Here is a 113,903-nt window from a genome sequence, read left to right as displayed (position 1 = left end):
CGCCATCCCCGTCCAGTTGAAGACCGCGATCAGCGTCGGCATCGGCCTGTTCATCGCCTTGATCGGCTTCGTGGACGCGGGCTTCGTGCGCCGCGTCGCCGCGGGGCCGCCGCTGGAGATGGGCATCTCGGGCGCGCTGACCTCGTGGCCGCTGCTCGTCTTCATCCTCGGTCTGCTGGTCACCGCCGTGCTGGTGGCCCGCAAGGTCAAGGGCGCGATCCTCATCGGCATCGTCGGCACCACCGTCCTCGCGATGATCGTCGAGGCGCTGACGAAGACAGGTGCGGCCACGGCGAAGAACCCCGCAGGCTGGCAGCTGGTCACGCCGTCCTGGCCCGAGCGCATCTTCGGCTTCCACAACCCGCTGACGCTGTTCACCGAGTTCGACCCGTTCGGCGCCTTCAGCCAGGTGTCGGTGATCCTCGCGGTGCTGCTGATCTTCACCCTGCTCGTCACCGACTTCTTCGACACGATGGGCACGATCGTGGGCGTCGGACGCCAGGCCGACCTGCTCGACGAGGAGGGTCAGCTCCCCCGCACCAAGGAGATCCTGCTCGTCGACTCCATCGGCGCCGCGGCGGGCGGCGCGGGCTCCGTCTCGTCCAACACCACCTACATCGAGTCGGCCGCGGGTGTGGCCGAGGGCGCCCGCACCGGTCTGGCCAGCGTGGTCACCGGCCTGATGTTCCTGCTGGCGATCTTCGTGGCGCCGCTGGTCGCCGTCGTGCCGTACGAGGCGGCGGCGCCCGCCCTCGTCGTGGTCGGCTTCATGATGATGACGACGGTCCGCGAGATCGACTGGAACGACTTCGACATCGCCATCCCCGCGTTCCTGACGATCGTGATCATGCCGTTCACCTACTCCATCTCCAACGGCATCGGCGCGGGCTTCGTCAGCTACGTGCTGATCCAGATGGTCAAGGGCAGGAGCAGGGACGTCCATCCGTTGATGTGGGTGGTCGCCGGGCTGTTCGTCGTCTACTTCGCGCTCGGGCCGATCAAGGCCCTTCTGTAGCGAGGTCGCCCTCGGGGCCGTCCTCCTCCCGGGGGGCGGTCCTTCGGGTGAACACGATCAGCGCGGCGGCCAGGTAGGCGCCGGTGTACCAGAACGGCGACAGGCGGCGCTCCTCCTCGATCATCTCCAGAGGAGGCAGCGACGGCGTCCCCCCGAGCCCGTCGTCCTCCAGAAGGACACCGAACTGGCGGGGTTCGCCGGTCAGCAGCTCGTCGATGGCCTCGCTGCTCATGGGAGAGGGAGACGGCTCAGCCGGCTCCAGGGCCACGCGCAGAGCCTCGTCGCGGGCCGTGTAGCCGTACGAGAGGGGGACCAGGGCGGCGGCGACGCCCACGAGCGCGGCCAGCGCCAGCGTGTAGACCGTGACCACGCGCAACCACAGCCGCCGCGTGACGACGGCGATCAGCACCAGCACCGCGAGCACGCCCGACCCGAGCAGCACCTCGATCGCGAGCCAGCCGGGCAGCGAGAACCATGCCAGGTCGCCCGTCCACAGGTCCGCGACGGCGACCAGGAAGGGTAGCGCCACCGCGAGCGTTGGCAGAAAGTACGGCAGCGCCGGCCTACGCTGGACGACCAGGTCGGCGGCGGCGATGAGCACGACGCAGACCACCGTGGCGACGGGACCGGCCACGTGGTCGAACAGGAGCGAGCCGACGACCCCGCCGTACTCGTGAGCCAGAACGGAGATCGCGGGGAGCGACAGCATGCCCGCGATGCCGACGAGCGCCAGCCGGCGATGTGCGGGCCCCTCGGCGACGCGGGCGAGAATGGCCAGGCCGAGGAGGAAGACGGTGGGAAGCAGGCTCGCCGCGGTGAAGGCCAGGGGCAAGCCAACAGTGGCGGCTTCCCAGGCCGCAACGATCACCGCGGCGGCCCAGAATAAGAAGGACATGGTGGACTCTATCCAAACCGTTGGAGGGAATAGCGTGGCATGGCATATAGTTAGCAAAGGTAATGAGACGTGCTAACGAATCCCCCTCCCAAGATGGATCTGCGCAGCGACGCAGGCCTGGCATCAGCCCTGCGCGTGTCGCTGGCGCGGCTGACCAGACGACTACGACGACAGGCGGCGGCGCACACCCTGACGCCCACCCAGTTCGCGACGCTCGCCGCCGTGGAACGGCATTCAGGGATAACCCCCGGCGAATTGGCCGAGCTCGAGAAGGTACAACCGCCCTCGATGACGCGGGTGATCGCCGCGCTCGAGGAGCGCGGATTGGTCGCGCGTTCACCGCACCAGACCGACCGGCGACAGGTGACCGTGGTGGTGACCGACTCCGCCAAGGCGCTGCTGAAGGAGGAGCGCCGGCTGAAGGAAGCCTGGTTGACGCATCGGCTGAAGGAGCTGACACCCGAGGAGCGGGCAGTGCTCCGGCAGGCGGCGCCGATTCTGGAGAAGCTCAGCAAGATATAGAGCCTGACGAACCCAGGACCGGGATGTTCCGGTCTCTCAGGGTTCACAACTACCGGCTGTTCGCGGCCGGAGGCATCGTCTCCAACCTCGGCACGTGGATGCAGCGCACCGCCCAGGACTGGCTGGTGCTCGACCTCACACACGGCAGCGCGGCGGCTCTCGGCACCACGACCGCGCTGCAGTTCCTCCCGCAGCTCATGTTCGGCCTGTTCGGCGGCGTGCTCGCCGACCGCTACCCCAAGCGCCCCGTCCTGATCATCGCGCAGTCGCTCATGGCGATGCTGGCCGTGACCATGGGCGTCCTGACAGTGACCGGCTCGGCCGAGGTGTGGCACGTCTACGCCATGGCCTTCGCGCTCGGCGTCATCTCCTGCGTGGAGGTGCCGACCAGGCAGGCGTTCGTGGTCGAGATGGTCGGCCGTGAGGACCTGCCCAACGCCATCGCGCTGAACGCCTCGATCTTCAACCTGGCCCGCGTGGTGGGCCCGGCCCTCGCCGGTGTGCTCATGTACGCCATCGGCACCGGACCGATCTTCCTGCTCAACGCGCTGACCTTCGGCGGCGTCATCTCCAGCCTGCTCCTCATGCGCAGGTCGGAGCTGACCCCAGCCGAGCTCGTCCCCAAGGCGAAGGGCCAGCTGCGCGAGGGCCTGCGCTACGTCATCGAGCGCTCGGAGCTCCTGCTCCCGATACTGGTGATCGCGTTCATGGCGATGTTCACGCAGTCGTTCTCGATGTCGATCGCGCTCATGGCCCGCGAGGTCTTCGGCCAGGGCGCCTCGTCGTTCGGCGTGGCCTCCAGCGCCTTCGCCGTCGGCGCGCTCGGCGGCGCCCTGCTGGCCGCCCGCCGCGCCAGGCCGACACGCAGGCTGCTCATCGCGGGCGCCATCGGTTTCGGGCTGTTCCAGGTCGTGGTGGGCCTCGCCCCCTTCTACCCGGTCTACCTGCTGCTGCTCGCCCCCACCGGCATCGCGTTGATCACGGTCAACACGGCCGCCAACTCGCTGGTCCAGATGTCCACCTCGCCAGAGATGCGCGGCAGGGTCATGGGCATCTACGTGCTGGTCTTCACCGGTGGCGCCCCGATCGGCGCGCCGCTGATCGGCTGGATCTCCGACCTGGGCGGCCCCCGCGTGGGCGTCATGATCGGCGGACTGCTCACGCTCGTGGGCACCGGTCTGGCCATCCTGCTCACCCGCGTGATCGGCGCCCGCCGCACCCGCGTGGCGCTCGCCACCGCCTGACGACTCTCCGGCCCGCGCCTCCACACCCCGCGGGCCGGAGCCACACCCCCTGCGCGGGGCACAATCGACCCGTGAGACTGTTCGCGGCGATCCTGCCGCCACCCGAGATCCTCGACGAGGTGGCCGCCGCGCTGGCCGGCCGTACCCACGTGGTGGAGGGCCTGCGCTGGGTCGACCGCGCCACCTGGCACCTCACGCTCGCCTTCTACGGCGAGGTGCCCGAGCGAGCCCTCCCCGACCTCGAGGTACGGCTGGCCCGCGCCGCCTCGCGCCACCCCGCCAAGCGCCTGGCCTTCGAGGGGGCGGGCGCGTTCTCCAAGCGTGTCTTCTGGCTCGGCGTCACCGGCGACCCCCTCGTACGGCTGGCAGGCTCGGCCGCCGCCGCCGGGCGTCGCGCGGGAGCCGTACAGACCGACGAGAAGCGCTTCCACGCCCACCTCACGCTCGCCCGCGCCAGGCAGCCCACCGACCTGCGCCCCCTGGTGGAGGCGCTGTCGTCCTTCGCGGGGTCGTCGTGGTCGGCCGACTCGATCCACCTCATGCGCAGCCACCCCGGCCCCACGGTGAGGTATGAGTCACTCGGCCATTGGGCTCTCGCACCCGCCGAGCGGGGCTAGGCTGCACGGCGTGGACCGTCCTCGCTTCTGGCTTCTCCCCACCGTGCTCGGCTTGCTCCTGCTGATCGTCGTGGTCGGCTCCCTGCTGACCTGACCCGCTAGGACAGGTCGGCCTCGGCCAGCAGCAGGGGGACATCGCCCGGGTTGCGAAGGAGCGCCGCGACCGCGAGGCGGTCGTTCCACTGCCCCGTCGCCCAGGCCAGACCGCGCGCCAGCCCGTCGGCCCCGTCGCAGTGGACCATGCCGTCGAAGTAGCGCCACGCGCACGGCACGCCGTCCACCAGCAGCTTCTCGTGCTCCACGTAACGAGCGGGAGCCGTGGGCAGCAGCTCCCTGACCTCCTTCGGCACGGGGCGCTCGGTGCCCGTGGAGGTCACCGTGCCCGAGACCAGCTCACCCGCCAGCGGCAGGTCGAGCAGCTCCGACAGCGCCTCGGCCAGGTCGAACGGGGCCAGGACCAGCGGCCTGTCGGTCACCAGCTGCAACAGGTCGGGCGCCTCGACCACGACGGCGTCGTCGGCGGAGGCGACCACGATGTCGCCACCGAGCACCGCCCGCACCGAGGAGGGCGGCTCCACCCGCGAAGGATCGACGGCGGCCAGCGCCATCCACAGCGCCCGCAGCTGCGCGCGATCGACGGTGACCGACGGGTCGGCCAGTAGCTCCAGCAGCTCCTCAGGGCCACCGTGCGAGGCCAGCAGGTCGGTCAGCGTGGTGCGGACGCCCAGCATGGCCAGCGCGCCGTGGTCGAGCCCCTCGGGCGCCTCGTCGTACAGGCCGGTCAGCAGCGGGTCGGCGCCTGGCAGGCGCAGCTCCAGCGGGCGCCGCCCACCGAGAACCGGGTGGGTGGACAGCCACCACGCGGTGTAGGAGGGCACCTCGAGGCCGTCGATGCGCAGCGGCAGCAGCGCGCCCCTCAACGGCGGCCTGGTGATCAGGGCGAGGGCGGCGGGCCAGTCGGCGACCAGCTCGAGGTCGCGGATCGCGGTGAACTCCGGCACGACGGGAGGCAGGTCGAAGGAGGGCAGCGACTCGAGCCACATGTCCTCCTCGTCGAGGTCGTGGTCGCAGGAGTCGAGGTCGAGCAGCACGTCGGCGTCGTTGACCACGGCGAACCCGTCGAGCACGCCGACCGCCGTCAGCACGCGCGAGTCGTAGGAGGAGTCGGCCGTGCCGAAACCCGCGTCGTCGGCGAGCAGCCCTGCCAGCGCGCCCTCGGGCAGCAGCAGCTCGCCCGCGGGGTAGAGCGAGCCGTCGGAGCCGCGCAGCGCCAGCTCGGACAGCCACGGCTCCTCGCCCGCTGTCAGCCCCGCGGCGTCGACAAGGGAGAGCACGGCCCTGGCCACCGCGTCGGGGTCGTCGCTGTCCATCGACTGCGCCACCGCGTTCTTGGTGTGCGGGTCGTCGAGGACGGCGCGCGGCGTGGCCTCGAAGGCGCCCAGGCGCAGGAGCAGCGGGTGCGCCGCGTCGGGATGGACGATGCGCAGCCCGAGCGGGGCCAGGTCGAGCGGCGTGGTCAGGATCAGCGTGCCGCGCGGCCCCCGCACCAGGCGGCCGTCGGCCAGCGGCACGGGCAGCGCCCCCAGCGCCTCGGGGTCGTCGGCGGGCAGCACGTCGTAGAGCGATCGCCACCACGCGGGGTCGCGCCCCTCGATGGCCTCGCCCGACAGCTGGTCGACCACCTCCGCCAGCTCCACCCTGCGCACCCCGAGCGAGGCCATCGCCGGGTGCCTGGCAGGCCACCCTGCGGGCAGCAGGCCAGGGACGATCGAGGCCAGCACCGCCAGCAGCTCTCCCGAGCCGTTGACGACCGAGGCCTCCCTGCCCGAGACCACCCAGCCGTCGTCGGAGGGCTCGCGCACGGGGTGCTCGACCTGCCACGCGGCGTCGGGGTCGTAGAGCGCCGCGTCCTCGAACGAGGGCGACTGCACCACGGGCGGCGGCGCCGACAGCGCGGGCAGCAGGGGGACGTCGGGCAGCAGGCGCAGGATCGCGCGGCGGATGCGGGCGTCGAGCTCGCCCTTGCCCATCAGCGCGGGCACCAGGTCGAGCAGCCTCGGCGTGCGCGGCAACTCCTCCAGCAGGAGCACGTAGGCCTCGGCGACGCGCGAGATCAGGAAGTCGGTCAGCGGCCCCTTGGCGACGTGGCGCCTGTCGGTGGCCATCGGGAACGAGGCGATGAGCAGCGCGGGCAGGTCGAGCGGCTCGTCGGAGGGCGTGGGCGCGTGCACGACCTGCGGGACGGGCAGCGGCCCCTCCTGCTCGGGCACCGCCCATCGCACGGACCAGTAGGGCCTGGCCCGCTCCTCCGTCGGCCTGTCGGCGAAGTAGGCGGCGACCTCGTCGGGTGAGAACTCCCCCGAGACGGAGACCACGTGCCACCCCGAGGGCTCGACCGTGCGGGTGACGCCGTCGACCACGATCTCGATGGCGGTCAGCGCGGGCATGCCGAGCAGCAGCGCGGGCGAGGCCTCCTGCAGCATGTGGCGCACGGCCTCGACGGCGGAGGGGCGCAGCGGCAGCCTTACGAGCGTCTCGAACCCCTCGGGGACCTCGACGGAGTCGGGAAAGGGCAGCCGCAGCAGCGGCACGTGCCCCTCACGGTTGGCCAGCTCGCCCGCGAGCACCGGCTCGGCGGCCACCACCGCCGTCGTCTCCTCGCGCGACCAGCGCACCGCACCGGTGGAGCGTGAGCCGATGGAGGGGGCGTCGCAGACCGAGACCACGGCGGCGAAGCCCACGCCGAAGCGTCCGGCGGCGCCCACATGGTCGCGTTTGGCGGACACCCGCAACGTGGACAGGCCCTCGACCCCCGCCGCGTCGAGCGGCGCGCCGTTGTTGGCCGCCGTCAGCACGCCGTCGCGCAGCTCCAGGCGCAGCACACCGGGCACGCCCGCGCGAAGGGCGGCGTCGGCCGCGTTCTGCGCCAGCTCGACGATCAGACGGTCACGGTAGCCGCCGAGGGCGAAGTCCTCCTCGGCGTTGGCGTCTTCACGGAAGCGCGCTGGCGAGGCCTTCCAAGCCGTGAGTACGGCGGCGCGCATCCGGTCAGTGCCAAAGGTGTCCACGGGGCAAACTCCTAATCGAGAGACGGGCCCCCGAAGGCTAGCGCTCCTCGCCGACAATCCGGATCAGGAGCCGATCAGGAGTGGCCGAGCTCCTCCGAGGCCGACTCGTCGACCGAGCCCGCCTCGTCCTCCATCAGGTCGTAACCCAGGTCGTCGAGGATCGGCGTGGCCTGCTCGACGGGCGGCGGCATGACGGCGGCCTCGGAATGGGCGCCGCAGCCGTGGTCGGCGGCCACCACCTTGCCGTCGTCGGGCGCGTACTCATTGGCGCACACGCCGAACTCGCCCCGCAGGCCACCCGCGAGCGGCCAGAAGAAGCCACAGGTGGAGCACTGCGCGGGAGCGGCGTGCGCGATCGGTGTGTGCGGCCCGGACGTGCCCGAGTGCCAGCGCTTGGCGGCGCGGTCCCTGCCGATGGCCGACAGCACCCTGGCCCTGCCCAGGCCGTACTCGAAAATCATCTGGTGGTCGATCTCGTCGTCGGCGCTCGTGAAGCCGGGGACGAGCCTGTCGTCGTCTTCCGCGGTCGGCAGCAGGTCACCGACGCCCAGGTCGCCGGGGAGCAGCCGCTCGCTCCACGGCAGCCACTCGGGGGCCAGCAGGGCCCCCGCGCCAGGCAGCAGCACGGCCTCGCTGACCGTGACGTTCTTCGCGCGGGAGGCGCGGGTCACGGTGACGGCCCAGCGCCAGCCGCGGTAGGCGCGGTCGAGGCAGGCGAAGTAGTGGGTGACGATCCGGTCGCCCTGGCCCTCGAACCCGAGGTGCTCCCCGGGCTCCCCTGGCTTGGCGAGCTCTCTCGCGGTCTCTCTCGCGAGGTCGACGGCGGCGACACAGGCCTGGTCGGGCGCGGCGACGCGGGTCCTGGTCCTGGTCATCGGCGCGCCCTCGCCGAAAGGTGCTGTTCGCTCACACTCCATTCTCACCCATGACGGGACGTGCGAGCACCCATGTCAGGTAAGACTGGTTAGCGTGGATCGTGTGTGGACGCTAGCGAGACGGGTGGGGCACGTGCTGGCCGAAGCGGGCCGGGCGTCCATGCGCGCCGGCCGCAGGACGGCGAGCGGCACCAGACGCATGGGGCTCGCCACCGCGAGCGGGGCCCAGCGGGTCGGCCACGCCACGCGCAGGCTCACGCACGCGCACGGCGCCGACCGCACCGGTCTGGGCAGACTGATCGAGCTGACGGCAGCCAACAGCGCGGGCGACTCCCTCGTCACGCTCGCCCTGGCGGGCACGATCTTCTTCGGCCTGCCGGTCAACGAGGCGCGCGGCCAGGTGGCGCTCTACCTGGTGATCACGATGATCCCTTTCGCGGTGGTCGCGCCCTTCGTCGGCCCCGTGCTCGACAAGTTCAGGTCGGGCCGCCGCTACGTGATGGCGGGCACGCTGTTCGCCAGAGGGCTGCTGTGCTTCGCCATGGCCGCGGCCGTTGGCCCCGGCGACGTGCTCACCCTCTTCGCTGGCGCCCTCGGCGTGCTCGTGCTGTCGAAGGCCTACAACGTCTCACGCGCGGCGATCATGCCGAGCGTGCTGCCCGCCGACATCACGCTGGTCAGCGCCAACGCGAGAGTGGCGCTGTTCTCCCTGGTGGCCGCGGGCGTCGCGGTGCCCACGGCGGCGGGCCTCACGGCGTGGCTCGGCGCGGCGTGGGTGCTGCGCATCGCGATGGTGGTCTTCCTCGTGCTCGGCGTCTTCGCGGTGCGGCTGCCGCGCCACGTCGACTCCCCCGACCTCGACGAGGAGGAGGGCGGCGAGAGAGCGCGCTGGCGGACGCTGCTCAACGTCGGCCCCGCCGTCACCGAGGCCATGAGGGCCAACGCCGCCATCCGCCTCTTCTCCGGCTTCCTGCTGTTCTACCTGCTCTTCCTCGTGCAGGACGAGCACCTCAAGGACCTGCCCGCGACCACCACCATCGCCCTGCTCGCCGGCGCCGCGGGGCTCGGCGGCCTGGCGGGCGCGGCCGTGGCCAACTGGGCGCGCAACCACTCGCCCCAGGTCATCGTGCTGCTCACGCTGGCCGTGACCACGGTGACGGCGGGCGTGACGGCCTTCCTGTTCGGCCTGTGGGCCGCCGTCGCGGTGGCGCTGGTGGCCGCCTTCGCCCAGGAGCTCGGCAAGCTGGCGCTCGACGCGATCGTGCAGCGCGAGATCGGCGAGGAGGTGCGCTCGTCGACGTTCGGCGTGGTCGAGGCGCTCCTTCAGCTGGCCTGGGTGTTCGGCGGGCTGATCGGCCTGCTGGTGTCGGACTGGTCGACGGGCCCTGGCGGGCTCACCGGGCTCGCCGTCGTGCTGGCCCTGGCCCTCGGCTGGCTCGTGGTGCGCAGGAGAGTGCGGGTCAGGGCGCGTGAAGCCAAGGTGAGCGCGTCGACACCGCCCGCGGCCAGGCAGGCGCCCGCCACCAAGGATCCGACGGCGACCACCAAGCCGTTGACCAACCCGCACAGCGGTTGATCAGTCGAGGTCGTCCGCCACGGCTCGCAGCACCTGGGCGATCTTCTTGGAGTGCACGGGGTCGGGCTGCTTGCCCCGCTGGTAGGACTCGGAGATGACGTCGAGCAGCTTGATGAGGTCCTCGACGATCACGACCATCTCGTCGGGCTTCTTCCGCTTGCCCTTCGGCTTGACCGTCTTGGCCAGGGTCGGCGGCTGCTCGAGAATCCGCACCGACAGCGCCTGCTGTCCCCTGCGGCCCTCGGCCACACCGAACTCGACCTTTTGTCCGGGCTTCAACGGTTCCGCGCCAGTGGGAAGCGCGGAGGAATGGACGAAGACCTCACCGCCGTCGTCGCGGGTGAGGAAGCCGAAACCCTTGTCGGCGTCGTACCACTTGACCTTGCCACTCGGCACAGGGGGGACCTCGTTCGTACTGTCGGGAAAGATGAATGGAAGTAGGTTATGCCCACCGAGCCCGGAGAGCGACCGGGTAAATGCGCGCTAATTCCAGTCGCCGAACCAGGCGGCGAACTCGGTCAGATCCGACAGCGCCACATCGGCCCCGTGATCACGCAGCTCTCCCACGGTGTAGGGGCCCGTCGCGACCCCCACGCTGACGGCGCCTCCCGCTCGCGCCGCCTCGATGTCCGCGACATGGTCTCCGACATAGGCGTCCGCGCCGAACCGCGCGAGCGCCCCGCCCTTGCCCGCGCCGAACACCGATCCGACCACCTCGTCCACGTCGAACCCGAGCAGGTCGACGGTCCTTCTCGCGTCGTGGACGTTCTTGCCCGTCACGACGATCACCCCGCCTCCGGCCTCCCGCACCGTCTTGATCGCCTCGTGGGCGCCGCTCATGGCGGTGTGCGCGGGAAGGGCGACGTCGGGATAGAGCTCCCTGAAGAGCGCCGCCGCGCCGGGGACGTCCTCCTCGGGCAGCCAGTTGGCCAGCTCCAGTTCGAGCGGAGGGCCGAGCCTGGAGATCACCATCGCGCTGTCGATGACCACGCCCAGCCGTACGGCGAGCTCGTCAAAGACGGCAGCGATACCTGATCTGGTGTCGGCCAGCGTCATATCAAGGTCAAACCCCACTGATTTCCCCACCCGTGAAGAGTAACGGTCGCTGGTATGGAAGCGTTGAAGTGGGAAGAAAGGAATTACTTATCGGAGGGAGCGGCCATGGCTGAAACCCGACCGCATCGGCCCGCCGTCAGGCCGGCGCCGACCGCCCGTCAGCGCGCGGCCGACATCGCGGTGTGGGCCGTCAAGGTCGTCTCGAGGGCCGCCGCGCTCGTCCTGGCCCTCTACATCGCTTTCAGGATCTTCCCCACCAACCCGGCCAACTCTCTCGTCCAGTTCGTCGAGGCCGTGGCGACCACGCTGTCCCTCGGCATGTCCGACCTGTTCAGGCTGGCCGACGCGCGCTGGCAGGTCCTGGTGAACTACGGCCTGGCCGCCGTGGTGTGGCTCGTCCTCGGCTCGGCGGTGGCGAGCCTGATCCGGCGCGTGTCACCGTAACGACTATGGTCCTTACTAATGAGAAACGCGCCAATCGGACCACCGCCGGGTCCCTGACTGGCACGTAGGGGTCGCGGCGGTCTGATGAGCACGTCCTCATTAGATGGAGGTACTAGGAACGACATGACCAGATCCACGCGCGAGCGGATCGTCGACGAGGCTCTGAGGCTGTTCGCGGAGCGGGGCTACTCCGCCACCTCGGTGGCCGAGATCGAGGCCGCCGCCGGGCTCTCCCCAGGAGCGGGGGGCCTCTACCGGCACTTCAAGTCGAAGTACGAGGTGCTCGCCGCCGCGATGCACGAGCACGCCGCACGCACCCGCATCCAGGTGGCAGACAGCCTGGCCGAGCTCAGCAGCATGGAGGGCTCCGCCGACCTCGAGGAGCGCCTGTCCCTGGTGTGCAGGGCGGGACTGGCGAAGGTCCGCGAGGAGAGCGAGCTGACCAGGGTGTTCTTCCGCGATCTCAGCCAGTTCCCCGAGCTGGTCGCGGTCGTGCGCGAGGGCCTGCTGCAGCCGATGTTCGACGCGATCACCGGCTGGTTCCGCGCCCAGCCCGAGTACGCGGAGGCCGACCTCGACTGGACGGGCATCGGCGCGGTGCTCGGCGGCGCGGTCGTGCACTACCGGCTGTTCCAGGAGACGGTCGGCGAGACACCGGGTCACGCCGAGAAGGACCAGTTCGTCGCCGCGTGGGTACGGCTGGCCGTCGGCCTGCTGCCCGCTCCGGCGCACGCACCGGTCAGCTGAGATCCCACAGGCGATAGGCGAGCCAGACCACGCCCAGACCCGTGAAGATCATGAACATGATCCCGCTGACCGCGTAGAACTGGGCGAGGAAGGCGGAGAAGCCGCTCTCACCCCCCACCCGCAGCGCGCCGATCACCACCCCGCCCACGCCGTAGCCGAACATGGGAGCGCCGATCCCGATCATCCTGTCCCTGAAGGACCAGCTGTCGCTCGTCAGGACGGTCGCCGCGCCCGCCGCCCAGACGATCACCGGCACCTGGAAGATCGCCACGGACGGGAGGCTCATCGGCACCAGCAGCGCGGCCAGCAGGAGCAGCCCGATCGCCAGCACCTCGCGCGGATGCCCCTTGACCACGGTCCTGGCGTCCCTGCCGCCCGTGGCCATGGGGTTGGCCCCCGCCATCACCGCCCTGCGCAGGCCCGCGAACGGCAGGCCGCGCTCGGTCCTGCCGGCCAGTCTCGCCCGCGCCTCTCGCATGCCGCGCGCCACGCCGGGCGGGACGTCGTCGACCACGCGGGGGAAGACGGCGGTGTCGCTCTCGGCGGGCCGCACCTCGGGCTCGGCCTGGATCCTCGGCACCTCGCCGTCGGAGGAGAGCCTGCGGGCCTCGCGCTCGACGAGCGCCGCAGGATCGCCGAATGTGGCCAGCACCCTGGCCACCACCTTGGGGTCCTCGCTGCCGCTCCGCTCCGACTCGATGCGGGCCCGCAGCCGCTGGACGAAGTCGAGCCTGTGGTCCTGGCGCAGCACACCGTGAGCGGCGTCGGCCGCCTTGCTGACGTAGTCCAGGACGAGCTGGTCGGCCCGTTCGATCACGCATGCCATGCTGCCCGAATCCGCAGGAACATACCATTGCAATGATGGAGTTCACTCAGTGGATCAGGGAGCGCACCGACGATCAGCTCGGCGCGCTCGTGTCCGCGCGCCCCGAGCTGATCACGCCGGTCCCCGCCCACCTCGAAGGGCTGGCCGCGCGGGCGGGCAGCCCCTCGGCGATCGGCCGCGCCCTCGACCGGCTCGACAGGTTCGCGCTGGCCGTGGTCGAGACGCTCGCCGTCCACCCCGATGAGCTCCCCAGAGACTCCCTCCACGACCTGCTCGCCAGGGCGACAGGAGAGGACAGCCTCCCCCTCGACGACACACTGGAGCGCCTGCGCGCCCTCGCCCTGATCTACGGCCCCGACGACGCCCTGGCCCTCGCACCGGGCGTGCGCAAGGTGCTCGACGACCCCGCGGGGCTCGGCCCTCCCGTCACCGAGGTGTTCAGGCACCACCCGCCCGAGCAGCTGGAGGAGATCGCCGACGACATCGCCCCCGGCACCGAGGGCGGCGGCAAGGAGCGGCTGCGCGCCGCGCTCGCCGAGCCCGCCAAGCTGGTCGAGGAGGTCTCGCCTCCGGCGAGGAAGGCGCTGGAGGAGCTGGCGTGGGGGCCGCCGAGCGGCCGCGTGCCCAACGCCCGCAGGGCCGTCCGCCTGGCCACCGCCCGCTCGCCGATCGAGGAGCTGCTCGCCAGGGGGCTGCTCGCGGCCACCGGAGAAGACAGCGTGGCGCTGCCCCGCGAGGTCGGCCTCTACCTGCGCGAAGGCCGCGTGCACCGCGACCTGTCCCCCGTGCCGCCGCCCCTCGAGGGCGCGGAGCGTCCCGGCTCCCTCGCCGACAGGACGGCGGCGGGCCAGGCGTTCACGTTCACGCGGGCGGTCGAGGAGCTGTGCGAGAGGTGGAGCTTCGACGCTCCGGGCGTGCTGCGCACGGGCGGCCTCGGCGTGCGCGACCTCAAGCGCACCGCCACCCAGCTCGACCTGCCCGAATGGGCCGCCGCCCTGGTCATCGAGGTGGCACACGCGGCGGGCCTGATCGCCTCGGGCGGCAACGTCGACGGCGAGTGGCTGCCCACCGCGGGCTACGACAGCTGGCGGGTCAGGGCCACGGAGGAGCGCTGGGTCACGCTGGCCGTCACCTGGCTGCACACCGACAGGGTGCCCGGCGTCGTGGGCGAACGCGACGAGCGCGACCGCCTGCTCAACGCCCTCCACCCCGACCTGCGCCGCTCCTCCGCCCCCGAGGTACGGCAGGCGACGCTGCGCGTGCTCGCCACCGCCCCTGGCCTCGCGCCGTCCCGCGAGTCCGTGCTGCGGCGGCTGGCGTGGGAGCAGCCCAGGCGGCGTGGCGCGCTGCGCGAGCAGCTGACCGACTTCGCCCTGCGCGAGGCCGAGCAGCTGGGCTTCACCGGGCTCGGCGTGCTGTCGGCGCACGGCCGCGCCCTGCTGTCGGGCTCGAAGGAGGCCGCCGCCGTCCTCGCTCCGCTGCTTCCCGAGCCCGTCGACCACGTGCTGCTTCAGGCCGACCTCACCGCCGTCGCGCCAGGACCGCTCACCAGCGACCTGGCCCGCTGGCTGACGCTCGCCGCCGACGTGGAGTCCACGGGAGGGGCGACCGTCTACCGGTTCGGCGAGGGCTCCATCAGGCGGGCGCTCGACGCCGGTCAGGGGGCCGACGAGCTGCTGTCCATGCTCGCCCGCCACTCGGCCACCCCTGTGCCGCAGCCGCTGTCATACCTGGTGGCGGACGTGGCACGCAGACACGGCAGGATGCGCGTCGGTACGGCCAGCGCCTACATCCGCAGCGACGACCCCTCCATGCTCGACCAGCTCATGGCCGACCGCCGCGTAGTCCCGCTGAGGCTCAGGCGCCTGGCTCCCACGGTCATCGCCTCGCGCACCTCCAGGGCCTCGCTCGTCGACTCGCTGAGGGCGATGGGGTTCGCGCCCGTCGCCGAATCACTCGACGGGGACGTCATCATCACCCAGCTCGACACCAGGCGGACCGAGGGCGTGCCCGTGGCCAGGACGGTGTCGTCGTTCAACGGGCTCGATCCCGACGTGGTGGCGGCGGCCGTACGGGCCATGCGGGCGGGCGAGGCGCGGCGCGGACCTGTGGACGCGCCCGACGGCGCGGTGCCCCGCGGTCCCGCCACGACCACCATCTCCACCCTGCAGGAGGCGATCAGGCAGGGGGTGCGGGTGTGGATCGGCTACCTCGACTCCCAGGGCAACGCCACCAGCCGCATCCTGGAGCCGGCCCGGATGGAGGGCGGCTACCTCACGGCCTACGACGAGACCCGCGCCGCCGTCCACCGCTTCGCCCTCCACCGCATCACCGGCGTCTCCAACCTCTCCTGATCCCTCTGTCGCGTCCAGACGATCCAGGGCTCTCGGAGACCTCGAGGGATGACGTCCGGAGTCTCTCGGAAGCGGCGATCCCCCGAGCGACGGACGGATGATCACTCTGGGCGGTTGACTCGGAGGCCCGTGCGGATCACCGTGAGAGGCGTGAAGGAACAAACGCTCGGACGTCTGGCCGAGGAGTCGTGGAACCGGTTCGACGACCACGAGTCGGTCTTCTACGAAGGGGAGTGGCACCGCAGCCACACCCTCGCCCAACGCGCCAGACGCGTCACAGGCGGCCTGATCGAGGCGGGTGTCGGCCCCGGCGACAGGGTCGTCGTGATGATGGCCACGAGCCCCGACGTCGGCATCGTCTACCAGGCCGTCTGGGCCGCGGGCGCCGTGGTGGTCCCCGTGGTCTTCCTGGTCGGCGCCGACGAGCTGCGCCACATCCTGTCCGACAGCGGCGCCACCGCGGTCGTCACCTCGCCGGAGCTCCTGGAGACCGTCCAGGCCGCGGGCGGGGGGATCAGGGTCTTCGTGGACACCGACGAGCTGGAGCAGGCCGAGCACGGCCCGCTGCCCCGGGACCCCTCCGACCTGGCCGCGGTGATGTACACCGGCGGAACCACCGGCAGGGCGAAGGGCGTCATGCTCAGCCACGGCGGTCTCTGGCAGGTCGCCAAGGACGCCTTCGACCTGGCCTACCTGCCAGGGGTCACCAGGGCGATCGTCCCCGTCCCGCTCTCCCACGCCTATGGCCTGATCGTCACCATCGCGGGCATGCACGCCCCCGAGCCGCAGCAGGCCGTCCTGATGCGCTGGTTCGACCCGAAGGCCTTCCTGTCGCTGGCCGCCGAGCAGCGCGTGCAGTACGGCACCGTGGTCCCCTCCATGCTCCAGATGCTGCTCGCCGAGCCACTCGAGGACACCGCGCTGCCCGACCTGCGCCACCTCACCTGCGGCGCGGCTCCGCTGGGCCGCGACGTGCTCAGGGAGTTCGAACGGCGGATGCCGGGCGTGCAGATCCTCGAGGGGTACGGCCTGACCGAGACCAGCGCCGTCACCACCTTCAACCCTCCCGGCAGGCGCAGGCCCGGCAGCGTCGGCCTGCCCCTTCCCGGCTACACGATCACGATCAGGGACGACGAGGGCGAGGAGGTGGAGGCAGGCGACATCGGCGAGATCTGCGTGGCGGGCCGATCGCTGATGCTCGGTTACTGGGGCGGGCTCGACTCCCCCGTCGTGGACGGCGAGCTGCGCACGGGCGACATCGGCTGCATGGACGACGACGGCTACCTCTACGTCGTGGACAGGAAGAAGGACCTGGTCATCAGGGGCGGCTTCAACGTCTTCCCCCGCGATGTGGAGGACGCGCTGAACACCCACCCCGACGTCGTGATGTCGGGGGTGGTCGGCCGTCCCGACCCTCTGCACGGCGAGGAGGTCGTCGCCTTCGTCCAGCTGCGCCCCGGCGGCGAGGCCACCGAGGAGGCACTGGTCGCCTGGGCGCGTGAGCGGGTCGGCAGAGTGAAATATCCGAGGGAGATCCACTTCACCGACCACATCCCCGTGACCAGCGTGCTCAAGCTGGACAGGAAGGCGCTGCGCGCCCGACTTCTCTAGGGACTCGCCGAACTGTCACCTGATTTCGTGATATCTGTTGACGGGCCAGAAAACGAAAAGGTGACTCAGTGAGCAGCGGTTACACCCCAGAGAACTCCGGCGACCAGAGCCCCTACGGCCAGCAGATGCCGTACGGCTCGCCGTACAACCAGGGCCCTCACGGTTCGGGCGAGCAGCAGCCCTACGGCCCGCCGTACGGCCAGCAGCCCCCGCCCGGCTACGGCTACGGCTACCCGCCGCCCCAGCAGGGCCCGCGCACGCATGCCATCGTCGCGCTGGTCATCAGCATCGTGCTCGCGCTGAGCTGCTACATCACCCCCGGCGGCATCGCCGGAGCGATCATGTCGGGCATCGCGCTCGGCCAGGTCGACACGCACCCGGACAAGGCACGCAACCTGCTGAAGTGGACCTGGATCAGCATCGGCATCAACGTCGCGCTGGTCGTTCTGGGCTTCGGCGTCATCATCGCGCTGGGAGTCACGGGAAACCTGGACTAACTGTCGGTCGCCGGGTGTTGGATATGCGGTAGCAGTACCAACCCCGGGGGAAGCCTGTGAATGACGGCCCGCTGATCGTCCAATCCGACAAGACCTTGCTGCTCGAGGTCGACCACGAGCGGGCCGACGAGTGTCGCAAGGCGATCGCGCCCTTCGCCGAGTTGGAGCGCGCGCCCGAGCACGTCCACACCTATCGCGTCACGCCGCTGGCGCTGTGGAACGCGCGCGCCGCGGGCCATGACGCCGAGCAGGTCATCGACGCGCTCATCGGGTTCAGCCGCTATCCGGTGCCGCACGCGCTGCTGGTCGACGTGGCCGAGACCATGGCGCGCTACGGCAGGTTGCGTCTGGAGAAGGACCCCGCGCACGGCCTGGTCCTGGCCTCGACCGACCGCGCCGTCCTCGAAGAGGTCCTGCGCTCGAGGAAGATCCAGCCGATGCTGGGCGAGCGCATCGGCGCCGACGCCGTCGCGGTCCACCCGAGCGAGCGGGGCAACATCAAGCAGGCGCTGCTCAAGCTGGGCTGGCCCGCCGAAGACCTCGCGGGCTACGTCGACGGCGAGGCCCACGCCATCAAGCTCAAGCAGGACGGCTGGGCGCTGCGTCCCTACCAGCAGGAGGCCGCCGACGCCTTCTGGCACGGCGGCTCCGGCGTGGTCGTGCTGCCCTGCGGCGCGGGCAAGACCATCGTCGGCGCGGCCGCGATGGCCAGGGCCGAGGCCACCACGCTGATCCTGGTCACCAACACGGTGAGCGCCCACCAGTGGAAGCAGGAGCTGCTCAAGCGCACCTCGCTGACCGAGGACGAGATCGGCGAATACTCCGGCACCAAGAAGGAGATCCGTCCCGTCACCATCGCCACCTACCAGGTGATGACGACCAAGCGGAAGGGCGTCTACGCCCACCTGGAGCTGTTCGACGCGCGCGACTGGGGCCTGATCGTCTACGACGAGGTGCACCTGCTGCCCGCACCCATCTTCAGGATGACCGCCGACCTGCAGGCCCGTCGCAGGGTGGGGCTGACCGCGACGCTCGTGCGCGAGGACGGCAGGGAGGGCGACGTGTTCTCCCTCATCGGCCCGAAGCGCTACGACGCGCCGTGGAAGGAGATGGAGAACCAGGGCTGGATCGCCCCGGCCGACTGCGTCGAGGTGCGCGTCACGCTCTCCGACGAGGAGCGCCTGGCCTACGCGATGGCCGAGTCCGAGGAGCGCTACAGGTTCGCCGCGACCACGCCGTCCAAGACGCGCGTGACCGAGGCGCTGGTCAGGCGGCACCTCGGCGAGCAGGTGCTGGTCATCGGCCAGTACATCGACCAGCTCGACGAGCTGGCCGAGCACCTCAACGCGCCCGTGATCAAGGGCGAGACCCGCATCAAGGAGCGGGAGCGGCTCTTCCAGGCCTTCCGCGACAAGGAGCTGCAGGTCCTGGTGGTCTCCAAGGTCGCCAACTTCTCCATCGACCTGCCCGAGGCGGCCGTCGCCATCCAGGTGTCGGGCACGTTCGGCTCCCGCCAGGAGGAGGCCCAGCGGCTGGGGCGCGTGCTACGGCCCAAGGCCGACGGCGGAGGCGCGCGCTTCTACACGGTGGTCAGCCGCGACACGGTCGACCAGGAGTTCGCCGCGCATCGCCAGCGCTTCCTCGCCGAGCAGGGCTACGCCTACCAGATCATCGACGCCGACGACGTCCACCAGTGAGGCGCCGACGACGTCCACCAGTGAGGCGCTGACGACGTCCAGCGGTGAGGTGCCGACGACGTCCACCGGTGAAAGGGCTCGCGCGAAGGGTCTCGCGCGAGCCGTACCACTAAGTCCACGAAACTCCGCGGGCCTTCGACAATTGGACCACCCCCTACCGGCGACACCTGTCGCGATGCCACATACCCCCATGATCCGCCGAATCAACGAGACATGCCCCGATTTTTCGCTTTTTGGCCTGCGATTACTGGGGCGATGCGCCGCCGATCATCGTACCGACCACCCGGCAGATCACTGGGCGAGCATCCCGCCGAAGAACAGGACACCCGCCGCGGCCAGCCATGACAGCACCGCGCCCCCCATCAGCGCCCAGAATCTGAGCGGAAACAGCCACGCCCCCACGGTGAGGCAGGCCGCCAGGACCGCGAACAGCCCCGAGACGGTGGAGACGACGTCGAGGCGCGTCGCGCACGCGGCCGAGCTCTCCCCGTCGGTGCAGAACGCCTCGAGCCCCCAGCCGGCGAAGACCGACAGACCCCACAGGGCGGCCAGCAGGAGGCTGGCGACGGTCGGGATGACCGGGGAGATCCTCACACTGCCTCCTGCATTAATGAATGGGAAGCCTCCGACCTCGCCGGTAAGCTAGTCGATTCGCTGCCTTGTTTACCACCTCCGTCGACGAATAGGGAGGCGCTTTCGCATGCCCGGACACCAGTTGGCCCCCGACATACCCACCGATGTGCTCGCCGCCGAGCGAGCCCATCTCTCCGAGTCCCGCGCGGCGCTCAGAGCGATGCGCAAACACGCCCAGTCGCTGTCGTCGGACGCCGCGGGCGACTGGGTCTCGCAGCAGATCCTCCAGTCGCTGCTCGACCAGCGCGTGGCCGCGCTCGCCGACCACCCCGACACGCCGCTGTTCTTCGGCCGGCTCGACCGCGCCACCGAGGAAGACCTCGAGGACAACCTCGAGGGAAGGCTCGAGGCCGGCGACGAGCTGCCCGCCACGATCTACGTCGGCCGCCGCCACGTCCACGACGGCGGCAGCCGCGCGCTGGTCATCGACTGGCGCGCCCCCGTCTCCCGCGCCTTCTACCAGGCCAGCCCCTCCGACCCCATGGGCGTCGTACGGCGGCGCCGCTTCGGCTACCAGGGCGGCGACCTCACCGCCTTCGAGGACGAGCCCCTGGCCGAAGGTGGCGAGCTCGGCCCCTCGAAGATCCTCACCGAGGAGATCGAGCGCCCCCGCACCGGTCCGATGCGCGACATCGTCGCCACCATCCAGCCCGACCAGGACGAGATCGTCCGCTCGGCGCTGACGCAGACCGTCTGCGTCCAGGGCGCCCCCGGCACCGGCAAGACCGCCGTGGGCCTGCACCGCGCCGCCTACCTGCTGTTCACCCACCGCGAGAAGCTCGCCCGCGCCGGCGTCATGATCGTCGGGCCGAACAAGGCGTTCCTGTCCTACATCTCCTCCGTCCTGCCCGCCCTCGGCGAGGTCAAGGTCGACCAGACCACCGTCGCCGAGCTGCTCGGCTCCTACGACGCGCCCGAGCGGCCCGAGGTGGCGGCCGCCAAGGGCGACGCCCGTATGGCCAAGGTGCTGGAGCGGGCGCTCTGGCTGCACATCGTGAAGCCCACCGAGGGCCTCGTCTACACCAAGGGCGTCCACCGCTTCAGGGTGGCCGACTACGAGGTGCGCGAGATGGTCGCCTCGCTGCGCGGCACCACCAGGTACGGCCCCGGCCGCGCCGCCCTCGCCCAGCGCCTGGCCCACCAGGTGCTGGTGCGGATGGAACAGCGCGGCGACTCCCCCGACGACAGGGTGCAGGACGCGGTGGCCAGGTCGAAGCCGGTCAAGCAGCTGGTCGAGTCGGTGTGGCCCAAGCTGACCCCCGCCCAGGTGCTCCACCGCCTGCTGTCGGACCCCGACTTCCTGGCCGCGGCGGCCAGGTCGGACCTGTCCCAGGAGGAGCAGGACCTGCTGGTCTGGAGCAAGCCCCACCGCTCGTGGAAGTCCGCCAAGTGGTCCGCGGCCGACGCCGCCCTGCTCGACGAGCTGGCCGACCTGATCGAGCGCACCCCCTCCCTCGGCCACCTGGTCGTGGACGAGGCGCAGGACCTGTCGGAGATGCAGCTGCGGGCGCTGGGGCGGCGCTGCCGCAACGGCTCGGCGACCGTCCTGGGTGACCTCGCCCAGGGCACCACCCCCTGGTCCACCCGCTCGTGGAAGAGCGTGCTCCAGCACCTCGGCCAGGAGGCGGGCGAGGTCACCGAGCTCACGCTGGGCTTCCGCGTCCCCCGCGAGGTGCTCGACTACGCCGCCCAGTTGCTCCCCTCGATCGCCCCCGACCTCGCCGCCCCTCGTTCCCTTCGTCCCGGCCTCGGCTCCCTGTCAGTACGGCAGGACGGCCAGGTCCTCGAAGCCGTCCGTGAGGCGCTCGCCAGGGAGGGCTCGATCGGCGTCATCGTCCCCGACTCCCTCGTCGAGACGGTGTCCCAGGAGCTCGCCGTCCTTCCGCACGCCGTCCTCGGCCCCGACTCCACCGAGGAGCACCGCCTGCTGGTCATCCCCGCCACCCTGGCCAAGGGTCTGGAGTACGACCACGTCATCGTGGTCGAGCCCTCCGACATCGTCGCGGCCGAGCCGCGCGGCCTGGCCCGCCTGTACGTGGTGCTGACCCGCGCGGTCTCCTCCCTGACCGTCCTGCACGCCAAGCCGCTCCCCGCCCAGCTGGCATAGGACGCCCGCGCCCCGGGGACCCACCCCGGGGCCCTCACCGCCCTGCTCTGGTAGCTTCGCGGGGCATGAGCAGGTCTGAGGTGAAAGTACGGTTCGGCGGAGCGGACGACATCCCCGCCGTCCTGGCGTTCTGGCTGGTGGCCGCCGAGGGCACCGACCGCCACGACTCGGCGGACAAGGTCGTGGCGCTGGTGGAGCGCGACCCCGAGGCCCTGCTGCTCGCCGAGGACGACGGCCACCTGGTCGGCACGCTGATCGCGGGCTGGGACGGCTGGCGGGCGCATCTGTACCGCCTGGCCGTCCATCCAGGGCACCGGCGCAGGGGCATCGCGACCACCCTGCTCGCCGCCGCCGAGGAGCGCTTCGCGGCCTTCGGGGCCTTCAGGGCCGACGCGATGGTGCTCGACGACAACGTGCCGGCCCATCACGCGTGGAGCGCCGCGGGCTACTCCAGGCAGCCGGAGTGGGGCCGCTGGGTCAAGCCCCTCCCCAGCAGCCGATGAGTCGAACTCTGCCGTCGCACAGCCGTGCCATGTCATCCAGGTCGGATGTGAGCATGGCGACAGGCCCTGGCTGACGCAGAGCCACCTCGGCGACGGACGCGTCGATGGCGTACTTGTGGCCGTGCAGTCCGGCCGCTTTGAGAAGCTTCGCCGCCGCCTTCGCAGAGGCCTCAGTGACGGGCTCCACCTTGACCAGCGAAAGCGCCCACTGCAGTCGCTGCAGGTTCACTCGCGCATGGCTGACCTCGACGATGGTGTTCGCACTGATGACGAATTCGCTGCCGATCTCCTGGAATACCCGCATCATGGCGATGACCTTCCGATCCTGTGCCATCCATGCGGACAAACCCTCGGCGTCGAGAACGATCGTTTCGATGTGGCCGATCAAGACGCATCCGCCGAACCACGGGAGGCCGTGGCGCCGAAGATACGCGCGGTGGCCTCCGCCATCTCCTCGTCGGTGAACTCGCCGTGCTGCTCCTGGTACCGCTGCAACTCGGCGCCGCGCAACTGATGCCTGAGCTGACGAGCAACCGCCTCAGCCACGTAGCCGGAGACGTTGTCGGTGAGCTTCTTCAGCTCTGCCACCTGTTCGGCAGGGAGGGTGACCGTGATGCGGGTCGTGTCAGCCATGAACGAAGCATACTGCGGTATGCGCGAAAAAGGGCGACCCCGAAGGGTCGCCCTCTTTTGTTGCGGACTTAGAAGTCCATGTCTCCGCCGCCGGGCATGCCCGCGGGAGCAGCCGGGTTCTTCTCCGGCTTCTCGGCGATGACAGCCTCGGTGGTGAGGAACAGCGCCGCGATGGAGGCGGCGTTCTGCAGCGCGGAGCGCGTCACCTTGGCCGGGTCGAGAATGCCCGACTCGAACATGTTGACGTACTCGCCGGTCGCGGCGTTGAGGCCCTCACCCGGAGTCAGGTTGCGGACCTTCTCCACCACGACGCCGCCCTCGAGGCCGGCGTTGATCGCGATCTGCTTCAGCGGCTCCTCGAGAGCCTTGCGCACGATCGCCGCACCGGTGGCCTCGTCGCCCGACAGCTCGAGCTTGTCGAACGCCTTGGTGCCGGCCTGCAGCAGCGCCACGCCACCGCCGGGGACGATGCCCTCCTCGACGGCCGCCTTCGCGTTGCGAACGGCGTCCTCGATGCGGTGCTTGCGCTCCTTGAGCTCGACCTCGGTCGCGGCACCCGCCTTGATGACGGCGACGCCACCGGCGAGCTTGGCCAGGCGCTCCTGGAGCTTCTCGCGGTCGTAGTCGGAGTCGGTGCGCTCGATCTCGGCACGGATCTCGTTGACCCGTCCCGCGATCTGCTCGGCGTCACCGGCACCGTCGACGATGGTGGTCTCGTCCTTGGTGACGACGACCTTGCGCGCGCGGCCCAGCAGGTCGAGGGTGGCGGACTCGAGCTTGAGACCGACCTCCTCGGCGATGACCTGACCACCGGTCAGGGTCGCGATGTCACCCAGCATGGCCTTGCGACGGTCACCGAAGCCCGGAGCCTTGACGGCCACGGAGCGGAACAGGCCGCGGATCTTGTTGACGACCAGGGTGGCCAGAGCCTCGCCCTCGACGTCCTCAGCGATGATCAGCAGCGGCTTGCCGGCCTGCACGACCTTGTCGAGCAGGGGCAGCAGGTCCTTGTTCGCCGAGACCTTGGAGTTGACGATGAGGATGTAGGGGTCCTCAAGGACAGCTTCCATACGCTCGGGGTCGGTCACGAAGTAACCGGAGTTGTAACCCTTGTCGAAGCGCATGCCCTCGGTGAGCTCGAGCTCGAGGCCGAAAGCGTTGCTCTCCTCGACGGTGATGACGCCTTCCTTGCCAACCTTGTCCATCGCCTCGGCGATGAGGTTGCCGATCTCGACGTCACCGGCGGAGATGGAGGCCGTCGAAGCGATCTGCTCCTTGGTCTCCACGTCCTTGGCCAGCTTGGAGAGCTCCTCGCTGACGCGCTCGACGGCCGCCTCGATGCCCTTCTTCAGGGACATCGGGTTGGCGCCGGCGGCGACGTTGCGAAGGCCCTCACGGACCAGCGCCTGGGCGAGCACGGTGGCGGTGGTGGTGCCGTCACCCGCGACGTCGTCCGTCTTCTTGGCGACTTCCTTGACCAGCTCAGCGCCGATCTTCTCCCACGGGTCCTCGAGCTCGATCTCCTTGGCGATGGATACACCATCGTTGGTGATCGTGGGAGCGCCCCACTTCTTCTCCAGCACGACGTTACGGCCCTTGGGGCCGAGGGTCACCTTGACGGCGTCGGCGAGCTGGTTCATACCGCGCTCGAGACCGCGCCGGGCGTCCTCGTCAAACGCGATCATCTTGGCTGCCATAAGGCTAGACCTCCCAGATGCAGGGTGGCTTTCAGCGGACCGAGCCGACGCCCGCGACGGCATGGGTCCGACTCCATTCGGCGGACCCCATCGTCTCGATCCCAGTTGCTGGCACTCTCACAACGAGAGTGCCAACGAACTGTTTAGCACTCTACCCTGTCGAGTGCAAGCCAGCGACACACATGCCCAGGTCATGACCCAGACTACGGCCACAGGCCCGATCGGCTGACGCGGATCGGGCCTGCTGAGTCGACGAACAGGACGTGGCAGATCCGCACGGACTGCGTTGCCGTGTGAGCTGCCCGCGCATACCGGCGACGTGGGGCGTCAGACCGCCCTGACGGCCTCCGCCTGGGGACCCTTCTGGCCCTGGGTGATCTCGAACTCGACGCGCTGGCCCTGTTCGAGCGACCGGTAGCCATCCATCATGATCGCTGAGTAATGGACGAACACATCTTTACCACCGTCTACCGCGATGAAGCCGTAGCCCTTGTCCGCGTTGAACCACTTGACGGTGCCCTGCGCCACTTCCGACTCCTCTTACTGGGCTCCGGACCTCGCCCATTCCACTCGCGAGATCCGCGACCGGCATGACTTATGGGGAAATCAGCCGGACGATCGCCCTCGACCATACCTGTGCAAACCCGTAGGACAACAGAGTCAATCGAGCGGGCATTCTTCCCGTCACGAAAAAGGTAGTCAAACATTCCACTTTTGCGACGGCCTGAACACCAAAAACGCCCGCGAGGGGGATAACCCCCCACGGGCGTCGTCGGCAAGGAAGGCGTCAGCCGCCGGCCACGGCGGGGATGATGGAGATCTGCGCTCCCGCCGGAGTGGCGCTGTCGAGTCCGCCTACAAAACGGACGTCCTCTTCTCCCACATAAACGTTGACAAAACGGCGAATCTTGCCCGATTCATCCAAAATTCGCGCACCGATACCGGGATAGTCGGCATCGAGCTTCTGCAGCACCTCACGAAGAGTGTCGCCCTCGCCACTCACCTCCGCGTTGCCGCCGGTGTACGTGCGCAGAATGGTGGGAATCCGCACCGAAACGCTCATGACTTGTACCTTTCCTTTCAGACAGCCGCGCGGAACGCGTCGAGAGACGGCCGGATCACAGCCGTGGGAGCGGCGTCGTCCGCGATGGCGTCGAGCGTCTTGAGCCCGTCGCCGGTGTTGAGGACCACGGTCGTGAGCGACGGGTCGAGCCGCCCGGTCTCGACGAGCTTCTTCAGCACGCCGACCGTCACCCCGCCCGCGGTCTCCGCGAAGATGCCCTCGGTCGAGGCGAGCAGCTTGATCGCCGACACCACCTCGGTGTCGGTGACGTCCTCCACCGCCCCGCCCGTACGGCGGGCGATGTCGAGCACGTAGGGCCCGTCGGCGGGGTTGCCGATGGCCAGCGACTTGGCGATGGTGTTCGGCTTGACCGGCTGGACCACGTCGTGCCCCGCCTTGAAGGCCGTGGAGACCGGCGAGCACCCCGCCGCCTGCGCCGCGAAGATCTTGTAGGGCTTGTCCTCGACGAGCCCGAGCGAGATCAGCTCCTTGAAGCCCTTGTCGATCTTCGTGAGCTGTGAGCCCGAGGCCACCGGAATGATGATCTGGTCGGGCAGCTCCCAGCCGAGCTGCTCGGCGATCTCGTAGGCCAGCGTCTTCGACCCCTCGGCGTAGTAAGGCCGCAGGTTGACGTTGACGAACCCCCACTTGTCGCCGAGCGGGTCGCCGATGAGCTCGGAGCAGAAGCGGTTGACCTCGTCGTAGGTGCCGTCGATGCCGATCAGCTTGCCGCCGAAGACCCTGGCCATGGCGATCTTCGCCTGCTCGAGGTCGGCGGGGATGAACACGCACGCGTCAAGCCCGGCGCGGGCCGCCGCGGCGGTCACCGCTCCGGCCAGGTTGCCGGTGGAGGAGCACGAAAGGGTGTGGAAGCCGAAGTTGCGCGCCGCCTCGACGGCGATGGCCACCACCCTGTCCTTGAAGGAGTGGGTGGGGTTGCCCGAGTCGTCCTTGACGTGCAGGTCGCGGAGGCCGAGGACCTTGCCCAGGTTGTCGGCCTTGACGAGCTTCGTCCAGCCGGGGTTCATGTTCTGCTTGGAGGTCACGTCCGTGGGGACGGGCAGCAGCGAGCGGTAACGCCAGATGTTCGCGGGACCCGCCGCGATGTCCTCGCGGGTGACGGATCCGAAGGAATAGGCCACTTCGAGTGGCCCGAAACACTCCAGGCAGGCGAAGCTCGGGCCCAGGTCGTAGCGGGTGCCGCACTCGCGGCAGGACAGAGCGACGGCAGGACCGAAATCAAGCGACATGAAGCGAGGCCTTCCCTCATCTTCGTCTGCGACCACCTTGGTCACAGACCGGAATTGGCACCTGTCCCGGCCGGCCTCGTCACTTCACGAGTTCAGTCCGGGAGGGTTGCCGGGGCTTCGCAGGGCCGGTCCCTCCACCCCTCTGGATGAGCAATATTCAGTTATGGCAATCACCATACCCGGCCACGCTCGTGACACGGGCTACCGTCTCGCTAGCTGAGACGATAAGTATCACCGAGCGCGGCCTGGACGTACTTGCGCGCCTGGTGGATGCGCGACTTGGCGGTGCCCAGCGGGATGCCGAGCTGCTCGGCGACCTCGTTGTAGTCGAGCTGGACGATGTCGCGCAGCACAAGCGCCTGGGCCAGGTCGGGCTTGTCGGCCTCCAGCGCCTCCATGGCGTCGAGCAGGTCGAGCCGCGAACCGGCGATGACGCTGACCCGCCGTACGTCGGGCTTCTGGACGGGCAGCTCCTCCGAGGTCTGCTCGGCGGCCCTGCGCTTCAGCGACCGGTAGGTGGTGCGCGCGCAGTTGGCGGTGACGATGTGCAGCCAGGTGCTGAACCTGGCTCTGCCCTCGAAGCGGCCGATGTTGCGGGCCACCGCGAGCAGGGTGTCCTGGCACGCCTCCTCGGCGTCCTGGTGGTAGGGGAGGATGCGCGCGCAGTGGCGCAGCACGTCGGGCTCGATGCGCTTCAGGAGCTCGCCAAGCGCGCGATGGTCGCCGCCCGCCGCGGAGCGGGCCAGTTCCTCGGTTAGCTCATCTAGGGCCATAGCGAGATCCTATGGTCGGGCGTCATGGTTGTTCACATGAACAGCGTCCTGGTGGCCTCCAACAGGGGTCCGGTCTCCTTCACTGTCTCCGACGGCGGCGAGCTGACCATGAAACGCGGCGGGGGAGGCCTGGTCTCAGGGCTCTCAGGGGTGGCCAGAGAGGAAGGCGTGCTCTGGGTCTGCGCCGCGCTGTCCGACGGCGACCGCAGTGCCGTACGGCTGGCTCCCGGCGGCCGCCTCGACCACGCCGGCTACGACACCGGCAAGTTGCGCATGCTGGACATCCCGCCCGCCACCTTCCACCGCGCCTACAACGCGGTGGCCAACTCCACGCTCTGGTTCGTCAACCACCTCCTCTACGACATCCCGAACGCGCCCCACTTCGGCTCCAGGTTCGAGAAGGAATGGGAGTCCTACCGCGACTACAACGGCGCCTTCGCGCTGGCGCTGGCGGAGGAGGCCGGCCACGGCGCCAGGGTGATGGTGCAGGACTACCACCTGACGCTCACCCCCGCGATGCTCCGTGCCGAACGTCCCGACCTGCGCATCGCGCACTTCAGCCACACCCCGTGGGCGCCTCCCGAGTACTTCTCCCTGCTGCCCGACGAGGTCGCGAGGGAGGTGCTCGAGGGCATCCTGGGCGCCGACCACGCCGGGTTCCTGACCGAGCGATGGGCCCGCGCGTTCATGGACTGCTGCGAGAGCCTGCTGAACGCCAAGGTCTCCGGCAGGACGGTCTCTCACGAGGGCCGCATCACGCGCATCGGCGTCCACGGGCTCGGGGTCGACGGCGAGAAGCTGTGGAAGAGGGCCTGCGAACCCGACGTCGAGTCGCACATGGCCGCGCTCAGGGAGCAGGTGGGCGACCGCAAGTTGATCGTCCGCATCGACCGCACGGAGCTGTCGAAGAACATCGTCCGCGGCCTGCTGGCCTACAGGGAGTTCCTCGCCGCGCACCCCGAGTGGCACGGGCGCGTGGTGCACCTCGCCTTCGCCTACCCCTCGCGGCACGACCTGCCCGAGTACCGGGAGTACACCGCGGCCGTGCAGCGCTGCGCCAAGGAGATCGAGGACGAGTACGCCACCGAGGACTGGGACCCGCTGATCCTCAACGTCAACGACGACTATCCGCGCTCGCTCGCCGCCTACCGCCTGGCCGACGTGCTGCTGGTCAACCCCATCCGCGACGGCATGAACCTGGTCGCCAAGGAGGGCCCGATCCTGTCGCCGCGCTGCGCGCTGGTCCTCTCTCGCGAGGCGGGCGCGGCCGCCGAACTCGGCGCCGACGCGCTCGTCGTCAACCCCTACGACGTCTGCGAGACGGCACGCGCCCTGCACACGGGCCTGGAGATGCCGGAAGAGGAGCGGATGAGGCGCGGCGCGAGGCTCAAGGCCGCCGCCACCGCGCTGCCCCCGCAGCGATGGCTCGGCGAGCAGCTTGCCAGCATCTAGGACGTTATCCAGAGACACCGTCACCTGGTTCATCTACCTCCAGATGAGCGTGTTCGCGACCTTCGTCTACGGTCTCAGCGCCGCGCTCCCCCTGCTCCGCGTCGACCTGGGGGTCTCGGCCGCCGTCGGCGCCCTGCACGGCACCGCCATGGCCGCCGCCACCATCGTCGCGGGTCTCGCCCTCCCCTTCCTCACCCGCGCGTACGGCAGGCGCCCGGTCATCTGGATCGGCCTGGCGGGGATGAACGCCGGCGTCACGCTCGTCATGCTGTCCACCTCGCTCCCCTTCACGCTCCTGGGCTTCGCGCTGGCGGGAGGGTTCGGCTCGGTCATGCTCTACACCGCGATGGCCGCGCTCAGCGACCACCACGGAGCCGCGGGCCCCGCCGCGATCAGCGAGGCCAACGCGATCGCCGTCGTCGTGGGCGTGGCCTCCACCTTCCTGCTCAGCCTCGCCGCCCAGTCGGCGCTCGGCTGGCGGGCCGCCCTGCTGTTCACCCCCGCCCTCACCGCCCTGCTGATCGTCACGGTGGGCAGGACCAGGCTGGGCGAAGGGCCCGCGGTCCCTGCCAGGGTCACGGGCAGGCCGGACTGGCGCTTCCACGTGGCCTGCGTGGTGCTGTCGTGCTGCGTGGCGATCGAGTTCTGCTTCAACCTGTTCGGCGCCGAACTGCTGGCGGGCCGTACCGGACTCAGCGCCGCGACCGCGGCCACCGGGCTGACCGCCTTCATCGGCGGGCTCGCGATCGGCAGGTTCGCGGGCGCGCGGCTGGCGCTGCGCGTGTCGCCCGCCAGACTGCTGGCGGGCGCTCTGGGGGTGACGGGGGCGGGCTGGCTGCTGTTCTGGCTGAGCACGCAGCCGCTCGTGGCCTACGCGGGGCTGGTGATCTGCGGGCTCGGCGCCTCCATGCACTTCCCCCTGGCGATGGCCGGGGTGATCGCCGCGTCGGGCGACCGCCCCGACCTCGCCGCGGCCGCCTCTCCCGTCTGGGCGGGCCTGGCGATGGGCGCGGGGCCGTTCGCGCTCGGCGCGCTGGCCGACGGCTTCGGCACGCACACCGCCTTCCTCATCGTCCCCGCGCTGGTCGCGGTGGCGGTCGGCGGCGTGCTCAGCGCCAGGACGCGCGCTTGAGCATCGCCCCGAGGCCCGGCGTGTCCCACTCGTCGACGACGAGGATCTTCGACGACGGCAGGTACCAGATCCGCTGCGGATAGGAGATCTTCGTCGGCCTGCCCCGCTCGGTGTGACAGGTGACCTTCCACTGCCGGTAGTAGGCCTTGTGCCCGCTGCCGACCTGCCGCAGCCCCGAGACGCTCGGCTTGGCCGGCATGGGAGAGGAGTAGTGGCGCTTGTCGTGCGTGCACGGCATCACACCGCTGCTCGGGTGGTACGGCTGGTCGACCCTGAACGGGTTGTTCTCCGAGGCGTGCTTGATGCCCGAGGGGCCGAGCAGCCAGAACCCCCTGCACTCCATGGCGCGGCGGCCGCAGCCACCGGTGAGCACGTGGAGGGCTCCCCAGTCGGTCTTCTTGACCTTCCACGAGGAGGGGATCTGGATCGTGGCCCCGCGGAAGGAGACCGGCTCGGCGGCGGAGGTGGTGCCTGACAGCACGAGCGAGGCCGTGACGGCCAGCGTCATCAACATGCGCGCGAGGCTAACGCGCCCCGCTTGCAGACGAATCGCTGATGGCCGCGGCCAGCTCGGCCAGCAGCGCGACGACCCCGTCGGGCCCGTCGACGACCAGGTCGGCGCGCGCGGCCAGCTCGGTCACCTCCGCCGAGCCGCTGCACACGGCCACGCCGGGCAGCCCCGAGGCCCGCACCGCCGCGAAGGCCGGCAGGTCGCCCAGGTCGTCACCCACGAACATCACCGAGCGAGCCGCGCGCTCGGCCAGGAACAGGTCGAGCGCGTAGCCCTTGTCCATGCCGGGCGGCCTCAGCTCGAGGACCATCCTGCCCGGCTCCACGACCAGGGAGTGCGCGGCCGCCAGCTTCGCCAGCGGCTCGCGCAGCCGTTCAAGGGTTCCCTGGGGGTCGGGGGCGCGCCTGGTGTGCACCGCCACCGCCCGCTGCTTGTCCTCGATCGTCACGCCCTCCACGCCGAGCCGCTGCAGCAGGAGCGGCAGCGCTGCCTCCGCGTGCAGGACGCCGGGGGGCGGCGGGGGCGCGCTCGCTCTCCCGCCCTCCCACCGCTCGAAGCCGTAGTGCCCGAGCACCACCAGGCCAGGCACCTTCTCCAGGCCTGGGCCGTACCTGATCGCGGTGGCCGCGGGTCTGCCCGTCACGATGACCACGGCCTTCACCAGGCTCCCCAGCTCGGCGAGCACACCGGGGGCGGCGGGATGGATTCTGGCGTCGTCGGGATCGGGCACGATCGGCGCGAGCGTGCCGTCGAAGTCGAGCCCGATCACCGCGCCGCCAGGATCGCGCACCATGGCGTGAATTGCTGGAATGTTCATCACGCGCCTGCCGTACCCAGGCAGTCAGGGGCGCATGCCCAGTCTGCGGGCCGCGCGTTCCTTCTGCCTGCTCGCCCGCAGCCTGCGCAGGCGTTTGACCAGCATCGGGTCGTGCTCCATCGCCTCCGGCCTGTCGATGAGATCACCCAGCAACTGGTAGTAGCGGGTGGCGGAGAACCCGAAGGTCTCGCGGATGGCGTGCTCCTTGGCGCCCGCGTGACGCCACCACTGGCGCTCGAAGGCGAGGAGCTGGAGGTCGCGCTCGGACAGGGGCTTGCGCGGCGGTTCCTGGGCAGCACTGTCACCGCTTACCGGTGCAGTGTCCATGGTCTCCTCCTCGGTCAGCGCGGCCCGTGGCCCATCGTAATCTCCCAAGTGCGGGTGTTCACGACGGTTGCGGAGACGTACAGTCGCCAAGTGTGAGCCCTGTCATCTCCCTTCTCACCGATTACGGCCTTGAAGACGGATACGTGGCGGCCTGTCACGGAGTGATCGCCAGGATCGCGCCTCAGGCCCGGGTGATCGACGTGTGCCATCTGGTGCCGTCGGGCGATGTGCGCAGGGGTGCGGCGATTCTCGCGCAGACCATTCCCTACCTGCCCGCGGGCGTCCATGTCGGGATCGTGGACCCGGGCACGGGAGGCGCCCGCCGCGCGGTGGCGGTCGAGGCCGGCGACCGGATCTTCATCGGGCCCGACAACGGCCTGCTCTCCTGGGCGATCGGGGCCAGCGGAGGCGCCTTGGCCGCCTACGAGATGACCAACACCGAGCTGTTCCTCAGCCCCGTCTCGCCGACCTTCCACGGCCGCGACGTGTTCTCACCCGTGGCCGCGCACCTGTGCATGGGGCGCAAGCTGGCGGAGGTCGGGCCCGAGATGCCACTGGAGCGCCTGGTCTCCCTGCCTTCGCCCACCTCGCACCTGCGCGAGGGGGCGGTGGAGGGCGAGGTCGTCTCGGTGGACCGCTACGGCAACACCCAGCTGTCCATCCCCGCCGGCGACCTCGCCGCGCTCGGGGTCCGCGTGGGCGACACGGTGGGAGTGCGGCTCGGGCGCAGGCAGCTCGCCCTGCCCTTCCGCGAGTCGTTCTCCGCGGTGCCTCCCGGTGACCTGGTGGCCTTCACCGACTCGGCCGGGCTCATCGCGCTGGCCGTGAACTCGGGCGACGCCGCCCAGCGGCTCGGCCTGCCGCCCGGCGCCCACGTCCGCCTCTCCGCCCTCCCCTGACGCCCGGGGCCGCCTCTCCGCTCTCCCCTGGCGCGGGCGTGGGGTAAAACCTGCCGCCCGGCCGCCCACGTCCGCCTCCCTGCCCTCCCCTGACCCCATGGCGCGGGTGTGGGACAAACGGGGTGGATGTGGTTGAAGGGGTGAAAGTGGTGACTACTCCGCGTATCGGACTGTTTACCGAACCGTCGGATTGAATCATCGATCGCGTGCCAGAATGCACCGCGAATGCGTCCCTCTCCCCCTCCCTTCGAGGTCGACGTGATCCGACTGTCCATCGCTCTGATCCCCATCATGACCATGCTCTGGCCACCGGCCGAACCGCCCGTCGCCGACCGCTGGCGCCTGTGGCCCGCCGCCGAGATCTTCCCCGCACAGCTGCCCGGCACCACCCCCTCAGGCGCCCGCACCACCTACGTCCTGGTCGGCATCGCCCCCGAGTCCCCGTGCGCCGCCGCCTTCCAGGACGGCGCCCGCCTGCCCGGCTGCCTGACCGCCCTGCGCGCCACCTACACCGAGAGCACCCAGACCTTCGTCGCCACGGCGGGCATCGCCGTCCTCACCGGCCCGCCACCCGCAGGGCCGAGCACGCCGCCCGCCGGGCGGAGCACAGACCCGAGGCCCGCCACCGTGCGGCCCTACCCCGTCCAGGGCGGCCCCGCCGAGCTGTTCGGGCAGCGCCAGTACATCACCGGCGCGAGGGAGAGCGGGCCGGAGCGCTACGTCGTGCTCACCGCCGCCGGCTACAGCGACGGCAGGCCGTACACCAGGGGCCTGGCCGCCACGCCACGCCTGCGCGGCGTGGCCGAGCAGCTCGCCAGGGCGCTCCATCGGCGGCTCACCGGATGAGGGCGGCGTTCACGGGGCTGCTGACGGTCCTGCTCCTCGTCACGAGCGCGCCCACCGCGGCCGACGACGTGGCCGCCACCGCCCGCGAACGGCAGTGGCAGCTCGCGCCGCTCGACATGGCCAAGGCGTGGCGGGTCAGCAAGGGCAGGGGCGTGACGGTGGCGGTGCTCGACACCGGCGTCGACGCGCGCCACCCCGACCTCGTCGGCGCCGTCGTCAAGGGCCCCGACCTCACAGGACAGACGGGCAGGGACCGCTGGGGACACCACGGCACGGCGATGGCCAGCCTGATCGCCGGTCGCGGGCACGGCGAGGACAGGGCGGAGGGGGTCATCGGCATCGCCCCCGAGGCCACCGTGCTGTCGGTGCGCGTCACACTGGAGAACGACGACCCGCGTCGCGAGCAGCAGCGCACGAGGGCCCGCGGGCGCGACTCCCTGGCCAGGGGGATCCGCTACGCCGTCGACCACGGCGCCAAGGTGATCAGCATGTCGCTCGGCGGCGGGAGCGGCACGTGGGAGGGCTCGGCGGACGAGGAGGAGGCGGTGCAGTACGCCCTGGCGGCCGGCGCGGTCCTGGTCGCCTCGGCGGGCAACGACGGCGACGGACCCAACAAGAAGAACTTCCCCGCCGCCTATCCCGGCGTGATCGCGGTCGGCGCGGTGGACAGGAGGCTGAAGGTGGCCGGCTTCTCCAACCGCAGGGAGTACCTGTCGGTGGTCGCGCCGGGCAGCCAGATCGTCAGCGCCGACGGCTCCGACTCCTACGTGATCGGCGACGGCACCAGCTCGGCCGCCGCGATGGTGGCGGGCATCGCCGCGCTCATCAGGTCCGCCCAGCCCGGCCTGACCCCCCTACAGGTACGGCGGGCGATCGAGGCCAGCGCGGGCAGGAAGGGACACAGCAGGTCGTACGGGCACGGGATGGTGAACGCGGCCCTGGCTCTCGACGCCGCCGAACGCCTGGCCAGCCGCTCGCCCGCCGGAGACCGGCACCTCGCCCCCTATTTCGGCGGCGGCCCGGAGGCGGCCGCCCCCGACTCCAGGGCCGTCGTGATCACGGCCCTGCTCGCGCTCGCGACGGCGATGGCCGCCAGGGTCGTGGTCCTCGGCGAGCGCGGACGACGCTAGGAACCTAGCAAGCGCTTGTGTGATACTGCCTTCTATGATCCCCGGCTGGTTCGACGGCACCCACCTGCTCGGCACCCGCTGCACCTCATGCCAGGCCGTCTTCTTCCCTCCGCACCACGGCTTCTGCCGCGATCCGCGCTGCGAGGGCGAGGAGCTCGTGGAGGAGCGGCTGTCCAGACGCGGCACCGTGTGGTCCTACACCAACGCCTGCTATCCGCCGCCCGCGCCGTTCGTGTCCGCCGAGCCGTACGTGCCGGTGACGCTGGCGGCCGTGGAGCTCGAGCGCGAGCGCATCGTCGTGCTCGGCCAGGTCAAGGGCCTGGCCGTCGAGGACCTGCGGGTCGGCATGGAGCTGGAACTGACAGAGGGCACGCTCGCCGACGGGCCGAGCGTGTGGATGTGGGGGCCGCCGCGATGAGCGTGGTCGTGATCGGCGCGGGCATGCACCCGTGGGGCAAGCAGGGCAGGCCCTTCCAGGAGTACGGCGTGGCCGCCGCCAGGGCCGCGCTCGCCGACGCCGGCGTCGCCTGGTCCGACGTGCAGTTCGTGGTGGGCGCCGACACCATCAGGAACGGCTACCCCGGCTTCGTATCGGGCGCGACCTACGCCCGCGCGCTCGGCTGGTCGGGCGCCCGCGTCGCCTCCTGCTACGCGGCGTGCGCCTCCGGCGCCCAGGCCGTGGACCTGGCCCGCGCCAGGATCCTCGCAGGCCTGTGCGACGTCGCCCTGGTGGTCGGCGCCGACTCCACCCCCAAGGGCTTCTTCACCCCCGTCGGAGGAGACAGACCGGACGATCCCGACTGGCTGCGCTTCCGCCTCCTCGGCGCCACGAACCCGGCCTACTTCGCGCTCTACGCGCGCAGGCGCATGGCCCTGTACGGCTCGACACCCGCCGACTTCGCCGCCGTCAAGGTCAAGAACGCGCTCGCCGGAGCGCTGAACCCCAACGCCCGCTACCGCACGCCCGTCACCGCCGAGCAGGTGCTCGCCTCGCCGATGGTCGCCGATCCGCTGAGGCTCATGGACATCTGCGCCACCTCCGACGGCGGCGCGGCGGTGGTCCTCGCCTCCGCCGCCTACGCGCGCAGGCTGGGCGTCCGCTCCCCTGTCACACTCGCCGCGATCTCCACGGTCACCCCGACCTATCCCAAGACCGTTCTCGACCTGCCCGACTTCGCCACCGACCCGCCCGTGCGGGAGAGCGTGCCCTTCCGCACGGCCCTGGCGCTGGCCGCGTACGAGGAGGCGGGCCTGGGGCCCGAGGAGCTGTCCTTCGCCGAGGTGTACGACCTGTCCACGGCGCTGGAGCTGGACTGGATGGAGGATCTCGGCCTGTGCGCCACGGGCGAGGCCGACAAGCTGCTCAGGGCCGGCGACACCGCGCTCGGTGGCAGGATCCCGGTGAATCCCTCCGGCGGCCTGGCCTCCTTCGGCGAGGCGATCCCTGCCCAGGCCATCGCCCAGGTCTGCGAGCTGACCTGGCAGCTGCGCGGAGAGGCCGGCGCCCGGCAGGTCGAGGGCGCCCTGACCGCCATCGCGGTCAACCAGGGCCTGTTCGGCCACGGCTCGGCGATCGTCGCCGTGCGCTGAAAGGGTGAGCCCCCGCCGCCGAGGGCTCACCCTTCTTACTCAGTTGACGTGCACCACGTCGTGCGTCTCGGCGAAGTGGCACGCGCTCGCGTGAGCCGTACCCGGCCTGATCTGCAGCAGCGGCTCCTGCTCGGCGCAGATCTCCTGCGCCTTCCAGCACCTGGTGCGGAAGCGGCAGCCCGACGGCGGGTTGGCGGGCGAGGGCGGGTCACCCTGCAGGATGATCCGCTCACGCTGCTCGCGTCCCTCGGGGTCGGGCACGGGCACAGCCGACAGCAGCGCCTGGGTGTAGGGATGGGCCGGCCTGTCGTAGATCTCGGCGTCCTTGCCGAGCTCGACGAACTTGCCCAGGTACATCACGCCCACCCGGTCGGAGATGTGGCGCACCACCGACAGGTCGTGGGCGATGAAGATGTAGGCCAGGCTGAACTCGCGCTGCAGCCGCTCCAGCAGGTTGATGACCTGCGCCTGGATCGACACGTCCAGCGCCGAGACGGGCTCGTCGCAGACGATGACCTCGGGCTGGAGCGCCAGGCCCCTGGCGATGCCGATGCGCTGACGCTGACCGCCGGAGAACTGGTGCGGGTAGCGGTTGATGTGGTCGGGGTTGAGGCCGACCACCTCCAGCAGCTCCTGCACCTTCTTGCGACGGTCACCCTTCGGCGCGACCTCCGTGTGGATGTCGTACGGCTCGCCGACGATGTCGCCGACGGTCATCCTGGGGTTCAGCGAGGTGTAGGGATCCTGCATCACCATCTGGATGTTGCGGCGCATCCGCTTGAGCTCGCCGCCCCTGGCGTTGGCGATCTCGCGCCCGTTGACCTTGACCGAGCCCGAGGTCGGCCGCTCCAGCGCCATCAGCAGCTTGGCCAGCGTCGACTTGCCGCACCCGGACTCGCCGACGATGCCCAGGGTCTCGCCCCTGTTCAGGTCGAACGAGACGCCGTCGACGGCCTTGATCGCGCCGATCTGCCGCTTGAGTACGACGCCACTCGTCAGGGGGAAGTGCTTGACCAGGTCGCGGACCTCGAGGATGCGGTCAGCCGCGGCTGCCATCGAGGACCTCCCTCCAGTAGTGGCAGGCGCTGCTGCGCACGCCGCTGATCTCGTAGAGCGGGGGGACGTCGGTCACGCAGTTGTCCTGCCGGTAGGGACACCGGGGGTGGAAGGCGCAGCCGGTCGGCATGTCGAGCAGGTTGGGCGGCAGGCCCTTGATCGCGTAGAGCTCCTGGCCCTTGTGGTCGACCCTGGGGATCGAGTCCAGCAGGCCCTTGGAGTACGGGTGCGCGGGGGCCTTGTAGATGTCGTGCACCGGGGCGTTCTCGACGATCCGCCCCGCGTACATGACCGAGATCTTGTCGGCGACGTCGGCGACCACACCGAGGTCGTGAGTGATCAGGATCAGGCCCATGTTGCTCTCGCGCTGGAGCTCCGCCAGGAGCTCCATGATCTGGGCCTGCACGGTCACGTCGAGCGCGGTGGTCGGCTCGTCGGCGATCAGCACCTCGGGGTCCAGCGCGATCGACATCGCGATCATGATGCGCTGGCGCATGCCGCCGGAGAACTGGTGCGGGTAGTCGTTGACGCGCTGCCGCGCCGCGGGGATGCGGACCTTGTCCATCAGCTCGACGGCCTTCTTCATGCCGTCGCGCTTGCTCATCCCCCTGTGCACCCTGAACATCTCGCTGATCTGCCAGCCCACGGTGAAGACCGGGTTGAGCGCGGAGAGCGCGTCCTGGAAGATCATCGCGATCCGCTCGCCGCGGACCTGGGTCCTGCCCTCCTCCGAGAGCGTGAGCAGGTCGGTGCCGTGGAAGCGGATCTCCCCCTTGGGGATCACCGCGGGCGGCATGTCGAGGATGCCCATGATCGCCTGAGCGGTCACGGACTTGCCCGAGCCCGACTCACCGAGGACGGCGAGCGTCTCGCCGGCGCTCAGCGAGTAGCTGACGCCGTTGACCGCCCTGACTGTGCCCGCCCTGGTGTGGAACTCCACGTGCAGGTTGTCGACAGTGAGCAGCGGCTCGTTGCCCAGCCCTCCCTCGGCGGGCAGCACGTCCGTTGCTGACCTCTTCTTCATCGCGATTCCCCCCTCTCTATCGCAGCTTCGGGTCGAGTGCGTCTCGTACGGCGTCGCCGATCATGACGAAGCTCAGCACCGTGATGCTCAGGAAGATCGCCGGGAAGATCAGCGGCTCCGGCGCCATGAGGAACCGGTTGCGCGCGTCGGCGATCATCAGACCCCACGAGATGTTGGGCGACTGGATGCCGACACCGAGGAACGACAGCGCCGCCTCGCCCGCGATGAACACGCCCAGGTTCATCGTGCAGACCACGATGACGGGGGCGACGGCGTTCGGCAGGATGTGCCGCACCGAGATCCTGAACGGGCTCGCGCCGAGCGCGCGCGCCGCGGTCACGTAGTCCTGGCTCTTGGCGGTGATGACGGCCGCGCGCATGATGCGCAGGACCATCGGCCAGGCCAGGATCGCCAGCGCGAGCACGACCGTCCACACGCCCGCGGCGTCCCTGCCGACGGCCGACAGCAGGAGCAGCGCGCCGAGGATCGAGGGGATGGCGAAGAAGATCTCGGCCAGCCTGGAGAGGACCACGTCGACCCAGCGCCCGTAGAAGCCGGCGATCAGCCCGAGGATGCCACCGACCAGACCGGTCACCACCGAGGTCAGCAGTCCGACGAGGATCGAGATCCTGGCCCCGTGGATGACCCGTGAGTAGGTGTCGCAGCCCTGGTTGTCGATGCCGAACCAGTGTTCCGAGCTGATGCCCTGCCTGGCGTCGACCAGGTTGCACGCCAAGGGGTTCTGCGGCGCGAACACGCCCGGCATGATCGCCATGAGGATCAGGAGGACGGCGATGGCCGTGCCGACCAGGAACACCTTGTTCCTGCGCAGGTCGTACCACGCGTCCGACCACAGGCTGTTCGGCTTCTTCTCCTTCTGCTTCCTGCGCGGGTGAGCCTTCGGCTCCTGCACCGCAGTGTTCAGCTCACTCATAACGGATCCTGGGGTCTAGGACGGCGTACAGCAGGTCGACGATGAGGTTCGCGAGCAGGTAGACGAGGACGAGAACCGTGACCACGCCGACGACGACGGCGTTCTCTCGCCGTGCCACCGACTGGAAGAGCTGCTGGCCGATACCGTTCAGGTTGAAGATCGCCTCGGTGATCACCGCGCCGCCCATCAGCGTGCCGAGGTCGGCGCCCAGATAGGTGACCAGCGGGATCAGCGAGTTGCGCAACGCGTGCCTGCCGAGGACCCTGCTGCGCGGCATGCCCTTGGCGACGGCCGTACGGATGTAGTCGGCCCTGAGCGTCTCCATCAGGCTGGTCCTGGTGAGCCTGACCAGATAGGCGATCGACGTTCCCGCCAGCACGAAGCCGGGCACGAGGAAGCTGCGCCACCCCGCCTCGGTTCCCGAGATCGGGAAGAAGTCGATGCCGAGCTCGGTCTTGAGCTTGACGCCCAGGACGAGCTGCAGGACGAAGCCGCTCACGAGGGTGGGCACCGAGACCAGCAGCAGCGTGAACGCGAGAACGGCGTGGTCCTGCCAGCGGCCGCGACGCAGCGCGGCGTACAGGCCGAGACCCAGGCCGACGAGCGCCTCGATGATCAGGGCGGTCACCGCGAGCTGGATGGTGACCTGGAACTTGCCCGCGAACAGGTCGGCGACCTGCACGCCCTGGAAGGTCTCGCCGAAGTCGCCGACGAAGACGCCCGAGATGTAGTTCCAGTACTGCACGATCAGCGGATCGTTGAGACCGTACTGCTCCCGCAGCTGCGCCGCGAGCACGGGGTCGATTCTGCGTTCACCGCCCAGGATCATCACGGGATCGCCGGGTAGAGCGTAGACGGTGCAGAAGATGAGGAAGGTGGAACCCAAGAGAACAGGAATCGCCTGGAGCAGGCGCCTGATCACATAGCGGCCCATGAAGTCTCCCGATCATTGCGAAGGGCAGCCCGGCAACCTCCGGGCTGCCCCTCTGTTGTTCAGGGCCTCTCGGGCCGGCGCCTGGTGGGAGCCGGCCCGAGAGCGCGGGTCATGGTCAGGAAACCCGCTCGACCTTGGCGAGGTCGATCCGCTCGAACGGGTCGATGGTCACGTTCTTCACCCTCTGGGAGTAACCAGCGTTGGTCTGGTAGAAGTACACCGGGATGTACGGCATGTCCTTCACCAGCATGTCGCCGGCCTGCTGGTAGAGCTTGACGCCCTCTTCGTCGCTCTTCGCCGAGTCGCCCTGGACGAGCAGCTCGTCGAAGTCCTTGTTGGAGTAGCGACCGTGGTTGGAGCTGCCGCCGGTGCCGAAGATCGGGCGCAGGTAGTTCTCGATGGACGGGTAGTCCATGATCCACGCCATGCGGAAACCGCCGGTGACCTTGCCCTTGTCCAGCTCGTCCAGGATGGCCGCGAAGGACTCGAAGGCGTCGACCTTCACCTCGACGCCGAGGTTCTGGCGCAGGTTGTTGGCCGCGGCCTCGATCCACTCCTTGTGGCCGCCGTCACCGTTGTAGGAGAGGCTGACGGGGCCCTTGCCGCCACCGTTCTTCTCCCACAGCGCCTTGGCCTTGGCGGGGTCGTAGACGCACTCGACGCAGGCGCCCTTGCGGTAGCCGGCGACGATGGGGCTGACGAAGTCGTCGGCGGGGACCCGGGTGCCGGAGAAGACCTGCTCGGTGATGGTCTTCCTGTCGATCGCCATCGAGACGGCCTTGCGGAGCTCGGGGTTCTTCGCCCACTCCTCGCCGTTCTTGGTGTTGAAGCCGAAGTAGCCCACACCCGAGGACGGCTGCTCGATGTAGCGGTCACCCAGCTCCTGCTTGGCCGTGGCGATGGCCTCGGGCGGCAGCTGGTCCATGATGTCCAGGTTGCCGGCGCGCAGCTCGTTCCACGAGGTGCCCTTGTCGCTGGAGATCTTGAAGTCGACAGCGTCGATCTTCGCCTTGCCCTCGATGAACTCGTCGTAACGGACCATCGAAATGGTCGTGTCCGTCGCGAGCTTGAACGGCTTGGCCATCTTGAAGGGACCGTTGCCGATCGGGTTCTCGCCGAACTCCTTCTTGATGCCGCCGTTGCCGTCGAAGGCGGAGGTCGGCATCGGCATGAAGGTGGTGTAGCCGAGCATCGTCTTGAAGCCGGAGTAGGGGTGCGCCAGCTCGACCGTGAAGGACTTCTCGTCGACGACCTTGAGACCGGCGAGCGTCTTGGCCTTGGGCTCGGGAGCCTTCTGCGGGCCCTCCTCGCCGTCGGGGTCGACGGGAGCGACGTCCTCGTAGCCCTTGACGGCGGAGAAGAAGTGGCCGCCTTCCTGGGCGTTCGGGCCGTAAGCCGCGGCGTTCCACGCGTCCACGTAGCTCTTGGCCGTGACGGCCTCACCGTTGTGGAACTTGTAGCCGTCCTTCAGCTTGATCGTCCACATTTTGGACTCTGCGTCAGGTTCGATGGACTCAGCGCCACGAAGGATGACATTCTTATCCTTGTCGTAGTCGACGAGACCGACGAACAGCGCGTTGAGGACCTCAGCACCGCTGGTGTCGTTGGTGTTGGTGGGGCTCAGCTCGTGCTGGGGCTTGGCGATGTCGACCCGGACCGGCTGGGCAGAGCTGCCGCCCCCATCGTTGGTGGCCGTGCCACCGCCGCCTCCACCACACGCGGCGACTGCGACGGCCAGCAGCGCGGTACCGGCGACGATCCGTGCGCCCTTAGTAACACGCATCAGTAGATTTTCCTCCCTCTACAGGTGGGCGTAAGCGCTGAGCTGCGAAGTCCTAGGCAGCCTGACGGAGGGTTCTTGTCTAACCCCCGGGTTTGGCTGACATGGTCAAACCAGCTGACGCCCTGCCAGTCGATCGCGACTATCCCTCACTACTTGCCACCAGCGAGTCTCTGGCACATTGCAGTTCGGTCACACGTGTGTATGCCTGGCGTCACACCCGTACTCAGCGTTGCCCCAGCGCCCGCAGATAAGGGTCATACCGGTCAAATCGACACAAGTACGGCGCCAAACAGTCGAGTCAAAATACACCGCACCAGACAGTGCTCACGCCGTCCCCACATAGCCACCGCTCCTGGGCTACCGTTGACCAAGTCTTGGCAGACGCCTGGAACCCGTCCGCCCAAGGCGACGTCCAAGTGTCTGCGGCAAACCGTCGCGCGAGGCATCTCACCTATCTGGATCCAATAGAGTCCATGCCATGAGCCAGCCGGAATCCGCTGTCGCGGACGCCCAGGCGGGCGGCCGCAGCGGGCAGGAGCCGCTGAGCAAGCTCGCCAAGCGATATGGGCTTCGTCGTGCCATCGCGCGACCGAGGTTTCCCGCCTACCTGCGCCAGTTGTGGGAGCGGCGGCACTTCATCATGACGTACGCGACCTCGCGTAACGTCTCGAAGTACAGCAGCTCGGCCCTCGGCCAGCTGTGGCAGGTCCTGACCCCGCTCCTGAACGCCGCCATCTACTACGTGATGTTCGGCCTCATCCTCGGCGGACAGGGGAACATCGAGCACTACCCCGCCTTCCTGCTGACGGGGATGTTCGTCTTCACCTACACGCAGCGATCGGTGACGGCGGGCGCCAAGTCGATCTCGGGCAACCTCTCGCTGATCAGGGCGCTCCACTTCCCACGAGCCGCGCTCCCGCTCGCGTACGCGATCCAGGAGCTCCAGCAGCTGGCCATCTCCATGGGCATCCTCATGGTGCTCGTCGTCGTATCCACAGGCGCGCTCCCCACGTGGTTCTGGCTGATGATCCCCGTCGTGCTCCTGCTGCAGACGATGTTCAACGTCGGGGCCAGCCTCGCCATGGCCCGCGTGGGCTCCTCGATGCGCGACATGAACCAGTTGCTGCCCTTCATCATGCGCACCTGGCTCTACGCCTCGGGCGTCTTCTTCTCCATCCAGGAGAAGGTGGTCGAGTCGCTGCACATGCCGCAGTGGGTGGCGAACATCATGTACGCGAACCCCGCGGCCTCCTACATCGAGTTCATGCGGGACATCCTGATCCCTGAGCACCCTGTTCCCACGTGGGCTTGGGTGAGCTGCGTATTCTGGGCGGTGTTCGCACTCGCCTTCGGCTTCTGGTACTTCTGGCGTGCCGAGGAGAGATACGGCCGTGGCTGAGTTGACCGAGGAGCTGTCCCAAGTGAAGGCTGAGGAGCCCAACGTCCCGAACAAGGACGTCAGGGTCCACCCCAACCCGGAGCCCCCGGCTCCCACGACGGGAACACCGACCGTCATCGTCGACGACCTCCACATCGTCTACCGCGTCTACGGCGCCACCAGCGACCACGAGAAGGGCAACGCCGTACACGCCCTCACACGGCTGCTGAAGCGCCAGGGGCGCCCGCAGATGAAAGAGGTCCACGCGGTCAAGGGCGTGACCTTCGTGGCCTACCACGGCGACGCCATCGGCATCGTGGGCCGCAACGGCTCGGGCAAGTCCACGCTCCTGCGGGCCATCGCGGGGCTGCTGCCGCCGCACTCGGGCTCGGTCTACACCGACGGCCAGCCGTCGCTGCTGGGCGTCAACGCGGCCCTCATGCGCGAACTCACGGGTGAGCGCAACATCGTCCTCGGCTGCTACGCCATGGGCATGACGCCCGCCCAGGTCAAGGAGAAGTACGAAGAGATCGTCGACTTCTCCGGCATCGGCGAGTTCGTCCAACTGCCCATGTCCACCTACTCCTCCGGCATGGGCGCTCGCCTGCGCTTCGCCATCTCCTCGGCCAAGACGCACGACGTGCTGCTCATCGACGAGGCGCTGGCCACGGGCGACAGGGAGTTCCGCAAGAAGAGCGAGCAGCGGATCAAGCAGATCCGCGAGTCCGCCGGCACCGTCTTCCTCGTCGCGCACGACCTCAGGGTGATCGAGGAGACCTGCAACAGGGTCATCTGGCTGCACAAGGGCAAGATCAAGATGGACGGCGACCCCAAAGAGGTCATCGCCGCCTACAACAAGGGCTGACACGCGCCTGCGGCGATCACCGCCGCGGCGCTCCCGGGTGGAAGATGGGAAGCGGACAACCCGCGAATCCACCGGAGGTGCATCTTGCCCGCAAGGCCACCTATCCCCTACGACTTCCTGCCCGAAGTCCCCGCCCTGACCGTCGAGAGCGACGACATCCGCGACGGAGAGCGTCTCTCCGAGGCCCACGTCTTCGACGACTGGGGCATGCGGGGCCAGAACCTCTCCCCGCACCTGCGCTGGTCCGGCGCCCCTGAGGGCACCAGGAGCTACGCGGTCACCTGCTACGACCCCGACGCCCCCACGGGCAGCGGCTTCTGGCACTGGCTGCTGTTCGACATCCCCGCCGACGTCACCGAGCTGCCCACGGGCGCGGGCACGGCCGACGCCAAGATCGGGACACAGTCGCGCAACGACTACTCCATCAAGGCGTACGGCGGCGCCGCCCCTCCGCCCGGATTCCCGCACCGCTATCTGTTCGCGGTGCACGCGCTCGGCGTCGACTCCCTGGGGCTCGACCCCGACACCCCGCCGGCGGTGGTCGGCTTCAACATCACCGCGAACACGCTCGCCAGGGGCTATCTCGCACCTGTGTACGAGGTCTGAGCGGCTGGAGGGGCGAACAACTCACGCCGCGCTCACTGTTCCGCTATGATTCGAACGTAAATTCGATCTGGAACGTGATGGAGTGGGGGCGCGCGATGCGAGAGCTGTCGACCGCGATTGACCACTTGGCCATCGAGGACCCTTCCGAGATTCCCAGGGCCGAGCTGGCCGAGCAACTCATCGAGCTTCACTGGCAGATGGCCAGGCTGCAGGCCCAGATCGCCCGTCGCACGGGCGTCCGCATCACCTGACCGCTCCGGACATCGGCGTCTCGCCGCCAACGACCCTGACACGGCGAAACCGGCGGCCCTCCAGGCCGCCGGTTTCGCCGAGCCGGTCCACGGTTGTGCGCAAAACCGCTTCAGACTCGATGTCCCGATATCAAAGGATTCCAGCTAGTCCAGCGAGCGAGGCAACAGGTGGTCCGTCCGTGAGCTCCAGTCTCACCCACCAGGGCTTCGCCGCCCGGCTACCGCTCTCCTCTGATTCCTTCGCCCGTGTTCCCGCTCCGCTCGGCTGGACGTCCAACCGCCGAGCGACTCACGGGGACATGGGCCCCTGACAGGCCCCTGCAGGAGCCTGCCGTCCATGCATCGCAGACCCCGGCACCGGGGACACTGCGCGAAAACCAGCCGTGCGGATCAACAGCGCGGGCGCGAGGTCGGTGCGCCGCGGCACAGACCGACATGTAGGCGCCCGACGGCCGTCAGTTCTGGGCAGCCTCGTCCGTGAGCTGCGCGACGGACTCGGAGACGGAGTGGAGCGTCTCGCTGGTCGAGTGAGTGGCCTTCTCAGCGTTGTTGTCGACGGCGCTGGCGGCGACATCGACGAGCGGGGCGATCTCGTCGATCGAGGCGGTGTCCGCGACGCCGGGCAGCGTGCCGACGACCGGCGCGGCCTCGGCCGGCGTCACGGAGTCCACCAGCGGCGACAGGCGGGGACCACCGGTCTCGGGGACCGCCTGGTCGGCCTTCACCAGAACCCGGTCCACGAGGTTCCTGCGCTGGGTGTAGTTGGACAGGCTGTCCATCGACTTCTTCGCGGTGCTCGCGGTGGCGCCTGTGGCGTCGTAGACGCCCTCGGCGAGGGTGTCGCCGGCCCGACGCAGGGGCCTCGGGACCGCGTGCTCCTCGATCGCGGCGGCCTCCATTTCTCCCTCGGTGACCTCCCTGACCAGATTGAGAACCATCTCGTACGGGCCGTCGACGTCGATCGAATCCGCGACGTACTCGATGAGGTTGACGTCGCTGCGGTCGTTGGTCGAGCTCTGTGCCTGGGCGGGCGCGGCCACAGCCGCACCGAGCCCGCAGATCGCGACGGCCACAGCCGCCTTGATAACACGGTTCATGATTGCCTTCCGCTCGTAGTCGATTCGCTTTTTCCATTGCTGGAATGCGAATCAAAGACCCCCGAAAGCCGGCCTGTGCGCTTTGGCATCACACGGGATGCGCGCCGTCCGGCTGAGCTACTGACGCAGTTGTATCACCACTGCGAGTAGCCCGGAGGATCGGAAAACTCGGCGGTAGCGAGGGTTGGGGCCCCAGCATCGGATCAAGAAGGCGGGTGACAAGTCCGGACATAGAGAGGGTGGATTTCCGAAATTCCGCCGACGTCTCCCAGACGATCGGCCGATCCCCACCGGCCCGTTACAACGGCTCGGAAAACAAATGCCACGGGCCGGGGGTTCAGATTTTCCGGTTGCGGGATATGCGCTTGACCGCTCAGGCCGACAGAAGAGCGTCCTGTACGACGGTCTCGAACGGGAATCGGTCGGCGAAGGCGGGTCGCAGGTCGGTCAGCCACACGGCCCGAGGGTCGTAATGAGCGAAGAACGGCTTTCCGACCAGTGAGGGATCCCGCGCCTGGATGAGATGGAGCACGAAGACCTTCTGCCCGGCGATCTCGGTGACGCCGTCCACGCAGACCTTGCCCGGCGTCGCGGACATGGAGGGCCCCCGCACCGTACGGCAGAGCCCCGAAACCGACGCGTACGCGTCCCTGAAGACCTCGTACGCCTGGGCGAGCGGCACCGCGAAGTAGTCCTGCGGCCCCGTGTCCCGCTCGACGAACATGTAGTAGGGGATCATCCCCATCCCGAGCTGGCGCCGCCACATCGACGACCACACCTCGGGATCGTCGTTGATGGACCTGATCAGCGGCGCCTGGGTGCGGATGGTCGCCCCCGAGGAGATGATGCGCGAGACCGCCTGCGACACCAGCGGTGAGTCGAGCTCGCGCGGATGGGAGAAGTGGGCCATGAACGCCAGGTTCTTGCCCGCCGCCTTCACCTGCTCGAACAGCCGCAGGGTGTCGTCGGCGTCGGGGTCGGTGGTGAAGCGCTGCGGCCAGTAGGCCAGCGACTTGGTGCCGATGCGGATGGACTCCAGCTGCCCGACCTCCAGCAGCGGCTCGACGTAGCGCCTGAGCACGGACTCACCCATGATCATGGGGTCGCCTCCGGTCAGCAGCACGCTGGTGACCTCGGGATGCGCGCGCAGGTAGGACACGAGCTGGCCGACGTCGTCGGAGGCGAACTTCAGGTCGGCGTCGCCCACGAACTGCGCCCACCTGAAGCAGTAGGTGCAGTAGGCGTGGCACGTCTGCCCCTGCTTGGGGAAGAACAGCACGGTCTCGGGATACTTGTGCTGCATGCCGGGCACGGGCTCCATGTCGATGCGCGGCACGTTGAGTGAGAGTTGCCCCGCCGGATGCGGGTTGAGTTTCATCCTGACCTTGTTGGCCTCGGCCTGGATCTCCGCGTTGGGCGCCTCGGCCTTCAGCAGGTCGGCCAGCCTGTCCACATCAGGGGCGGGAAGCATGTCCGCCTGCGGGAAGACCAGGCGGTATATGGGATCGTCGGGTGCGGCCGACCAGTCGATGAGTTCATCCACGACGTAGGCGTTGGTCCGAAAGGGCAGCACGGTAGCCACCGCCCTCACCTTCAACCGCTGCGCCTCGTCCAGCTCCGTACGCTGCAGCAACTCTTCGAGGTGCTTGGAGGTGTACGCCTTGAAGCGCCGTGTTCCCGCTTGGTTCAAGATCACTAGGCCTTTCCCATCTTTTTTGTTCGATCGGATGTAAACCTCTGGACCCTGTGGCGCGTCTAGGGGTCCTTATACCCGGACGCGGCACAGGCCACTTCTGGTTCCGCCGTGGCCCAAGTTTCTGTCGAGATTCCAACACTCGCGACATATCGCGATTGGACATAGACTGGCGGACTGTGACCGACGACGCAGTTCTGCGAGCCGCCGACTCCGACCGCGACCGCGTGGCGGCCGTGCTCGGAGAGGCCCTCGCCACGGGCAGACTGACCAGCGTCGAGCACGCCGACCGGCTGGATGCCGCCTACTCGGCCAAGACCGTCGGCGAGCTCGCCCCCATCATCCACGACCTTCCGGACATCTCGACCACTTCTCGGCCGGCCCTGGTCGATCAGCAGACCGTCAGAGCGGTCTTCAGCAAGGTCATCAGGAAAGGACGGTGGGTCGCCTCCCGCCACACCACCCTGAGCGCGACCTACGGCGCGCTCATCGTCGACCTGTCCGATGCCGTGCTGCCCGGCAGGGAGATCACCCTGACGGTCAACGCCTACGCCGCCAAGCTCATCATCCGCGTCCCCGACGACGCCGAGGTCATCGACGAGGTGGCCGCGCTGTTCGCCAAGCGTCAGGTCTCCGGCGGAGCGGGCAGCGGCGGGCCGGTGATCAGGGTCGTCGGAAGGGTCACCTTTGGAAAGGTCGTCGTGGCCCGCGGGGTCACTGACTGGAATCTCGCATAACAACCATACGATTCGAACTGTGCCAGAGTCCGAACCGCCGATAGCGCTCGACGCCATGGGCGGTGACCATGCGCCGCACGAGATCGTGGCGGGCGCCGTCCATGCGGTCAGGGAACGCGGCCTGCCGATCGTCCTCGTCGGCTCGCCCCGCGTGCTCTACGAGTCACTGGCCGACCACGACGCCACCTCCGAGATCCCGATCATCAGGGCCGAGGAGGCGCTGGCCATGGACGAAGGCGCCCTGGCCAGCCTGCGCCGCCCCCGCTCCAGCATCGCCGTGGCCTGCCATTTGCTCAGACGCGGCGACGCCTCCGCCGTGGTCTCGGCCGGCTCCACCGGCGGTGTCGTCGCCACGGGCAAGCTCAGGCTCAAGACCCAGCAGTCGGTGATCAGGCCCGCTCTCGCCGTCGCCCTGCCCACCAGGCCCACGCCCACCATCCTGCTCGACGCGGGCGCGAACGCCGAGGTCAAGCCGGAAATGCTGGTGCAGTTCGCGCATCTGGGCTCCGCCTACGCCGAGACCGCCTACGGCCTGGAGACGCCCCGCGTCGGTCTGCTCACGATCGGCTCCGAGCCCGAGAAGGGCAACAAACTCGTGAGGCGCGCCCACGAGCTGCTGAGGGGCACCCCTGGCGTCCACTTCGTCGGCAACGTCGAAGGCCACGACCTGCTCTCGGGCACGGCCGACGTCATCGTGACCGACGGATTCACCGGCAACATCGCGCTCAAGACGATGGAGGGCGCGGTCCGCTACGCCTTCACCGAGCTCAGCGACACCATCAGCGCCAGCCCGATGGCCAGGATGGGCGCCCTCATGCAGCGCGGCAGGCTCAAGGACCTGTCCAGAAGGCTCGACTCCGAGGCGTACGGCGGCGCGGCCCTGCTCGGCCTCAACGGCACGGTCGTCGTCGCGCACGGGGCGTCGAAGGCCGCCTCCGTCAGCGCGGCGTGCGAGCTGGCCGCCACCCTCTCGCGCAAGGGCATCGTCGCCAGGATCGGCGAACGGCTCTCCACGGCGCCTCGGCCCCACCGGCTATGGTGATCGTCACCACGGCATTCGGGGGGATCGTGTGGAGGGCCTCACGGCCGCACAGGTAGCGGCCGCCAAGACGAACGACGTTCCGCGCCGGACGAGCAGATCACTCTCGGCGATCATCAGGGCCAACGTCCTCACGCTGTTCAACCTCGTCATCGGCGTCCTGTGGGCGCTCATCCTGATCTTCGGCGAGTGGCAGGACAGCCTGTTCGGCCTGGTCATCGTGGCCAACGCGATGATCGGCATCGTCCAGGAGCTGAGAGCCAAGCGCACGCTCGACCAGCTCGCCGTGGTGAACGAGGCGCCGGTCACCGTCCGCAGGGACGGCAGGGACCAGCAGATCCACTCCAGGCACATCGTGCTCGGCGATCTGATCCTGCTCGGCCCGGGCGACAGGCTGCTCGTCGACGGCGAGGTCGTCGCCGCCCAGGGGCTCGAGATCGACGAGTCGCTGCTCACAGGGGAGGCCGACCCCGTCCGCAAACAGCCGGGCGACCAGGTGCTGTCGGGCAGCTTCGCGGTCGCGGGGTCGGGCGCCTTCACCGCCACGAGGGTCGGCGAGGACGCCTACGCCGCCCAGCTGACCGAGCAGGCCAGCGCCTTCTCCCTCGCCCACTCCGAGCTGCGCGACGGTGTCACGAAGTTCATCAAGTACATCACCTGGCTGGTCATCCCGATCGGCGCGCTGTTGCTCTACAGCCAGGTGCGCAACGACGAGGACTTCGGCTCGGCCATCACAGGGGCGGTCGCCGGCATCGTCACCATGATCCCCGAGGGCCTGGTGCTGATGACGAGCATCGCCTTCGCCGTCGGCGTCGTACGGCTCGGCCAGCGCAACGCCCTCGTCCAGGAGCTGCCCGCGATCGAGGGCCTGGCCAGAGTGGACGTGCTCTGCCTCGACAAGACGGGCACCCTGACCGCGGGCGGCATGGAGCTCGGCGAGGTGATCAGACTGCGCGACGACGCCCCCATCGACGACGCGCTCGGCGCCCTCGCCCACGTCGACTCCCACCCCAACGCCACCGCCCAGGCCATCCAGGCCGGCTATGCGTCACCGCCTGGCTGGACCGCCACCGACCTGGTGCCCTTCTCCTCGGCGAGGAAGTGGAGCGGCGCCACCTTCGACGGCCACGGCTCCTGGTCGCTCGGCGCACCCGACGTGCTTCTCTCCCCCGACCACCAGGCGTACGGCACCGCCGCCACCCTGGCCGCGACCGGCGCCCGCGTGATCGCGCTCTGCCGTACGGAGGAGAACGAGCCCGTCGCGCTGATCACGCTCAAGCAGCGGATCAGGCCCGACGCCCACGAGACCCTCCAGTACTTCGCCGCCCAGGGCGTCACCGTCAAGGTCATCTCGGGGGACAGCCCCCACGCGGTCGCCGCGATCGCCACAGCGCTCGAGATCCCCGGCGGCGAGCGGGCCGTGGACGCCAGAACCCTTCCCCCCGACGACCAGGAGAAGCTCGCCGAGATCCTCGAGGACAACACCGTCTTCGGCAGGGTCACCCCTCAGCAGAAGCGGCAGTTCGTGGCGGCCCTGCGGTCGCGCGGTCACACGGTGGCGATGACCGGCGACGGCGTCAACGACGTTCTCGCGCTCAAGGACGCCGACCTCGGCATCGCGATGGGCGCGGGCAGCCCCGCCACCAAGGCGGTGGCCCAGGTGGTGCTGCTCGACGACAGGTTCGACAGCCTGCCCGAGGTCGTGGCCGAGGGACGCAGGGTGCTCGCCAACATCGAGCGGGTCTCCAACCTGTTCCTCACCAAGACTTTCTACGCGATCGCGCTGTCACTCGTGGTGGGCGTGCTCGGCGTCATGTTCCCCTTCGCGCCCCGGCACTCGACCCTGGTCAACGCGCTGACCATCGGTGCTCCCGCCCTCTTCCTCGCCCTCGCGCCGACGATCGAGCGGGCCAGGCCAGGATTCGTGCCGCGCGTGCTGCGCTTCGCCGTACCGGCCGGGTTGATCACCGCCGCCGCGGTCATGCTGTCGTTCTGGGCCGGCGGCGGCGACCGCACCTCGGCCGTCGTCACGCTCTTCATCGTCACCTGGTGGATCCTGGCGCTCGTGGCCAGGCCGCTCATGCCATGGAAGGTCCTGCTGATCGGCGTCATGGCCGTGCTGTTCGCGCTGGCCCTCGCCATCCCGTTCACCAGGCAGTTCTTCGCCCTCGGAGCAGGCGGCTGGGCGGCCGTCGTCATCGGCGCGGTCGCCGCCGTTGCGATCAGCGCCGCAGTCAAGCTCACCGGTACCCTTAGAACATGACCGACCCGCAGATAGTGCTCACCGAGCGCGTCCAGCAGGCGCTGGCCAACGCGTTCGGTTCCGAGTACGCCGACGCAGACCCGCTGATCAGGCCCTCCCAGTTCGCCGACTTCCAGGCGAACGTCGCGATGAGCCTGGGCAAGCGCCTGCGACGAGCGCCGCGGGAGGTCGCCCAGGCCATCGCCGACCAGCTCGCGGACTTCCCCGGCACGGTCGAGGTCAGCGGCCCCGGCTTCCTCAACATCACCCTCGACCCGGCCTGGATCACGGCCGAGGCCACCGAGATGCTCGCCGACCCCCGCACGGGCATCGGCACGGCCACTCCGCCGCAGCGCGTCGTGATCGACTACTCCGCGCCCAACGCGGCCAAGGAGATGCACGTCGGCCACCTGCGCACCACGATCGTGGGCGACGCCATGGCCCGCATCTACGAGCACCTCGGCAGCACCGTCGTGCGCCAGAACCACCTCGGCGACTGGGGCACGCCGTTCGGCATGCTCATCGAGCACCTGCTCGACATCGGCGAGGAGGCCGCGGTCGCGCAGCTCGAGGCCGGCCAGGGCACCGAGTACTACCAGGCCGCCCGCGCCAAGTTCGACAGCGACGAGTCGTTCAAGACGCGCTCCCGCCAGCGGGTCACCACGCTCCAGTCGGGCGACCCCGAGACCATGCGGCTGTGGCACGTCTTCATGGAAGCCACCATCCGCTACTTCAACAAGGTCTACGAGATGCTCGGCGTCACGCTCACCGACGCCGACATCGCGGGCGAGAGCATGTACAACTCGATGCTCGAGAAGACCTGCGACGACCTCGAGGCCATGGGCGTCGCGGTGATGAGCGAAGGCGCGCTGTGCCTGTTCCCTCCGGGGTTCACCGGCTCGGACGACAAGCCGCTCCCGCTGATCATCCGCAAGAGCGACGGCGGCTACGGCTACGCCTCCACCGACATGGCGGCGATCCGCTACAGGGTCGACGACCTCAAGGCCGACCGCATCCTCTACGTCGTCGGCGCCGACCAGGCTCTCCACTTCCGCATGGTCTTCGCCGCCGCCGAGCAGGCCGGGTGGCTGCCCGACTCGGTCTCCGCCGAGCACGTCCAGATCGGCATGATGCTGGGCAAGGACGGCCGCCGCTTCAAGACCCGCTCGGGCGAGTCGGTCAAGCTCATGGAACTGCTCCAGGAGGCGGTCGACCGCGCCGGTGTGATCATCGCCGACCGGGGCTACGACGAGGAGACCAAGGGCGAGATCGCCCACGCGGTGGGCATGGGCGCGGTCAAGTACGCCGACCTGTCGATCAGCCACGACAGCGAGTACGTCTTCGACTTCGACCGCATGCTCAACTTCGCCGGCAACACCGGCCCCTACATGCAGTACGCCACGGCGCGGATCCGCTCCATCTTCCGCAAGGCCGGGCTGGAGCCGGAGTCGGCGCGCGGCCCCATCGTGCTCGGCGTGCCGGCCGAGCGCGCGCTCGCGCTGCACCTGCTCGGGTTCGGCGCGGTCGTCGACCAGGTCGCGGCGCTGGTCGAGCCGCACAGGCTCAGCGCCTTCCTGTTCGAGACCGCCAGCCTCTTCAGCACCTTCTACGAGGAGTGCCCGGTGCTCAAGGAGGGCGTCGACGCCGAGACGCGGGCCTCCAGGCTCGCCCTCTGCGCGCTGACCCTGCGCGTGCTGGAGACCGGCCTGGAACTCCTGGGAGTCCCCGTTCCGGACCGTATGTAAGGGATGGGCGCGCCTCCCCATGGTTGGCGCGCCCCCCGGCTAGGCTTTACGCGGTCATGAAGTGAGGCCGACATTGGGGGAGTTCTCGACCTTGGCAACGGAACTGAGCGCAAGTCCGCCAGCCACGACTGAACTCCACCGCTACGCAGAGGCTCTGCTCGCCAACCTCGCGGCCAACGGCACCGCGCCCGCCATGACCCCGGCCTTCCAGGACATCCCCGGCTTCTGGCTGCCGCCTGCCGTCCAGGCGCTCGTCGCGATCCTCACCGGCGACGACCCCCTCGAACCGCTGACCACGGCCGCCAACCGTGACCAGCGCAACACCGCCCTGTTCCTCTGCCTCGCCCTGGCCGTCGCCGGGCACGGTGACCGCATCCACGCCTCCTGGCTCGGCACCGCCTTCGGCGAGCTGTCGATGGACCACCCCGTCAACCACGGCCAGCGTGCGCTGTGGCTGGCCGCCGCCCGAGGCGCGTACGGCCCGGCCGGCAAGATCTTCGTCCTTCGCAAGCTCGACGCCCTGGCCATCCCCACGCAGGCCGACACCGCGCAGTGGCTGCAGGCCCTCGCTCCCGGCGAGCCGTCGGTCGTGGTGCCCGCCGCCCTCGTCGACTTTCCCGAGCTGGCCGAGATCCCCGAGCTGGCCAGGCCCGCCCAGGCCGCCGCCCGCCTGTCCAGGCTGCGCGCCCGCTGCGCCGAGATCACCATGACCAGGCAGGCCGAGCACGACTCCCGCACGCCGCTCACCAACTCCGCCGCCACCCCGGCCACCGCTTGGGCGGAGGAGGAGCCGCTGGCCGTGCTCCGCTCGCTGGCCGGCCTCGCCGGCCCCGCCGGCCCCATGGGCTCGCTCATCGGGCACCTGCTCGACGACCTCCGGCCCGGCTCCGACCCCTACCTGGCCGCGATCGCGCTCCATGTCGCCGCGCCGATCCTGCGTGAGGTCGCCGCGGAGCTGGAGGCCGACACCCAGCTCACGCCGCCCGACTCCATCACCGTCCCCGTCCTCGGGCACCGCCTGGTGCTCCTGCCGGAGGGGCCCGACCCCGAGTCGATGGCCGCCGCCGAACGGGCGATCATCATCGACGGGATCCCCGAGCGACGCCCGCCGTGGCTGGCCTACCTGCTCATGGCGCTGTGCGTGGCCCTGGTCGTGGGCGCGATCGTGGTGTGGTGGCCGCTGGCCGTCCTGGGGGTGGCCAGCGCGGGCCTGGGCGCCTGGCGGCTGTGGGAGCTCCAGCAGGCGCGCCGCTCCGACGAGGCTTACGTGGAGACACGGCTCGCCGAGCTCAAGGACCTCGCAGACGGGGCTATCTGGGCGCTGCACGCGTACGCCCGCGAAGCGGACGATCGGGCCAAGCAGGCCGCCGAGGACTCCGCCGGCCTCATCCGCCTCCTGCGCCGCGGCCCCCGCGCCGCCTAGTACTCCAGTGACACTTCGCGATCTTCGGTGTTGTGGTCGCATGGGAACGGCCACTGCAAGATCATGCGGAGTTTGTGAGAACAACCGAAGATCACGCAGTGGCCGTGGGCGACAGCGTAGACCCTGACCGATGGACCGTCACCCTCAACGACCTCCTCGCCCGGATCGCGGCCAGGTTCGGCCGCATCGAGCCACGTCGAACCGCCGCCGCCTATGTGCACGGCCTGCTGGACGACATCGACCGCAAGAACTGCTGGAACCTGGCCGAACACACCGGAGCAACCGGCCCGCAGGGCATGCAACGCCTGCTGCGCCAGGCGCGCTGGGACGCCGATGAGGTCCGCGACGATGTCCGCAGCTACGTCGTCGAGCACCTGGGGCCGGGCGGTGTACTGATCGTGGATGAGACCGGCTTCGAGAAGAAGGGCACCGGCTCGGCCGGGGTGCAGCGCCAGTACTCCGGCACGACGGGCAGGATCGAGAACTGCCAGATCGGCGTCTTCCTGGCCTATGCCACCGGTGCCGGACGAGCCCTGATCGACCGTCGGCTGTATCTGCCCGAGCACTCGTGGCTGGCCGATCCCGAGCGCTGCGGGCGGGCTGGAGTCCCGGACCCAACCACCTTCGCGACCAAGCCCGCGCTGGCCACTGCGATGATCACCGCCGCGCTGGACGCCGGGATCGCGACCTCCTGGGTGAGCGGCGACGAGGTCTACGGCCAAGACCCTCGCCTGCGCGCGGCGCTGGAGGATCGCCGGGTCGGCTATGTGCTGGCCTTCGCCGCCAACCGCCGGGCCAGCCTGGACGGGGCGGAGATGACCGTCGCCCAGATCGCCGCTATGGCGGCTGACCGGCACTGGCACCGCTACAGCGCCGGGGCAGGAGCCAAAGGCCACCGCCTGTATGCCTGGGCATGGACCCGCATCGACGAACACCGGCCCGGTTGGCGGTGGCTACTGATCCGCCGCAACCTGACCACCGGCGAACTGGCCTTCTACCGCTGCTACGCACCCACCCCGAAGCCATTGATGACGTTGGTGCGCATCGCCGGCATCCGCTGGGCCATCGAGGAGTCCTTCCAGGCGGCCAAGGGCCAGGTCGGCCTGGACCACTACCAGGTCCGCGGTTGGACCCCGTGGCACCGCCACATCACCCTGGCCATGCTCGCCCTAGCTTTCCTCGCCGTCGTGGCAGCCCAACAGCCCCGAACCACCGACAACCAGCACATCGCGTTAACCGTGCCCGAGATCCGCCGCCTGCTGGCCGCACTCCTGCTCACCCACACACGCTCGATCGAGCAGGTCCTGCGCTGGTCGAGTTGGCGCCGACGGCATCAGGCGATCGCCCGCCGTTGCCACTACCAGCGCAGATCCCGCCCATGATCTCGAAATGTCGCTGGAGTACTAGCCCCTCTTCCCGCGGTGTCGCTTCCCGTGACTGGGGTGCGGCCGATTCACTGGGGATGCGGCCGGTTCACTGGGGGTGCGGCCGGTTCACTGGGGGTGCGGCCGGTTCTTCGCCTCGTGGACAGACCCCGCGCCTCGCGCGCCCGGCTTTGTCACGCGCCCGGCCTCGTCATGCGCCCGGCCTCGTCATGCGCCCGGCCTTGTCATGCGCCCGGCCTTGTCATGTGACCGGCCTCTCCGCAGCAGGCCTTTACCCGCGGTGGATTCGCCCGCCGCTCCACAGGACCCGGCAAGCGCCCACCCGAGCAAGCGGCAGCGCCTGCGGACACACCAGACCAGCCCCCCAGCCGGCCCAGCGTACGCTCACAGAGCGACCCTCACGGGCCGCCGCTTGACTCAGGTGTTCTCGATCTCCACGTGCGCGGGCGCGAGCAGGAACACCCGGTCCGCGATGCGCTCGATCCGACCCTCGCATCCGTAGGCCAGCCCGGCCGCGAAGTCGACCATCCTGGTCGCCTCCGGCATGGGCATGCCGGTGACGTCCATGATGACGGTCTGCCCCTCACGGAAGTGCTGCCCGATCATCGGTGCGTCGTTGTATTTCAGCGGCTGGACCATCACGATCCGCGACGACTCGACGGTGGCACGCCACCGCTTCGCGGCACGCTCCGAAGCCGGCACGTACTCATCTTCGTACTGCTCGTCTTCGTAGCCGTCGTCGTATTGATCGATCCCGCCCAGGCCAAGGTAGCTCACCACCTTGCGCACTGCCCCCATCGGCTTGTCCTTTCCTCAGGAACTCACCGTAATCGGCACGTCCCTACACATTGGACGGTAACCGACGCTTCGGCGTTCGCCATGCGACACGCCCAACACATATTCCATTTTGTACGGCAAGCGTCCCGGTTTCGACTGGATATCGCCGCCTATATCATCGACCACATGCGTCTGTTCACGGTCGATGCCTTCACCGACACAGCATTCCACGGTAATCCTGCCGCTGTCTGCCTCCTGAACGCACGCGCTTCCGACACCTGGATGCAGTCTCTGGCGACCGAGATGGGTCTGTCGGAGACGGCGTTCCTGCTCGGTAATTCGCTGCGCTGGTTCACTCCGGCGGTCGAAGTATCGCTGTGCGGTCACGCGACGCTGGCCACGGCTCATGTGCTCTATTCCACAGGCGCGGCCACCGGAGCGCTCCATTTCGAGACGAAGAGTGGAATCCTCACCGTGAATCCATCCGACGACGGACTGATCACGATGGATTTCCCGGCCAAAGAAGTGACGCTTGCCACAGTTCCTGACGGCCTCGAAAAGGCACTTGGAGCTGCGGTGGTGAGCGTGAGCCGCAGCCAGCTCGACCTGCTGGTGGAGCTCGAATCCGAGGAGAGCGTGCGCTCCCTCAGGCCCGACATTCCGGCCCTCGAATCCGTGGACGCCAGAGGCGTGATCGTCACCGCCCAGGCCTCTTCCTCCACCGCCGCGGACTATGTCTCCCGCTTCTTCGCGCCACGCGTCGGCGTCCCCGAGGACCCGGTCACCGGCTCGGCCCACTGCGCCCTCGCTCCATACTGGTCCGCCAGGCTCGGCCGCGACTCCCTCCTCGGCGCCCAGCTGTCGGCAAGAGGCGGCCTGGTCCGCACCACCCTCCGAGGCGACCGCGTCGACCTGGCCGGCCGCGCGGTAACGGTGATCGAGGGCACCCTGCTCCTCAACCCCTGAGCCGCAGCCACCCTGTCCCTCAGCTAGGAGGCCGCAGGCACCCTGCTCCCCAAGCCAAGGACCACGGGCACGCTGTCCGGTGGACGTGAGCTCGCCAACCCGCTGCTCCTCAAGTCCTAGGCCACGGGAACCCTGTCCCCTGGGCGTGAACTCGCCGACACCCTGCTCCTCAAACCAAGGACCACGGGCACGCTGTCCGGTGGACGTGAGCTCGCCAACCCGCTGCTCCTCAAGTCCTAGGCCACGGGAACCCTGTCCCCTGGGCGTGAACTCGCCGACACCCTGCTCCTCAAACCAAGGACCACGGGCACGCTGTCCGGTGGACGTGAGCTCGCCAACCCGCTGCTCCTCAAGTCCTAGGCCACGGGAACCCTGTCCCCTAGGCGTGAACTCGCTGGCACGCTGTTCCTCGGGCCGTGGGCGGAGGCGCGGAAGATGCCCCTCCACGTCTCGGCGATCGCTCCCACAAGACCACTTCACTCGCACCTCCGACGCTCCCTCACGAGAGCCTCCTCCGACCCACACCTTCAGCGACCCGCCCAGAGAGCGCTCGCCCTCCGCGCGGTGGTAACCGCTCACGCGGAAGGATCTCCGTCTCGCGCCGTCGGTCACTGCCCGCAAAGACACCTCACATTCCTCGCGAATGACGATTCTCGTAGAAAACCTCCATCTGGTGCGATCACTCTCTATGAGACGCTCTCTAACGCGGCCGAGTTCAAAGCCCGTCAGCAAAGCGGCCAACGCCCAAGACCTCCTCCCGATCGCCCTCCCACTCAGCGGCGACCTCCAGCCCATCAGCGCACCAGCCGCACCCCCGGGACCCAGACCCACCTCACCGGTCGCCGAGCCCTCCTCGGGGCCGACCTCTAGCCCCATCAGCGCACCAGCCAGCGCCCCAGAACTTCCCGATCGCCCTCCCACTCAGGGGCGACCTCGAGCCCATCAGCGCACCAGCCGCACCCCCGGGACCCAGACCCACCTCACCGGTCGTCCTCTCACCTAGGGGCGATCGCTAGCCCGTCAGCGGACCGGCCAGCGCTCTGAGACCCGCGTCGCTGTCGCCCTCCCACACCAACACCTCATCGGTCATCGGCAGCCGGCCCCACAACATCAGCAAGAGGTGGTCGGCCGTACCGGACACCTTGGCAACGGGAGCCCCAGGCCCGTACGTCCACGACGACCCCGTGTCGGTTGCGTCAAGCCGCACCGCGCAGCCAGGCGGTCGCGTCCGTCCCCGAACGACCTGTCGTGGCGCGATCGTGTCGAACACCTCAGTCACCCCCTCGCTCGCCAATTCAGGATCGAGGATGCCAGCCGTACCCAGAGCGTTTTCGGCGTCCCACCGGTGCACGAGCGCCTCGAGACACCGGCGCCGCCGCCAGAACCCCACCGTGCCGGGCGGATGGAACGTCCACGCCTCAGCCGACGGATCACCGGCCAGCGCCTCGAGCAAGGTCACCGACGCATGATCGAACCACCGCAGCAACCCGTCACGATCTCTCGGAGCAGCGGGAGCCACATAGTCACCCCGCCTCTCCGTGACTGCCACGGCCGCCCACAGATTGGACCCACCCAGATGCTCAGCGAGATCACGCAGTGTCCAGTCACCGCAGTGCTCGATCGGCGCTTCGAGATCGACGTCCAGACACGCTCGAAACGCCACCAGCTCACGATGCAGATGGAAGAGAAGATCTTGAGAATCCATGCCAGGCAACCTAACCGAGCCCTCTGACAATCTTGAGATCATGTCCCTTTTCCATCAGCAGGACCAACCAGTTACAGACCGAAGACCACAAAGTCAGCAACGATCTCCGACTGGAGCAACTGCTCTCCACCATCGGCGCCCCCCGAACTAATCGGTCGCGCGACATCCAACCATCGAATGCTCACCCGAACCGGTCGCCGGCCTGGTGCTCGGCCTGACCCGCGCCCTCCACGTCACCGGCCCTCGTTCCTGAACCGGCCGCCCGGGTGACGCGCAGCCATCGGAGACCCACCCGAACCGATCGCAGCGTGGCCCTCGGCCTGACAGTCGCCCGCGTCCTCAAGGTCACCTGCTCTCTCCTCCGAACTGGTCAGCCAGGCGACTCTCAACCATCGGAGGCCCATCCGAACCGGTTGCCACCGCGGCGCTCAGCTGATGGTCTCCCGCAACCTCAACGTCGACGTCACCAGTCCACTCCCCCAAACTGGCCGGGCGAGCGATGCTCAGCCATCGCAGGCTCACCCGAACCGATCAACAGCCTGGTGCTCGGCCCGCCAGTCTCCCGCGCCCTCTACGTCACCGGCCCTCGTATACGTCACCGGCCCTCGTTCCTGAACCGGCCGCCCGCGTGACGCACAGCCATCGGAGGCCCACCCCAACCGATCGTCAGCGCCGCCCTCGGCCTGATGGTCACCCGCGATCCCGACATCGACGTCACCTGCCTTCGGCGCGACGATGCGACGGAGGAGCGCGTCGTCCAGTTCGGCGCTCGCTTGCCCTCCAATCCCGGGTACGGCAGGTGCACTCTCGCGACGACATGAGCCGCTGGAACACCGAGCCTGCCTATCCCGATGGCTTGTATCCCGCGGTGGTGTATTGGACTCCGACCGGCGTGGACTGGAATCGCGATATCTGGCCTATCGACGAACCTCCCCGCCAGCCGAGCTCGCCCACATACGCACCCTGCCGTCTCGTCTCACGCCCGAGGCCGTCTCGTCTCGCTCCGAGGCTCGTCCAGCGATCTCTGCCATCGAGCATGAGGTGTCGTCGAGGGGTGAGCGCGTCCGCAGCCACGCCATCTATGAGGCGGTACTGACGCAAGGGCGCACCCTCGCCGACTTCACGCCCTGGCACTACCGGACCATTCCCGCCAACTCAGCCGAGACCCCGTAAACCCGGCCCGTCCCCCGGAACCGCGCCGAGACATCCCGTCGGGTCTCCGTCCGCGGATCACCGTGTGGGGCGCTGGGTGTGGGGCGCTGGGTGTGGGGCGCTGGGTGTGGGGCGCTGGGTGTGGGGCGCTGGGTGTGGGGCGCTGGGTGTGGGGCGCTGGGTGTGGGGCGCTGGGTGTGGGGCGCTGGGTGTGGGGCGCTGGGTGTGGGGCGCTGGGTGTGGGGCGCTGGGTGTGGGGCGCTGGGTGTGGGGCGCTGGGTGTGGGGCGCTGGGTGTGGGGCGCTGGGTGTGGGGCGCCACGGCCCGAGGACGGGCCGGGCGCCGTCGTGGTCACGAAGGGGCGCCTTGCTCTTTGTAGCGGACGCGGCAGACAACGGCCGCTAGGTCTTTCCGAAAAGGCGCTCTCCGGTCGGCACATACGTACTCACGGGGTCCGCTGGACGCCAGGCGAGGGGAATCAGCCGGCGGTGCGAAGCCGATTCAAGCTCAAGTCGGGGGAAAGCGATCTGGAAACAAAAGACCCCCGGAAATGCAGAAAGGGCCCCACCCAACGGGTGAAGCCCTTCCATACAAAGATTGCGCGGCGGCGACCTACTCTCCCACACCCTCCCGAGTGCAGTACCATCGGCGCTGCAGAGCTTAACTTCCGGGTTCGGAATGTAACCGGGTGTTTCCTCTACGCTATAACCGCCGCAACCCTGTGAAACCAACAAACACAGACGTGCTTGTTGTCTCAGAATTGCCTAGTGGACGCGAGCAAAAGCTTTGTGGTCAAGTCCTCGGCCTATTAGTACCGGTCAGCTCCACACGTTACCGTGCTTCCACCTCCGGCCTATCAACCCGGTCGTCTACCGGGAGCCTTACCCACACAACGTGGTGGGAGACCTCATCTCAAGGCGAGCTTCCCGCTTAGATGCTTTCAGCGGTTATCCCTTCCGAACGTAGCCAACCAGCCGTGCACCTGGCGGTACAACTGGCACACCAGAGGTTCGTCCGTCCCGGTCCTCTCGTACTAGGGACAGCCCCTTTCAAGTCTCCTGCGCGCGCAGCGGATAGGGACCGAACTGTCTCGCGACGTTCTAAACCCAGCTCGCGTACCGCTTTAATGGGCGAACAGCCCAACCCTTGGGACCTACTCCAGCCCCAGGATGCGACGAGCCGACATCGAGGTGCCAAACCATCCCGTCGATATGGACTCTTGGGGAAGATCAGCCTGTTATCCCCGGGGTACCTTTTAGCCGTTGAGCGACGGCGCTTCCACATGCCACCGCCGGATCACTAGTCCCAGCTTTCGCTCCTGCTCGACCCGTCAGTCTCACAGTCAAGCTCCCTTGTGCACTTACACTCAACACCTGATTGCCAACCAGGCTGAGGGAACCTTTGGGCGCCTCCGTTACTCTTTAGGAGGCAACCGCCCCAGTTAAACTACCCACCAGACACTGTCCCCGATCCGGATCACGGACCAGAGTTAGACGTTCAAAACGACCAGAGTGGTATTTCACCAATGACTCCACCCGAACTAGCGTCCGAGCTTCACAGTCTCCCACCTATCCTACACAAGACGTTCCAAACGCCAATGTCAAGCTGTAGTGAAGGTCCCGGGGTCTTTCCGTCCTGCTGCGCGTAACGAGCATCTTTACTCGTAGTGCAATTTCGCCGGGTCTGCGGTTGAGACAGCGGGGAAGTCGTTACGCCATTCGTGCAGGTCGGAACTTACCCGACAAGGAATTTCGCTACCTTAGGATGGTTATAGTTACCACCGCCGTTTACCGGCGCTTAAGTTCTCACCTTCGCTGTGTTGCCACAGCTAAGCGGTCCCCTTAACGTTCCGGCACCGGGCAGGCGTCAGTCCGTATACATCGTCTTACGACTTCGCACGGACCTGTGTTTTTAGTAAACAGTCGCTTCCCCCTGGCCACTGCGACCCCCACCAGCTCAGAAAGCTAGTTTCGTCACCAGCAGAGGTCCCCCTTCTCCCGAAGTTACGGGGGCAATTTGCCGAGTTCCTTAACCACAGTTCACCCGATCGCCTTGGTATTCTCTACCTGACCACCTGAGTCGGTTTAGGGTACGGGCCGCCACAACACTCGCTAGAGGCTTTTCTCGGCAGCATAGGATCATCCACTTCGCCACAATCGGCTCGGCATCACATCTCAGGATCAATGCGTCGCGGATTTGCCTACGACACTCCCTACATGCTTACCCCAGGAACAACCATCGCCTGGGTTGGACTACCTTCCTGCGTCACCCCATCGCTTACCTACTACCCGATCGGATCGAGCGTTCAGCCTCACCACTTGTCCCGAAGGACGCTGCGGGGCTTAAGGACTCTTAGCATCACGAGGTTCGATATGGGCGTGTTAAAGCGGGTACGGGAATATCAACCCGTTGTCCATCGACTACGCCTGTCGGCCTCGCCTTAGGTCCCGACTTACCCTGGGCGGATTAGCCTGGCCCAGGAACCCTTGGTCATTCGGCGGCAGGGTTTCTCACCCTGCATTCGCTACTCATGCCTGCATTCTCACTCGCACAGCCTCCACAACTAGATCACTCTGCTGCTTCGCCGGCTGCACGACGCTCCCCTACCCATCAACAAGAACAAGTTCTCATCAATGCCACGACTTCGGCGGTGTACTTGAGCCCCGCTACATTGTCGGCGCGGAATCACTTGACCAGTGAGCTATTACGCACTCTTTCAAGGGTGGCTGCTTCTAAGCCAACCTCCTGGTTGTCTCTGCGACTCCACATCCTTTCCCACTTAGCACACGCTTAGGGGCCTTAGTCGGTGATCTGGGCTGTTTCCCTCTCGACTACGGAGCTTATCCCCCGCAGTCTCACTGCCACGCTCTCACTTACCGGCATTCGGAGTTTGGCTGACGTCAGTAACCTTGTCGGGCCCATCGGCCATCCAGTGCTCTACCTCCGGCAAGAAACACGTGACGCTGCACCTAAATGCATTTCGGGGAGAACCAGCTATCACGGAGTTTGATTGGCCTTTCACCCCTACACACAGGTCATCCCCCAGGTTTTCAACCCTGGTGGGTTCGGTCCTCCACGAGGTCTTACCCTCGCTTCAACCTGCCCATGCGTAGATCACTCCGCTTCGGGTCTACAGCATGCGACTCAAACGCCCTATTCAGACTCGCTTTCGCTACGGCTCCCCCACACGGGTTAACCTCGCCACACACCATAACTCGCAGGCTCATTCTTCAAAAGGCACGCAGTCACATCACACACCAGCAAGCTGATGTAAGCTCCTACGGCTTGTAGGCACACGGTTTCAGGTACTATTTCACGACCCCTCACCGGGGCACTTTTCACCTTTCCCTCACGGTACTAGTGCACTATCGGTCATCAGGGAGTATTTAGGCTTACCAGGTGGTCCTGGCAGATTCACACAGGATTTCTCGGGCCCCGTGCTACTTGGGATCCCCTCAAACAGTCGACAAGGTTTCGCCTACCCGGCTCTCACGGTCTACGGCAGCCCTTCCCAGAGCTTTCAACTACCCCATCGATTTCTCACTGTTCGACCAATCGGCAGATCAGTCAAGAGGGTCCCACGACCCCGAACATGCAACGCCTGCCGGCTATCACACATGCCCGGTTTAGCCTCATCCGCTTTCGCTCACCACTACTCACGGAATCACTGTTGTTTTCTCTTCCTACGGGTACTGAGATGTTTCACTTCCCCGCGTTACCACCAACCGCCCTATACATTCAGGCGGAGGCAACACCACATGACTGGTGCTAGGTTTCCCCATTCGGACATCCCCGGATCAACGTCTGGTTGGCGACTCCCCGAGGCTTAACGCAGCCTCCCACGTCCTTCATCGGCTCCTGATGCCAAGGCATCCACCGTGTGCCCTAAAAAACTTGGCCACAAAGATGCTCGCGTCCACTATGCAAATCTCAAACAACAAACAGCAACCACATCCCGACCCGGCAAAAACCCGATCGTTCAATGATCCTGTATGAGGCGGAACAGACGGATCAGGCCACCATGCGAAACCCGCAGCGGGTGGCCTCTACGATCCGGTCCGTTTCCTCAGGACCCAACAGTGTGTCCAACCAGTCCAAGCCCCCTCACGGCCGTTCCCACTCCCTCCGAAGAAGGCGGTACTAACCCGCAGGCAACCAAACCTGGTTGAGTAGCCAGTGCTCCACTAATGAGCTGCCGAGCATCAGACGTTCGCTGATGACCTCGACGTAGACCGATCAAAGATCAGTCGGTGCTCCTTAGAAAGGAGGTGATCCAGCCGCACCTTCCGGTACGGCTACCTTGTTACGACTTCGTCCCAATCGCCAGCCCCACCTTCGACCGCTCCCCCCAGCAAGCTGGTTGGGCCACGGGCTTCGGGTGTTGCCGACTTTCGTGACGTGACGGGCGGTGTGTACAAGGCCCGGGAACGTATTCACCGCAGCGTTGCTGATCTGCGATTACTAGCGACTCCGACTTCATGGGGTCGAGTTGCAGACCCCAATCCGAACTGAGACCGGCTTTTAGGGATTCGCTCCACCTCACGGTATCGCAACCCTCTGTACCGGCCATTGTAGCATGTTTGCAGCCCAAGACATAAGGGGCATGATGACTTGACGTCATCCCCACCTTCCTCCGAGTTGACCCCGGCAGTCCCCCATGAGTCCCCAGCACGCCGAAGCGCCTGCTGGCAACATGGAGCAAGGGTTGCGCTCGTTGCGGGACTTAACCCAACATCTCACGACACGAGCTGACGACAGCCATGCACCACCTGTCACCCAGTCCGAAGAGGGCCACATCTCTGCAGCTTTCCGGGCGATGTCAAGCCTTGGTAAGGTTCTTCGCGTTGCGTCGAATTAAGCAACATGCTCCGCCGCTTGTGCGGGCCCCCGTCAATTCCTTTGAGTTTTAGCCTTGCGGCCGTACTCCCCAGGCGGGGCGCTTAATGCGTTAGCTCCGGCACGGAGATCGTGGAAGATCCCCACACCTAGCGCCCAACGTTTACAGCGTGGACTACCAGGGTATCTAATCCTGTTCGCTCCCCACGCTTTCGCTCCTCAGCGTCAGGTAAGGCCCAGAGAACCGCCTTCGCCACCGGTGTTCCTCCTGATATCTGCGCATTTCACCGCTACACCAGGAATTCCGTTCTCCCCTACCTACCTCTAGCCAGCCCGTATCCACCGCAGACCCGCAGTTAAGCTGCGAGCTTTCACGGCAGACGCGACAAGCCACCTACGAGCTCTTTACGCCCAATAATTCCGGACAACGCTTGCGCCCTACGTATTACCGCGGCTGCTGGCACGTAGTTAGCCGGCGCTTCTTCTGCAGGTACACGTCAACTTCGTCCCTGCTGAAAGAGGTTTACAACCCGAAGGCCGTCATCCCCCACGCGGCGTCGCTGCGTCAGGCTTTCGCCCATTGCGCAATATTCCCCACTGCTGCCTCCCGTAGGAGTCTGGGCCGTGTCTCAGTCCCAGTGTGGCCGGTCGCCCTCTCAGGCCGGCTACCCGTCGTCGCCTTGGTAGGCCACTACCCCACCAACAAGCTGATAGGCCGCGAGCCCATCCCCAACCGAAAAAACTTTCCACCACCACCCGATGCCGGGGGCGGTCGTATCCGGTATTAGACCCAGTTTCCCGGGCTTATCCCAGAGTCAGGGGCAGGTTGCTCACGTGTTACTCACCCGTTCGCCGCTCGAGTACCCCGAAGGGCCTTTCCGCTCGACTTGCATGTGTTAAGCACGCCGCCAGCGTTCGTCCTGAGCCAGGATCAAACTCTCCAAACAATGTTTGAGAATTTCTCCCGGCTGAAACATGAATGTTCCAACCAAAGGAATCCGTCCAATGGACGGGGTTGTGCATCATGCACTGGCTTTTAACACACTGTTGAGTTCTCAAGAAACGGACGCATTCACCGTCACCTGCCCGGTGGCACTCGCTTCGTTATGTCTCAATCTTAGCAGTTCGTCCGATTTGATGTCAAACCGGCCAGACTCTCTAGAATTTCGACCACCCCGCTTCCGGGGCAACCCCTCTAACTTACCAGCTCTTCAGTCGATCCGCGAACCGATCTTCAGAACCGCTGCACCAGAAGGGAGTGTCGACGTCCTGCGGTTCCGCCACCAGATGGTTGCGCCGCACCGCGTCGGCATCTAAAGATTAGCAGCGCTCCCGAGCGCTCGGGACGCTAAACGTAGACTCGGCCAGGTGAGCAGCCACATCCCGCCTCTGGCGAAGAAGGTACCGAGCGAGCGCACCCATCACGGCGACACCGTGATCGACGAATACGCGTGGCTCACCAACAAGGAAGACCCTGACACGATCGCCTATCTCCAACAGGAGAACGACTTCCTCAAGCAGGAGACCGGACACCTGGAGGAGCTCCAGGAGCAGGTCTTCCAGGAGATCAAGGGCCGTACGCAGGAGACCGACCTGTCCGTCCCCAGCCGCAAGGGCGCCTGGTGGTACTTCTCGCGCACCCAGGAGGGCAAGCAGTACGGCATCTCCTGCCGGGTCCCCGCCGAGGGGGACACGCCGCCGGTGGTCACCACCGACGGCACGCTCCCTGGCGAGCAGGTGCTCCTGGACGGCAACGAGCTGGCCGGCGACAGCGACTTCTTCTCGATCGGCACCAGCGCCGTCACGCCCGACGGCAAGCTCCTGGCCTACTCCACCGACTACAAGGGCGACGAGCGCTTCACACTGTCCTTCAAGGACCTGCAGACGGGAGAGAAGCTCGCCGACGAGATCAGCGGCGTCTTCTACGGCGGCACCTGGTCGGCCGACGGCACCACGTTCTTCTACACCAGGATCGACGACGCCTGGCGTCCCTACCAGGTCTACCGGCACACCCTCGGCGACAGCGCCGACAACGACGTGCTCGTCTACGAGGAGAGCGACGAGCGGTTCTGGGTCGGCATCGGCCTGACCCGCAGCGAGAAGTACCTCGTCCTCGGCGCGGGCAGCAAGATCACCAGCGAGGTTCGCATCCTCGACGCCGACGACCCGACGGGCGAGTTCAAGGTCGTGCGCCCGCGCGTCACCGGCGTGGAGTACGGCATCGAGCACGCGGGCGACCACTTCTTCGTCCTGCACAACGAGAACGCGGAGAACTTCGAGCTCGCCACCGCGCCTCTCGACGACCCCGGTGCCTGGACCCCGCTCATCGCCCACCGGGAGGACACCCGGCTGCTGGAGGTCGACGCGTTCGCCTCCCACGCGGTCGTCCACTTCCGCCGCGACGGCCTGACCGGGATCCGCATCCTCCCCTACCCGCTGCAGGACCGCGACGCGTACGAGATCGAGTTCCCCGAGCCGCTCTACGACGTCGGCCCGGCGGGCAACCCCGAGTTCACGACCGAGCGCCTGCGGCTGGGCTACACCAGCATGGTCACCCCGCCCAGCGTCTACGACTACGACCTCGAGACCAGGCGGCTGATCCTGCTGAAGCAGCGCCCCGTGCTCGGTGGCTACGACCCTGGCGAGTACGAGCAGTTCCGCGAGTGGGCGACGGCCGAGGACGGCACCAAGGTGCCGATCTCGATCGTGAAGAGGAAGGACGCGGGCAAGCCCGCCCCCACCCTCCTGTACGGCTACGGCAGCTACGAGACCTCCATCGACCCGAGCTTCTCCGTGGCCAGGCTCAGCCTGCTCGACCGCGGCTTCGCCTTCGCCGTCGCGCACGTGAGGGGCGGCGGCGAGATGGGCCGCAGGTGGTACGAGGAGGGCAAGCTCACCAGGAAGAAGAACACCTTCACCGACTTCGTCGCCGCCGCCAGGCACCTCAAGGCGATCGGCTGGAGCGACAGGATCATCGCGAGGGGCGGGTCGGCGGGCGGCCTGCTGATGGGCGCGGTCGCCAACCTCGCTCCTGAGGAGTTCGCGGGCGTGGTGGCCGAGGTGCCGTTCGTCGACGCGCTCAACACCATCCTCGATCCGACGCTCCCGCTGACCGTGATCGAGTGGGACGAGTGGGGCGACCCGCTGCACAACGCGGACGTCTACGCCTACATGAAGGGGTACTCCCCCTACGAGAACGTCGAGGCCAAGACGTACCCGCCGATCCTGGCGATCACCAGCCTGAACGACACGAGGGTGCTCTACCACGAGCCGGCCAAGTGGGTGGCGCGGCTGCGGGCCACCGCCCAGGGCGGCCCCTTCCTGCTCAAGACGGAGATGGGCGCGGGGCACGGCGGGCGCAGCGGCCGTTACGACGCGTGGAAGGAAGAGGCGTTCGCGCTGTCCTGGATCATCGAAAGAGGAACCAAGTGAGCTACATCGCGGCGCAGGACCGCTACGAGAAGATGCCGTACGTGCGCAGCGGGAGGAGCGGGCTCAAGCTCCCGCAGGTCTCCCTCGGCCTGTGGCACAACTTCGGCGACGACCGGCCGATCGAGAACTCGAGGAAGATCCTGCGCGCCGCCTTCGACCGCGGCGTCACGCACTTCGACCTGGCCAACAACTACGGCGTGCCGTACGGCTCGGCGGAGCGGAACTTCGGCGCCGTCTTCGCGCAGGACTTCCTGCCCTACCGCGACGAGCTGATCATCTCCACCAAGGCCGGGTACGACATGTGGCCGGGGCCGTACGGGGAGTGGGGTTCGAGGAAGTACGTGCTGGCCAGCCTCGACCAGTCGCTCGAGCGCATGGGCCTCGACTACGTCGACATCTTCTACAGCCACCGTCCCGATCCTGAGACGCCGCTGGAGGAGACGATGGGCGCGCTGGACCGGGCGGTGCGCTCGGGCAAGGCGCTGTACGCGGGCGTCTCGAACTACTCGGCCGAGCAGACCGCGCAGGCGGCCAGGATCATGCGCGAGCTCGGCACGCCGCTCCTCATCCACCAGCCGTCCTACTCGATGATCAACAGGTGGGTCGAGGACGGGCTGCTGGACACGCTGGAGGAGGAGGGAATCGGCTGCATCGTCTACTCCCCCCTCGCCCAGGGGCTGCTGACCGACCGCTACCTCGGCGGCGTGCCCGCCGACTCGCGGGCGGCGACGAGCAGGTTCCTGCCGGCCGAGAGGATCGACACGGAGCTGGCCCGCGACCTCGACGAGATCGCGTCGTCACGCGGGCAGAAGCTGGCTCAGATGGCGCTGTCGTGGGTGCTGAAGGATCCGAGGGTGACCAGCGTGCTGATCGGCGCGAGCAGCGTCGAGCAGTTGGAGGTCAACCTGGCCGCGGTGGACGGCCCCGCCTTCACCGAGGACGAACTCGAGCGGATCGACAAGCTCACGAGGCCGGTTTCGTCGTCCTCGTGAGCGCGGCAGCTCCCTCACAGGGCTTGGTGCCGCTGGAGGTAGGTGAAGGAGGCCCAGCCGGGCAGCACCGGCAGCCAGAAGGTGAGCAGCCGGTAGAGGAGCACCGAGGAGGTCGCGAACTCCGCGGGCACCCCCGCCACCGTGAGGCCGAGGGCCAGTGACGCCTCGACCGCGCCCAGACCGCCAGGTGTGGGCGCGGCCGAGCCGATCGCGTTGGCCGTCAGGTAGACCACCGCGACCGTGGTGAAGCCCGTGTCGCCGCCGAAGGCGCGCACGCAGGCGTAGAGGCAGACCACGAAGGTCAGCGAGAGGCAGAGGATCCCGCCGAAGCCTTCGGCGATCTTGCGCGGCGACTGGAGGACGTCGAGCAGGCGCGGCACGACGTTGGAGAAGAGCGACTTCAGCCGTCTGGTGACCATGCGGCGCACCGGAGGCACGCCGAGCAGGATCACGATGAGCACCGCCACGGCGAGCACCGCGACGAGCAGCCCTCGGGAGGGGGCGAACGACGTGGTCGTGTTCGATCCGGTGATGTAGGCGAACAGCAGCAGCAGCAGGATGTGGCTGGCCAGGCCGATGACCTGGGAGGCGCCGATGCTGGCGACGGCCAGCGCGGGTGGCACGCCGCGTTTTTGCAGGTAGCGGGTGTTGATCGCGACGCCGCCAACCGCGGGAGGGGTCACCAGCTTCACGAACGACGAGGCGAACTGCACGAGCACCGTACGGCCGAGCGGCAGCGGCTCGGGCACGAACCCTCTGATCATGAGCGCGGCGGCGACGAAGCTCACGCCTGACGCGGCCAGCGCGAGCACGCCCCAGCCCCATTCGGCCGTGGTGATGACCTGGAGCAGGTTGACCCTGCTGAGCTGGGAGAGCAGGAAGTAGGCGGCCAGCGTGCTGGCGATGATGGTGACGAGGGTGCGCGGCTTGAACCGCTCGAGCCGTACCTCTTCGACCTCGGCCTGCGGGGTCAGCGCCTCGATCTGCTCGCGGACGCCCGGGAGCAGCTCCTTGTTCTTCGACAGCGCCGCCCTGGTCTCCCTGGTCAGCGCGATGCGCTGGAGCAGGGGCAGCGCGCCGCCGAGGGCGTCGGGGCCGAGCACGCCCGCCGCCGCCCTGACCGAGCGCTCGGCACCGACCCGCAGCGCGAGGTAGGTGAGCAGCTGGGCGATGTCGATGCGCAGCAGCAGGTCGCCGGCCGCCACCTCGCCGCTGCGCGGGTCGGTGAGGACGACGCGCCCTTCGCGGTCGAAGTGGATGCTGTCGCCGGTCAGCCGCCTGTGGGCCAGGCGCTGCATCTGCAGCAGCAGCACCTGCTCCCAGATCTGGGCGAGCAGGTCGTCGGTGATCTCGCTGTCGTCGAGCTGGTCGAGGGCGCGCGTCTCGAGGTGCTCGTAGGCCAGGAGCGCGGCCTCGGTGCCGATCTCGCTGGTGCCGAGCAGGCGCGGGGTGTTGGCGCCCGCCGCCTGGGTGGCGTAGGCCATGAGCGCCTCGCGCTCCAGCTCCGCGCGCAGCGAGCGGATGGCCCGCCGTCTGGTCTCGGAGTGGAGCCTGATCCTGCGCCACAGCCGGTACGGCAGGCCCGCCACCTGCCTGTCACGGTCGAGCACTGTGACGTCGAGGCTGGAGCCGTCGGACAGGCCGATGGCGTAGCGGCGGCTGCCCTGGTGGTCGTCGTCGATGCGCCTGGCGGAGACCGGCGAGAAGGACAGCTTGCGCAGCGCCGCGATGACGGCGTTGCCGGGTGGGCGCGTGTTCGGGCTGCCGACGCCGTACAGGGTGCCGTAGCCGACGGCCATGCCGAACAGGACGGTGACGATCGCGCTCGGCAGCGTGATCTGCTTGCCGGTGAACAGCGAGAAGATGGACAGGGCGGTGACCGTCCACATCAGCGCGCGCCAGGTGGGCCTGCGCGAGATGCGGACGGCGGTGGCGTAGGCGATGACCGAGCTGAGCAGCGCGTTGAGCGGTTCGAGGTCGCGGGCGCCGGTGAGCAGCGTGGCCAGGTCGTCGGGGCCGGCCGTGACCAGCCATTGGCCGATCAGGTAGGAGCCCGCCATGCCGAGGATGGCGGCTATCAACCCCTCGGCCACGCGCAGCCCGTCGCGGTGGAAGACGCGCTCGACCGCGAAGGCGGTGGGCACGACGAGCACGGCGGCGCCACTGAGGAAGGTCGCGATGCCCGCCAGCAGGGCTGGGGCGCGGTCGGTGCCCTCGGTGACGTCCTGTTCGAGTCCGATGAGGGTCTGCTGGGCCACCAGCATGAGCAGGATGACCGCGCTCAGCACCAGGAGCGTGGCGAGGAAGCGCAGGGCGTCGGACGGCCGCCGCAGCCGCTGCGGGAGGAGCGGTTCGACGACGAAGACGACTGTTTCGTCGCGCGCCTCAGACACGGCCGGGCCCCCCTTCGAGGAGTCGGCCGTTTTCTCGCTTTCCGTAATGTCTGCCACCGACAGCGATTCTGCCTCTTTCTGACTGGACCGTGCGATCATTGGCCTCAAGTGTCCACAATCGCCACTGTGGTCACTCCACCGGGTAACGTCTCTGCCAGCTCGACGTGCCTTGCCATACCCCGGTGAGAAAGCTTGCCACGCTGGCCCGCATGATCACCCATTTGCTCGTCGCGCTGGCCGTCGCCGCGCCGGACGCGACACTCGCCGACGATGTGAAGATCGGCAATGTGCTCGCGCATCTGCAGGCCTTCCAGGCCATCGCCGACGCCCACGGAGGTAGCAGGGCGGCGGGCACGTCCGGATATGACGCCTCCGCCGACTACGTCGCGACACGCCTGCTGGAGGCAGGCTACAAGGTCGAGCTCCAGCCCTTCCATTTCGACGTCTACAGGCAGCTGACCCCCGGGGCCCTCGTGGCGGACGGCAAGGACCTCGGGAACGTCTCCACCCTGGCCCATTCGGGCGCGGGTGAGGTGACGGCGAAGCCTGGCAAAGCGGGCATGGGCTGCAACGACACGGACTTCGCCGGATTCGAGCCCGGCGGCGTGGCGGTGGTCGACAGGGGGCTGTGCACGTTCGGGACCAAGGCGGCGAGGGCCTCCGCCGCGGGGGCCAAGGCGCTGGTCGTGGTCAACCAGGGCGGCGCCTTCGACGGCAACACGGGCGCTCCCCAGAAGATCCCGATCGTCGGCGTCGACTCCACTCAGGGCGCGGCGGTGGCGAACGCGCGACTGGTGACCGTGGCCACCAGGACCGAGATCCGCAGGATGACCTCACACAACGTGATCGCCCAGACCAGGACGGGGGCGACCGACGACGTGGTGATGGTGGGCGCGCACCTCGACTCGGTCGAGGCGGGTCCCGGCCTCAACGACAACGGCTCGGGAAGCGCGGCCATCCTCGAGATCGCGATCAGGACGGCGGCGCGGCACCCCGACCGGGCGGTGCGTTTCGCCTGGTGGGGCGCGGAGGAGCTGGGAATGATCGGGTCCTCGTACTACGTGAACACCCTGCCCGCCGCGGAGCGCGCCAAGATCGACATGTACCTCAACCTGGACATGGCCGCCTCGCCCAACCACATCTTCGGAATCTATGACGGCGACGACTCCGACCGGGTGGGGCAGGGTCCTGGCCCTGCGGGGTCGGCGCGGATCGAGCAGGCCTTCGAGGACTTCTTCGTCGCGCGGCGCCTGCCGTACACGGGCACCGACTTCTCCGGGCGCTCCGACTACGGCCCCTTCATCGCGGCGGGCATCCCCGCGGGCGGACTGTTCACCGGCGCGGAGGGCTTCAAGACGCAGGACCAGGCCAAGGCCTTCGGCGGGACGTCAGGCGTCCCGTTCGACAGCTGCTACCACAGGGGGTGCGACAACCTGAGGAACGTCAACGCCTATGCCCTGGATGTTTCGGCTGACGCCGTGGCGACCGTGATAACCACATTCGCCTGGGTTGGTAACGAAATGCAGTCGGCATCTTCTCCGTAAAGGTTCGCCAATATACCTTTCCGTCCATGCGCTTAGCTTTTAGTAGATCTCTAGGACGTTCTCGCCTGGGTAAGGGCCTGCTGGCCGCCGTTCTCATCGCGCCGCTGACTATGGCGGGCACGGCCCACGCCGACTCGCCGAGCAATTCGGCCCGCAAGCTGGTGAGCGCGGTCAAGGGTGAAAACGTCAAGCGACATCTGAAAGTGCTTGACCTGATCGGTAAGGCGAACGGCAATACTCGCGTCGACGGGACACGCGGCTACGCGCTCTCCCGCGACTACGTGGCCTCGGTGCTGCGCCTGGCGGGGTACAAGGTGACCATCCAGCCCTTCGAGTTCGAGTTCGAGGGCTACAAGACCCCGCCAGTACTCAAGCGCACCGCACCTGAGCCCAAGTCCTTCGCCCATGTGACGGAGTTCCACGAGGTGGGGGCCAGCTCCGCGGGCACCGTCACCGCGCCGGTGCAGGCGGTCGACGTCGTGCTGCCGCCGCCGGCCACGCCTGGCTCGACCTCCGGCTGCGAGGCGAGCGACTTCGCCGGCTTCACCGCGGGCAACATCGCGCTCGTCCAGCGCGGCACCTGCGACTTCGCGCTGAAGGTGGCCAACGCCGTGGCGGCAGGCGCCTCAGCGGTGATCCTCTTCAACGAGGGCCAGCCAGGCCGCACCACGGCCAGGGTCAACCCCGGCATCGGGGAGAACGTGCCTGTTCCGGTGTTCTTCACCAGCTTCGCCGTCGGCGACGAGCTGGCCTCCAAGCCGGGCACCACGGTCAGCCTGTCCTTCGACAAGCTGGTCGAGACCAGGACCACCTCCAACGTCATCGCCGAGTCCCGCTGGGGCCGCGGGGACAACGTCGTGGTGGCGGGCGCGCACCTCGACTCGGTGCAGGAGGGCCCCGGCATCAACGACAACGGCTCGGGCGTCGGCGGCGTGCTGGAAGTGGCGCTGCAGATGGCCAAGCACAAGACCGGCAACAAGGTCCGCTTCGGCTTCTGGGGCGGCGAGGAGTTCGGCCTGCTCGGCTCGCAGTACTACGTCGACCACCTGAGCGAGCAGGACAAGGCCAACATCGCCCTCTACCTGAACTTCGACATGATCGCCTCGCCGAACTTCGTCTACCAGGTGTACGACGGCGACGGCGACGTGTTCGGCGTCCCAGGCCCCGAGGGCTCGGCGCAGATCGAGAAGGACTTCCAGTCCTTCTACGCCTCGCGCGGCCTGCAGTCCAAGGCCAGCGAGTTCGACGGCCGCTCCGACTACAAGGCCTTCATCGACGCCGGCATCCCCGGCGGCGGCCTGTTCACGGGCGCGGAGAAGGTCAAGACCGCCGAGGAGGCCGCGATCTGGGGCGGGACGGCCGGGATCGAGTACGACCCCTGCTACCACGCGCCGTGCGACACGATCAGGAACATCGACGACACCGCGCTCGACGTCAACTCCGACGCGATCGCGATGCTGATGGGCACCTACGCCTTCGACACCGAGGCCGTCAACGGCATCCACGCGCCGGGCAAGGCGCACAAGGCCGCCGCCACCCGCGCCGCGGTCGTCCACGACCACGACAAGGTCGAGCTCAGCTAGATCCGACCTGCGGCCCGCGCACCCGCGCGGGCCGCAGGGCTCGCGCTCTCGGGGGACCGTTCGTCATCGAGGAGTCTCATGAAGCTCAGAGCCGCGCTGGTCACGGCCGTTCTCATCGCACCTCTCGCCATCACGGGCACGGCGGCGCACGCCGACCCGAACAACAACTCGGTCCGCAAGCTCGTCAAGGCCGTCAACGGCAAGAACGTCAAGCGGCACCTCAAGGTCCTCGACCTGATCGCCAAGGCCAACGGCAACACCCGCGTGGACGGCACCCGCGGTTACGAGTTGTCGCGCGACTACGTCGCCGGGCTGCTGCGCCTGGCCGGGTACAAGGTCTCGACGCAAAAGTTCACCTTCGAGAATCTCGAGTTCAAGACCAAGCCGGTCTTCGAGCGCAAGTCGCCCAACCCTCAGGTCTTCGCGCTGGGGCTGGACTGGACGCCGTCGGGGCACACCGCCGAGGGCACGTTCTCCGGCAAGGTCCAGGCCGTCGACGTGATGATCCCGCCGGGGCCCGCGCCCAACTCCTCGACCTCGGGGTGTGAGGCGGCCGACTTCGCCGGGTTCACGCCGGGCAACTTCGCGCTGATCCAGCGCGGCACCTGCGGTTTCTCCGTCAAGGTCGCCAACGCCAAGGCCGCGGGCGCCTCCGGGGTCGTGCTGTTCAACGAGGGCCAGGAGGGACGTACGGAGGCGGACGTCAACCCCGACCTCGGTGGTCCCTCCGACCTGCCCGTGCTGTTCGCCAGCTACTGGACCGGCAGGGACCTGGCGGCCACGCCGGGCGCGGAGGTCGGGTTCACCTTCTCGTGGGAGACGGTGACGAAGTCCTACACCACCTACAACGTGCTCGCCGAGACGAGGCACGGGCGTGACGACAACGTGGTGATGGTCGGCGGTCACCTCGACTCGGTCGAGGACGGCCCCGGCATCAACGACAACGGCTCGGGTGTCGGCGCGATCCTCGAGGTGGCGCTGCAGATGGCCAAGTCGAGGCCGGAGAACAAGGTCCGCTTCGCCTTCTGGGGCGGCGAGGAGTTCGGTCTGCTCGGCGCCGAGCACTACGTGGCGAACCTGACCGAGCAGGAGCGGGCCGACATCGCCCTCTACCTGAACTTCGACATGGTCGCCTCGCCGAACTACGTCTACCACGTCTACGACGGCGACGACTCCGACGGTGTCGGCGCGGGTCCTGGCCCCGAGGGCTCGGCGCAGATCGAGAAGTACTTCGAGGAGTTCTACGCCTCGCGCGGTCTGGCCTCCAAGGGCACCGACTTCGACGGCCGTTCCGACTACGGCCCCTTCATCGCGGTCGGCATCCCCGCAGGCGGCCTGTTCACGGGGGCGGAGAAGCGCAAGACGCCCGAGGAGGTCGCCAAGTGGGGCGGCACGGCGGGCGAGCGCTACGACCGCTGCTACCACCAGGCGTGCGACGACATCAGGAACATCAACGACACCGCGCTCGACGTCAACGCCGACGCGATCGCCACGCTCGTCGGCACCTACGCCTTCGACCCCTCCACGATCAACGGCCCGCACTCCCCCGGCGTGGGGACCAGGGCCAAGCTCACCCACGAGGCGCCCTCCTCGCAGAGCTGACGTGGACCGGCGCAGCGTCCCTCTGGGGCGCTGCGCCTACACTCGATGCCATGTCGGGTGAACTGCGAGTTCTGGGGGCATGTCCGCTTGACTGCCCCGACACGTGCTCCTGGGTCGTGACCGTCGAGGACGGCAAGGCCGTGAAGATGCGCGGCAACCCCGACCAGCCGTACACGCGGGGCGCGTTGTGCGTGAAGGTCAACCGCTATCTCGAGCACACGCAGGCGCAGGACAGGATCCTCCATCCGCTGCGCCGTACGGGGCCCAAGGGTTCGGGGCAGTTCGAGCGGATCAGCTGGGAGGAGGCGCTCGACGAGATCGCCACCAGGCTGCGCGGCATCGTGGACGAGCACGGCGGCGAGGCGATCTGGCCCTATCTCGGCACCGGCTCCCTCGGCTACCTGCAGGGATGCGAGGGTGTGGCGGGGCGCAGGTTCTGGAACGTGCTCGGCGCCTCCAAGCACTCGCTGAACATCTGCTCGGTGGCCGGCAGCCTCGGTCTGGCGCGCGCCCAGGGCACCGCGGGCGGCATGGATCCTGAGAACTTCGCCCAGGCCAAGCTCATCCTCCTGTGGGGCACCAACACGCTCACCAGCGGCCACCACCTGTGGAAGTTCATCCAGGACGGCCGCGCGGCCGGCGCTCACGTCGTGGCGATCGACCCGATCCGCACCAGGACGGCCGACCAGGCCGACGAGCACCTGGCCATCAGGCCAGGCACCGACGCGGCGCTCGCGCTCGGGCTGCTCCACGTGGTGCTGGCCGAGAACGCGCAGGACGAGGAGTACCTGGCCAGGCACACCGAGGGCTGGGAGGACTTCCGCGAGGAGATCATGGACTGGCCCGTCGAGCGGGCCGCCGAGGTCACGGGGATCCCCGCCGAGGCCATCCACAGGCTGGGGATGAAGCTCGCCCACACCCGTCCCACCGCCATCCGCGCCACGATGGGCATCCAGCGGCACGAGGGCGGCGGCGCGGCCATGCGGACGATCGCCTCGATCCCGGGTGTCACGGGCGACTGGCGCCATCCGGGCGGCGGCGTGGCCTACTCCACGAGCGGCCACGTCCATCTGAAGATCGACAAGCGCAACGACCTCCTGGCCGCGCCGGTGCGCACCAGGTACATGACCCGGCTGGCCTCCGAGCTCGACGACGTCAAGTGCCTCTGGGTCTACGCCGCCAACCCGCTGGCCTCCACCTCCGACAGCAACAGGATCAGGAAGGGGCTGGCCCGCGAAGACCTCTTCACGGTCGTCATGGAGCAGTTCCCCACCGACACCGTCGACTACGCCGACATCGTGCTGCCCGCGACCATGCAGACCGAGCACATGGACCTGCACGCCGGGTACGGCCATATGTACCTGCTGTGGAACGAGCCCGCCGTAGCCCCCGCCGGCGAGGCGCTGTCGACCACCGAGACCTTCCGCCGCCTGGCCGCCCACATGGGGCTCACCGAGCCCTCCCTGTACGACTCGGACCTTGAGCTCGCCGCCGACCTGCTGTCGAGCGGCCACCCCTCGCTCGAGGGCGTCACCCTCGACCGCCTGCGCAAGGAGGGCTGGATGCGGATGAGCTACCCGCAGCCTTTCGCCCCCTTCGCCGACGGCTTCCCCACGCCTTCGGGCAGGCTCCGCTTCCCCAGGAGAGGAAAGGCCTTCGTCCCCTCCCTCTCCTCCCGCACGGCGGGCGACAGGCTCACGCTCATCACCCCCGCGGCCCACACCTTCCTCAACTCGACCTTCGGCAACAACCCCGAGCTGCTGCGCCGCGCCAAGGAGCCGGTCGTCCTGGTCAACCCCGCCGACGCGGCGGCGCGCGGCCTGTCCACGGGCCGGCGGGTGCGCGTGGTCAACCACAACGGCTACTTCCTGGCCGACGTGGAGGTCAGCGACAGGGTGGCCAAGGGCGTCGTGGCGAGTCCGAAGGGCCGGTGGCCGAAGCTCACGACCGGTGGGGCCAACCCGAACGCCGTGGTCGACGAGCGCGACGCCGACATGGGCAAGGGCGCCGTCTACCACGACAACCTAGTCGAGCTGGAGCTTGAACCCCTCGTGTGACTGGGCGTAGCCGAGCGAGCGGTAGAAGCGGTGCGCGTCCTCACGCCGCTTGTCGGAGGTGAGCTGCACCATCGCGCAGCCGCGCGCCCTGCCCTTGGCGTGCGCCCACTCCATCATCCTGCGGCCCCAGCCCTGCCCTCGCAGGTGCCCTGCGATCCTGACCGCCTCCACCTGCAGGCGCGTGGCGCCGAGCCTGGAGATGCCGGGGATGTAGGTGAGCTGCATCGTGCCGACGACCTCGCCCTTCAGCTCGGCGACGATGAGCTCGTTGTTGGGGTCGGCCTCGATGTCCTCGAAGGCGGCCAGGTGCTCCTCGCCGTACGCGCCGGTGCGGGCCGCGGCGATGGCGTCGTCGGTGATGAGCGCGACGATGGCGGGCAGGTCGTCGGCGCGGGCCGTACGGAAGACCAGGGAGAGCACGTAGCGCGATTCCATCAGCTCCGGATGGGACGGCAGCGCCATGACCTCGCCGCTGGGCAGGAAGCCCTTGCGCGCGTAGAGCGCGCGGGCGTCGAGGTTGTCGTCGACGGCCCACAGGCCGATCTCGTGGGCCTCGCGCGCCTTGGACCAGGCGATGACCTCGTCCACCAGGCGACCGGCCAGGCCGGTCCCCCTGGCCCGGGGCGCCACCCACATCGACAGCAGGTGTGCCTCCCCCTCGTGCTCCTGCCTGGCGCAGACCAGGCCGGCGTCGGCGGCCACGAACCAGGCGGAGTCGGGGTCGGCCAGGCGCTCGGCCCACTTGTCGCGGGGGTAGGCGACTTCCTTGTCATGAGTGGAGGCGAAGGCGGCCGGCGCGTCGGCCAGCGCGTGGAGCCTGATCTCGCGCAACCGGTCCTCGTCACCCGGTCCGAGCCGCTCGATGGTGAATTCCTGCATGTCCGAATCATGACGCATCCTCGGGGAACTATCAGGGTCGATCCCCGATGCGGACAAGGGGCGCGAAAAGGCACCCTGGGGTTATGAACGAGCTCTCTCGACGCGAAGAACTGTCGTTGTCCGGCGCCGCGTTGCGTGGCGCCCCTTGGAAGGCCGCCGCCGTGGGCGGCGGCGTGGTCGCCGCGGCCAGCTACGGCATGGGCGTGATCCTGCCGGGAACCGCCGACCTGCCGTGGGCCCTCGGCCTCGGCATCAGCCTGTTCGCCCTCATCGCCGCCATCGGCGCGGTGGCCAAGCCCCAGGAGGGCGACAGGGTCACCAGGCAGGCGCGCAGCTGGTCGCTGCAGCACCCGTGGAAGTTCGCGCTCCTGCCCGCGGGCATCACCGCGGTCCTGACCTACCCCGTCCAGCTCGTCATCGACGGCGAGGGCATCTTCGGTGCCGCGTGGGACTCCGTCTGGCGCGGCGCGCTGGTCTACCTCATCGCGGGCATCCTCACCCTCACCATGAAGGGGAGGGCGCGCTAGTCCGTCCTCGAGAGAGCGCGGGACCAGGGAGAAGGACGCCCGCGGGGCGTCCTTCTCCACACCACGTCAGTGGGCCGCTCCGGAGAGGTTGAGGCCGACGACGCCGATGATGATGAAGGCGATCGAGCCCAGCTTGACGGCCGAGACGTCGTCGCCCATCAGCAGCATGCCGAGCGCGGCGGTGCCGACGGCTCCGATGCCCGTCCACACGGCGTAGGCGGTGCCGACCTCCAGGCTCCTGAGCGCGAAGGACAGCGCGCCGAAGCTGAGGAAGGCGAAGACCAGGAAGCTGATCGCCCACCACAGGTGGGAGAAGCCCTCGCTCATCTTCAGCGAGTAGGCCATGACGACCTCGAGCAGGCCGGCTGCGACGAGAATGACCCAGGCCATGTGCACTCCTTGTTGTCGAAGGGGTGCGTCGTCTTGGCGTTCCGGGTACGGCGCGTCTCGTCCGGGAGCGGGTCGCTCACTCCTGACAACGGCTCAACGCCCGCGGTGATTCCACCAGAGCGTCACCCACCGGTCGCGCGGCACCGGCCACATGCCGAGCTCCATGGCGGTGCGCGCCACCTCCTCCTCGCGCGAGGGGTCGAGACAGGCGCGGCGGCACACGCTCGTGGCCAGCTCCTCGATCGTGTCGAACCGTTCGATCGGCGACTCCCGCTCCTCCACCCGCACCTCGAAGCCGAGCGCCGCGGCCAGCGCGACCGCGTCCTCCGCGATGGGCCTGACCGGGCGCCGCACTCCGTGAAGGTGCTCCCAGAGCAGGTTCATCCAGCTCATCGGGTGGCGGTCGGGCAGCTCGACGACCACCCTGCCGGTGACGTGGTCGTCGAGGGCGACGAAGAAGGCGGCCAGGTCGGGCACGTTGTAGACGACGTGCGCGGCGACCGCCACGTCGGCGCTGCCCGCGCGATCGGCGACCTCCGGCCAGCTGCCCTCGACGATCGTGGTCTCGAGGCCCGCCTTCTCCGCCCTGAGCCCGAGCTCGGCGAGCATCGCCGGCGAGGTGTCGACGGCGATCAGCCTGCCGATCCGCTGGGCCAGCGGCAGGGAGGCCGCGCCCGCGCCCGCGCCGACGTCGAGCAGCGTGCCGCCGTCAGGCAGCGCCTCCTCCACCCTGGCCAGCGTCGGCCCCTCCGCCTCCGCCACCGCGCGGTCGGTTCTCGCGGCGAATCGGGCGGGAGAGTGGCCCCAGGGGTCGGAGGGCGCCACCGCGAGGATCTCCGGCGGGATGGCCCACGACGCCAGGTGCTGTCGCCACCGTTCGTTCAGCGCTTCGGCATCCATGGGTCGAGAGTATGTGCATAGGAGAGGTTACCCATGGGTAGCATTCGGAGTAAGGTTACTCGCCAGTACAAACACCCCTCGGTTCAAGGAGAGACGGCAGCCATGGGCCACTACAAGAGCAACGTGCGTGACCTGGAGTTCAACCTCTTCGAGGTCTTCGGACGCGGCGACATCCTCGGCACGGGCCCCTTCTCCGAAGTGGACGAAGACGTCGCCCGCAGCATCCTGGACGAGGTCAACAGACTGGCCACCGGCGTGCTCGCCGATTCCTTCGAGGAGGGCGACCGCACGCCTCCGGTCTTCGATCCCGCCACGTCGACGGTCACGGTCTCCGACGGGGTGAAGAAGTCCTTCAAGGCGCTCATGGAGGGCGGCTGGGCGCACCTGGACCTGCCCCAGGACCTCGGCGGCCCCGGCATCCCGCGCACACTGGCCTGGTCGGCGGCGGAGATGGTGCTCGGCGCCAACCCCGCGCTCTACATGTACGCCGCGGGCCCCAACTTCGCCTACACGCTGTGGAAGCTCGGCACCCCCGAGCAGAAGCGCTTCGCCGAGCTGGCGATCGAGAACAACTGGGGCGCCACCATGGTGCTGACCGAGCCAGACGCGGGCTCGGACGTCGGCGCGGGCCGCGCCCGCGCGATCCAGCAGCCCGACGGCACCTGGCACATCGAGGGCGTCAAGCGCTTCATCACCAGCGCCGAGCACGACATGTCCGACAACATCTTCCACCTCGTGCTGGCCAGGCCCGAGGGACACGGTCCCGGCACCAAGGGCCTGTCGATGTTCCTGGTACCCAAGTACCACGTGAACCTGGAGGACGGCAGCCTGGGCGAGCGCAACGGCGCCTACGTCACCAACGTCGAGAAGAAGATGGGCCTCAAGGTCTCCACGACCTGCGAGCTCACCTTCGGCGACAAGCACCCGGCGATCGGCACCCTGGTCGGCGACGTGCACGAGGGCATCAAGCAGATGTTCATGGTGATCGAGCACGCCCGCATGATGGTGGGCACCAAGGCCATCGCCACGCTCTCCACCGGCTACCTGAACGCCCTGGAGTACGCCAAGTCCCGCGCTCAGGGCGCCGACCTGACCCAGATGGCCGACAAGAGCGCGCCGCGCGTGACCATCACCCACCACCCCGACGTGCGCCGCGAGCTGATGCTCCAGAAGACGTACGCCGAGGGCATGCGGGCGCTGGTCCTCTACACGGCGACCTTCCAGGACACGCTCCTGGTCAACCCCGGCGACAAGCACGCCGAGGCCATGAACGACCTGCTGCTGCCCGTCGTCAAGGGTGTCGGCTCCGAGCGCTCCTATGAGATGTTGTCGCGCTCGCTGCAGACCCTGGGCGGCTCGGGTTACCTGCAGGAGTACCCGATCGAGCAGTACATCCGCGACGCCAAGATCGACTCCCTCTACGAGGGCACGACCGCGATCCAGGGTCTCGACCTGTTCTTCCGCAAGATCCTGCGCAACCAGGGCGCGGCGATCGGCTCGCTGATGGCCGAGATCAACGCCTTCGCCTCCTCCGAGGCGGGCAACGGCAGGCTGAAGCAGGAGCGCAAGCTGCTCGCCGAGGCCGCGGCCGAGGTCAAGGCCATGGGCGACACGATGGCCGGATGGGCGCTCGGGTCGCTGGAGGCTCCGCGCGAGGTCTACAAGGTCGGACTCAACACCACCCGCTTCCTGCTGGCGCTGGGCGACCTGATCATCGGCTGGCTGCTGCTGCGCCAGGCGGAGATCGCGCTGGGCCGTCTGGCCGAGGGCGAGGACCCCTTCTACCAGGGCAAGGTCGCGGGCGCCTCGTTCTTCGCCTCGACCGTGCTGCCCAGGCTCACCGCCGAGCGCAGGGTGCTGGAGAGCACCGGCCTCGACCTGATGGACCTGCCTGAAGCGGCCTTCTAGGGCTCTCTCCCGCTCGCAGGGTCACCGTTCGGTGGCCCTGCGGGCGTTTTCCCGGCCTTTCAGCGGACGAACGTCACGTCCGGGTGCTCCGCCGACTCCCCGCGCAGCAGCCGCTGGGGCCGGTGCTTGAGCGTCTGGTCGAAGAAGGCGGACAGGTACGCGCGCTGGGAGGCGACGCTGCGCCCAGGATCGACGGTCCCGATGCGCTTCGCCCTGACCTCGGGCACGACCTCGAGCTGCTCGTCGAGCTGCGGCAGGAAGGCCTGGAGGTCGGTGAAGCTGTAGTGCATCGCCTCGGGCATCAGCAGGTCGCGCTTGAAGCCGGAGCTGTGCTCCCAGAACGACTTCCACGCGGGTGAGGTCAGGTGGCTCCTCGGCCGCCCGTCTCTGGTGCTGCCGGACGAGCCCATCAGCAGGAACGGCCTGGCGGTGCCCTCGGTGGCGGCCCGCGTGGGCTGGTGGCCGTCGACGTCGTAGGCGAGCCAGCCGTCCAGGTCGGCTCCCGCGTCCACCCGCCGGTCGGTGGCCATCACCTCGGCAGCGGTGTCCCCGCCGAAGGAGTGGCCGAACATGCCCACCCGCGACAGGTCCATGGCCCGGCCGAGCCCGTCCAGCGAGGACAGCCGGTCCAGCACGAACCGCATGTCCTGTCGCCTGGTCTCCATCCCTGCCCGCAGGTAGTCGTCGCCCTGGGCGGGCTTGGCCGTCTCCAGCCTGCCGCCGGGGAACTCCACCACGGGCGCCTCGTGGGTGTGGTCCACCGTCACCACCACGTACCCCTTGCTGGCCAGGTCCTCCACCGTCGAGGTGCCCAGCGTGCGCAGCGATCCCCAGCCCGGGGAGTAGAGCACCACCGGCCACCGCCCCTTCGGCCGCGCCCCCGTGCGGGCGTGGGTGCTGACGGCCGCCCAGTCGACCTGCCCTGGCTTCAGCCCCATGGCGGCGGCGGCGCCGTCGAAGGAGGCCGCCGTCTTCGGGCGCATGTACGGCGCGCGCGGCTCGCTCCCCGGCATGGCCGGGTACCACACGCTGATCATCAGCTCCCTGCCGCGCTCCTGGTCGGTCAGGTGGACCTCGCGCACCCCCAGGCTGTGCGGCCCCGTGGGCGCGGGGAGCTCGAAGGTCGCCTTGGGTGCGGGGTCGGCATGGGCCACGGCCGGGGCGGTCAGGAGGGCGGCGATGGCGAGCAGGGCGGTCGATGTCTTTCGCATGCCTCCACTGTGGCTTTCGCGGCCATCCGTCCACCTCTGCCGTAAGCCTGGTACCGGCCCTTACTTTCGTCAGGTCAGGTTCGGGCGGGTTAGGTTCGCGTCATGACCCCACGCGTGGAAGAGATCTCCGAAGGCGTCTACGCCTACGTCCAGCCCGACGGCGGCTGGTGGATCAACAACACCGGCTTCCTGGCCGGGCGCAGGGGCGTCATCTCCATCGACGCCTGCTCGACCGAGGGCCGCACCCGCGCCTACCGCGAGGCGATCGCCAAGGTCTCCGACCGGCCGATCACCACGCTCGTCAACACCCACCACCACGGCGACCACACCTTCGGCAACCACCTGTTCCCCGAGGCGACGATCGTGGCGCACGAGCGGACCCGCGAGCAGATCATCGCCGACGGCGTGCCGTCCTATCTGGGCGCGTGGTCGTCCGACGTCGAGTGGGGCACGCTCGATCCCACCCCGCCCTTCCTCACCTACACCGAAGGGGTGACGCTCTACTCCGACGACCTGCGCTGCGAGGTCAGGCACGTGGGGTTCGCCGCGCACACCACCAACGACTCGTTCGTGTGGATCCCTTCTCGCAGGGTGCTGTTCGCCGGCGACCTGGTGTTCAACGGCGGCACGCCGTTCGTGCTGATGGGCTCGGTGGAGGGCGCGCTGTCCGCGCTCGACCAGCTCGAGGCGCTCGGGGCGGAGACGATCGTCCCTGGTCACGGCGACGTCTGCGGGCCCTCGGTGATCGCCGTCGTGCGCGGCTACCTGCGCTTCGTCCAGGAGAGCGCGGAGGCGGGCATGGCGGCCGGCCTCTCCCCGCTGGAGCTGGCCAGGCAGCTCGACCTCGGCGAGTACGGCGGGCTGGTCGACCCCGAGCGCATCGTCGGCAACCTGCACAGGGCCTACGCCGACGCCTCGGGCGGCGAGGTCGACCTGACTGCGGCCGTGCTCGACATGATCACACTCAACGGCGGGCGGCCGCTGACCTGTCACGCCTGAACTCATGGTGTGATCACCGGTGAGCGGGTATGACGGTGTGCGTACGCGGTCTTTTCCCCCGGAGGTCGTCATGGGCGTAGGCGTCAGCATCTTCTTTCTCACGCTCGGCGCCATCCTCCGTTTCGCGATCGAGCCTGACGTTTTCGGCAACGCGGTGCACATGGACAGGATCGGCGTGATCTTCATGATCGTCGGCGGGGTCGGCGTGGTGCTGAGCATCGTGCTGGCGCCCCGGCGCGGGAGCACCTCCGAAGGCCGGCTGATGCACCGGGAGAACAATCCGCCTGAAGTCTGAGATTTCTTGGAAGAATCGCGCCCTTGCGGGCAATCAAGGGTGTGATCACTGCTCCTGACGTCTTCGAGGCCGTCTTCGAAGCCCACTACGAGGAGATCCGGCGCTACATCGCGCGCAGGCTCGACCTCGGGGTGGCCGAGGATCTCGCTGCGGAGACGTTCCTCATCGCCTTCAGGCAGCGCGACCGCTTCGACGCGGTCGTGGGCGGGGTCAGACCATGGCTGTACGGCATCGCCACCAACCTCATCGGCAGGCACAGGCGCGCCGAGGTGCGCAGGTACCGGGCGCTGGCCAGGACGGGCCCACCACCCGACGAGCAGTCGCACGACCAGCGGGTCGTGGACAGGATCGCCGCCGACGTGACGGTCGACCGGCTGGCGGGGGCGCTGGCACGGCTGTCACAGGGCGAGCGCGACGTGGTGCTGCTCGTCGCCTACGGCGAGCTGGGCTATGACGAGGTGGCCACCGCGCTCGGGATCGCCACGGGGACCGTCGCCTCCCGGTTGAGCAGGGCCAGGACCAAGCTGCGTGAGGTGTTGGGATGAACGAGTTCCATGTCATCGACTCGGTGATGCCGGACGTGCCGCCCTCCTCCCCCGAGAGCCTTCTGGCGGCCAGGGAGCGCGTGTTCGGGGGGAGAGCGGCCGTCACGGTGGCTGTCCGCGGCAGGAGAGGCCGGAGGGCGTGGACCGGGATGGCTCTCGCGGCGGCGGCCGTCGCGCTCGTGGTCGCCGCGGTGGCGATCGTCGTGCCCCGATCGGCGGACCTGCCTGCCGCCTCCACACCTATGCGGAAGCTGGAGGCGGCGGCGGCAAGGCTGGCGGCGACACCGGAGGCGAAGGGCCGCTACTGGCGACGAGACATCGAGGACGTCATACGTACGAAGAACGGCCCTCCCTACAGGGTCGAGGAACGGGCCATGGAGGTCCTCGCCTTCGGGCCCCATCGCGAGGTCTACGGCTGGCGCGAGCCGATATCGTCGAAGCCGTACACGGTCCAGGGCTTGAAAGCGTGGCGACGGGACGGCTCCCCCAAGCTGTGCCCCGCCCGGGGGTGTAACAAGAACATGCCCGCGTACTCCTCGGTGAACTTGGATCTGGGGCTGGAGCTCGCCGATGGGCTGAAGCCGACGCTGACGGAGCTGCGGAACCTCCCCAAGGAGCCGGCGGCGCTCAGGGCACGGTTGCTGGAGAGCTCCGACGCTCAGGTCGCCGCCGAGCGCGAGGCGTGGCTGGTGGAGGCCGCCTCGCGGCTCGTCGACTCACCGGCGACGCCTGGCACCAGGGCGGCCGCCTACCTTCTCCTGGCGCGTGCGCCGGGGATCGAGGTGGTCGACGGCGTTCCAGGGACGTTCGGGCTCGACGGGCTGGCCCTTCAGTTCGAGGGAGGACAGCTCGTGATCGACCGTAGGACCGGCCAATTGCTCGGGAGACAAGGGCTGACTCCCGAGGGCGCCGCCTGGCGCGCCGATATCGTCAAGAAGGTGGGCTGGAGCGATGTGCGGCCGGTGCCGCCCGCCAAATGCGTCCGCTGTACGGCGCGGCTCTAGAACTCGAACTGGATCGCGGCGCGGCCCGCCTTGATCGGGACGATGTGCTCGTTGATCACGGCGTGGTGCTGCGGGTGGTCGCGGTAGACCTCGTAGTCGGCGACCGAGTCGAACTCGGCGACGATGGCGAAGTCGGAGTTGCCCGCGGCGGCCAGGCCGAGGTCGCTGCCGAGGTCGTAACGGCGCAGCTGCGGGATGACGGCGGGCAGCTCGCCCAGGTGCTTGGCGACGGCGGCCTTCTGCTCGTCGGTCGCGTCGTCGGTCCAGGTCAGCAGCACGATGTGGCGGATCATGCGACCAGCCTAGTGTCCTGAGGCGCGGGCGGGCAGGCCGGAGCCGCCCGCCCGCGTCCTTCAGCTCCAGGCGAGCATGCGCAGCGGGTCCTCCAGCATCGCGCCGACGTCGCGCAGGAAGAGCGAGCCGAGCTCGCCGTCGATGATCCGATGATCGAACGACAGCGCGAGCGTGGTCACCTTCCTGACGGCCAGCTGCCCGTCCACCACCCATGGCGCGTCCCTGACCATGCCGAAGGCCAGGATCGCCGCCTCTCCCGGGTTGAGGATCGGGGTGCCGGTGTCGACGCCGAACACGCCCACGTTGGTGATCGTGATCGTGCCGCCCGCCATGTCGGCCGGTTGGGTACGGCCCGCCCGCGCCGTCTCGGTCAGCTCGCCCAGCGCCGCCGCGAGCGACGGCAGGTCGAGGGAGTGGGCCGACTTGATGTTGGGAACGACCAGGCCGCGTGGGGTGGCGGCGGCGATCCCCAGGTTCACGTAGTGCTTGACCACGATCTCCTGCGCCGCCTCGTCCCACGCGGAGTTGATCATCGGGTAGCGGCGGGCGGCGACTAGCACGGCCTTGGCGACCAGCAGCAGCGGCGACACCCTGACCTCGGCGAAGTCGGGCAGCCCCTTGAGCCGCTGGACGGCCGCCATCGTCTCGGTGACGTCCACCTGCAGGAACTCGGTGACGTGCGGCGCGGTGAAGGCGCTTGCCACCATCGCCTGGGCGGTCATCTTGCGCACGCCCTTGATGGGCACGCGCTCCTCGGCCACCTCCGGCGCGCCCTGACGTGCCGCCTGAGCCGCGGGGGCGGCCTGGACGGGCTCCTGCGCGGCGGCGTGGATGTCGTCGCGGGTGATGGAGCCCTGCGGTCCCGTGCCCCGCAGGGTGGCCAGGTCGACACCGAGGTCCTTGGCCAGCTTGCGGACCGGCGGCTTGGCGAGCACCTGGGCTCTTTCCTGACCCGTGCGCGGCACGGGCACCTGCCCCGTCTCGGCTGGAGCGACGTGGCCGGGGAGCGCGACGCGCTCGGGGTTGGCCACCTGACCCGGCTGAGCCTGAGCCGCCTGTGCCTGAACCGGCTGGCCGGTGTCCTGGCCGGGGGTCTTGCGCGTGCGGCGCTTGACGGCCCCTGTCTTGACGCCGTAGCCCACCAGGACGGGCGTGCGCTCCTCCTTGGGCGCGGGACCGCCGTGCGCGCCGGGCTCGACGGCGCCCTCGGCGGGCGGGCGCGGCACCAGGTCGTCGGCCAGCGCCTCGAGCCGGTCCGCCGGGCCCTCGGTCGAGGCGGCGGACGGCGCGCCCGCCGTACCCGAGGGGGCGGCTTCGCCGGTGTCGACGGCGATGATGGGCAGCCCGACGTCGACCGTCTGCCCCTCCTCCGCCAGCAGGTCGGCGACGACGCCCGCCCACGGGGAGGGCAGCTCGACGATCGACTTGGCGGTCTCGATCTCCACGACGATCTGGTTGACCTTGACGGAGTCGCCCGGCTTGACGTGCCAGCGGACGATCTCCGCCTCGGTCAGGCCCTCTCCGACGTCGGGGAGCTTGAATTCGCGACGCATTCGAGGTCCCCCTCTCAGTAGGTGAAGGTACGGTCGACGGCCTCGAGGATCCTGTCGAGGTCTGGCAGGTAGTGGTCCTCCAGCTTCGAGGGCGGGTAGGGGGTGGAGAAGCCGCCGACCCTCAGCACGGGTGACTCGAGGTGGTAGAAGCACCTCTCGGTGATCCGCGCCGCGAGCTCGGCGCCGAAGCCGTTGTAGACGGGCGCCTCGTGCACGACGACCACCCTGCCCGTCTTGCGGGCCGACTCCATGACCTTGGGGAAGTCGAGGGGGTTGAGCGAGCGAAGGTCGATCACCTCGAGCGAACGTCCCTCGTCCTGGGCCGCGGTGGCCGCCTCCAGGCAGGTCTTGACCATGGGGCCGTAGGCGAGCAGCGTGACGTCGGTGCCCTGCCGTACGACGGAGGCCTCGTCGAAGGGTGTCCACCAGTCGGTGGAGGCGGTGTCGACCTCGGCCTTCTCCCAGTAGCGGCGCTTGGGCTCGAAGAAGATCACCGGGTCGTCGCTGCGGACGGCCTGCTGGATCATCGAGTAGGCGTCGGCGGGGTTGCTGCAGGCGACGACGCGCAGGCCGCCCGTGTGGGTGAAGTACGCCTCGGGCGACTCGCTGTGGTGCTCGACGGCTCCGATGCCGCCTCCACAGGGGATGCGGACCACGACGGGCAGCTTGATCGCGCCGAGCGAGCGCAGCGGCATCTTGGCGAGCTGCGTGATGATCTGGTCGGCGGCGGGAAAGACGAACCCGTCGAACTGGATCTCGCAGATGGGCCGGTAGCCCCGCAGGGCCAGGCCTATCGCGGTGCCGACGATGCCCGACTCGGCGAGCGGGGTGTCGATGACGCGGTCCTCGCCGAAGTCCTTCTGCAGACCGTCGGTGACACGGAAGACTCCGCCGAGCTTGCCGACGTCCTCGCCCATGATGAGGACCTTCGGGTCGTCCTCCATCGCCTTGCGCAGGCCCTCGTTGATCGCCTTGGAGAGGGTCAGAATGCTCATGACTCGAAACCCTCCAGGTAGGCGGCGTACTGGGCGCGCTCCTCCGCGATGAGCGCGTGAGAGCCCGTGTAGACGTGGTCGAAGATGTCGAGCGGCCCTGGGTCGGGCATCTCCAGGCAGCGCCTGCGCAGGTCGGCGCCGAGATCCTCGGCCTCGGCCTCCACCGAGTCGAGGAAGGCCTGGTCGGCCAGCTCGTTCTTGAACAGGTACGCCTTGAGCCGCTCGATCGGGTCCTTGAGCTTCCACGCCTCGAGCTCGCTGGCCACGCGGTAGCGGGTCGGGTCGTCGGTCGTGGTGTGCGCGCCCATGCGGTAGGTGAAGGCCTCGATCAGCGTGGGGCCCTGCCCCTCTCGCGCGTTCTTCAGCGCCTGGCGGGTGACGGCCAGGCAGGCGAAGACGTCGTTGCCGTCGACGCGGATGCCGGGGAAGCCGAAGCCCGAGGCGCGGCGGTAGAGCGGGATGCGGGTCTGCTTCTCCAGCGGCTCGGAGATCGCCCACTGGTTGTTCTGGCAGAAGAAGACGATCGGGGCGTTGAACACGCTGGCCCAGATGAACGACTCGTTGACGTCGCCCTGGGAGGTGGCGCCGTCGCCGAAGTAGGCGATGGTGGCGGCGTTGGCGCCGTCACGCTGGATGCCCATGGCGTAGCCGACCGCGTGGAGGGTCTGGCTGCCGATGACGATCGTGTAGAGGTGGAAGTTGTGCTCGGCCGGGTCCCATCCGCCGTGGTTCACGCCGCGGAACAGCCCGAGCAGGTTCACCGGGTCCACGTCGCGGCACCAGGCGACGCCGTGCTCGCGGTAGGTGGGGAAGGCCATGTCGGCGTCGGTGAGCGCGCGGCCCGAGCCGATCTGCGCGGCCTCCTGGCCGAGCAGGGAGGCCCAGATGCCCAGCTCGCCCTGGCGCTGAAGGGCGACGGCCTCCAGGTCGACACGGCGGACGAGCACGAGGTCGCGGTAGAGCGACCTCACTTCTTCGGGCGTCAGGTCGATGTCGTAGTCGGGGTGCTCGACCCTCTCCCCTTCGGGGGTGAGCAACTGGACGAGCTCCGGAGGTGCGTCAGCACCACGAGAGGCGTCGACGGTCACGTGCCACTCCTGTGCGGTCGGGGCCGGTTCGCTGGGGTTGCCATGCTTTGTCCGGCCTTTCCGGCGTACGGCCCATCTGGTGGTGGTTCGTACGCGTTTGGGGACATCGTGGCAGAGGTCACATCCCTACGCGCAAGCCCCATGTCCTCCCCGTTCCCGATGCGTCGCCGGTGAACCTCTCGCGAGGGATCTTCCACCGTGCCCCCCAAGGCGACCGGCGTGGGGGTGACGGTGGGTGAGCTCCGAGGGGGCACTAGGCTGAACGCCGCAAGCCGTACCCACCTTTCAGGAGGAGCGCCGTGGCGCGCGTAGTCGTCGACGTCATGCTCAAGCCGGAAATCCTCGACCCGCAGGGTCAGGCGATCGCCCGCGCGCTGCCGCGCCTGGGCTTCTCCGGCGTTTCCGAGGTGCGTCAGGGAAAGCGTTTCGAGATCGAGCTCGAAGGCGCCGCTGACGAGGCCGCCCTTGCGGACGTCCGAAAGATGGCCGAGACCCTGCTGGCCAACACCGTGATCGAGGAGTACACGGTGAGGGTCGAGGGGTAGAACAGCACATTTGACACCTGGAATTGGCCATAGCGGCTTAAAGCCGGGTTTCGCCGTGCCACAATCCCACGGGCTTACCAACACTAAATAACAACAACGTGATTTTGCGGTTAGCCCTGATTTCACGGGGAAACCTACTCCAGGTGAGATTCTGGCACCCGGAGGGGTCCGGTGGATATTGAGTTCTCGTTGGCGCTGCCCAGGGATGCGATCGGCATCCCGATGGTCAGGCGAGTGCTGGGTGACGCGATGCGATCACTCAGCGTGAGCGAGACCTGCATCTCCGACATGCTGCTCGCGGTCTCAGAGGCCTGCTCCAACGCGGTTCGCCACGGCGGTCCCGCCAACAGGTACGAAGTGAGCGCGTCGATCGGCTACGGCCGCTGCGACGTCAAGGTGGCCGACTCGGGAGCGGGGCTTCCTTCGATGCCGCTGCACTACCCGCCGCCCGAGACGGAGAACGGGCGCGGCCTGCTCATCATGCGCTCGGTGGTCGACGAGATCTCGTTCGGCATCACGCCGGGCCGTGGCACCACCGTCCACCTGCGCAAGCGCCTGGCCTGGGACGACGAGGAAGGCGCGCGCCCGCGCGAGCTCGCCGCGGTCTGAGCCCCGCGAAACGTCACGTGACGACAGCGGATACCCTTGAGGAACCGCCGCAGACCACCGTCCACCCTGACGAGACGGTGGCGTGGCGTGCGCATTCCTCCGGAGGGGACGAAGTCATGAGCGCTGCCCGTGTGGGCGTTGTCACGTTTCCAGGAACTCTCGACGACCAGGACGCCGCCCGTGCCGTACGGCTGGCGGGCGCGGAGGCGGTGTCGCTCTGGCACGGCGACCACGACCTCAAGGGGGTCGACGCGGTCTTCCTGCCCGGTGGTTTCTCCTACGGCGACTACCTGCGCTGCGGGGCGATCTCCCGCTTCGCGCCGCTGATGGAGGAGCTCATCCCGGCCGCGAAGAGCGGGCTGCCCGTCCTGGGCACGTGCAACGGGTTCCAGATTCTGTGCGAGGCGCACCTGCTGCCAGGCGCGCTGACCCGCAACGCCTCCCTGCACTATGTCTGCCGCGACCAGCGGATCAAGGTCGAGTCCGCCACCACGACCTGGACCTCGGCCTTCGAGCCCGGCCAGGAGCTGATGCTGCCGATCAAGCACGGCGAGGGCCGCTACGTCGCCTCCGCCGACACCCTCGAGGCGCTTGAGGCCAACGGCCAGGTGGTCTTCCGCTACGTCGGCGGCAACCCCAACGGCTCGCTGAACGACATCGCGGGCATCTCCAACGAGGCCGGCACCATCGTCGGCCTCATGCCGCACCCTGAGCACGCGGTCGAGGACCTCGTCGGCGCGCCCAGCACCGACGGGCTCGGCTTCTTCACCTCCATCCTCAAGAAGCTGGTGAATGTATGAGCACGGACTCCGTGAAGCGCGCTGCGGAGACGCCCGACGAGGCGATGCCGTTCGCCGAACTGGGGATGAAGCAGGACGAGTACGACAGGGTCAAGGAGATCCTCGGCCGCCGTCCCACCTCCTCCGAGCTGGCCATCTACTCGGTCATGTGGTCCGAGCACTGCTCGTACAAGTCGTCCAAGGTGCATCTGAGGCAGTTCGCCACCAAGGCGCCCGAGTCCGAGGCGCTGCTGGTCGGCATGGGTGAGAACGCGGGCGTCGTCGACATCGGCGACGGCTGGGCGGCCACCTTCAAGATCGAGTCGCACAACCACCCCTCCTACGTCGAGCCGCACCAGGGCGCGGCCACCGGCGTCGGCGGCATCGTCCGCGACATCATGTCGATGGGCGCCCGCCCGATCGCCGTCATGGACGCGCTGCGCTTCGGCGGCGCCGACCAGGCCGACACCAGGCGCGTGCTGCCCGGGGTGGTCGAGGGCATCTCCTCCTACGGCAACTGCCTGGGCCTGCCCAACATCGGCGGCGAGGTCGTCTTCGACCCCTGTTACATCGGCAACCCGCTGGTCAACGCGCTCTGCGTCGGCCTGCTGCGCAAGGACCAGATCAAGCTGGCCACCGCGCCGGGGCCCGGCAACAAGGTCGTGCTCTTCGGCGCCTCCACCGGCCCCGACGGCATCGGCGGCGCCTCGGTGCTCGCCTCCGCCACCTTCGAGGACGAGTCCGAGGCCAAGCGGCCCGCCGTCCAGGTGGGCGACCCGTTCATGGAGAAGCTGCTCATCGAGTGCTGCCTGGAGCTCTACGCCGCCGACGTGGTCGTCGGCATCCAGGACCTCGGCGCGGCGGGCGTCTCCTGCGCCACCACCGAGCTGGCGGCCAAGGGCACCGGCGGCATGCACGTCGACCTCAACCTGGTCCCGCTCCGCGACTCCTCGCTGCGTCCCGAGGAGATCCTGATGAGCGAGTCCCAGGAGCGGATGATGGCGGTGGTCTCCCCCTCCGACATCCCCGCCTTCATGGCGATCTGCGAGAAGTGGGACGTGCCCGCCGTCGTCATCGGCGAGGTGACCGACACCGGCAGGCTCGTGATGACCTGGGACGGTACGGTCATCGTCGACATCCCGCCGGGCACCGCCGCCGACGAGGGCCCCGTCTACGAGCGGCCCTTCCACGAGCCCGCCGGTCAGACCGCCCTGAACCAGGCCGTCGACCTGCCGCGCTCCGAGGACCTGCGGGCCACGCTGCTCCAGTTGCTCGGGTCGCCGAACCTGGCCTCCAAGGAGTGGGTGACCTCCCAGTACGACAGGTACGTCCGCTCCAACACCGTCCTGGCCCAGCCCGCCGACGCGGGCGTGCTGCGCATCTCCGAGGTCATGGACGGCGCCACGCCGACCAACCGCGGCATCGCGCTGGCCACCGACGGCAACGGCCGCTACGCCAGGCTCGACCCCTACGCCGGCGCGCAGCTGGCGCTGGCCGAGGCCTACCGCAACGTCGCGGTCACCGGCGCCAAGCCGCTGGCCGTCACCAACTGCCTCAACTTCGGCTCGCCCGAGGACCCCGAGGTCATGTGGCAGTTCGCCGAGGCCGTACGCGGGCTCGCCGACGCCTGCAAGACGCTCGGCGTCCCCGTGACCGGCGGCAACGTCTCCTTCTACAACCAGACGGGCACCGCGGCCATCCACCCGACGCCCGTCGTCGGCGTGCTCGGCGTCATCGACGACGTCGCCAAGCGCGTGAGGTCCGGATTCGTCGAGCCGGGGCTGCGCATCGCGCTGCTCGGCGAGACACGCGAGGAGTTCGGCGGGTCGGAGTGGGCGCACGTCGTCCACTCGCACCTCGGCGGGCTGCCCCCCGAGGTGGACCTGGTGGCCGAGCAGGGGCTCGCGTCGGTCATGGTCGAGGCGGCCGCCCGAGGGCTGGTGGCGGGCTCGCACGACCTGTCGGACGGCGGGCTGGCGATCGCGCTGGCGGAGGCGTGCCTGGCCCGGGGCGTCGGCGCCACGGTCTCGCTGGTCGGCGACGCGTTCGTGGACCTGTTCAGCGAGTCGTCGGCTCGGGCGCTGGTCGCGGTCAGGCCTGAGGCGTTCGAGGAGTTCGCGGCGCTGTGCGCCTCGCACGAGGTGCCGTGCTACGGCCTCGGCGAGACGGGCGGCGACGCGCTGGTGGTGGAGGGGGTCCTGGCGATCCCCGTCGCGGAGCTGCGCGACACCCACACGAAGACGCTGCCCGCGCTGTTCGGCTGAGACGTCGCCTGCGAAGGGGGGCCGGTCATCCGGCCCCCCTTCGTCGCGTTCGTCAGGACTACTTCAGGCACACGACGTAGACGGTGCCGCTCACGCTGGTCCCGTGGTTGCCGCCGTAGGTCTTCGCCTCGGGGCTGGGGGCCGGGCTGGCGGGCGGCGTGGTCGCGGCGATCGCGGCGCCGTGGCCGTCGTTGCCGCCGCCGTTGTCGTCCTTGGCCACGTTGACCGTCCAGCCCTTGCCGTTGCTTGAGGGGGCGCTGGCCAGCAGCACGGCGTTCTTGAACGAGGTGAAGGAGAAGCCGCCGCCGGTCGCCACGTCGGTGCTCTTGCAGGAGACGGACGCCGGCCCGAGCCCCGTGAAGGAGTCCTGCACGATGTAGGTCGTCAGGCTCACCGAACCACCCGGCTCCCCCTTGGGCCCCTGCGGACCGGTGTCGCCCTTGGGTCCCTGGACGCCGGGCTTGCCGTCGGTGCCGTCCTTGCCATCCGCACCCTTCGGGCCCTGGGGACCGGTCTCGCCCTTCGGGCCGGTCTCGCCCTTGGGGCCCTGGATGCCGGGCTTGCCGTCGACGCCGTCCTTGCCGTCCTTGCCGTTGAGACCGTCCTTGCCGTCGACGCCGTCCTTGCCATCCGCACCCTTGGGGCCCTGGATGCCGGGCTTGCCGTCGACGCCGTTCTTGCCCGCGGGCCCGGCGGGGCCCTGCGGTCCCGTGTCGCCCTTCGGGCCCTGCGACCCGGTGTCGCCCTTCTCACGGGTGCCGGACAGGCCACTGGTCGTCGAGCCGCCGATCAGCACCCTCTCCTCCGTCTTCCTGCACTGCGTCGACGGGTTGACGATGCGGGCGTAGCGCGTCTTCTTGTGGACGCACGCGTGGACCTCCTGGCCGGCGGCCGACGAGGCGGTGGCGACGCCACCGATGGTGAAGAGCGAGAGGGCCAGCGCTCCGACGGTGGCCAGGGTGAGCGTGCGCCCACCACGAATCTTGATCGCCACGGATGTCCTTCCAGAACAGGAGTTGCTCATGATGCTCATGAGGTTCACGTTTCAACCGTTCCAAAGGATGACGAGGCTACATAACGTATAAGTCACAAAACGGAGGGTGACAGCCCTACTGACGAGCGGTCAGTTCTGACGCGCATCTGTGTGCAGAACGACACAGTCGTTTCGGCAGGCCCGTGGAGATAATCGGGCGTGGACACCTACCTCCCGCCTGCCACCCAGCCTGTCCGAGTGGTGGTGTGGGCGATTCACCTCGTCCTGCCGCTGCTGGGGCTGTGGTTGCTGCTCGCCCAGCCCCGCGTCAACATCATGTGGCACCACAATCCGAGCCACTTCTGGATGATCATCGTCGTGGCCGGCGTCAACGTGATCCTCGGGCTGATGATCAGCGAGGCGGCGCGCAGGAGGGCCGACGCCCGGCTGTTCCTGGTCTCCATGGTGTTCCTGAGCAGCGCGGGCTTCTTCTTCCTGCACGGACTGTCCACCCCGCAGGTGCTGCTCGACCGCCCCACGCTGGGCTTCGACATCGGCCAGCAGGTGGGGCTGACGATGGCGGCGGTCTTCGCGCTGGCCTCGGCCTTCCCTCTCGGTGAGGCGCAGGCGCGCTCGGTGATGAGGGCGCAGCACCTGATCAGGCTGACCGTCGTCGGGCTGATGGTGCTCTGGGGCATCGCGTCGCTGGTCCCCGGGCTGACCCTGCTCAGCCAGCGCCCGGCCGTCCTGCCGATTCCCTGGTTCGGCTGGTTCTCGGTGCCAGGCCTGGTGCTGTTCGTGGCGGCAGGCCTGATGATGTTCCGCCTGCACAGGATGCGGCGCTCGGCGATCCTGGTCAGCCTGGTCACCGCCTACGCGCTGCTGGCCGAGGCCATGGTCGCGGGCATGTCCCAGCTGAACTGGCACCTGTCGTGGTGGGAGTGGCACATCCTGCTGACCCTCGCCTTCGTCTTCGTCGCCTACAGCGCCTACCTGCAGTTCAGGCGCGAAGGATCGAGCGCGGGGCTGTTCGACTCGGTGGCGCTGTCGGCGACCGTGGAGAAGATCCAGGCGCAGTACGAGCAGGCGCTGGAGGAGCTGGTCGACCATGTGCGCAGGGGCACGAAGCTGCCTGCCGTACGGCTGGCGGGGCGCTTCCAGCTCACCGAGGGGCAGGCGGCGGTGCTCGACAGGGCGGGCGAGGCGCTGGCCAGCGAACGGGAGCTGTCCGAGCGCCTGTCGGCGCTCGTGGACGTCGGGACCCAGACCAAGGTACGGCTGGCCGAGTCGGACCTGCTGACCGGCGCGCTCGAGCGCGTACGGCAGGTGTACGGCGACGTCCGCATCGGCCTGGTCTCCGAAGGCAGGGTGAGCATCGGCTCACGCGAGTACACCTTCAGCGGCACCACCCCCGTCAGGCGCGACGGCCTCATCACCTATCCGCTCACCGTGAAGGGTCACCTCGCGGGCGCGCTCGAGGTACCGGTCGGCCGTACCACCCAGGACGAGGCGCTGTCGGCCACCCTGGCCAGCCAGCTGTCGATCGCCCTGGAGAACGCCCGCCTGTACGCCGAGCTGGACACGCTCTTCCGGCAGTACATGTCGCCAGACGTCGCCAGCCGCCTGCTCGCCGACCCCGACCAGGCCGCGCTCGGCGGCGAGCTGCGCGAGCTGACCGCGCTGTTCGCCGATCTGAAGGGGTTCACGACGTTCTCCGAGCGGGTCGCGCCCGGCGAGATCGTCGAGATGCTGAACCGCTATCACACGGCCGCCGTCCCCTGCATCCTGGACAACGGCGGGACGATCGTGCAGTTCGTCGGCGACGCGCTGCTGGCGCTGTTCAACGCGCCGGCCGCCCAGGACGACCACGCCCTGGCCGCCTGCACGGCGGCGCTGGCCATGCAGGAGGCGGCCACGAAGGTCGCCGCCGACGGCTGGCCGACCTTCAGGGTAGGCGTCAACACGGGCATGGCCCTGGTGGGCAACATCGGCAGCCCCGAGCTGCGCGGCTTCAACGCCATGGGCGACGCGGTGAACGTGGCCGCCAGGCTGCAGGGCCTGGCCGAACCGGGAACCGTGGTCATCGGCGCGACCACGCTGGCCCAGGTGAGCAACGCGGAGGCGCGCCCGCTCGGGCCGCTGCGTCTGAAAGGCAAGGAGCAGGAGGTGGAAGCTTTCGTCCTGACCCGCATAATCAGGGCATGACCGCAGAGGCCGGAGAGTTCCTGACCAAGCTGACCCCCGAGGAGATCACGGCGCTGAAGGCGGCGGGCCGCCCGAAGAGCTGGGAGCGCGGCGCGGTGGTGATGTCGGAGGGCGACACGTCCGACTGGGTGCTGCTGCTGCTCGACGGGAGGGTCAAGGTGTCCTCGCACACCAGCGGCGGCACGGAGGTGGTGCTGGCCGTCCGCGGTCCCGGCGGGCTGCTGGGCGACATGTCGGCGATCGACGGCTCGGCCCGGTCGGCGACCGTCACGGCGCTGGAGCCGGTCTCGGGGGTCGTGATCCACGACTTCCCCGGCTTCCTGGCCACGCACGGCCGCGTCGCCGTCGTGCTGCTGCGGATGGTCACGGGCCGGCTGCGCGACTCCGACAGGAAGCGGGTGGAGTACGGCGCCTTCGACACCACGGGCAGGGTGGCCACGCGCCTGGTGGAGCTGGCCGAACGGTACGGCGAGCAGACCAGCACGGGGCTGCGGGTGGCGCTCCCGCTCTCGCAGGACGAGCTGGCGGGGTGGACGGGAGCCTCCAGGGAGGCGGTGAGCAAGGCGCTTCGGACGCTGCGCGACAGAGGGCTCATCGAGACGGGCCGGCGGCGGGTGGTCGTCCACGACCTCGAAGGGCTCCGCAGAAGGGCCCGCTGACCCAGGGATAAAGCGGACGTACGTCGTACGTCATAGTAAGGGGCATGGTCGCCGCCTCCCCCGACTACACCCTCCAGCTCCGCTACGCGTGGCGTGTCTGCTCGGTGACCAGCCTCGGCCTGGTGCTGATCGGCATCGCGGGCAGCACGCTCAACGTCGCGCTCCCCGCCGTCGTCCGCCACTTCCACGCCACGCCCTTCGAGGCGAGCTGGATCCTGCTCGCCTTCCTCCTCGTCAACACCGCCAGCCTCGTCTTCTTCGGCCGCGTGGCCGACCTGCTCGGCAGGCGCGAGGTCTACCTGGCGGGCTTCGCGCTGTTCACCCTCGCCTCCCTGCTCGCCGGCCTCTCTCCCGACGTCTGGTTCCTGGTCGCGATGCGCGTCGTCCAGGCGATCGGCTCGGCGATGATCCTGGCCAACGGGACCGTCATCATCACCGCGGCCTTTCCCCCCGACCGCCTCAGCCAGGGCATGGGCGTCTACATCGGCACTCTCTCCGTCGCCCAGCTGGCGGGCCCGACCGTCGGCGGGCTGATCGCCGAGGCCGCAGGCTGGCAGTGGATCTTCTGGGTGAACGTGCCTGCGGGGGTGATCGCGCTGGTCTGGGGCGCGTTCACCCTGCGCAAGGTGCCGAGAGGGCCGCGTGAGCCCGTCGACGCCCTCGGCAACCTGCTCATCTTCGCCGCGCTGACCGCCTTCCTGCTGGCTCTGTCGGAGATCGGCAACGGCGGCCTCGTGGTGATCGTCGGGGGCGCGGTCACCGCCGTGCTGGTGCCGCTGATCCTGGTGGTCGAACGGCGGGCCTCGCATCCGGTGCTCGATCTGCGGCTGTTCGGCGGGCGCATGCTGGCCTGCGCCAACCTGGCGTCGTTCTGCAACGCGCTGGCCAGGGCGGCGCTGATCCTGGTGGTCGCGCTCTACTTCCAGGCCGCCCGCGGCGTCGACGCCTTCACCGCGGGGCTCAGCGTGCTGCCCGTGCCTGTCGGCATGGCGCTGGCCTCGCCCATCGCAGGCGCGCTCGGACGGCGCGTCTCACCGTACGCGCTGTCGATCGGCGGCTCGCTCTTCAGCGCGTCGGGGCTGCTGACCCTCATGCTCACCGCGCGGCCCGGCACGCCGTACTGGATCATCGGGGTGGGGCTCTTCCTGGCCGGATGCGGCAGCGGCACCTTCCTCACCGGCAACACCACCCAGGTCATGAGCGCCCTGCCCGCGGGCAGCCTCGGGGTGGTCAACGGCTTCAGGCTGATGGTCATGAACGTGGGCGTCGTGATCAGCGTGGGCCTGTCACTGACCGTCCTGACCAGCGCGGTCTCCCCCGCGCTGCGCGCCCAGGTGTACGGCGGGACGCTGTCGAAGCTGTCACCGGTGGCGGTGGCGCAGCTGATGTCGGGCTTCCAGCGCACGTACGGCGTGCTGTTCGGGGTGGCGCTCGCGGGCGCCCTGCTGGCGGCGTTCGCCAGGCAGCCCTCAGATCGAGACGGCTAGCTTGCCGAGGGTTCCGCCGGTGAAGTCGGCGATGGCCCGCTGCGCCTCCTCCAGCGGGTAGACCTTGGCCACGGGCACCCGCAGCCGGCCCTGGACCACCTCGGCGGCGAGCAGCGCCAGCGTGGCGGGGTCCGGGTCGGCCATCACGGTCGTGGCCTTGAGGTCGCGCTCCCCTGCGTCCTCGGGGGTGAAGTGCACGGTCGAGGCGAAGCGCCCGCCGTTCGCGAGCAGGTCCGCGACGGCCGCGCCGTCGCCCGCGAGGTGGAGGGCCGCGTGCACGCCGCCGGGGGCGACGGCGCGCACCCCCGCCGCCAGGTCGGCGTGGTCCACGGCGTGCGCGGCCCCGAGGCCGGTGACGAACTCGGTCTCGGCGCCAGGTCGCGCGGTGGCGATCACCGTGGCACCTCTTGAGACCGCGAGCTGGATCGCCAGCGCGCCGACGCCTCCGGTCGCACCCGAGATCAGGACGGTCTCCCCCGCCTCGGGCGCGACCGCGTCGAGAGCGTTCAGCGCGGCGGTGCCCGCCAGACCCAGCACGCCGGCGCGGGCATGGTCGAGCCCCTCGGGCAGGCGCGCGATGCCGTACCCCTGCGGGACGGCGACGTACTCGGCGAAGCCGCCCTGGCCCAGCGTGGGACGCATGACGACGCCGAACACCCCGTCGCCGACGGTCACCTCGTTCACGCCCTCTCCCACCGCGGCGACCACTCCGGCGAAGTCCTTGCCGATCACCACGGGGAACTCGTACTCGTAGACCCCCTTCAGGAAGCCGCCCAGGACGCCGAGGTCGAAGCCGTTGACCGACGAGGCTCGCACCTGGACGAGCACCTCCCCCGGCGCAGGCTCCGGCACCGGCAGCTCGGTGACCTCGGGGGCGGCACCGAACGCGGTGAAGGCGACAGCACGCATGGGATTCTCCTTACTGTTTGTGCGTTGGTTACTTCTTGTGCGCGTGTCGAGTCTGGGCCACCATGACCTGGTGACGGAAGAAGGCACTTTGTCCCTCGTAACGAACACCGATGTGCGCCCCATCGGCGCCGCCGACGCGACCTGCCAGCTGCGCGACGTCCTCGACAGGGTCGGCGACAAGTGGAGCGTGCTGGTCATGGCGCTGCTCGGCGGCGGCCCCAGGCGCTACTCGGAGCTGCAGCGCTCCATCGAGGGGATCTCGCAGCGGATGCTCACCCTGACCCTGCGCAGCCTGGAGCGCGACGGGCTGGTGAAGCGTACGGTCACCCCCACGTCGCCGCCCCGCGTGGACTACGCGCTGACCCCGGTGGGCGAGACCCTGTCGGTGGAGGTCAGCTCGCTCATCCGGTGGGCGGAGGAGCACCGCGAGTATGTGGCGACCTCGCGACTGAGCTACGACGCCCAGACCAGCTAAACCCTCTTTTCCCACCGACAATGTATAGATTTCCGGACATGTGATCTATGCTGGTTCAGATGCGACACGGAACCGGTGACCAGGAGATCGGCAGGCTCCTGGAGGAGTTTCAGAAGGACGTCACACAGCTCGAACACCTTCGTGACCGGATCACCGAGGTCAGAGGCAGGGGCGAGGCGGCGCAGGGACGGGTGGTCGCCGAGGCGTCGCCGACCGGAGCCCTGATCGGCCTCACGATCGACGCGCGCGCCATGCGGCTCGGCTCCGACGAGCTCGCCGCGGCCGTCCTCGAGGCGGCGGCCGAGGCGGCCAGGAACGCGGAGGCCGGGATCGGCGAGCTCGTCGATCCGTTCATCGCCGGCACCGGGCTGGACGTGGACCGTTGAGGATCAGCCCGAGCCGCGGCAGCATCTACGCCTTCGGCACCCTCGGCCTCGCGGGGTTCGTCTTCCAGATGCTCAACGTCGACTATCCCGACGGCGACCCCGTCAAGGCCCGCGAGGCCCGCGACGTCTGGGCGCGGCTCGCCGAGCGGATCGAGCAGAGCCCGAACCGCACCTACCCCGCGGCCTCGGCCGTGTGGAAGCGCAACGCGGGCGAGGGCGTCGAGGCGTACAAGTCGACGGTGACCGAGGGCCTGTACCCGCTGCCTCCCGCCCTGGGTCACTCCGCCCAGCTCGCCGCGCGGTGCAGGCAGAACAGCGCGGCCTGCGAGGAGTTCGCCGACGTCGTGGAGACGGCCCAGCACGCCTACCGGACGCTGGCCATCGCCAACTTCGCCAGCTTCGTCTTCCTCACCACCTTCCCCTGGCAGGCGACCGGCGCCTACCACCTCGCCCAGTTCCTCATGCGGCGCGCGCAGGCCAGGCTCCTGGCGAAGCTGCTGGAGCACAACATCGCCCGCATCCTGATGAGCAAGCTGACCGAGTACACGATCGGCAGCGTGTTCTTCGCCGTCGGCGACGTCGCCGTGGTGGCAGGGGTGAAGGCGCTGCGCGGCGAGGACGTCGGCTCCTTCGAGGACAACGCCAAGCAGGCGTTGAAGGAGTTCGCCGCATCGGTCGTCTTCTACGGCGTGTACGACGCCGCCGCGCCCCTGACCAGGACGGTGACCAAGAACGCCGACGTGCAGGCCTTCCTCAACCGGATGGCGGGCGGCTCGGTCGGCTACGGCCCCTCCTACGACGCGATGAACGGTCAGACGGGCTCGGAGCTCATCCCGACCTGGAAGGAGACCCTGGGCAGGGCGCTCCTCTACTTCACGATGGCCCACAAACCCGCGGGGTGACGATGTCGGACGAGCCCATCGAGCCGCCAGCGCGGCCCGAGACGATCACGGTCGGCCAGGAGGAGTCCCTCTGGGAGATCGCGGAGAAGTACTTCGAGGACGGCTCCCTCTGGGAGCGGATCCACGACGCCAACCGCGACGTCATCGGCGACCCGCACCGGCTGCGCCAGGGGTTGCGGCTCCAGCTGCCGATGGAGATCTATCCCGCGCACCTCCGGTCGGTCGCGCGCGCCTTCGACCTCGAACGCAACGACCTTGCCGCGTACGTCAAGGACGCCATGGACGAGCTGAACGCCATCGGGAACTTCTGGGGTGGAGGCCAGCCGGGGACGACCTTCTTCAAGGGCGAGGGCGGCGGGACCGGCTACGAGGCCGTCTCCGGCCAGATCGCCAAGGGCGTCGACGCCAACCTGGACGGCCACGACGAGATCTCGAAGCGCCTGCGCCTCATGGCCGACAGGGTCCAGGTGACCGACTGGGACAACGTGACCACGATCCTGTCCGTCCTCCCCGACAAGTAGCGCCCGCCGGGTCGGGGAGGCGGTTGATCGTCAGAGGGTGTTGTGCAGGCGGGACTCGACGTCGCGGTACCTCGCCACAGGGATCAGGTGCACCCCGTCGAAGGCGCCCGAATCCCTGAGGCGCAGGACCTGCTCACAGGCTGCCTCCACCCCCGCCATCCGATCTTCCCCAAGCCGTTCCACCAGCTCCGACGGGATGTCGATGTCAGGGATGGCGGCGGCCAGGCGCTGGGCGTGCTGCCGGCTGGCCAGGACCATCACGCCGGCGTAGACCGGCACGTCCACCTGGTTCTGCTCGCGCCACCTCAGCAGCGCGTCCAGGGAGAAGCTCACCTGGACGAAGAGGAAGTCGGCCGCTCGCTTCCACGCGGGAAGCGGCCGCAGCCCCGCCGCGGCGCCGACACGGAAGGAAGGCGAGAACGCGCGCGCCTCCTCGATCATCGAGCGCACGGTGAGGTCGCTGGTCCTGTTGCCGACCGTCGGCTTGTCGCCGTACACGAACAGGAACTGGTCCACGCCGTACGCGGCCGCCGTCAGCAGGTCGCGACGCAGGCCCAGCAGGTTGCGGTCGCGGGAGTTGAGGCAGGCGATGCTGCGTCCGCCCATCGACTGGACCTCGTGGGCGACGGCGACGCTGGAGACGGTCGCCCTGCCGATGTGGTTGTCGGGGATGAGGAAGGAGTGGGCGAGCTTGCCGAGCGTGCCGATCTGGTGCCGGACGTGCGTCAGATCGGGCTTGGTGGGCGGTTCGATCTCGCAGACCAGCTGAAAAGTCATACCGGGCACTTTATCGGCGGGCGGCGAGCGCGATGATCCCTCCGAGCACGAGTTCGACGCCGAAGCTGTCGTAGAACTCCTCGCTCATGCCCTCGACCATGGGGCCGGCCATCGCCACGAGGTGGGGATAGGTGTCCGGCGGCAGGGTCTGCAGCGACAGGCGCTTCACCCTCTGCAGTTCGGCGATCTCCTCCGGCGTACGGCCCGGCCTGAAGTGGACCGGTGCGTCGGCGATGGAGATCGCGCTCTGCAGCAGGTACTTGGTGATCAGGCAGGACTCGTCGTAGCCGAATCCCGCCGAGTGGGCCAGGCCGAGCGCCCTGTCCCACACCGCGAGGAAGCTCGGCACGGCGGTCTGGTCGACCTGCTCCAGCAGGTTCTTCGCGCACGGGTACCTGCGCAGCACCCTGATCAGGCCGAGCGTCAGGTCGTGCAGTTGCTCCTGCCACGGCCGGTCGTCCCCTGCGGCGGGCGCGAACCCGGCGATCAGGTGGTCGGCCATGCCGACCAGCAGCTGCTCCTTGTTCTTGAAGTGCCAGTAGAGCGCCATCGGCGTGACGCCCAGGTCGGTGGCCAGCCGCCTGATGGTCACCGCCTCGAGCCCCTCGCTGTCCCCGATCTCCAGCGCCTTGTCGACGATCGCCTCGGCCGTCAGTTTTCCCATCACGGTTGACAACTATACGCCGTACAAGTTCAACTGTACGGCGTACAAGTACGGCGTACAGGAGTGATGGACATGCGGTGGTGGGCGCTCGGCGCGGTGACCCTCGGAACTTTCATGACGTATCTGGACAACAACATCTCGAACGTCTCGCTCCCGACGATCCAGCGGGATCTCGGGCTGACGCTGTCGGGCCTCGAATGGGTGGCGACCGGCTACATGCTGGTCTTCGCCGGGCTCATGCTGGTCGGCGGCAGGCTGGCCGACGTGGTCGGCAAGCGCAGGACCTTCCTGATCGGCCTGGCCGTCTTCACGCTGTCCTCGATGGGCGCGGGCCTCGCCCCCGACGGCGCCACGCTGATCGCGGCGCGTGCCGTCCAGGGGGTCGGGGCGGCCCTTCTCACGCCGACCGCGCTGGCGCTCATCTCCTCGATCTTCCCCGACCCGCGCGAGCGCGGTGCGGCCGTCGGCATCTGGACCGCCAGCGGCGCGCTGTCCATGGCGCTCGGCCCCGCGACAGGCGGCTTCATCAGCCAGAACCTGCACTGGGGGTGGATCTACCTGATCAACGCGCCCATCGGGGTGGCCACGTTCGCGCTGGCCCTGTGGGCCATCCGTCCCGACACCCACCGCGTACGGCACAGCCTCGACCTGCCGGGCCTCGTCACCTCGGCGATCGCCCTGTTCGCCCTGACCTTCGGGCTCATCGAGGGCTGGAACCTTCCGCTCGTCGCCGTCACGGCCGGCTCGGCGGCGGCCTTCGCGATCATCGAGGCGAGGTCGAAGCAGCCGATGATCGACCTGACTCTCTTCAGGAGCAGGGTGTTCACCGGCGGCACGCTCGCGATGGGCCTGTGGTCGTTCGGCGTGTTCGGCATCTACTTCTTCAGCGCCCTCTGGCTCCAGAACTCCCTGGGCTTCTCCCCCGTCGAGGCAGGGGCGGCGTTCGTCCCGATGGCCCTGGTCATGGCCGTCGTCGCCCTCCAGGCACAGCGCCTGGCGGGCCTGCTCGGCAACGCCCAGACCGTCGCGCTCGGCCTGGGGCTGATGGCGGTGGCCGTGCTCGGCATCTCCTACGTGGGTGCCGACGGCGGCTACCTCGACGTCCTGCCCTGGTTCCTGCTGTACGGCCTGGGCGGCGGCATGCTGGTCCCGCTGACCACGATGATCCTCGGCGCGCTTCCCGCCGAGCGCGCCGGTGTGGCCTCCGGCGTGCTCAACGTCTCGCGCGAGGTGTTCGGCCTGCTCGGCATCACCGTGCTCGGCGCCATCCTCAGCGCCAGGCAGAGCCAGAGCACGTTCCTCGCCGCCTACCAGTCCACGCTGGTGATCGCGGCGATCATCGTGGCCGTGGGCGTCCCCGTGGCGCTCTTCTCGCTGCGCCGTACGGCTCAGGCCGCGATGGCGGGGGCGGCGAACTGAGTGCTGTGCAGCTCGGCGTACCTGCCTCCCTCGGCGAGCAGGGTGGCATGAGTGCCCTGCTCCACCACGCGGCCGTCCTCCACGACCAGGATGAGGTCGGCCGCGCGGATGGTGGAGAGCCGGTGCGCGATCACGATCGCGGTCCTGCCGTCCAGCGCCTCGGCGAGGGCCTCCTGCACCGCGGCCTCCGAGGTGGAGTCGAGGTGGGCGGTCGCCTCGTCGAGGATGACCACCCTGGGCCTGGCCAGCAGGAGGCGCGCGATGGTGAGCCGCTGCCGCTCTCCGCCCGACAGCCGGTAGCCGCGCTCCCCGACGACGGTGTCCAGCCCGTCGGGCAGCGACTCGATGAGGTCGGCGAGGCGCGCCCTGCGCAGCGCGTCCCAGATCTCCTCCTCCGCGGCCTCGGGACGGGCCAGCAGCAGGTTCGCCCTGATCGAGTCGTGGAAGAGGTGACCGTCCTGGGTGACCATGCCGAGCGTGTCCCTGATGGAGTCGGCGGTGAGGTCCCTGACGTCCACCCCGCCGAGCCGTACGGCGCCCTCGTCCACGTCGTACAGGCGCGGAAGCAGCTGGGCGATCGTGGACTTGCCCGCTCCTGAGGAGCCGACGAGAGCGACCATCTGGCCGGGCTCGGCGCGGAAGGAGATGCCCTTCAGCACCTCCACCCCGCCGCGCGAGTCGAGCGTGGCGACCTCCTCCAGAGAGGCGAGCGACACCTTGTCGGCCGAGGGGTAGGCGAAGCGCACCTGGTCGAACTCCACGCTCGTCGGCGCGTCGGGCAGCGCCTGGGCGTCGGGCTTCTCCTGGATGAGCGGCTTGAGGTCGAGCACCTCGAAGACGCGCTCGAAGCTGACCAGCGCGCTCATCACGTCCACCCTGGCGCTGGCCAGGGCGGTCAGCGGGGAGTAGAGGCGGGTCAGCAGCAGGGCGAGCGCGACGACCGAGCCCGCGTCGAGCTCACCGCGCAGGGCGTAGAAGCCGCCGAGGCCGTACACCAGGGCCAGGGCCAGGGCGGAGACCAGGGTGAGCGCGGTGACGAACACCGCCTGCGTCACGGCGGTGCGCACGCCGATGTCGCGGACCCTGCGGGCCCTGACGGCGAACTCGGAGGACTCGTGCGCGGGGCGGCCGAACAGCTTGACCAGCGTCGCTCCGGGCGCGGAGAAGCGCTCGGTCATCTGGGTGCCCATGGCGGCGTTGTGGTCGGCGGCCTCGCGCCGCAGCTTGGCGATGCGGCCGCCCATGCGCCTGGCGGGCAGGACGAAGACCGGCAGCAGGAGCAGCGCCAGCAGGGTGATCTGCCACGAGATGCCGATCATCACGATGAGGGTCAGCACGAGCGTGACGACGTTGCCCGCGACGCTGGAGACGATGTCGGTGAAGGCGCGCTGGGCGCCGATGACGTCGTTGTTGAGGCGTGAGACCAGGGCGCCGGTGCGGGTGCGGGTGAAGAAGGCGATCGGCATCCGCTGCACGTGGTCGAAGACGGCGGTGCGCAGGTCGAGGATGAGGCCCTCGCCGATGCTCGCCGACAGGTAGCGGGTGAGCAGGCCGAGCCCCGCCTCCGCCAGCGCGAGCCCCGCGATCAGCCCGGCCAGGCCGAGCACCACCTCGAAGGGCTGGGCCTTCACGATGGCGTCCACGACCCTGCCCGCGAGGACGGGAGCCGCCACGGCCAGAGCCGCCATGACGAGGCTCAGGGCGAGAAACCTGGCCAGCCTGGCCTTGTGCGGGCGGGCGAAGGCGGCGACCCGCCTCAGCGTGGCCGCCGAGAAGGGGCGGCGCTCCTGCCGGGCGTTCATCGCGCCGTAGAGCTGGTTCCAGGCGGTGACTTCCATGTCCATGGGGATCACCGTAGAAGCTCAAGTTGACTTCAGGTCAACCCCCAGAGGCTCCCGGACCGCGACTTCGAGGGGCCGCGGACCGGGAGCGGAGGCGACTCTAGGAGCCGATCTTCTTGCCGCGCGAGTGCCAGGCCACCGCCACCGACGGCCTGGGCTGGGAGGAGCCGCCGTCGGGCCAGTGGCTGGCGGGGCTCTCCGGCGAGGCGCCGTCGATCTCGCCGGGGTGCTGCACCGCGACGAAGACGCTGCGCTGGTCCTCGGTCACCAGCGGGCCGCAGGTCTCCGCGCCGACCGGCACGGTGAGGAACTGGCGGACGTATCCGCGCTCCCTGCCCTGCACCGGCATGACGAACAGGCCGTCGTTGGCCTTGAGCGCGTTGCCGTCCGTGGAGATCCACAGGTTGCCGTCGCGGTCGAAGGCCACGTTGTCGGGGCACGAGATCGGCGACACCCTGGTCTTGTCGAACCCGGCGAAGTACGTGGCGGGGTCGTTGGGGTCGCCGCAGACCAGCGGGATCGACCAGGCGAAGGTCGTCGCTCCCGCGTCGTCACGGCGCTCGACGATCTCCAGGACGTGACCGTGCTTGTTCGAGGGACGCGGGTTGGCCTCGTCCACCTGGGCCGCGGTCCTGTTGGTGTTGTTGGTGAGCGCGACGTAGACGCCCTTGGTGACGGGGTTGCGCTCGATGTCCTCGGGCCTGTCCATCTTGGTCGCGCCGACCTTGTCGGCCGCGACGCGGGTGAACACCAGCACCTCGGCGGCGCTCATGCCGTCCACGAAGCTCTTCGAGCCGCTCACCAGCGGGATCCACTGGCCGGAGCCGTCGAAGGCCTGGTCGGAGGGCAGCTTGCCCGAGCCGTCGATCTCGGCGGCGGGGCTGTCTCCGGTGAACTTGGCGACGTAGAGGGTGCCCTCGTCCAGGAGCGTCCTGTTGTGACGGTCGTAGCCGGGGATGTAGCGCTTGTCCGAGACGAACTTGTAGATGTACTCGAAGCGCGAGTCGTCACCCATGTAGACCGCCAGGCGGCCGTCCCTGGTGAGCGTGGTGTTGGCGGCCTCGTGCTTGAAACGGCCGAGCGCGGTGCGCTTGATCGGGGTGGAGTCAGGGTCGAACGGGTCGATCTCGACGATCCATCCGAAGCGGTTGGCCTCGTTCGGGTGCTTGGCCAGGTCGAAGCGCTCCTCGACCCGGTCGAACCTGCGGCTGCCCGAGGAGACGCCGGTCGGGAGCGTGTAGCGGGCGACGTTGGGGTCGGTCTTGCTGCCGTTGACGAAGTACTGGTCGAAGTTCTCCTCGGCGGTCAGCACGGTGCCCCACGGGGTGGTGCCGCCCGCGCAGTTGTTGAGCATGCCGATCGGGTTCTCACCCTTGGCGTCGGCGGCCGTCTTGAGCAGGTCGCTGCCCGTCGCGGGGCCGCTGAAGCGCATCGGCGTCTGCGCGGTGACGCGCCGGTTGTAGCGGCGGCGTCCGCTCGTGACGAGCTTCCACTGGCCGGTGCCCCTGACCCGCTCGACCTCGACGACCGAGCCGCCGTGGGCGGCGAGGCCGATCTTGATCTGCTCCTCGGTGGCGGCCGCGCCACCGGTGTAGCCGCGGAACATCAGCCGCTCGTCGGAGTACTCGTGGTTCACCCACAGCAGAGCCCGGTTGTGGCCCATCGGGAAGAGGGTCACGAAGTCGCAGTTGTAGCCGAACTGCTTGCTCTGCGCCTCCGCCGACTGGTTGTCGAAGTCGAAGGCGGGCGCGTCGGGCAGCACGGGGTCGCCCCAGCCCACCACGACGGAGGAGGAGTAGCCCTCGGGGATCGTCAGCGCGTCGTCGGTGTTCGGCGCGACCGGCTTGAAGGTCAGCCCTCCGCGCCCGTGGTCACCGTGCTTCCCGAGAGCCTCGGCCCCGGGGTCGGCCCCGGGGTCGGCCCCGGGGTCGGCGAAGGCCGGTACGGCCCCCGCCACGCCCGTGCCCACGACGAGCGCGCCGAGCGCACCCGCGCGCAGCACGCCACGGCGTGACATCGCCTGAGCGACGACGTCACCGAAGTAGGTGTTGTCACTGGTGTTCGCCACGTCGTGCGCACACGCGTTGCCGCAGCGGAATTGGCAAGTAAGAGCACTTCGACCGCTCTTGTGCGGAGTCGAGAGCAACGGCAGCAGCCTGCGCGGATTCGACACAGGTCCTCCAGATTCATGCGTGATAGTTCCGCCGGGACGCTACGGCGGTCGCTGGAACCGGAGGTGAACGAAGCCCACCCGTCCGATGAACCCTTGCTTGGAGGACAATAGGGGAATGCCGCCACGCAGACTGGACCAGGAAAAGCTCAGGTCGGCGCTCGACGCCCAGCTGGTCGCGCTGGACGAGCCGCCCTTCGACGGTCCCGCCTCCGTGTTGGCCGACGCGTGCGTCTCCGCGGTGCTGACCGCCTACGACCGCGGGCTGAAGCCCGAGCGGGAGGCGGGGCGCTTCGCCGTACGGCATCTGCTGGAGGCGCTGGCGGAGAAGGCGCCGGGGCGCACGGTCGAGGTGCGCGTGCCGCCGTACGCGGCGGTGCAGTGCGTCGAGGGCCCCAGGCACACGCGCGGCACCCCGCCGAACGTCATCGAGACCGACCCTCGGACCTGGCTGGAGCTGGCGGTGGGCCGGCTTACCTGGTCGGAGGCGATGGCGAAAGGCGCCGTTCACGCGAGCGGCGCCCGTGCCGACCTGTCCGGCCACCTACCGGTCTAGTTGGGCCCCCGGTTCATCCACGGGATCTTGCTCTCCACGCACGCCTCGCTGAGCCTGGGCGGCAGCCCCGAGCACTCGGCGAAGTAGTTGGAGATCCAGACGGCCGCGCCGACGGCCAGGATGAGTGTCAGCGCGCTGAGCGCCACGCCTGTCCATGCCCTGCCCTTGCTGGCGCCCTTGGAGACGGCGACCAGGCCGAGCACCAGCCCGACGATCGCGGTGAGCACGCCGGTGAAGCAGACGAACAGCAGGAACAGGCTCGCGATGCCGAGCACCAGCGAGGCGGTCGCCAGCCCGCTGCCCGCCTGCGCCGGCCGCCAGTCAGGCCCGCCCTGGTAGCGCTGAGCGCCGCCGGGCGGAGGCGCGTAGACGGCTCCTCCCGCGGCGGGTCCGTAGGGCGAAGGGATCTCGTGGCTCGGCTGCCCGCCCGGCGCGTCCGCCGCGTGAGCCCCGCCGCCGTAGGCTCCGCCCTGCGACGCGGGGCCGTAGGGGCCGGTTCCCTGCTGGGGGCCGCTCTGGGCGCCGCCGTAAGGGCTCGCGCCCTGCTGGGGTCCGCTCTGGGGGCCGCCGTACGGGCTGCCTCCTGGCTGGGAGCCGCCGTAGGGGCCACCTGCCTGAGGGTCGCCGTAGGCGCTTTCCTGGGAAGCCCTGTGGGAGCCGCCCTGCTCGCCGCCGTAGGGCGTGGAGCCGGTGCCGGGGGCTCCGCCGTACGGGCTGGAGGGCGAGACGCCGGGCACGGAGGGATCGGGCGTGTCCTCACCGCCCTGCGTGCCAGAGGCCGCGTGGCTCCCCTCGTACGGGGGGGCTCTCGCCTGAAGGCGTGGGCGGGTCGTACCTGGAAGGAGTGGGCGGGCTCGGCGCATCCCCCTGCCCGTGCTCCTCCGCCGCGGACCAGCCCGGGTAGGAGGGCGTCGATCCTGGCACCGTGTAGGACGGCTGCTCGCCCGCGTCGGGTCGTCCCCACTCGCCGAAGACCTGCGTGCGCTCGGCGTCCTCGCCGCCGCCCTGCGCACCGCCCTCGGGCTCGCCGGCGGTCTCGAAGGCGCGCGTCCCCCCTGCGGGGGGAGGCTCTCTGACGGCGTGCAGGTCGTGCGGGTCGACCTCGATGGTGCCGCCGTCCCTGGGCGGCAGCACGGTGTCGTCGGTGTCATGGGTGGCGCTCTGCCACTCGCGCGCGCTCCACTGGTCCTGGTCCTGGCCCTGGCTGGGCGGAGGGACCTCCGGCGCGGACGGCAGGTCGGGATGGTCCGGCTGGGGCACGATCGAAGGCTCGGGACGGCCCGGCGCCCAGGTCGGCTCAGGCCCTCCCGGCGGCTCGGGCCCCGTCGGCGGCTCAGGCCCCGTGGGCGGCTCGGGCCCTCCCGGCGGCTCGGGAACAATGGGCGGCTCGGGCGCGATCGGCGGCTCGGGAACGATGGGCGGCTCAGGGGAGACCGGCGGTTCCGGAGAGATCGGCGGCTCGGGAACGATCGGCTCCCCCGCCGGCGAGGTCTCCGCCTCGTCGGGCCATGGCGCGGCGCCGGGCTCGGAGGGATG

Annotated in this window: 99 protein-coding genes, 3 rRNA genes and 2 riboswitches (2 of these 104 cut by a window edge); of the genes, 56 read left to right on the top strand and 46 right to left on the bottom strand. The window is 69.0% G+C overall.

Annotated elements, in window-relative coordinates:
* Positions 1 to 1,015, top strand: partial view of an NCS2 family permease gene (locus ABFX55_RS39875; RefSeq protein ID WP_346128457.1) — the 3' portion only. The gene continues 434 nt to the left of window position 1, outside the view; only the last 1,015 of its 1,449 coding nucleotides appear in the window; its start codon lies off the left edge, out of view; the stop codon is at positions 1,013 to 1,015.
* Here the strand turns inward: ABFX55_RS39875 and ABFX55_RS39870 are convergent.
* Complete coding sequence (locus ABFX55_RS39870; RefSeq protein WP_346128456.1) at positions 999 to 1,910, bottom strand: hypothetical protein; 912 nt, start codon at positions 1,908 to 1,910, stop codon at positions 999 to 1,001. The genes ABFX55_RS39875 and ABFX55_RS39870 overlap by 17 nt on opposite strands.
* Before the next feature lie 93 nt (positions 1,911 to 2,003).
* Here ABFX55_RS39870 and ABFX55_RS39865 point away from each other — a divergent pair, with 93 nt between their 5' ends.
* From ABFX55_RS39865 to thpR, 3 genes are all read left to right on the top strand, one after another.
* On the top strand, positions 2,004 to 2,432 hold the full coding sequence (locus ABFX55_RS39865) for a MarR family winged helix-turn-helix transcriptional regulator (protein ID WP_183654627.1): 429 nt from the start codon (positions 2,004 to 2,006) through the stop codon (positions 2,430 to 2,432).
* A 23-nt stretch (positions 2,433 to 2,455) separates the two neighbouring features.
* The gene (locus ABFX55_RS39860; protein WP_346128454.1) at positions 2,456 to 3,676 is read left to right on the top strand and encodes an MFS transporter; all 1,221 of its coding nucleotides are present in this window, start codon (positions 2,456 to 2,458) and stop codon (positions 3,674 to 3,676) included.
* A 71-nt stretch (positions 3,677 to 3,747) separates the two neighbouring features.
* Positions 3,748 to 4,293, top strand: a complete 546-nt coding sequence (gene thpR, locus ABFX55_RS39855) for an RNA 2',3'-cyclic phosphodiesterase (RefSeq protein WP_346128452.1) — start codon at positions 3,748 to 3,750, stop codon at positions 4,291 to 4,293.
* 98 nt (positions 4,294 to 4,391) lie between these two features.
* Here the strand turns inward: thpR and ABFX55_RS39850 are convergent, their stop codons facing one another.
* Both ABFX55_RS39850 and ABFX55_RS39845 read right to left on the bottom strand, forming a co-directional pair.
* On the bottom strand, positions 4,392 to 7,337 hold the full coding sequence (locus ABFX55_RS39850; RefSeq protein WP_346131386.1) for a sacsin N-terminal ATP-binding-like domain-containing protein: 2,946 nt from the start codon (positions 7,335 to 7,337) through the stop codon (positions 4,392 to 4,394).
* 98 nt (positions 7,338 to 7,435) lie between these two features.
* Complete coding sequence (locus tag ABFX55_RS39845) at positions 7,436 to 8,236, bottom strand: DUF3027 domain-containing protein (RefSeq protein ID WP_183654619.1); 801 nt, start codon at positions 8,234 to 8,236, stop codon at positions 7,436 to 7,438.
* A 103-nt stretch (positions 8,237 to 8,339) separates the two neighbouring features.
* On the opposite strand from ABFX55_RS39845, the gene ABFX55_RS39840 reads away from it, so the two are divergent.
* A complete protein-coding gene (locus tag ABFX55_RS39840; RefSeq protein ID WP_346128450.1) occupies positions 8,340 to 9,812 on the top strand; it encodes an MFS transporter in 1,473 nt (490 codons plus the stop codon).
* Here ABFX55_RS39840 and ABFX55_RS39835 read toward each other — a convergent pair whose 3' ends face one another.
* On the bottom strand, positions 9,813 to 10,208 hold the full coding sequence (locus tag ABFX55_RS39835) for a cold-shock protein (RefSeq protein WP_183654616.1): 396 nt from the start codon (positions 10,206 to 10,208) through the stop codon (positions 9,813 to 9,815). It abuts the gene before it with no gap.
* 87 nt (positions 10,209 to 10,295) lie between these two features.
* Positions 10,296 to 10,886 (bottom strand): HAD family hydrolase, encoded by a 591-nt coding sequence (locus tag ABFX55_RS39830; protein ID WP_346128448.1) that lies wholly within the window; start codon positions 10,884 to 10,886, stop codon positions 10,296 to 10,298.
* 87 nt (positions 10,887 to 10,973) lie between these two features.
* Between ABFX55_RS39830 and ABFX55_RS39825 the strand changes: the two genes are divergently transcribed.
* Positions 10,974 to 11,312: a hypothetical protein gene (locus ABFX55_RS39825; RefSeq protein ID WP_346128446.1), complete on the top strand. Its 339-nt coding sequence runs from the start codon at positions 10,974 to 10,976 to the stop codon at positions 11,310 to 11,312.
* A 123-nt stretch (positions 11,313 to 11,435) separates the two neighbouring features.
* Positions 11,436 to 12,059, top strand: coding sequence for a TetR/AcrR family transcriptional regulator (locus tag ABFX55_RS39820; RefSeq protein ID WP_346128444.1), 624 nt, complete (start codon positions 11,436 to 11,438; stop codon positions 12,057 to 12,059).
* Here ABFX55_RS39820 and ABFX55_RS39815 read toward each other — a convergent pair.
* Complete coding sequence (locus ABFX55_RS39815; RefSeq protein WP_346128442.1) at positions 12,052 to 12,876, bottom strand: hypothetical protein; 825 nt, start codon at positions 12,874 to 12,876, stop codon at positions 12,052 to 12,054. The genes ABFX55_RS39820 and ABFX55_RS39815 overlap by 8 nt on opposite strands.
* A 44-nt stretch (positions 12,877 to 12,920) precedes the next feature.
* On the opposite strand from ABFX55_RS39815, the gene ABFX55_RS39810 reads away from it, so the two are divergent.
* The 4 genes from ABFX55_RS39810 to ABFX55_RS39795 all read left to right on the top strand — a co-directional run bounded on the left by ABFX55_RS39810 (position 12,921) and on the right by ABFX55_RS39795 (position 19,044).
* The gene (locus tag ABFX55_RS39810) at positions 12,921 to 15,239 is read left to right on the top strand and encodes a helicase-associated domain-containing protein (RefSeq protein ID WP_346128441.1); all 2,319 of its coding nucleotides are present in this window, start codon (positions 12,921 to 12,923) and stop codon (positions 15,237 to 15,239) included.
* A 150-nt stretch (positions 15,240 to 15,389) separates the two neighbouring features.
* Positions 15,390 to 16,850 carry a class I adenylate-forming enzyme family protein gene (locus tag ABFX55_RS39805; protein ID WP_346128439.1) on the top strand — a complete coding sequence of 487 codons (1,461 nt, stop codon included), beginning with the start codon at positions 15,390 to 15,392 and terminating at the stop codon, positions 16,848 to 16,850.
* A 68-nt stretch (positions 16,851 to 16,918) separates the two neighbouring features.
* Positions 16,919 to 17,347, top strand: coding sequence for a hypothetical protein (locus tag ABFX55_RS39800; protein ID WP_346128437.1), 429 nt, complete (start codon positions 16,919 to 16,921; stop codon positions 17,345 to 17,347).
* A gap of 56 nt (positions 17,348 to 17,403) precedes the next feature.
* Entirely contained in the window at positions 17,404 to 19,044 is a 1,641-nt protein-coding gene (locus tag ABFX55_RS39795) for a DNA repair helicase XPB (protein WP_346128436.1), read from the top strand.
* Between the two features lie 291 nt (positions 19,045 to 19,335).
* On the opposite strand, the gene ABFX55_RS39790 is transcribed toward ABFX55_RS39795, so the two are convergent.
* Positions 19,336 to 19,638, bottom strand: a complete 303-nt coding sequence (locus ABFX55_RS39790) for a hypothetical protein (protein ID WP_346128435.1) — start codon at positions 19,636 to 19,638, stop codon at positions 19,336 to 19,338.
* Positions 19,639 to 19,744: 106 nt separating this feature from the next.
* On the opposite strand from ABFX55_RS39790, the gene ABFX55_RS39785 reads away from it, so the two are divergent.
* Positions 19,745 to 21,784, top strand: a complete 2,040-nt coding sequence (locus ABFX55_RS39785; protein WP_346128433.1) for a HelD family protein — start codon at positions 19,745 to 19,747, stop codon at positions 21,782 to 21,784.
* 65 nt (positions 21,785 to 21,849) lie between these two features.
* Complete coding sequence (locus ABFX55_RS39780; protein ID WP_346128431.1) at positions 21,850 to 22,287, top strand: GNAT family N-acetyltransferase; 438 nt, start codon at positions 21,850 to 21,852, stop codon at positions 22,285 to 22,287.
* Here ABFX55_RS39780 and ABFX55_RS39775 read toward each other — a convergent pair.
* The 7 genes from ABFX55_RS39775 to ABFX55_RS39745 all read right to left on the bottom strand — a co-directional run bounded on the left by ABFX55_RS39775 (position 22,262) and on the right by ABFX55_RS39745 (position 27,703).
* Entirely contained in the window at positions 22,262 to 22,675 is a 414-nt protein-coding gene (locus tag ABFX55_RS39775; RefSeq protein WP_346128430.1) for a PIN domain-containing protein, read from the bottom strand. The two genes, ABFX55_RS39780 and ABFX55_RS39775, sit on opposite strands and share 26 nt — an antisense overlap.
* A complete protein-coding gene (locus ABFX55_RS39770; RefSeq protein WP_346128429.1) occupies positions 22,672 to 22,920 on the bottom strand; it encodes a type II toxin-antitoxin system CcdA family antitoxin in 249 nt (82 codons plus the stop codon). The genes ABFX55_RS39775 and ABFX55_RS39770 overlap by 4 nt, the downstream gene beginning before the upstream one ends.
* A gap of 68 nt (positions 22,921 to 22,988) precedes the next feature.
* Positions 22,989 to 24,617 carry a chaperonin GroEL gene (gene groL, locus ABFX55_RS39765; RefSeq protein ID WP_346128427.1) on the bottom strand — a complete coding sequence of 543 codons (1,629 nt, stop codon included), beginning with the start codon at positions 24,615 to 24,617 and terminating at the stop codon, positions 22,989 to 22,991.
* Between the two features lie 327 nt (positions 24,618 to 24,944).
* On the bottom strand, positions 24,945 to 25,145 hold the full coding sequence (locus ABFX55_RS39760; RefSeq protein WP_173525743.1) for a cold-shock protein: 201 nt from the start codon (positions 25,143 to 25,145) through the stop codon (positions 24,945 to 24,947).
* Positions 25,146 to 25,404: 259 nt separating this feature from the next.
* A complete protein-coding gene (locus ABFX55_RS39755) occupies positions 25,405 to 25,680 on the bottom strand; it encodes a MoaD/ThiS family protein (RefSeq protein ID WP_183654576.1) in 276 nt (91 codons plus the stop codon).
* 17 nt (positions 25,681 to 25,697) lie between these two features.
* On the bottom strand, positions 25,698 to 26,930 hold the full coding sequence (gene thrC / locus ABFX55_RS39750; protein WP_346128425.1) for a threonine synthase: 1,233 nt from the start codon (positions 26,928 to 26,930) through the stop codon (positions 25,698 to 25,700).
* Between the two features lie 13 nt (positions 26,931 to 26,943).
* A riboswitch (SAM riboswitch) is annotated at positions 26,944 to 27,083 on the bottom strand.
* Between the two features lie 59 nt (positions 27,084 to 27,142).
* Positions 27,143 to 27,703, bottom strand: a complete 561-nt coding sequence (locus ABFX55_RS39745; RefSeq protein WP_183654570.1) for an RNA polymerase sigma factor — start codon at positions 27,701 to 27,703, stop codon at positions 27,143 to 27,145.
* Positions 27,704 to 27,739: 36 nt separating this feature from the next.
* Between ABFX55_RS39745 and ABFX55_RS39740 the strand changes: the two genes are divergently transcribed.
* Together ABFX55_RS39740 and ABFX55_RS39735 are read left to right on the top strand one after the other, a co-directional pair.
* Positions 27,740 to 29,155 carry an alpha,alpha-trehalose-phosphate synthase (UDP-forming) gene (locus tag ABFX55_RS39740; protein WP_346128423.1) on the top strand — a complete coding sequence of 472 codons (1,416 nt, stop codon included), beginning with the start codon at positions 27,740 to 27,742 and terminating at the stop codon, positions 29,153 to 29,155.
* Between the two features lie 43 nt (positions 29,156 to 29,198).
* On the top strand, positions 29,199 to 30,287 hold the full coding sequence (locus ABFX55_RS39735) for an MFS transporter (protein WP_346128421.1): 1,089 nt from the start codon (positions 29,199 to 29,201) through the stop codon (positions 30,285 to 30,287).
* Here ABFX55_RS39735 and ABFX55_RS39730 read toward each other — a convergent pair.
* The 3 genes from ABFX55_RS39730 to ABFX55_RS39720 are packed head-to-tail and all read right to left on the bottom strand — an operon-like array spanning position 30,265 to position 31,942.
* Entirely contained in the window at positions 30,265 to 30,801 is a 537-nt protein-coding gene (locus ABFX55_RS39730) for a hypothetical protein (protein WP_346128419.1), read from the bottom strand. The two genes, ABFX55_RS39735 and ABFX55_RS39730, sit on opposite strands and share 23 nt — an antisense overlap.
* A gap of 10 nt (positions 30,802 to 30,811) precedes the next feature.
* Entirely contained in the window at positions 30,812 to 31,615 is an 804-nt protein-coding gene (gene otsB, locus ABFX55_RS39725) for a trehalose-phosphatase (protein ID WP_346128417.1), read from the bottom strand.
* Between the two features lie 24 nt (positions 31,616 to 31,639).
* Positions 31,640 to 31,942 carry a DUF3263 domain-containing protein gene (locus ABFX55_RS39720; RefSeq protein WP_183654544.1) on the bottom strand — a complete coding sequence of 101 codons (303 nt, stop codon included), beginning with the start codon at positions 31,940 to 31,942 and terminating at the stop codon, positions 31,640 to 31,642.
* A 92-nt stretch (positions 31,943 to 32,034) separates the two neighbouring features.
* Here ABFX55_RS39720 and ABFX55_RS39715 point away from each other — a divergent pair, with 92 nt between their 5' ends.
* From ABFX55_RS39715 to ABFX55_RS39695, 5 genes are all read left to right on the top strand, one after another.
* Positions 32,035 to 32,841: an SAM hydrolase/SAM-dependent halogenase family protein gene (locus ABFX55_RS39715; protein WP_346128416.1), complete on the top strand. Its 807-nt coding sequence runs from the start codon at positions 32,035 to 32,037 to the stop codon at positions 32,839 to 32,841.
* A 291-nt stretch (positions 32,842 to 33,132) separates the two neighbouring features.
* Positions 33,133 to 33,687 carry a hypothetical protein gene (locus tag ABFX55_RS39710; protein WP_346128415.1) on the top strand — a complete coding sequence of 185 codons (555 nt, stop codon included), beginning with the start codon at positions 33,133 to 33,135 and terminating at the stop codon, positions 33,685 to 33,687.
* Positions 33,684 to 34,817, top strand: a complete 1,134-nt coding sequence (locus ABFX55_RS39705) for a S8 family serine peptidase (RefSeq protein WP_346128413.1) — start codon at positions 33,684 to 33,686, stop codon at positions 34,815 to 34,817. Before ABFX55_RS39710 ends, ABFX55_RS39705 begins: the two co-directional genes overlap by 4 nt.
* A 34-nt stretch (positions 34,818 to 34,851) precedes the next feature.
* On the top strand, positions 34,852 to 35,235 hold the full coding sequence (locus ABFX55_RS39700; RefSeq protein WP_183654534.1) for a Zn-ribbon domain-containing OB-fold protein: 384 nt from the start codon (positions 34,852 to 34,854) through the stop codon (positions 35,233 to 35,235).
* Entirely contained in the window at positions 35,232 to 36,407 is a 1,176-nt protein-coding gene (locus ABFX55_RS39695) for a lipid-transfer protein (RefSeq protein ID WP_346128412.1), read from the top strand. Before ABFX55_RS39700 ends, ABFX55_RS39695 begins: the two co-directional genes overlap by 4 nt.
* 39 nt (positions 36,408 to 36,446) lie before the next feature.
* On the opposite strand, the gene ABFX55_RS39690 is transcribed toward ABFX55_RS39695, so the two are convergent.
* The 5 genes from ABFX55_RS39690 to ABFX55_RS39670 form a co-directional block, all read right to left on the bottom strand.
* Complete coding sequence (locus tag ABFX55_RS39690; protein WP_183654525.1) at positions 36,447 to 37,463, bottom strand: ABC transporter ATP-binding protein; 1,017 nt, start codon at positions 37,461 to 37,463, stop codon at positions 36,447 to 36,449.
* A complete protein-coding gene (locus ABFX55_RS39685) occupies positions 37,447 to 38,487 on the bottom strand; it encodes an ABC transporter ATP-binding protein (RefSeq protein WP_346128410.1) in 1,041 nt (346 codons plus the stop codon). The genes ABFX55_RS39690 and ABFX55_RS39685 overlap by 17 nt, the downstream gene beginning before the upstream one ends.
* Before the next feature lie 16 nt (positions 38,488 to 38,503).
* Positions 38,504 to 39,421, bottom strand: a complete 918-nt coding sequence (locus ABFX55_RS39680; RefSeq protein ID WP_346128408.1) for an ABC transporter permease — start codon at positions 39,419 to 39,421, stop codon at positions 38,504 to 38,506.
* Positions 39,414 to 40,355, bottom strand: a complete 942-nt coding sequence (locus tag ABFX55_RS39675; protein WP_346128406.1) for an ABC transporter permease — start codon at positions 40,353 to 40,355, stop codon at positions 39,414 to 39,416. The genes ABFX55_RS39680 and ABFX55_RS39675 overlap by 8 nt, the downstream gene beginning before the upstream one ends.
* A 115-nt stretch (positions 40,356 to 40,470) precedes the next feature.
* The gene (locus ABFX55_RS39670) at positions 40,471 to 42,138 is read right to left on the bottom strand and encodes a peptide ABC transporter substrate-binding protein (RefSeq protein WP_346128405.1); all 1,668 of its coding nucleotides are present in this window, start codon (positions 42,136 to 42,138) and stop codon (positions 40,471 to 40,473) included.
* A 478-nt stretch (positions 42,139 to 42,616) separates the two neighbouring features.
* On the opposite strand from ABFX55_RS39670, the gene ABFX55_RS39665 reads away from it, so the two are divergent.
* The 4 genes from ABFX55_RS39665 (at position 42,617) to ABFX55_RS39650 (ending at position 45,238) form a co-directional block, all read left to right on the top strand.
* Positions 42,617 to 43,537: an ABC transporter permease gene (locus ABFX55_RS39665; RefSeq protein ID WP_346128403.1), complete on the top strand. Its 921-nt coding sequence runs from the start codon at positions 42,617 to 42,619 to the stop codon at positions 43,535 to 43,537.
* Positions 43,530 to 44,381, top strand: a complete 852-nt coding sequence (locus ABFX55_RS39660; protein WP_346128401.1) for an ABC transporter ATP-binding protein — start codon at positions 43,530 to 43,532, stop codon at positions 44,379 to 44,381. Before ABFX55_RS39665 ends, ABFX55_RS39660 begins: the two co-directional genes overlap by 8 nt.
* Before the next feature lie 84 nt (positions 44,382 to 44,465).
* Positions 44,466 to 44,987, top strand: a complete 522-nt coding sequence (locus ABFX55_RS39655) for a YbhB/YbcL family Raf kinase inhibitor-like protein (protein ID WP_346128399.1) — start codon at positions 44,466 to 44,468, stop codon at positions 44,985 to 44,987.
* Positions 44,988 to 45,082: 95 nt separating this feature from the next.
* Positions 45,083 to 45,238, top strand: a complete 156-nt coding sequence (locus tag ABFX55_RS39650; RefSeq protein ID WP_192781480.1) for a hypothetical protein — start codon at positions 45,083 to 45,085, stop codon at positions 45,236 to 45,238.
* A 455-nt stretch (positions 45,239 to 45,693) separates the two neighbouring features.
* Here ABFX55_RS39650 and ABFX55_RS39645 read toward each other — a convergent pair whose 3' ends face one another.
* Positions 45,694 to 46,335 carry a hypothetical protein gene (locus ABFX55_RS39645; RefSeq protein ID WP_346128397.1) on the bottom strand — a complete coding sequence of 214 codons (642 nt, stop codon included), beginning with the start codon at positions 46,333 to 46,335 and terminating at the stop codon, positions 45,694 to 45,696.
* A gap of 373 nt (positions 46,336 to 46,708) precedes the next feature.
* Positions 46,709 to 48,031, bottom strand: coding sequence for a KamA family radical SAM protein (locus ABFX55_RS39640; RefSeq protein ID WP_346128396.1), 1,323 nt, complete (start codon positions 48,029 to 48,031; stop codon positions 46,709 to 46,711).
* 176 nt (positions 48,032 to 48,207) lie between these two features.
* On the opposite strand from ABFX55_RS39640, the gene ABFX55_RS39635 reads away from it, so the two are divergent.
* The 6 genes from ABFX55_RS39635 to ABFX55_RS39610 all read left to right on the top strand — a co-directional run bounded on the left by ABFX55_RS39635 (position 48,208) and on the right by ABFX55_RS39610 (position 56,596).
* On the top strand, positions 48,208 to 48,765 hold the full coding sequence (locus ABFX55_RS39635; protein WP_312895776.1) for a DUF1707 SHOCT-like domain-containing protein: 558 nt from the start codon (positions 48,208 to 48,210) through the stop codon (positions 48,763 to 48,765).
* 19 nt (positions 48,766 to 48,784) lie between these two features.
* Positions 48,785 to 49,807 carry a phosphate acyltransferase PlsX gene (gene plsX / locus ABFX55_RS39630; RefSeq protein ID WP_346128394.1) on the top strand — a complete coding sequence of 341 codons (1,023 nt, stop codon included), beginning with the start codon at positions 48,785 to 48,787 and terminating at the stop codon, positions 49,805 to 49,807.
* 28 nt (positions 49,808 to 49,835) lie between these two features.
* Complete coding sequence (locus ABFX55_RS39625) at positions 49,836 to 52,067, top strand: HAD-IC family P-type ATPase (RefSeq protein ID WP_346128392.1); 2,232 nt, start codon at positions 49,836 to 49,838, stop codon at positions 52,065 to 52,067.
* The gene (gene argS / locus ABFX55_RS39620; protein ID WP_346128390.1) at positions 52,064 to 53,791 is read left to right on the top strand and encodes an arginine--tRNA ligase; all 1,728 of its coding nucleotides are present in this window, start codon (positions 52,064 to 52,066) and stop codon (positions 53,789 to 53,791) included. Before ABFX55_RS39625 ends, argS begins: the two co-directional genes overlap by 4 nt.
* 91 nt (positions 53,792 to 53,882) lie before the next feature.
* Entirely contained in the window at positions 53,883 to 55,214 is a 1,332-nt protein-coding gene (locus ABFX55_RS39615; protein WP_346128389.1) for a hypothetical protein, read from the top strand.
* 104 nt (positions 55,215 to 55,318) lie between these two features.
* On the top strand, positions 55,319 to 56,596 hold the full coding sequence (locus tag ABFX55_RS39610) for an IS701 family transposase (protein ID WP_346131339.1): 1,278 nt from the start codon (positions 55,319 to 55,321) through the stop codon (positions 56,594 to 56,596).
* A gap of 420 nt (positions 56,597 to 57,016) precedes the next feature.
* Here ABFX55_RS39610 and ABFX55_RS39605 read toward each other — a convergent pair whose 3' ends face one another.
* Complete coding sequence (locus tag ABFX55_RS39605) at positions 57,017 to 57,397, bottom strand: cell division protein SepF (RefSeq protein ID WP_183654494.1); 381 nt, start codon at positions 57,395 to 57,397, stop codon at positions 57,017 to 57,019.
* A gap of 165 nt (positions 57,398 to 57,562) precedes the next feature.
* On the opposite strand from ABFX55_RS39605, the gene ABFX55_RS39600 reads away from it, so the two are divergent.
* A complete protein-coding gene (locus ABFX55_RS39600) occupies positions 57,563 to 58,342 on the top strand; it encodes a PhzF family phenazine biosynthesis protein (protein ID WP_346128387.1) in 780 nt (259 codons plus the stop codon).
* Positions 58,343 to 59,354: 1,012 nt separating this feature from the next.
* Here the strand turns inward: ABFX55_RS39600 and ABFX55_RS39595 are convergent.
* The 4 genes from ABFX55_RS39595 to ABFX55_RS39580 form a co-directional block, all read right to left on the bottom strand.
* A complete protein-coding gene (locus ABFX55_RS39595) occupies positions 59,355 to 60,047 on the bottom strand; it encodes a maleylpyruvate isomerase family mycothiol-dependent enzyme (RefSeq protein WP_346128386.1) in 693 nt (230 codons plus the stop codon).
* 1,751 nt (positions 60,048 to 61,798) lie between these two features.
* Positions 61,799 to 61,915 (bottom strand): 5S ribosomal RNA (rrf, locus tag ABFX55_RS39590).
* A 72-nt stretch (positions 61,916 to 61,987) separates the two neighbouring features.
* Positions 61,988 to 65,099 (bottom strand): 23S ribosomal RNA (locus ABFX55_RS39585).
* Between the two features lie 361 nt (positions 65,100 to 65,460).
* Positions 65,461 to 66,982: ribosomal RNA gene (locus ABFX55_RS39580) — 16S ribosomal RNA — on the bottom strand.
* Together the 16S, 23S and 5S rRNA genes form the textbook arrangement of a ribosomal RNA operon.
* A 421-nt stretch (positions 66,983 to 67,403) precedes the next feature.
* Between ABFX55_RS39580 and ABFX55_RS39575 the strand changes: the two genes are divergently transcribed.
* Positions 67,404 to 69,467, top strand: coding sequence for a S9 family peptidase (locus tag ABFX55_RS39575; RefSeq protein WP_346128384.1), 2,064 nt, complete (start codon positions 67,404 to 67,406; stop codon positions 69,465 to 69,467).
* Complete coding sequence (gene mgrA, locus ABFX55_RS39570; RefSeq protein WP_346128382.1) at positions 69,464 to 70,459, top strand: L-glyceraldehyde 3-phosphate reductase; 996 nt, start codon at positions 69,464 to 69,466, stop codon at positions 70,457 to 70,459. The genes ABFX55_RS39575 and mgrA overlap by 4 nt, the downstream gene beginning before the upstream one ends.
* 14 nt (positions 70,460 to 70,473) lie before the next feature.
* Here mgrA and ABFX55_RS39565 read toward each other — a convergent pair whose 3' ends face one another.
* Positions 70,474 to 72,852 (bottom strand): lysylphosphatidylglycerol synthase transmembrane domain-containing protein, encoded by a 2,379-nt coding sequence (locus ABFX55_RS39565; RefSeq protein ID WP_346128380.1) that lies wholly within the window; start codon positions 72,850 to 72,852, stop codon positions 70,474 to 70,476.
* A gap of 182 nt (positions 72,853 to 73,034) precedes the next feature.
* Between ABFX55_RS39565 and ABFX55_RS39560 the strand changes: the two genes are divergently transcribed.
* From ABFX55_RS39560 to ABFX55_RS39545, 4 genes are all read left to right on the top strand, one after another.
* Positions 73,035 to 74,396, top strand: coding sequence for a M28 family peptidase (locus tag ABFX55_RS39560; protein WP_346128378.1), 1,362 nt, complete (start codon positions 73,035 to 73,037; stop codon positions 74,394 to 74,396).
* Positions 74,397 to 74,422: 26 nt separating this feature from the next.
* On the top strand, positions 74,423 to 75,979 hold the full coding sequence (locus ABFX55_RS39555) for a M28 family metallopeptidase (protein WP_346128377.1): 1,557 nt from the start codon (positions 74,423 to 74,425) through the stop codon (positions 75,977 to 75,979).
* 78 nt (positions 75,980 to 76,057) lie between these two features.
* A complete protein-coding gene (locus ABFX55_RS39550; RefSeq protein WP_346128375.1) occupies positions 76,058 to 77,581 on the top strand; it encodes a M28 family metallopeptidase in 1,524 nt (507 codons plus the stop codon).
* Positions 77,582 to 77,631: 50 nt separating this feature from the next.
* Entirely contained in the window at positions 77,632 to 79,638 is a 2,007-nt protein-coding gene (locus ABFX55_RS39545; protein ID WP_346128373.1) for a molybdopterin-containing oxidoreductase family protein, read from the top strand.
* Here the strand turns inward: ABFX55_RS39545 and ABFX55_RS39540 are convergent.
* On the bottom strand, positions 79,606 to 80,517 hold the full coding sequence (locus tag ABFX55_RS39540) for a GNAT family N-acetyltransferase (RefSeq protein WP_346128371.1): 912 nt from the start codon (positions 80,515 to 80,517) through the stop codon (positions 79,606 to 79,608). The genes ABFX55_RS39545 and ABFX55_RS39540 overlap by 33 nt on opposite strands.
* Positions 80,518 to 80,600: 83 nt before the next feature.
* Here ABFX55_RS39540 and ABFX55_RS39535 point away from each other — a divergent pair, with 83 nt between their 5' ends.
* On the top strand, positions 80,601 to 81,044 hold the full coding sequence (locus ABFX55_RS39535) for a hypothetical protein (protein ID WP_346128370.1): 444 nt from the start codon (positions 80,601 to 80,603) through the stop codon (positions 81,042 to 81,044).
* Between the two features lie 66 nt (positions 81,045 to 81,110).
* Here the strand turns inward: ABFX55_RS39535 and ABFX55_RS39530 are convergent, their stop codons facing one another.
* Positions 81,111 to 81,434, bottom strand: a complete 324-nt coding sequence (locus tag ABFX55_RS39530) for a DMT family transporter (RefSeq protein WP_346128368.1) — start codon at positions 81,432 to 81,434, stop codon at positions 81,111 to 81,113.
* Between the two features lie 22 nt (positions 81,435 to 81,456).
* Positions 81,457 to 81,517, bottom strand: a riboswitch (guanidine-III (ykkC-III) riboswitch).
* A gap of 10 nt (positions 81,518 to 81,527) precedes the next feature.
* Positions 81,528 to 82,334, bottom strand: a complete 807-nt coding sequence (locus ABFX55_RS39525; protein ID WP_346128367.1) for a class I SAM-dependent methyltransferase — start codon at positions 82,332 to 82,334, stop codon at positions 81,528 to 81,530.
* A 102-nt stretch (positions 82,335 to 82,436) separates the two neighbouring features.
* Between ABFX55_RS39525 and ABFX55_RS39520 the strand changes: the two genes are divergently transcribed.
* Positions 82,437 to 84,242, top strand: a complete 1,806-nt coding sequence (locus tag ABFX55_RS39520) for an acyl-CoA dehydrogenase (RefSeq protein WP_346128365.1) — start codon at positions 82,437 to 82,439, stop codon at positions 84,240 to 84,242.
* A gap of 59 nt (positions 84,243 to 84,301) precedes the next feature.
* Here the strand turns inward: ABFX55_RS39520 and ABFX55_RS39515 are convergent, their stop codons facing one another.
* Positions 84,302 to 85,453: an alpha/beta hydrolase family protein gene (locus ABFX55_RS39515; protein ID WP_346128363.1), complete on the bottom strand. Its 1,152-nt coding sequence runs from the start codon at positions 85,451 to 85,453 to the stop codon at positions 84,302 to 84,304.
* A 102-nt stretch (positions 85,454 to 85,555) separates the two neighbouring features.
* On the opposite strand from ABFX55_RS39515, the gene ABFX55_RS39510 reads away from it, so the two are divergent.
* The 4 genes from ABFX55_RS39510 (at position 85,556) to ABFX55_RS39495 (ending at position 88,296) form a co-directional block, all read left to right on the top strand.
* Positions 85,556 to 86,452, top strand: a complete 897-nt coding sequence (locus ABFX55_RS39510; protein ID WP_346128362.1) for an MBL fold metallo-hydrolase — start codon at positions 85,556 to 85,558, stop codon at positions 86,450 to 86,452.
* Positions 86,453 to 86,522: 70 nt separating this feature from the next.
* The gene (locus ABFX55_RS39505) at positions 86,523 to 86,747 is read left to right on the top strand and encodes a hypothetical protein (protein WP_183654453.1); all 225 of its coding nucleotides are present in this window, start codon (positions 86,523 to 86,525) and stop codon (positions 86,745 to 86,747) included.
* A 23-nt stretch (positions 86,748 to 86,770) separates the two neighbouring features.
* Positions 86,771 to 87,292: an RNA polymerase sigma factor gene (locus ABFX55_RS39500; RefSeq protein WP_346128360.1), complete on the top strand. Its 522-nt coding sequence runs from the start codon at positions 86,771 to 86,773 to the stop codon at positions 87,290 to 87,292.
* Positions 87,289 to 88,296, top strand: a complete 1,008-nt coding sequence (locus ABFX55_RS39495; protein WP_346128358.1) for a hypothetical protein — start codon at positions 87,289 to 87,291, stop codon at positions 88,294 to 88,296. The genes ABFX55_RS39500 and ABFX55_RS39495 overlap by 4 nt, the downstream gene beginning before the upstream one ends.
* On the opposite strand, the gene ABFX55_RS39490 is transcribed toward ABFX55_RS39495, so the two are convergent.
* The 4 genes from ABFX55_RS39490 to pdhA are packed head-to-tail and all read right to left on the bottom strand — an operon-like array spanning position 88,293 to position 92,226.
* The gene (locus ABFX55_RS39490; RefSeq protein ID WP_346128357.1) at positions 88,293 to 88,589 is read right to left on the bottom strand and encodes a Dabb family protein; all 297 of its coding nucleotides are present in this window, start codon (positions 88,587 to 88,589) and stop codon (positions 88,293 to 88,295) included. The genes ABFX55_RS39495 and ABFX55_RS39490 overlap by 4 nt on opposite strands.
* 60 nt (positions 88,590 to 88,649) lie before the next feature.
* Positions 88,650 to 90,143, bottom strand: a complete 1,494-nt coding sequence (locus tag ABFX55_RS39485; RefSeq protein ID WP_346128355.1) for a dihydrolipoamide acetyltransferase family protein — start codon at positions 90,141 to 90,143, stop codon at positions 88,650 to 88,652.
* Between the two features lie 14 nt (positions 90,144 to 90,157).
* A complete protein-coding gene (locus tag ABFX55_RS39480; protein WP_346128354.1) occupies positions 90,158 to 91,138 on the bottom strand; it encodes an alpha-ketoacid dehydrogenase subunit beta in 981 nt (326 codons plus the stop codon).
* Positions 91,135 to 92,226 carry a pyruvate dehydrogenase (acetyl-transferring) E1 component subunit alpha gene (gene pdhA / locus ABFX55_RS39475; RefSeq protein ID WP_346128352.1) on the bottom strand — a complete coding sequence of 364 codons (1,092 nt, stop codon included), beginning with the start codon at positions 92,224 to 92,226 and terminating at the stop codon, positions 91,135 to 91,137. Before pdhA ends, ABFX55_RS39480 begins: the two co-directional genes overlap by 4 nt.
* Positions 92,227 to 92,525: 299 nt before the next feature.
* Between pdhA and purS the strand changes: the two genes are divergently transcribed.
* The 4 genes from purS (at position 92,526) to purL (ending at position 96,423) form a co-directional block, all read left to right on the top strand.
* Positions 92,526 to 92,771: a phosphoribosylformylglycinamidine synthase subunit PurS gene (gene purS, locus ABFX55_RS39470; protein WP_183654438.1), complete on the top strand. Its 246-nt coding sequence runs from the start codon at positions 92,526 to 92,528 to the stop codon at positions 92,769 to 92,771.
* Positions 92,772 to 92,942: 171 nt separating this feature from the next.
* A complete protein-coding gene (locus tag ABFX55_RS39465; RefSeq protein WP_346128350.1) occupies positions 92,943 to 93,380 on the top strand; it encodes an ATP-binding protein in 438 nt (145 codons plus the stop codon).
* 116 nt (positions 93,381 to 93,496) lie between these two features.
* A complete protein-coding gene (gene purQ, locus ABFX55_RS39460) occupies positions 93,497 to 94,180 on the top strand; it encodes a phosphoribosylformylglycinamidine synthase subunit PurQ (protein WP_346128348.1) in 684 nt (227 codons plus the stop codon).
* A complete protein-coding gene (purL, locus tag ABFX55_RS39455) occupies positions 94,177 to 96,423 on the top strand; it encodes a phosphoribosylformylglycinamidine synthase subunit PurL (protein ID WP_346128346.1) in 2,247 nt (748 codons plus the stop codon). The genes purQ and purL overlap by 4 nt, the downstream gene beginning before the upstream one ends.
* 58 nt (positions 96,424 to 96,481) lie before the next feature.
* On the opposite strand, the gene ABFX55_RS39450 is transcribed toward purL, so the two are convergent.
* Positions 96,482 to 97,417 (bottom strand): collagen-like domain-containing protein, encoded by a 936-nt coding sequence (locus ABFX55_RS39450; protein ID WP_346128344.1) that lies wholly within the window; start codon positions 97,415 to 97,417, stop codon positions 96,482 to 96,484.
* Positions 97,418 to 97,615: 198 nt separating this feature from the next.
* On the opposite strand from ABFX55_RS39450, the gene ABFX55_RS39445 reads away from it, so the two are divergent.
* The 3 genes from ABFX55_RS39445 to ABFX55_RS39435 are packed head-to-tail and all read left to right on the top strand — an operon-like array spanning position 97,616 to position 101,747.
* Positions 97,616 to 99,601 carry an adenylate/guanylate cyclase domain-containing protein gene (locus tag ABFX55_RS39445; RefSeq protein ID WP_346128342.1) on the top strand — a complete coding sequence of 662 codons (1,986 nt, stop codon included), beginning with the start codon at positions 97,616 to 97,618 and terminating at the stop codon, positions 99,599 to 99,601.
* Positions 99,598 to 100,260, top strand: a complete 663-nt coding sequence (locus tag ABFX55_RS39440) for a Crp/Fnr family transcriptional regulator (RefSeq protein WP_346128341.1) — start codon at positions 99,598 to 99,600, stop codon at positions 100,258 to 100,260. The genes ABFX55_RS39445 and ABFX55_RS39440 overlap by 4 nt, the downstream gene beginning before the upstream one ends.
* Before the next feature lie 44 nt (positions 100,261 to 100,304).
* Positions 100,305 to 101,747 carry an MFS transporter gene (locus ABFX55_RS39435; protein ID WP_346128339.1) on the top strand — a complete coding sequence of 481 codons (1,443 nt, stop codon included), beginning with the start codon at positions 100,305 to 100,307 and terminating at the stop codon, positions 101,745 to 101,747.
* Here the strand turns inward: ABFX55_RS39435 and ABFX55_RS39430 are convergent.
* Positions 101,730 to 102,656, bottom strand: a complete 927-nt coding sequence (locus ABFX55_RS39430) for an NADP-dependent oxidoreductase (RefSeq protein ID WP_346128337.1) — start codon at positions 102,654 to 102,656, stop codon at positions 101,730 to 101,732. The two genes, ABFX55_RS39435 and ABFX55_RS39430, sit on opposite strands and share 18 nt — an antisense overlap.
* A gap of 88 nt (positions 102,657 to 102,744) precedes the next feature.
* Here ABFX55_RS39430 and ABFX55_RS39425 point away from each other — a divergent pair, with 88 nt between their 5' ends.
* From ABFX55_RS39425 to ABFX55_RS39410, 4 genes are read left to right on the top strand one after another with little or no spacing between them, the layout of a single operon-like run.
* A complete protein-coding gene (locus ABFX55_RS39425) occupies positions 102,745 to 103,131 on the top strand; it encodes a winged helix-turn-helix transcriptional regulator (RefSeq protein WP_346128336.1) in 387 nt (128 codons plus the stop codon).
* Positions 103,132 to 103,190: 59 nt separating this feature from the next.
* Entirely contained in the window at positions 103,191 to 103,517 is a 327-nt protein-coding gene (locus ABFX55_RS39420) for a YbaB/EbfC family nucleoid-associated protein (RefSeq protein ID WP_183654412.1), read from the top strand.
* Positions 103,514 to 104,419 (top strand): WXG100-like domain-containing protein, encoded by a 906-nt coding sequence (locus ABFX55_RS39415; RefSeq protein WP_346128334.1) that lies wholly within the window; start codon positions 103,514 to 103,516, stop codon positions 104,417 to 104,419. The genes ABFX55_RS39420 and ABFX55_RS39415 overlap by 4 nt, the downstream gene beginning before the upstream one ends.
* A gap of 2 nt (positions 104,420 to 104,421) precedes the next feature.
* Positions 104,422 to 104,940, top strand: a complete 519-nt coding sequence (locus ABFX55_RS39410; protein WP_346128333.1) for a LysM peptidoglycan-binding domain-containing protein — start codon at positions 104,422 to 104,424, stop codon at positions 104,938 to 104,940.
* A gap of 30 nt (positions 104,941 to 104,970) precedes the next feature.
* Here ABFX55_RS39410 and ABFX55_RS39405 read toward each other — a convergent pair whose 3' ends face one another.
* Together ABFX55_RS39405 and ABFX55_RS39400 are read right to left on the bottom strand one after the other, a co-directional pair.
* Entirely contained in the window at positions 104,971 to 105,717 is a 747-nt protein-coding gene (locus tag ABFX55_RS39405) for a methylenetetrahydrofolate reductase (protein WP_346128331.1), read from the bottom strand.
* A gap of 10 nt (positions 105,718 to 105,727) precedes the next feature.
* Complete coding sequence (locus tag ABFX55_RS39400; RefSeq protein ID WP_346131384.1) at positions 105,728 to 106,381, bottom strand: TetR/AcrR family transcriptional regulator; 654 nt, start codon at positions 106,379 to 106,381, stop codon at positions 105,728 to 105,730.
* A gap of 66 nt (positions 106,382 to 106,447) precedes the next feature.
* Between ABFX55_RS39400 and ABFX55_RS39395 the strand changes: the two genes are divergently transcribed.
* Positions 106,448 to 107,800, top strand: coding sequence for a DHA2 family efflux MFS transporter permease subunit (locus ABFX55_RS39395; RefSeq protein WP_346128329.1), 1,353 nt, complete (start codon positions 106,448 to 106,450; stop codon positions 107,798 to 107,800).
* Here the strand turns inward: ABFX55_RS39395 and ABFX55_RS39390 are convergent.
* Both ABFX55_RS39390 and ABFX55_RS39385 read right to left on the bottom strand, forming a co-directional pair.
* Positions 107,770 to 109,644: an ABC transporter ATP-binding protein gene (locus ABFX55_RS39390; protein ID WP_346128327.1), complete on the bottom strand. Its 1,875-nt coding sequence runs from the start codon at positions 109,642 to 109,644 to the stop codon at positions 107,770 to 107,772. The two genes, ABFX55_RS39395 and ABFX55_RS39390, sit on opposite strands and share 31 nt — an antisense overlap.
* A 97-nt stretch (positions 109,645 to 109,741) precedes the next feature.
* Positions 109,742 to 111,709: a PhoX family protein gene (locus tag ABFX55_RS39385; protein WP_346128325.1), complete on the bottom strand. Its 1,968-nt coding sequence runs from the start codon at positions 111,707 to 111,709 to the stop codon at positions 109,742 to 109,744.
* A 220-nt stretch (positions 111,710 to 111,929) separates the two neighbouring features.
* Between ABFX55_RS39385 and ABFX55_RS39380 the strand changes: the two genes are divergently transcribed.
* Entirely contained in the window at positions 111,930 to 112,367 is a 438-nt protein-coding gene (locus ABFX55_RS39380; RefSeq protein WP_183654378.1) for a sterol carrier family protein, read from the top strand.
* Here ABFX55_RS39380 and ABFX55_RS39375 read toward each other — a convergent pair.
* A complete protein-coding gene (locus tag ABFX55_RS39375; RefSeq protein WP_346128323.1) occupies positions 112,364 to 113,104 on the bottom strand; it encodes a DUF4190 domain-containing protein in 741 nt (246 codons plus the stop codon). The two genes, ABFX55_RS39380 and ABFX55_RS39375, sit on opposite strands and share 4 nt — an antisense overlap.
* Positions 113,105 to 113,123: 19 nt before the next feature.
* Positions 113,124 to 113,903, bottom strand: the 3' portion of a protein-coding gene (locus ABFX55_RS39370) for a hypothetical protein (RefSeq protein ID WP_346128321.1). Its footprint extends 96 nt past the window's final position; only the last 780 of its 876 coding nucleotides appear in the window; its start codon lies beyond the right edge, outside the window; it ends in the stop codon at positions 113,124 to 113,126.

It is taken from the genome of Nonomuraea roseola, assembly GCF_039535395.1.
GTDB lineage: Bacteria > Actinomycetota > Actinomycetes > Streptosporangiales > Streptosporangiaceae > Nonomuraea > Nonomuraea roseola.
Note: the sequence above shows the minus strand (reverse complement) of the source record. Positions and strands in the feature narration are given on the sequence as shown.

Excerpts from the sequence above, each read along its gene's own strand:
- ABFX55_RS39870 (WP_346128456.1), bottom strand. The coding sequence starts at position 1,910 with ATGTCCTTCTTATTCTGGGCCGCCGCGGTGATCGTTGCGGCCTGGGAA.
- ABFX55_RS39865 (WP_183654627.1), top strand. The coding sequence starts at position 2,004 with ATGGATCTGCGCAGCGACGCAGGCCTGGCATCAGCCCTGCGCGTGTCG.
- ABFX55_RS39860 (WP_346128454.1), top strand. The coding sequence starts at position 2,456 with ATGTTCCGGTCTCTCAGGGTTCACAACTACCGGCTGTTCGCGGCCGGA.
- ABFX55_RS39850 (WP_346131386.1), bottom strand. The coding sequence starts at position 7,337 with ATGCGCGCCGCCGTACTCACGGCTTGGAAGGCCTCGCCAGCGCGCTTC.
- ABFX55_RS39845 (WP_183654619.1), bottom strand. The coding sequence starts at position 8,236 with ATGACCAGGACCAGGACCCGCGTCGCCGCGCCCGACCAGGCCTGTGTC.
- ABFX55_RS39825 (WP_346128446.1), top strand. The coding sequence starts at position 10,974 with ATGGCTGAAACCCGACCGCATCGGCCCGCCGTCAGGCCGGCGCCGACC.
- ABFX55_RS39820 (WP_346128444.1), top strand. The coding sequence starts at position 11,436 with ATGACCAGATCCACGCGCGAGCGGATCGTCGACGAGGCTCTGAGGCTG.
- ABFX55_RS39810 (WP_346128441.1), top strand. The coding sequence starts at position 12,921 with ATGGAGTTCACTCAGTGGATCAGGGAGCGCACCGACGATCAGCTCGGC.
- ABFX55_RS39785 (WP_346128433.1), top strand. The coding sequence starts at position 19,745 with ATGCCCGGACACCAGTTGGCCCCCGACATACCCACCGATGTGCTCGCC.
- ABFX55_RS39780 (WP_346128431.1), top strand. The coding sequence starts at position 21,850 with ATGAGCAGGTCTGAGGTGAAAGTACGGTTCGGCGGAGCGGACGACATC.
- ABFX55_RS39770 (WP_346128429.1), bottom strand. The coding sequence starts at position 22,920 with ATGGCTGACACGACCCGCATCACGGTCACCCTCCCTGCCGAACAGGTG.
- groL (WP_346128427.1), bottom strand. The coding sequence starts at position 24,617 with ATGGCAGCCAAGATGATCGCGTTTGACGAGGACGCCCGGCGCGGTCTC.
- ABFX55_RS39755 (WP_183654576.1), bottom strand. The coding sequence starts at position 25,680 with ATGAGCGTTTCGGTGCGGATTCCCACCATTCTGCGCACGTACACCGGC.
- thrC (WP_346128425.1), bottom strand. The coding sequence starts at position 26,930 with ATGTCGCTTGATTTCGGTCCTGCCGTCGCTCTGTCCTGCCGCGAGTGC.
- ABFX55_RS39745 (WP_183654570.1), bottom strand. The coding sequence starts at position 27,703 with ATGGCCCTAGATGAGCTAACCGAGGAACTGGCCCGCTCCGCGGCGGGC.
- ABFX55_RS39740 (WP_346128423.1), top strand. The coding sequence starts at position 27,740 with ATGAACAGCGTCCTGGTGGCCTCCAACAGGGGTCCGGTCTCCTTCACT.
- ABFX55_RS39735 (WP_346128421.1), top strand. The coding sequence starts at position 29,199 with ATGAGCGTGTTCGCGACCTTCGTCTACGGTCTCAGCGCCGCGCTCCCC.
- ABFX55_RS39730 (WP_346128419.1), bottom strand. The coding sequence starts at position 30,801 with ATGTTGATGACGCTGGCCGTCACGGCCTCGCTCGTGCTGTCAGGCACC.
- otsB (WP_346128417.1), bottom strand. The coding sequence starts at position 31,615 with ATGAACATTCCAGCAATTCACGCCATGGTGCGCGATCCTGGCGGCGCG.
- ABFX55_RS39720 (WP_183654544.1), bottom strand. The coding sequence starts at position 31,942 with ATGGACACTGCACCGGTAAGCGGTGACAGTGCTGCCCAGGAACCGCCG.
- ABFX55_RS39710 (WP_346128415.1), top strand. The coding sequence starts at position 33,133 with ATGACCATGCTCTGGCCACCGGCCGAACCGCCCGTCGCCGACCGCTGG.
- ABFX55_RS39705 (WP_346128413.1), top strand. The coding sequence starts at position 33,684 with ATGAGGGCGGCGTTCACGGGGCTGCTGACGGTCCTGCTCCTCGTCACG.
- ABFX55_RS39700 (WP_183654534.1), top strand. The coding sequence starts at position 34,852 with ATGATCCCCGGCTGGTTCGACGGCACCCACCTGCTCGGCACCCGCTGC.
- ABFX55_RS39695 (WP_346128412.1), top strand. The coding sequence starts at position 35,232 with ATGAGCGTGGTCGTGATCGGCGCGGGCATGCACCCGTGGGGCAAGCAG.
- ABFX55_RS39690 (WP_183654525.1), bottom strand. The coding sequence starts at position 37,463 with ATGGCAGCCGCGGCTGACCGCATCCTCGAGGTCCGCGACCTGGTCAAG.
- ABFX55_RS39685 (WP_346128410.1), bottom strand. The coding sequence starts at position 38,487 with ATGAAGAAGAGGTCAGCAACGGACGTGCTGCCCGCCGAGGGAGGGCTG.
- ABFX55_RS39680 (WP_346128408.1), bottom strand. The coding sequence starts at position 39,421 with ATGAGTGAGCTGAACACTGCGGTGCAGGAGCCGAAGGCTCACCCGCGC.
- ABFX55_RS39675 (WP_346128406.1), bottom strand. The coding sequence starts at position 40,355 with ATGGGCCGCTATGTGATCAGGCGCCTGCTCCAGGCGATTCCTGTTCTC.
- ABFX55_RS39670 (WP_346128405.1), bottom strand. The coding sequence starts at position 42,138 with ATGCGTGTTACTAAGGGCGCACGGATCGTCGCCGGTACCGCGCTGCTG.
- ABFX55_RS39665 (WP_346128403.1), top strand. The coding sequence starts at position 42,617 with ATGAGCCAGCCGGAATCCGCTGTCGCGGACGCCCAGGCGGGCGGCCGC.
- ABFX55_RS39650 (WP_192781480.1), top strand. The coding sequence starts at position 45,083 with ATGCGAGAGCTGTCGACCGCGATTGACCACTTGGCCATCGAGGACCCT.
- ABFX55_RS39645 (WP_346128397.1), bottom strand. The coding sequence starts at position 46,335 with ATGAACCGTGTTATCAAGGCGGCTGTGGCCGTCGCGATCTGCGGGCTC.
- argS (WP_346128390.1), top strand. The coding sequence starts at position 52,064 with ATGACCGACCCGCAGATAGTGCTCACCGAGCGCGTCCAGCAGGCGCTG.
- ABFX55_RS39605 (WP_183654494.1), bottom strand. The coding sequence starts at position 57,397 with ATGGGGGCAGTGCGCAAGGTGGTGAGCTACCTTGGCCTGGGCGGGATC.
- ABFX55_RS39600 (WP_346128387.1), top strand. The coding sequence starts at position 57,563 with ATGCGTCTGTTCACGGTCGATGCCTTCACCGACACAGCATTCCACGGT.
- ABFX55_RS39595 (WP_346128386.1), bottom strand. The coding sequence starts at position 60,047 with ATGGATTCTCAAGATCTTCTCTTCCATCTGCATCGTGAGCTGGTGGCG.
- ABFX55_RS39555 (WP_346128377.1), top strand. The coding sequence starts at position 74,423 with ATGCGCTTAGCTTTTAGTAGATCTCTAGGACGTTCTCGCCTGGGTAAG.
- ABFX55_RS39550 (WP_346128375.1), top strand. The coding sequence starts at position 76,058 with ATGAAGCTCAGAGCCGCGCTGGTCACGGCCGTTCTCATCGCACCTCTC.
- ABFX55_RS39545 (WP_346128373.1), top strand. The coding sequence starts at position 77,632 with ATGTCGGGTGAACTGCGAGTTCTGGGGGCATGTCCGCTTGACTGCCCC.
- ABFX55_RS39540 (WP_346128371.1), bottom strand. The coding sequence starts at position 80,517 with ATGCAGGAATTCACCATCGAGCGGCTCGGACCGGGTGACGAGGACCGG.
- ABFX55_RS39535 (WP_346128370.1), top strand. The coding sequence starts at position 80,601 with ATGAACGAGCTCTCTCGACGCGAAGAACTGTCGTTGTCCGGCGCCGCG.
- ABFX55_RS39530 (WP_346128368.1), bottom strand. The coding sequence starts at position 81,434 with ATGGCCTGGGTCATTCTCGTCGCAGCCGGCCTGCTCGAGGTCGTCATG.
- ABFX55_RS39525 (WP_346128367.1), bottom strand. The coding sequence starts at position 82,334 with ATGGATGCCGAAGCGCTGAACGAACGGTGGCGACAGCACCTGGCGTCG.
- ABFX55_RS39520 (WP_346128365.1), top strand. The coding sequence starts at position 82,437 with ATGGGCCACTACAAGAGCAACGTGCGTGACCTGGAGTTCAACCTCTTC.
- ABFX55_RS39515 (WP_346128363.1), bottom strand. The coding sequence starts at position 85,453 with ATGCGAAAGACATCGACCGCCCTGCTCGCCATCGCCGCCCTCCTGACC.
- ABFX55_RS39510 (WP_346128362.1), top strand. The coding sequence starts at position 85,556 with ATGACCCCACGCGTGGAAGAGATCTCCGAAGGCGTCTACGCCTACGTC.
- ABFX55_RS39505 (WP_183654453.1), top strand. The coding sequence starts at position 86,523 with ATGGGCGTAGGCGTCAGCATCTTCTTTCTCACGCTCGGCGCCATCCTC.
- ABFX55_RS39495 (WP_346128358.1), top strand. The coding sequence starts at position 87,289 with ATGAACGAGTTCCATGTCATCGACTCGGTGATGCCGGACGTGCCGCCC.
- ABFX55_RS39490 (WP_346128357.1), bottom strand. The coding sequence starts at position 88,589 with ATGATCCGCCACATCGTGCTGCTGACCTGGACCGACGACGCGACCGAC.
- ABFX55_RS39485 (WP_346128355.1), bottom strand. The coding sequence starts at position 90,143 with ATGCGTCGCGAATTCAAGCTCCCCGACGTCGGAGAGGGCCTGACCGAG.
- ABFX55_RS39480 (WP_346128354.1), bottom strand. The coding sequence starts at position 91,138 with ATGAGCATTCTGACCCTCTCCAAGGCGATCAACGAGGGCCTGCGCAAG.
- purQ (WP_346128348.1), top strand. The coding sequence starts at position 93,497 with ATGAGCGCTGCCCGTGTGGGCGTTGTCACGTTTCCAGGAACTCTCGAC.
- purL (WP_346128346.1), top strand. The coding sequence starts at position 94,177 with ATGAGCACGGACTCCGTGAAGCGCGCTGCGGAGACGCCCGACGAGGCG.
- ABFX55_RS39440 (WP_346128341.1), top strand. The coding sequence starts at position 99,598 with ATGACCGCAGAGGCCGGAGAGTTCCTGACCAAGCTGACCCCCGAGGAG.
- ABFX55_RS39435 (WP_346128339.1), top strand. The coding sequence starts at position 100,305 with ATGGTCGCCGCCTCCCCCGACTACACCCTCCAGCTCCGCTACGCGTGG.
- ABFX55_RS39430 (WP_346128337.1), bottom strand. The coding sequence starts at position 102,656 with ATGCGTGCTGTCGCCTTCACCGCGTTCGGTGCCGCCCCCGAGGTCACC.
- ABFX55_RS39420 (WP_183654412.1), top strand. The coding sequence starts at position 103,191 with ATGCGACACGGAACCGGTGACCAGGAGATCGGCAGGCTCCTGGAGGAG.
- ABFX55_RS39410 (WP_346128333.1), top strand. The coding sequence starts at position 104,422 with ATGTCGGACGAGCCCATCGAGCCGCCAGCGCGGCCCGAGACGATCACG.
- ABFX55_RS39405 (WP_346128331.1), bottom strand. The coding sequence starts at position 105,717 with ATGACTTTTCAGCTGGTCTGCGAGATCGAACCGCCCACCAAGCCCGAT.
- ABFX55_RS39400 (WP_346131384.1), bottom strand. The coding sequence starts at position 106,381 with ATGGGAAAACTGACGGCCGAGGCGATCGTCGACAAGGCGCTGGAGATC.
- ABFX55_RS39395 (WP_346128329.1), top strand. The coding sequence starts at position 106,448 with ATGGACATGCGGTGGTGGGCGCTCGGCGCGGTGACCCTCGGAACTTTC.
- ABFX55_RS39390 (WP_346128327.1), bottom strand. The coding sequence starts at position 109,644 with ATGGACATGGAAGTCACCGCCTGGAACCAGCTCTACGGCGCGATGAAC.
- ABFX55_RS39380 (WP_183654378.1), top strand. The coding sequence starts at position 111,930 with ATGCCGCCACGCAGACTGGACCAGGAAAAGCTCAGGTCGGCGCTCGAC.